The organism is Methylobacterium sp. J-048 (assembly GCF_022829515.1).
In the GTDB taxonomy this organism is placed as follows: Bacteria; Pseudomonadota; Alphaproteobacteria; order Rhizobiales; family Beijerinckiaceae; genus Methylobacterium.
On sequence record NZ_JAKSYL010000178.1, the window covers coordinates 1 to 113,574 of the forward strand.

Sequence of the window (113,574 nt, forward strand, 5' to 3'; positions counted from 1 at the left end):
AGCCTCACAAGCGATCCCGCAGCGCTTCACAGCGCGACGAAATCGGTGAGCTGTGAAGCGCTGCGGGATCGATTGTGAGGCTCCGTCTGAGAACTACGTGATCGGCCAGATCAATCTCACTTGTCGAAGCTTAAAGCTCCGACCGCAAGGACAAACGCCGTCCGCGTCTCCCTTCCTCAAATCCAACAATGTCAAAGACCCGAACGACCCGGATGACCGAACCGCTCACAGACGAGACAACGACCCGGGCCCAAGACCCCGATCACCAGCTTGTCCGACTGGGAGAACCGTGATACCGGCCAGACCATCCGGTCGGCCGCCTCAGCGGTGGAGGGCGTCTAGAGCCCGCCGATCCCCCTGTCAACCCCGTCGCCGAACCACCGAAGCGGACCCGACCCCGAAGCAGCATCGAACAAAAACAGCCAACCGCCCGGCAAACCCGCCGGCCAATCGCCGATCCTGTCAGAAGATGCGTCAGCGCCCGGGCCACTTCCGCGGCCGGCGCCGATGAACAGGGGTATAATCAGACCCCACACGGCCGTCAACACCGGTCTGAACATTTTCGAGGGCCGGCCCGGCGCGACCCCCCTCTCCTCTCGGTCGGGCAGCGCGAAATACACTCCGTGCATGAGACCAGCGGGGAGGTCTGACGCCTCAATCTCGACATGCTGGCCGCTGAGATGGACATACCATGCGTGAACGGCGCGCGTGTCCGGCCGCCCACCCTGTATGACGAGCGAGAGCGCCCGTGCGCCGTCGCCTTTCCGGGACCTTCGAGTGAAGCGCGAGCGACTCAAGATCGGCGACGTGGCCGCCCTCGCCCCCGGCGTCGGCCGCGGAGTCCAGGCGCCCCTCGATCTCCTCGGCGCGGACGCGACCCAGATCGACCGGCGGGCGGTCAACCTGCGCTGGCTCTGTGCCAGTACGCTGACCGGCCTGACCGGCGCCGGCCTGATCGCGGCGGCGCTCCACGTCTCCCTGCAGGGGGATGTCTCCTTCGCAGCGATCCCCGAGAAGGCCACCCTGATGGCCCGGCCGCCATCGAACGAGACCGGCGCCAACATCGCCCGCAAGGGTGACCGGCTGGTCCGCAACCTGATGATCGCCTCGGCCAAGCAGAGCTTTCGGGCGCCCGTGACCGTCCGGCTGGGCGATCGCGAGATCATCAAGGCCAAGGCCTTCGTGCGGATCACCACGCCGCTGTCGATGACCACCGGGATCTATGCCGGCGAGCTGCCCCGGTTCGACCCGATGAAGTTCGTCTCCGACGAGCCGCTCGAGCGGGCGCCTGACGCTGCGGCCGACGCGCCGGGCGCCGAGGTGACCGTGGTGAAGCGCGACCTGGCGGATGCCGCCGTCGACGCCAACGCGCCGGCGCTTACCGACGACGACGTCACCGCCCAGGTCGAGGAGGAGCGCCGCATCGCTGCCGAGGCCGGGCGCCGCGCCGCCATCCCGATCGCCCCGCAGATCCTGCTATCGCGCACGCTCCAGCAGGGCGCGGGCGGCGGCGATGCAGAGGGCTCGGCCGCCAAGGACGCGAACCCGTTCAAGGCGATCGAGGTGCTGGTCGTCCCCGAGAACGTCACCAAGGTCTCGAAGGTCGAGCTGAAGCCGAACGAGGCCCCCCTCGTGGAGGAGCGCGACGTCGCGTTGAAGCGCGGCGAGACCCTCGAAGGCATCCTGAAGGCGACGGGGCTCGCCGGTGACGAGCAGGTCCGCGGCATCGTCGCGGCGCTCGGCGGCAAGACCCGCACCGCGGCCCTTCCGGAAGGCCAGCAGATGCGGGTGCAGATCGCCCCCGGTCCCCGTCCCGGCGATCCGCGCCAGGTCACCCGGGTGGTGCTCTACGGCGAGAACGGCATCGAGGGCATCGCGGCGCTCAACGACCGGAGCGCCTTCGTCTCCGTGGCGCCGCCGACCGAGGAGGCCCCCGCCTCCAAGCCGCAGCCCCAGGCCGATTCCGGCGAGGACGACGAGGAGGATTCGGGCTCCGGTCCCCGCCTGTACCAGAGCCTCTACGAGACGGCCGCGCGCCACGACCTGCCGCGGGCCACCGTCGAGGACATCGTCCGGGTGTTCAGCTACGACCTCGACTTCCAGCGCCGGATCGCCAGCGGCGACGGCCTCGACGTGTTCTATACCTACGACGACGAGGCCGGGGCCGACCGTCCGGACCTGCTCTACGCGGCGCTGACGCTCGGCGGCGAGACCCGCAAGGTCTACCGCTTCCAGTCGCCCGACGACGGCACGATCGACTATCTCGACGAGCAGGGCCGATCCCTGAAAAAGTTCCTGCTGCGCAAGCCGATTCCGGACGGGATCATGCGCTCCGGCTTCGGCTATCGGATGCACCCGGTGCTGGGCTACGCCAAGCTGCATACCGGCGTCGATTGGGCGAACCCGATCGGCACCCCGATCGCGGCGGCCGGCAACGGCGTGGTGATCCGGGCCGAGATGACCTCGGGTTACGGCAACCGGGTCGAGATCCAGCACGTCAACGGCTACGTGACGACCTACAACCACATGTCGCGGTTCGGCCGCGGCGTGAAGGAGGGCGTCCGGGTCCGACAGGGCCAGATCATCGGTTATCTCGGCTCCACGGGCCTCTCGACCGGCCCGCACCTCCACTACGAGGTGATCATCAACGGCCACTTCGTAGACCCGATGAAGATCCGCGTGCCGCGTGGCCGCGAACTCGACGGCCGGATGCTCGCCGAGTTCAAGCGCCAGCGGGAGCAGGTCGACGCGACCATGCTGAAGTCGAAGAGCGCCACCGCTCTGGCGCAGCGGGATGCGGCCGTGCGCTGAGCGCCGCGATCGAGACTCAAGCGAAACCGAGTCGGGCGCGGATTTCTTCGGGCGTCACCCCCGCCTGCCTGAGATCGGCGAGGCTCTGCGAGCCCCTGGACTTGGCGAGCTTGTCGCCGTCGGGGTCTAGGATCAGCGCGTGGTGGTGGTAGCGCGGCGTCGGCAGGCCGAGCAGGCGTTGCAGCAGGACGTGGAGATCGGTGGCCGCTTCGAGGTCGCGGCCGCGGACGATGTGGGTGATCCCCTGCTCCGCGTCGTCGCGAACCACGGACAGGTGATAGCTGGTCGGCACGTCGCGGCGGGCGATCACGGCGTCGCCCCAGCGGGCGGGGTCGGCCGCGACCCGGCGCATGTCGGCGCCGTCGAAGGCGTCGTAGACGAGGGGCTCCACCGCGCAGCGCAGGGCGGCTTCCATGTCGAGGCGCCAGGTATGCGGCTCGCCCCGGGCCAAGCCTTCGGACCGGCTCGCCGGATCGAGTCCGCGGCAGGTGCCGGGATAGAGCGGCGCGCCGTCCGGATCGTGGGTATTTTCGGAGCTGGCGGCGGCCCGCGCCCGGATCTGCCCGCGCGAGCAGAAGCAGGGATAGGCGAGTCCCCTATTGATCAGGCACTGAAGCGTCGCCCGGTAGGAGTCCAGGTGTCTGGATTGATGCCGCACCGGCTCGGGGTAGGTCAGGCCCAGCCAGGCGAGGTCGGTGACGATCGCTTCGACCAGTTCCGGCTTCGAGCGGATCGGATCGATATCCTCGATGCGCAGGCGGCAGAGGCCGCCCATCCGCTGCGCCAGTTCGGCGTTGAGCAGGGCCGAATAGGCGTGGCCGAGATGGACCCGGCCGTTCGGGCTCGGCGCGAAGCGGAGGATCGGTGCGCCCGGCCTCACCCGTCGCGGTGGCGCAGGCAGCGCGGCTCGGTGGTCTGGCAGGCGATGCCGGGCAGCGAGCAGGCAGGCCCCTCGGCCAGGCGCTGGCAGACGCGGCAGCCGTCAGTCCATTCCAGGCAGGCCGGGTCGTCGGACACCGAGCGCGCCGGGGCGGGATGCCGGGCGGGCAGGAGTTCCCCGAGCAGTACGGTCGCGACCACGAGGATCGCGATGCCCCAGGCAGCGAGGGCGCCGCTCGATGAGCGCGGTGCGGGCGGCGTGGTGGGGGCTGTCGACATGGGCTTTCTGTTGGCGCGGGGAGCGGGCGCCTGTCAACGCGGGACCGACGGGCTCAGGCAGCCTGCGCGGTCCGGCGCTCCAGCAGGGCGGGCAGAAGCTTCAAATTCAGGGGCTTGGCCATGAAGCCGTCGAACCCGGCGGCGCGGGCGGCGATCTCGTCCTCGCGGCCGGCATTGGCGGTGAGCGCGACGAGGTGCAGCCGGGTCCCCTCCCCTGCCGCTTCCGCGGCGCGGATGCGACGGGCGGTCTCGTGGCCGTCGAGGCGAGGCATGCGCACGTCGATCAGGGCGAGGTCGAACGGCCCGTCCGAGGCCAGCCGCTCCAACGCCGCGACCCCGTCGACCGCGTGAACGACTTCAGCACCGAGGCGCTCCAGGGCGCGGGTGGCGAGCAGCGCGTTGATCGGGTTGTCCTCGGCAAGCAGGACGCGCTGTCCGGTCCCGGTCCGCGCCGGGGCCGGAGCCGGGACGGTGCTGGACTCGACCGCGACCGGCGGGGCGAGCAGCCGCTCGAACAGCGAGCGGGCCCGGATCGGCTTGATCAGGTAGCCGTCGAAGCCGGCCGCGCCCGGCGCTCCGAAGCCGCGGCGGTCGAAGGGCGAGAGCAGGACGAGGCTGCAGCGCACCCCGCAGGCCCGGGCGGCGTCGGCGATCTGGCGGACCGCCGCGTCGCCCAGCGCCCGGTCGGCCAGGACCGCGTCGAAGGCCGCGCCCGAAAGGGCGTCGAGGCCGTCCTCCAGGGTGCCGACGATCACGGTGGCCGCCCCGGCCCGGGACAGGCTGCGGGCGAGGTAGGGGGCTTGATAGGGTGAATCCGCCACGATCAGGCAGCGCCGGCCTTCGAGCCCCGGCAGCGGAGCGGGGTTGGCGCGCGCGCCCTCGGCCTCCGGCAGCGGCAGGACGACCCGGAAGGTTGAGCCGCGGCCGACGCGCGATTCCGCCTCGATCCGGCCACCCATGCGGGTGACCAGCCGGCGGGTGATGGCGAGGCCGAGGCCGGTGCCCTCGTGGCTGCGGCTGGCGCTGCCGTCACCCTGCTCGAATTCCTCGAACAGGATCGGCAGGCGCTCCTCGGGGATGCCGGGGCCGGTATCGGACACGGAGAGCACGGCCTCCCCGCCCCCGGCCTCGGCGCGGACGAAGCTGAGGCTGACGCCGACGCCGCCACGCTCGGTGAACTTGATGGCGTTGCCGGCGAGGTTGATCAGGATCTGCCGCACCCGGTCCGCGTCGCCGACGAGCCCGCACGGAAAACTCTCCGTGACGTCGAGGGCGATCTCGATGCCCTTGTCCTGCGCCCGCGGGGCCAGCAGCTCGACCACGCTCTCGGCCAAAGCCGGCAGGTCGAACGGCTCGGCGGCGAGGTCGAGGCGCCCGGCCTCGATCCGCGAGAAGTCGAGCACGCCGTCGATCAGCCCGAGCAGGGCCTGGCCGCTGGTGCGCACGGCCTCGACATAGGTCCGCTGCTCTAGGTCGAGGGCGGTGCCGAGCACCAGCTCGGCCATGCCGAGGATGCCGTTGAGCGGGGTGCGCATCTCGTGGCTGACGGTGGCGAGGAAGCGCGACTTCGCCACGCTGGCGGCCTCGGCGCGTTCCAGCGCCGCGTCGCGGCTGCGCAAAGCCTCGACCCGGGCGGTCACGTCGCGGCCGGCACGCAGCCAGTGCATCGCGTCGCCGTGGGCCACCGGCATCTCCACGAAGGCGAACCAGCGCACCTGGCCGTCCACCGAGCGGATCTGCGCCTCCATGCGGCGCACGCCATCCTCGCCGACCTCGACCTCGCGCCGCTCTAGGATCTCAAGGTCGATCTGCGCGCCGAGCAGGTCGATGGCCGGGCGCCCGAGCAACCGGGCGTAATCGTCGTTGGCGTAGGTGATCCGCCCGCGGGCGTCGCGCTGCACGATCACCTCGGTGGTGGCCGCCACCAGGGCGCGGTAGCGGTCCTCGCTCTCGCTGATCCGCCAGATCCGGTCGTGCAGCCGTTCGGCCTCGGCCTCGTCCGGAACGGAGCGCCGAGCCCGCCAGTGGCCGAGCGCGAGGGCCGCCGCGATCAGCAGCGCCAGCACGAGCGCGATATCCTTGACGACCATGGCTGCCTCCCCGGCTGCAGACCGGCTCGGCGCAGGATCGCAGGCGAAGCTGAAGGCGGCGTTGGGAAAAGCGCTTAACCGGCGGTTGCGGAACTGGCCGCACCTCGGACCGGGCGCATCGGCGGTTTCGAGAAAGCCGACGACCACCTTCCGAAATGAGGCTCTCGACACTTCGCCGCAGACAGATCCGAAGTCCGGCTCGCGAGTTGCCTGCCAGGACAATCGGTCCGGACGGAGACAGTGACGATGCCGGGTGAACATTACGACGTGATCATCGTCGGATCCGGCCCCGGCGGCGGGACGATGGCATGGCGTCTGGCCCAGACGGGCAAGCGCATCCTCCTGATCGAGCGCGGCGACTACCTGCTGCGCGAGCCGCGCAACTGGGACAGCCAGGCGGTGATCGTCGACGGCTATTACCAGACCAAGGAGACCTGGTACTCCTCCACCGGCAGCAGCTTCCAGCCGGGCCTGCACTACTATGTCGGCGGCAATTCGAAATTCTACGGGTCGATCCTGTTCCGCCTTCGCGAGAAGGACTTTTCGGACATCCGGCACGAGGACGGCATCGCCCCGGCCTGGCCCGTGGGCTACGACGAGTTCGAGCCGCATTACCAAGCCGCCGAGGAGCTGTTCCACGTCCACGGCCAGCGCGGCGAGGACCCGACCGAGCCCTGGTCGCGCAAGCCCTACGCCCACCCGCCGGTCTCGCACGAGCCGCGGATCCAGCAGCTGTTCGACAACCTGAAGAGCGCCGGCCACCACCCGTTCCACCTGCCGGTGGGCGTGCGGCTGGTGGAGAAGGACGGGCGCGCCGTCTCCACCTCCCCCTGCATCAAGTGCGAATCCTTCGACGGTTTCCCCTGCCCGACCAACGGCAAGTCCGACGCGCAGACGATGGTGGTCGATCCCGCTTTGCGCGACTGCCCGAACCTGACGCTTCTCACCCGCACCTATGTCGAGCGGCTGGTCAGCGACCCAAGCGGACGCAGCGTCACCGGCGTCGTCGGCACGCGCGACGACGCACCGTTCGAGGCCTCGGCCGACCTCGTGGTGGTGGCCTGCGGGGCGCTGTCCTCGGCGCTGTTGCTGCTGCGTTCCGCGAGCGACCAGCATCCGGACGGCCTCGCCAACGGCTCCGGCCAGGTCGGGCGCAACTACATGCGCCACAACAACTCGACGGTCCTCGCCATCTCCAAGGTGCCGAACCCGACCCGCTTCCAGAAGACCCTCGGGCTCAACGATTTCTACTTCGGCGACCCGGACCGGAAGGACGCGTGGGACTTCCCGCTCGGCCACATCCAGATGGTCGGCAAGTCCGACGGCGCCCAGATCCACGGCGAGGGGCTGCCGGGCTTCCTGCAATGGTTCCCCAACAAGCCGTTCGACTGGATCGCCAAGCATTCGGTCGATTTCTGGCTGACTTCGGAGGATATCCCGCTGGCCCAGAACCGGGTGTATTATAAAGACGGCAAGGTCCATCTGGACCTCACCGAGACCAATGCCGAGGCGCACAAGCGGCTGCGGCGCAAGCTGCAGGAGATCTGCGGCTTTACCGACATGCACCCGCACCTGTTCGACCGCTCGCTCTATCTCGGCAAGAACGTCCCGATCGGCGGCACCGCCCACCAGGCCGGCACCCTCCGGTTCGGGGACGATCCCAAGACCTCCGTGCTCGACCGGCACTGCAAGGCGCACCAGCTCGACAACCTCTACGTCACCGATGCGAGCTTCTTCCCGTCGATCGGCGCCGTGAACCCGACCCTGACGATCATCGCCAACGCCCTGCGGGTGGCCGAGCACTTGGTCGACCGGATGGGCGCCAAGAACGAGATCGCGCCGCCACGCCTGTTCGACCACACCGAGCCGCGGGAGCCGGTGCCGGCGTGAGCGCGAAGCTCTGCTATACAGGGGGATCGACCTCGAACCGATCGCCCCGCCCTTGGCCATTGATCACATCGATCTCAGCCGGATCGACCTGAATCTCCTGGTCGCCCTGGACGCGCTGCTCGACGAGCGCAGCGTCACCCGGGCGGCGGCCCGGATCGGCGTCGGCCAATCGGCGATGAGTTCGAGCCTCGCCCGGCTGCGCCGCTTGTTCGACGACGAATTGCTCACCCGGGCTCCCGACGGGATGCGGCCGACGCCGCGGGCCCTGAAGCTCGCCGAGCCCCTGCGGGCGACGCTGCGGCAGGTCCAGGCCCTGGTCCACCGGGAGGAGCGGTTCGATCCGGCCACGGTGGAGCGCAGCTTCACCGTGAGCCTGCCGGACAGCGTCGAGGTTCTGCTCGGGCCTCGATTGCTCGCGCAGCTGCGCCGGGAGGCCCCCGGAATCAGGCTGCTGCTGCGCTCGGTCGATCGCACCCACATCCTCGACGAATTGGACGCCGACCAAGTCGATCTCGCCATCGGGTTCTTTTCGGAGGGTCAGGTCCACCACAAGCAGCGGCTGCTCTATCGGGACAGCTACGTGGTCCTGTTCAACGCCGACCTGATCGGGATCCAGCCGCCGATCGGCCTCGACGATTACCTGCGCTTCCCGCACGTGCTGACCTCCCTGCGGGAGACCGCCCACGGGGTGGTGGACGACGCGCTGGCGCTGATCGGGCGCTCGCGCATCCTCGCGGTGACGACGCCGCGCTTCCTCGTAGTGCCGTTCCTGGTCCGCGCCGCGCCGGTGATCGCCACCATGCATGCCCGGCTCGCAACCGCCTTCGCCAGCGCGCTCTCGCTTGCGGTCAGCCCGGTGCCGGTAGCTCTGGACGACGTGGCGGTGTCGATGCTGTGGCACGCCTCCTACGACCGCGACCCCGCCCATCGCTGGCTGCGCGAGCTTTTGGTGAAGCTCGCTCACGAAGCGCGTGAATTCGGGATGCTGTGACGGCTGCTTTGATGCGCCTCACCAACCCACCCCCTCATCCTGAGGTGGCGCAGCGGAGCGGAGCCCTCGAAGGAGCCCTCCAGGGATCGCGCGGCTGGCTGGAGGCCTCCTTCGAGGCTGCTGCGCAGCACCTCAGGATAACGGGATGGGTTGGGATGGGCCGTCAGCGGGATGCGATCCGATCCCCTGTTTCACACCGTCATTGCGAGCGCAGCGAAGCAACCCAGTGATGCGCCACGGTTCGGGGATCGCGCGCCGCCCTAGGTTGCTTCGCTGCGCTCGCAATGACGGAGCAGGCGGCGTGACCGTCACCGGATCTCACAAACAGGGATCGTCCGCCGCCTCCAGCCGGCCGCTGGCGATCGCCTCGCGAAACAGCGCGAAATCCTCGGCGTTGCGCTCCGCATAGGCCGCCGCCCAATCGGCCAGGGCCTCGCGCAGGTCGGGCCGCTTGCCGCTGCCGCAATAGCCGGCGATCGCCGCGGCATCCCCGGTCCGCGCATGCGCCCGGGCCAGGAGGGCGCCGTAGGCATACGAGAAGGTCAGGAGCGGCAGGCCCGACATCTCCGCCAGGGGGATCGCGCCCTTCAGGTTCTTCATCTGGCGCACGTAGTACGGCCGGCCGTCGATGCTGGTCCAGCCGAGCAGCGGGTCGCCCACCGCCTGGAGCAGGCGCTGGCCGTAGATCACGCGCTCGCCCTCGTGCCCGGCATAGGGTTCGGGCATGCCCGGCAGGTAGGGGGCGTTGGCCGGGCGCACCGCTTCCTTGACCTGGAGGAACAGCGCGTCCTGGTCGGAATTGCCGCACAGCAGCGCCACGTAGGCCCGCGTCCCGACGCTGCCGACCCCGACGACCCGGTGGGCCACGTCGACCACCTGGTAGCGGTTGAGCATGAACCGCCGCTCCCGCGGCAGGGTCTCGGCATAATGCTCCAGCCCGGTGACGATGCTCTGCCGTGTGGCGTCGTCGACCGGGGTGAGGATCGGCGGCTCGACCCGGAACCGCCAGCCGCCGTCGGTGCGGCGCTCGGCGATCTGCCCCAGGAGGCTGCGGTTGTTCTTCCGGCGCGCCTTGTCCACCGCCCGGGTCACCACGGCGCTGGCCTGCGCGTCCATCCGGATCCGTCCGAGACGCCGGGCATCGGCCACGGTGGTCTGGTACCAGACGTCGAGGGAGCCCTGCGGCGCCAGGCGGCGCATCGTGCGCTGATAGCCGGACACCGCCTCCATCACGGCGCCGCGCTGCGCGTCCGGCTCTGCGCCGGCTTCGGCGGTGGCGACCATGATCCCGGCCGCGAGCCGCTTCAGGTCCCATTCCCACGGGCCGACCGTGACCTCGTCGAAATCGTTGAGATCGAGGACGATGTCGCGCTGCGGCGTGCCGAACAGGCCGAAATTGTCGATATGCGCGTCGCCGTTCATCACGACGTCGATGCCGCTGCGGGGTCCGCGCGACAGGTCCCAGGCCATGACGTGGGCGGCGCCGCGCAGGAACGCGAACGGGCTGGTCGCCATCCGGGCGACCCGCAACGGGATGAGATGCGCCTGCCGGCCCTCATGGGCCGCCTCGATCAGGCCGATCGGATCGGGGCGGTCCGGTTCGCAGCGCAGGGCCGCGTGGTCCGCGTGCGGGACCTCGGCCCGCAGGACCTTGCCGGCCTGCCGGCGCTTGTCCCACGGCTCGACCCCCGCCCGGAGATCGATCCGCGGGAAATCGGCGAGCGGCGCCAGCACCACGTCCGCAGGCGGAATCTCGGGGGCCGGAAGCGCCGCCCCGTCTCGTGTATCGTCGTTGCGCACTTGATCCATGATCTTCCGCCGAGCCGAACGCACGACAACCTTGACCGTACTCGGTCGTTCCGAGCCGGTTCTATCCCCGTACACGATAGGATTGGCCCGGCTCTGTGACCATTCAGCTCTCGACGGGTCTTGACCCCATTACAGGCCAGCCCTCTAACCGGTCGCGTATTCGAAGGGCGTCCGTCCCGGTCCGAGCCGCTCGGATCGAACCGCATCGGTGACGGGTGCCTTGGGGACGGACCGGACGGCGTCGTCGGGCGTCGCATCAGTGGGACATCACATGCCCAAGGGCTCAGATCTACTCGTCGCGGCCCTCGAGAACGAGGGCGTCGACCGCATCTTCGGCATCCCCGGCGAGGAGAATCTCGACGTCGTCGAATCGCTCCGAACCTCCAAGATCGAGCTGGTGCTGACCCGCCACGAGCAGGCGGCGAGCTTCATGGCCGCCACCCATGGCCGCCTCACCGGCCGGCCGGGCGTGTGCCTCTCGACGCTGGGCCCGGGCGCCTTGAACTTCTCCACCGGTGCCGCCTACGCCCATCTCGGCGCGATGCCGATGATCATCATCACCGGCCAGAAGGGCATCCTGTCCTCCCGCCAGGCCAAGTTCCAGATCGTCGACGTGATCTCGTCGATGAAGCCGATCACCAAGATGGCCCGGCAGATCGTCTCCGCCTCCTCGATCCCCACCATCGTCCGCGACGCCTTCCGGGTCGCCACCGAGGAGCGTCCCGGGCCGGTGCTGCTGGAGTTGCCCGAGGATATCGCCGCCGAGCAGGCCGAGGCCTACGTCGTGCCGCCGCACCCGATCGACATCCCGGTCGCCCACCCGGCCGCGATCGAGCGGGCCGCCGCGATGATTCTCGCGGCCAAGCGTCCGCTCGTGATGCTCGGCGCCGCCGCCAGCCGGCCGCGCGCCACGGGCGACCTGGGCGGCTTCGTCCACCGCACCCAGATCCCGTTCTTCACCACCCAGATGGGCAAGGGCACGGTCGCCAGCGGCACCGACCTCTACATGGGCACCGCGGCGCTCTCCGAGCGCGACTACGTCCACGAGGCGATCGACAAGGCCGACCTGATCATCGCGATCGGCCACGACACGATCGAGAAGCCGCCCTTCTTCATGGGCCAGGCCGATCAGAAGGTGCTGCACATCGGCTACATGCCGGCCAACGTCGAGCAGGTCTATTACCCCGATGCCGAGGTGGTCGGCGATCTCGGGCCGACCCTGAAGCTCTTGGCCGACAAGCTGGAGGGCAAGCTGCCCAACGCCGGTGCCCTGCTGCACCTGCGCGAGCACATCCTCGGCCACATCGCCGACCGGGCCGGCGAGGACCGCTTCCCGGTGACGCCGCAGCGGCTGGTGCGCGACGTCCGCCGGGTGATCCCGGAGGACGGAATCGTCTGCCTCGACAACGGCATGTACAAGATCTGGTTCGCCCGGAACTACCGCACCTACGTCGCCAACACGCTGCTGCTCGACAACGCGCTCGCCACCATGGGCGCGGGCCTGCCCTCGGCCATGATGGCGGCGATGCTCTACCCGAAGCGCCGCGTCATGGCGGTGTGCGGCGACGGCGGCTTCATGATGAACAGCCAGGAGCTGGAGACCGCGGTGCGGCTCAAGCTCAACCTCGTCGTGCTGATCCTCGACGACTCGGCCTACGGCATGATCCGCTGGAAGCAGGCGGTCGACAAGTTCGCCGATTACGGCATGACCTTCGGCAACCCGGATTTCGTGCTCTACGCCCAGTCCTACGGAGCCAAGGGCCACCGGGTCGAATCCGTCCACGACCTGGTGCCGACGCTCGATCGGGCCTTCGCCGAAGGCGGCGTCCATCTCGTCGCGGTGCCGATCGATTATTCGGAGAACACGCGCGTTCTCGTCGAAGAATTGCGCGAGAAGGTGAAGGATTTCGAGCCGGCCGAGTGATCCCGTCGAAGACTTGATCCCGGCACGACAACAGGGCAGCGCCATGAACCCGTTCACCTTCCAGACCACCCCCAACGTCCTGTTCGAGGCCGGCGCTTCCAAGAAGCTGCCGGAGATCGTCGGCACCTTCGGGGCCAAGCGCGTCCTGCTCGTGACCGACAAGGGCGTGCGCAAGGCTGGCCTCACCGAGGCCGCCGAGGCGGCGCTGGCGGCGGCCGGTATCGCCATCGACGTCTACGAGGACGTGGTCGCCGACCCGCCCTCCACCGTGATCGAGGCGGCGGCCAAGCGCGCCCGGGAACTCGGCACCGATCTCGTCCTGTCGATCGGCGGCGGCTCGGCCCTCGATACCGCCAAGCTGGTCGCCTACCTGGCGAAATCCGACGAGCCGCTGGATGCGATCTACGGCGTCGGCCTGGCCAAAGGCGACCGGCTGCCGCTGATCCTGGTGCCGACCACCGCGGGCACCGGCTCCGAGGTGACGCCAATCTCGATCGTCACGACGCCGACCACCGAGAAGAAGGGCGTCGTCGCGCCCAAGCTCCTGCCCGACTGGGCGGTGCTCGATCCCGAGCTGACGCTGGGGCTGCCCGCCCCGGTCACCGCGGCCACCGGCATCGACGCCATGGTCCACGCCATCGAGGCGTTCACCAGCAAGAACAAGAAGAACCCGATCTCGGACCAGCTCGCCAAGCAGGCCCTGGCCCTACTCTCGGCCAATATCCGCACCGCCTGCTCGGACGGCAAGAATCTCGAAGCGCGCTCCGGCATGCTGCTCGGCTCGATGCTCGCCGGCATGGCCTTCGCCAACGCGCCGGTGGCGGCCGTGCACGCGCTGGCCTATCCCGTCGGCGCGATCTTCCATGTGCCGCACGGGCTCTCCAACGCCCTGGTGCTGATGGGGGTGATGCGCTTCAACCTGTCCCACGCGGAAGCGCTCTACGCCGAGCTGGCGCCGATCCTGGATCCGGCCGCCGCCGATCTGCCGCCGGCCGAGGCCGCCGCCCGCTTCGTCGAAAGCCTCGACGCGATCTGCCGGGACTGCAAGGTCCCGGCCTCGCTCGCCGAGGTCGGCGTCGCTCAGAAGGATCTGGAGCGGATGGCTACCGACGCGATGAAGCAGACGCGGCTTCTCGTGAACAATCCGCGCGAAGTCACCTACGACGACGCCTACGCGATCTACCGCGAAGCGCTCGGCGAGGCGCGCCCCGCGGCCTGATCCTTAAAAGGCCTCCGACCCTCGATCTCCTCCTTCGAGGCCGAACGATCTCCGATCGTCCGGCACCTTGGGATGAGGGGGCCGGGTTGGAGTTCGGTGGGGTCCGACGGGCATACGCCGGACTAAAAAGCTCATACCGGCATCGCAAAGCCGGAACGGCCGGGAGAAACGCCGTCATGGACCAGTTCGACGCGTTCAAGGCGATGGGCGAATTCTGGACCCGCGCCGGCGCGGGATTCTTCGCACCCGGGGCGGCGCCGGGCTTCTCGTGGCCGAACCCGCCGCAGACCGATCTCGCCGGCCTCGCCACGGCGCAGAGCCACCTCGCTCAGGCCTGGGCCTCGGCGACCGCCCTGTCGCAGACCCTGACCGCGTCGCTGCAGGGCGGTGCCGGCGCGCCGGACCCGACCGCCGGGGCGGTGCTGGCCCGGATCTTCGATCCGCAGGCCTGGCTCGGCGGCTCGGCGGAGTTCGACGCCGCGCTGACCCGGATGTCCGAGGGCCCGCAGCTCGCCGACCTGTGGCAGACCGAGCGGCGCTACGGCACGTTGTTCACCGCCTGGGCGGCGCTGCGGCGGGCGCAGGCCGAGCATCAGGCGGTGATGCTGGACGCCTGGACCCGGGCGGCCGGCACCTTCGCCAAGGAGGCCAATGCCCGCGCCGAGCGCGGCGAGGGCTTCAGCTCCGCCCGCGAGATGATGACCCGCTGGACCGAAACCGCCAACGCCGTGCTGCTGGAGGTCCAGCGCTCCGAAGCGTTCCTGGCCTCGCAGCGGGTGGTGCTGAAGGCCTCCACCGACCTGCGGCTCGCCCAGCAGGACCTTTCCGCCTTCCTGTCGGATTTCTACGGGCAGCCGACCCGGGCCGAGCTCGACGACGTGCACAAGAGCCTGACCGAGCTGCGCCGGGAGGTCCGCATCCTGCGCCGCGAGCGCCGGGAGGCCGCCCGGGTCTCCAGGACGACCGATACCGCCGCGCAGAATGCGGAGACTGCCCATGGCTGATCAGGACATTCCGAAGCCTCCGGCCGCGCCGCTGCCGCTCAACCCCGCCGAGATGATGGCCGAGGTCGCCGAGCTCGGCCGCCGGATCAGCGCGGGCGCCAAGCTGTTCTCGGACGTGCGCGACGCCGACGTGCAGATCGCCACCACGCCCAAGGACCTGGTCTGGAGCCAGGACAAGGTCTCGCTCTACCGCTACCGGCCGCTCTCCGAGAGCAAGGGCCTGCCGCCGGTGCTGATCGTCTACGGGCTGATCGGTCGCTACACGATGGCCGACCTGCAGGAGGACCGCTCGCTGGTCCGCAACCTGCTCAATCTCGGCCTCGACCTCTACGTGGTCGATTGGGGCAATCCGGGCCGGGCCGACCGCTACGTCACCATCGACGACTACGTCGACGATTATCTCGCCGAATGCGTCGCCTTCATCGGCGCGGCCGCGGGCCGCGAAAAGATCAACCTGCTCGGGATCTGCGAGGGCGGCGTCTTCACCACCTGCTACGCGGCGCTCTACCCGGAGCGGGTCAACGCCATGGTGCTGACGATCACGCCGATCGACTTCCACGCCGATACGCGCGAGTCCCGGGCCGGCCACGGCTTCATCAACGTCTGGACCCGCTCCCTGTCGCCCGAGGATGTCGACCGCCTGATCGATGCGCAGGGCTCGCTGCCCGGGGCGTTCATGGGCTCGGTGTTCTCGATGATGACGCCGATGCGGACCATGACGAAGTACAACCTCGACCTGCTCGACGCCCTCGACGACAAGAAGAAGTTTTTGAATTTCCTGCGCATGGAGAAGTGGATCGCCGACCGGCCGGACCACCCGGGCGAGGCCGCTAAGCAGTGGCTCAAGGACCTCTACCAGGACAACAAGCTGGTCCAGAGCGCCTTCGTGCTCGGCGGCCGCACGGTGGACCTGAAGCGCATCGCCTGCCCGGTTCTCAACGTCTTCGCCCAGGACGACCACATCATCCCGCCCGCGACCTCCCAGGCGCTCAAGGACAAGATCGGCACCGACGACTACACCGAGCTCGGCCTGCCCGGCGGCCATGTCGGCGTCTTCGTCGGCGGCAAGGCCCAGAAGTTGCTGGGCTCCGGCATCGCCGATTGGCTGGGTGCGCGTGGGTAGCTTTTTGTAATGGTCCAGGGAACAGATCGGCGCGGTCCCAGGCTCGGCGCCTGTGGCCGATCCGGATCTCTCCCTCATCCTGAGGTGGCGGCGCGCAGCGTCGCCCTCGAAGGAGCCCTCCAGGGATCGCGGCGGCCTCTAGAGGGCTCTTTCGAGGCCGAACGATTGGCGATCGCCCGGCACCTCAGGATGAGGGGGATGGGTAGGATCGGCCGCTGCTCCGATCGCGATGATGTCCGATTCCAGGCTCCGAGGATAACCGCATGGGCAGCCTGAAGAACAAGATCGTCAGCGCCGACGAGGCGCTCGCCATCCTGCAGGACGGCGACATGGTTGCGGTCTCGGGGTTCGTCGGCATTGGCACGCCGGACGAACTGATCCTGGCGCTGGCTCGGCGGTTCGAGGCCGGGCACGGCCCCCACGGGCTCGGGCTGATGTTCGCGGCGGCACCCGGCGACGGCAAGGAGCGCGGCCTCAACCGGCTGGCGATCCCGGGGCTGGTGCGCCGCGTCGTCGGCGGCCATTGGGCGCTGGTGCCCAAGCTCGCCAAGATGGCGATCGACGGCCAGATCGAGGCCTACAACCTGCCGCTGGGGGTGGTGTCGCATCTCTACCGGGAGATCGCCGCCCATACGCCCGGCCACATCACCAAGGTGGGCTTACGCACCTTCGTGGATCCGCGGCTCGAGGGCGGCAAGCTGAACGCGGTGACCCATGAGGACCTGGTCAGCGTGGTCGAGCTCGGCGGCGAGTCCTGGCTGCACTACAAGGCGTTCCCGGTGAACATCGCGCTGATCCGCGGCACCACGGCGGATCCGGCCGGCAACATCACCATGGAGCGCGAGGCGCTCACCCTCGACAACCTCGCCGCCGCCATGGCGGCCAAGAACTCGGGCGGCTTCGTCATCGCCCAGGTCGAGCGCCTGGCCGAGGCCGGCTCGCTCGCCCCCCGCGAGGTGCAGGTGCCCGGGGTGCTGGTCGATTGCGTGGTGCTGAGCCAGCCGGAGAACCACCGGCAAACCTACGGCACGGCCTACAATCACGCCTTCACGGGCCGCCAGCGCGTGCCCCTCGACCGGATCCCGCCGATCCCGCTGGACGCGCGCAAGGTCATCGCCCGACGCTGTGCCTTCGAGCTGCCCCCGGGCGGCGTGGTCAATCTCGGCATCGGCATGCCCGAGGGGGTCGCCGCGGTGGCAGCCGAGGAGCGGGTGCTGAAATACCTGACGCTCACCGCCGAGCCCGGGGTGATCGGCGGCCTGCCGCAGGGCGGGCTCGATTTCGGGGCGGCCCTCAACCCGGCGGCGGTGCTGCACCAGAACCAGCAATTCGACTTCTACGACGGCGGCGGCCTCGACCTCGCCTGCCTGGGGCTTGCGCAATGCGACTCCGAGGGCAACGTCAACGTCAGCCGCTTCGGCAAAAGGCTCGCCGGAGCCGGCGGCTTCATCAACATCTCGCAGAATGCGAAAAGCTTGGTCTTCGCCGGCACCTTCACGGCCGATGGGCTGGAGGTGGTGGTCGAGGGCGACGGCATCCGGATCGTCACAGAGGGACGCTCGAAAAAGTTCATCGCCGCCGTCGAGCAGGTGACCTTCTCGGGCGCCTACGCGGCCGAGCGTGGCCAGCCGGTGCTCTACGTGACCGAGCGCTGCGTGTTCCGCCGGACCCGGGCTGGCATGGAACTCGTCGAGGTCGCCCCCGGAATCGATATCGCGCGGGACATCCTCGGGCAGATGGGGTTCACGCCGATCGTGCAGGACCCGAAGCCCATGGATCCGCGGCTGTTCCGGGACACCGTGATGGGGCTGGAGCCCTGGCTCCTCGGGCTCTCCCTGTCGGAGCGAATCAGCTACGATCGGGAGCGGAACATCCTGTTCTCGAACCTCGAAGGTTTTCAGGTCCGGACCATCGACGACGTGGAACTGGTGCGCCGGGAATACGAGCGGGCCTGCCAGGAGATCGGCCGCAAGGTCCACCTGATCGCCAATTACGACGGGTTCGAGATCGACCCGACGGTGAGCGATGCCTATTTCTCGGCGATCGCTTATCTGGAGAACCGGTACTACGAGACGGCATCGCGCTACACCACGAGCGCGTTCTTGCGATTGAAACTCGGTGCCTCGTTGGCGAGCCGCGATCTGGCTCCGCATGTCTTCGAGACAAAAGCCGAGGCGCAGGCGAGGAATACGGCCCAGAGCGTGCCCCTCAAGTCGCGGACGACCCTGTCTCAGCCGGACAGGCCGCAGCCGCCGAAGGAACCGTTGAATGCCTGAGTCCGATACACTTACCTTGAAGGACCGCAGCCTGCTGGTCGAATCCTGCCTGATCGGCGGGGAATGGTCGAAGGCCGGGTCCGGCACCATCGATGTCACCAATCCCGCCACCGGCGCGGTGATCGCCCGGGTGCCGAATGCCGGCGCCGACGAGACCCGCCGGGCGATCCAGGCGGCCAACGACGCCTATCCGGCTTGGCGCGCCAAGACCGCCAACGAGCGCGCCGTGCTGCTGCGCAAGCTCGCCGCCCTGGTCACCGAGAACCAGGAGGATCTGGCGCAGATCCTTACCGCCGAGCAGGGCAAGTCGCTCGCCGAATCCCGCGGCGAGGTCGCGATGTCGGCGGCCTACGTGCTGTGGTTCGCCGAAGAGGCGCGGCGCGTCTACGGCGACGTGATCCCCTCCCCCTGGGGCGACCGCAAGATCCTGGTCACGAAAGAGCCCGTGGGCGTGGTCGCGGCGATCACCCCGTGGAACTTCCCGTCCTCGATGATCGCCCGCAAGATCGCCCCGGCGCTCGCGGCCGGCTGCCCGATCGTGATCAAGCCGGCCTCGCAGACCCCGCTGTCGGGCCTCGCCTGGGGCGTGCTGTGTGAGAAAGCCGGCTTCCCGGCCGGGACGGTCAGCATCCTGACCGGCTCGGCCCGGGCCATCGGCGGTGAGATGACCGGCAACCCGCAGGTCAAAAAAATAACGTTCACCGGCTCCACCGAGGTCGGGAAGGTGCTGCTGGAGCAGGCCTCGCACACGGTGAAGAAGGTCTCGATGGAGCTGGGCGGCAACGCGCCGTTCATCGTCTTCGACGACGCCGACCTCGACCGGGCGGTGGCCGGCGCGATGCTCGCCAAGTTCCGCAATTCCGGCCAGACCTGCATCTGCACCAACCGCTTCCTGGTGCAGGACGGGATCTACGACGCCTTCGCCGACAAGATGGCCGAGGCAGCCAGCCGGCTGAAGGTCGGCAACGGCATCGAGGAGGGCGTCGCTCAGGGGCCGCTGATCGACATGGCCGCGGTGGAGAAGACCGAGGCCCATATCCGCGACGCGCTCGAGAAGGGCGGCCGGGTGGTCGCGGGCGGGCACCGCCACGCGCTCGGCGGCCAGTTCTTCGAGCCGACCGTGATCGCGAACGCGACCCCCGCCATGGCGGTCGCCCGCGAGGAGACCTTCGGGCCGCTGGCGCCGCTGTTCCGGTTCCGCGACGAGGCGGAGGCGATCCGCATGGCCAACGACACCGAGTTCGGCCTGGCCTGCTACTTCTACACCCGCGACCTCGGCCGCACCTTCCGGGTCGCCGAGGCGCTGGAATACGGCATGGTCGGGATCAACGAGGGCATCATCACCACCGAGGTGGCACCGTTCGGGGGCGTGAAGGAATCCGGCCTCGGCCGCGAAGGCTCCTACCAGGGCATCGAGGATTACCTGAACACCAAGTACCTCTGCGTCGGCGGCCTCGGCGCCTGAGGGCGCGGGCTTCCTTGATACGCGTTCGATCCCGGTGTCCCCGGGATCGAACGCGGCAGGTTGGAGCGTGTCAGCGGGACGTCGCCGCCGTCAGGGCGCAGTTCCGTAAGCGTGCCGCTCGTCGTCGCTGATCGGGCGGATCACCCGGCACGGATTCCCGGCGGCCAGCACGCCGTCCGGCACGTCGCGGGTGACCACGCTGCCCGCGCCGATCACCGTGCGGGACCCGATGGTCACGCCGGGCAGGATCAGGGCGCCGCCGCCGACCCAGACATCCGACCCGATCTCGATCGGCCTGCCGTATTCCTGGACCCGGCGCAGGGCCGCGTTGGTGGGGTGCAGGGGCGTGAGGATCTGAACCGCCGGCCCGAACAGGGTGAAGCTGCCGATCCGGACGCGGCAGACATCCAGGATGACGCAGTTGAAGTTGAAATACACCCGCTCGCCGAGCTCGATGTTCGACCCGTAGTCGCAGAAGAACGGCGGCTGCATCCACACCGTGTCGCCGCCCGCGCCGAAGATCTGCTGGCACAGATTCCGGCGCAGTTCCTCGTTGGCATCGCGCGTGGCGTTGAGCTGCTGGCACAGATCCCGGACCCGAGCCCGGGCCGCGACCAGTTCGGGATCGAGCGCGTCGTAGAGTTCGCCCGCCAGCATCTTCTCACGCTCGGTCCGCATCGGCATTCTCCCCGTCTCAGACCCGGCCCTGGACGCTCCGTTCAAGGGCCTTTCGATCCATCGATCGGTGGATATGGAGCCGATATCGTCGCCGGTCAGGCCGGGTGCGCGTTGTGGATCTGGTCGAAATCCAGCGCCGCCGTGTCGATCACGATCTGCGTTCGGCTGATCACTTCGAGCTTGCGCAGGATCTCCGAGACATGAGCCTTCACGGTCGAATCGCCGACCTGAAGCTCGTGGGCGATCTGCTTGTTCAGCTTGCCCTGGCGGATCATCATCAGCACGCGCAATTGCTGCGGCGTGAGTTGGGCGAGGCGCTCGGCCAGCGGTTTTTTCTTCGTGTGCGATGCCGACGCGCTCGCCACGGCGAGGCCGGGGGGCAGGAACAGGGCGCCGCCCATCACCTCGGTGATCGCCCGGGTCAGGGTGGCCTTGTCCATGGCCTTGGGCACGAAGCCGGCGGCCCCGTGCTGAAGGGCCTCGCGGACGATGCGCGGATCCTCGTGACCGGACACGATCAGGATCGGGACCCGCGGGAACCGCGCCCGGATCGTGATCAGCCCGTCGAAGCCGGTCACCCCACGCATCGACAGGTCGAGGAGGGTCAGGTCGATGCTGCGGTGCTCGGCCAGCACCGCGCAGGCGGGCTCGATCCCGTCGGCCTCGTGCAGGATCGCGTCCGGATGGGCCAAACGGATCGTGGCCGCCAGGGCATCACGGAACAGCGGGTGGTCGTCGACGATCAGGAGATGCACGGACGGCGCGGTTCCTCGCGTGAGATCCAGATGTGGGGCTCACTGGATGCCTGAAAACTGATCGATGCGGCCCCCGAGCGCAAGCGGGTGCTGCAAACGTCACTCGGGTCGGCTCCACCGGATTCCGCATCCGGCCCCCGAGGCCCGCCGGTTCATGCGACCGCCCCTGCGGGTAACGCCCGGTCGATCCACGCGCGGGTCTGCGCCAGCACGTCGTCCGACAGCGCCGGATCGTCGCTCATCCGGGCCAGGATCATCGCGCCGACCATGGCGGCCCAACTCCCGATCGCGGCTTGGCGGGCGGCCTCGGGATCCGCCGCATCGGTGCCGCCGGCGAGCCGGGCGATCTGCCGGCGCAGGCCCTGGGTCATCGCCGCCCGCGCCTCGGGCGCCTGCCGGATCGTCTCGGAGACGAGGGCCGCCACCGGGCAGCCGTCTGCAGGATTGTCGCGATGGCCGGGGCTGAGATAGCGCGCCGCGTAGACGGGCAGCGCCGTAGGCTCGGGCTCCGGAGCCACCACCAGCTCGGCCAGGGTCGCGGCGATCAGGTCGTCCTTCGACCTGAAGTGGCCGTAGAAGCCGCCATGGGTGAGGCCCGCCTCGCGCATCACCTCGGCCACCGTTACCGCCTCGAAGCCGCGGGCGCGGAACAGCCGCCCGGCCGCTTCGAGGATCCGGCGCCGGTTCTCGACCATCTGCTCGCGGCTGACCTTCATGTGCGCAATCTCACGCCTGCGGGACGAGGTTCGCTTGACCTCAATCATGATCATCATCATGTTTGCATTACATGATGATGATCATGTTTAGAGATAGGGATCTCGCCCATGTCCAGCAAGCCTGCCATCCTCGTCACCGGCGCCTCTTCGGGCATCGGTGCGGTCTATGCGGACCGTTTCGCCCGCCGCGGCCACGATCTCGTCCTGGTCGCCCGGGACGGCACCCGTCTTGAAGCGCTGGCTGAGCGCCTGCGCCGGGACGCCGGCGTCGCGGTCGACATCCTCCAGGCCGACCTGACCCGACCGGCCGACCTCACCGCCGTCGAAACGCGCCTGCGCGAGGATGCCCGGATCGGCGTTCTGGTGAACAATGCCGGCGCGGCGCTCACCGGCAGCTTCGCCGGCCAGGGGCCGGACCAGATCAGCGACTTGATCGCCCTCAACGTCACCGCCCTGACCCGCCTCGCCGCCGCGGTGGCACCCCGCTTCGTCGCGGCCGGCAGCGGCACCATCGTCAATATCGGTTCGGTGGTCGGCTTCATCCCGGAATTCGGCATGGCCGTCTACGGCGCCACCAAGGCGTTCGTGCAGTATCTCAGCCAAGCGCTCCACGCCGAGCTCGGACCGAAGGGCGTCTACGTGCAGGCCGTCCTGCCGGCCGCGACCCGGACCGAGATCTGGCAGCGCGCGGGCGTGGACGTGAACGCCCTGCCGGCGGTCATGGAAACCGGCGCCCTGGTCGACGCCGCGCTCGCCGGCTTCGACCGGCGCGAGACCGTCACCATCCCGCCCCTGCCCGATGCGTCGCAGTGGGAGGCCTACGACCGGGCGCGGACCGCGATGATCCCGAACCTCGGCCAGGCCCAGCCGGCGGAGCGGTATCGCACCGCTGCGTGAGACGGCTCGGGGGCGGTTCGTTCTACACGGCAACCGCCCCCGGTGATCGCTCACCCACGTCCTCGCCCCGTACGAAATCGAGGAACGCCCGGAGCACCGGCCGCATCAGCGTGCGGCTCGGGTAGTAGAGGAAGAAACCGGGGAAGCGCGGGCACCAATCCTCCAGCACGCGGACCAGCCGGCCGGCTTCGAGATCGTCGATCACCTGCGCCTCGAACACGTAGGCGAGGCCGGCGCCCAGCCGTGCCGCCTGCGCGACCAGGCGCATGTCGTCGAGGATCAGGCTGCCGGAGACCGCGACAGCCAGGGCCGCGCCGTCCTTCTCAAGGTCCCAGCGGTAGAGGGCGCCACCGGGGAAACGACGGTTGATGCAGGCGTGGTCGTGGAGATCCTGCGGCGTGCGCGGCCGGGGATGCTGCGCCAGATAGGACGGCGCCGCCACGATGGCCGCGCATTGCGCCGGCCCGAGCGGGACGGCGATCATATCCTGCTCCAGGCTCTCCTCGAACCGGGCACCGGCATCGAACTCCTCCGCCACGATGTCGCGCAGGTCGTCCTGGGCCCGGATCTCGATCGCGACATCGGGATGCACGTGCGTGAACGCTACGGCGAGCGGCAGCAGAATCATTTCGGCGGCCGAGTGCGGCACCGAGAAGCGCAGCGTCCCCGACAGCCGCTGCTGCGAGGCGGTGGCGGCCTCGACCGCCTCGGCGATCGCCGCCAGCGCCGGTTCGAGCCCATCAAGCAGGCGCCGTCCCGCCTCCGTCGGGGCGACGCTGCGGGTGGTCCGGGCCAGGATCCGGATTCCCAGGCTCGCTTCGAGACCGTTGATCGCGTGGCTCACCGCAGAGACGGAGAGGCCGAGATCGCGGGCCGCCCCGCGGAAGCTGCGGCGCGCCGCGACCGCGGCGAAGATCGAGAGGGCGGGAAGGTCGGTGCGTTTCACTGTTGCGCCGGATAGGACAGGCTGCGTTGCAAAACACGGATTATCCTATCGCGGCGGTCTGCGCAGAGTCCGGGCGGCTTCGGCCAAAGGATTCGCGGGGGACTCCCATGCAACAGCGTCGACTCGGTTCCGAACTCTCCGTCTCCGCCCTCGGCCTCGGCTGCATGGGCATGAGCTTCGCCTATGGCGGTCAGCTGGAGGCGGAGGCCATCGCCACGCTCCGCCGGGCGGTCGATCTCGGCATCACTTTCTTCGACACCGCCGAGATGTACGGTCCGTTCGAGAACGAGAGGCTGGTCGGCAAGGCCCTGGCGCCGGTGCGCGACCAGGTCGTCATCGCCACCAAATTCGGCTTCAAGATCGCCGAGACCGGCCAGGGCCGGGACCGGATCGTCGGCGTCGACAGCCGGCCCGAGCATGTCCGCGCAGTCTGCGAGGCCTCGCTGCAGCGCCTTGGAGTCGAGGTCATCGACCTGTTCTACCAGCATCGGGTCGATCCCGCGGTGCCGATCGAGGACACGGTCGGCGCGATGGCCGATCTCGTGCGCGCTGGGAAGGTGCGGACGCTGGGCCTGTCCGAGGCCGGCGCCGCCACGATCCGGCGCGCCCATGCCGTGCATCCGATCGCCGCGGTGCAGAGCGAGTACTCCCTCTGGAGCCGCGAGCCGGAGGCGGCGGTGTTGCCGACCTGCACCGAGCTCGGCATCGGCTTCGTGCCCTACAGCCCGCTCGGCCGCGGCCTGCTCACCGGGGCGATCCGCGACCGCGGCAGCCTCGCGGAGGACGATTTCCGCCGGACCCTGCCGCGCTTCGAGGCCGAGAACCTCGCGGCCAACCAGAGGCTGATCGATGCGCTGGCGGCCCTGGCGGCCGACAAAGGCGTCACCCCGGCACAGCTCGCCCTGGCCTGGGTGCTCCACCGGGGCGACGGCATCGTGCCGATCCCCGGCGCCCGCAAGATCCGGCACCTCGAAGAAAACGCCGCCGCGGCGGGGATCGTGCTGAGCCCGGACGACCTCGCCGCCATCGACGCGGCGATGCCGCCCGAGGCGATCAGTGGACGTCGCTACACCGACGCCGCGCTGGCTTTGGTTGAGGGCTGAGTGCGGGCCGGAAGAGCGATGACGCGCCGCCGCCCCGAGCCCGACAACGAGGGGCATGGCTCGAAGCGAGACTGACGACGGCACTCCCATCCTCGACCTCATCCTGAGGAGCCTGCGTCAGCGGGCCTCGAAGGAGCCCTCCAGAAGGCGCTTGGCTGGCTGGAGGGCTCCTTCGAGGCCGGGCGATCTGCGCTCGCCCGGCACCTCAGGATGAGGAGGAGATTTGGATTCTCGTTGTTCGTCGACGTCCTGTGACCGAGATCACGCGGTCGAATACATATTCAAGCCGCCGCGATGGTCTCGGCGATGGCCCGCGCCCGCGGAACGAGGCTCGCGACCTCCAGATATTCCTCGGGCGAGTGGGCCTTGCCGCCGACCGGTCCGACCGCGCACAGGGTCGGGCAGCCGACGCTCGCGGTGAAGCCGGAATCGGCGCAGCCGCCGGCAAACTCGCCTTCGATCCGGGCGCCATGCTGGGCGCTGACCCGCGCATAGGTCTCGAATAGCGCGCGCGAGGCCTCGTCCTGCACCAGCGGCAGGAACTCGCCCTTGATGGTCAGCTGCGCGCGCGTATCCGGTATCGTCGAGGCCGCCACGATCGCGGCGATCCGGCTCATGGCGGTGTCGCGGTCGGGCGGGGTGACGTAGCGCAGGTCGATCTCGCAGGTGGCGCGCGGCGCCACGGTGTTCACCGACTGGCCGCCCGAGACCAGCCCGACATTCACCGTGATGCCGCGGTCGAGATCGGTGAGGGCGTGGAGCGCGATGATCTTGTGGGCGAGTTCCCCGATGGCGCTGCGCCCGTCCGCGTAGTTGCCGCCGGAATGGGCGGCCCGGCCCTGGACCTCCAGGTGCATGAACACACCGCCCTTGCGGCCGGTGACGACGTTGCCGGTCGGGCGGCCGGGCTCGGCGTTCAGCACGGCCCGGGCGCCCCGGGCGGTCTCCTCGATGATCGGCCGGCAGGCCGGCGAGCCGATCTCCTCGTCGCTGGTGAACAGGCCGACCAGCGGCACTGGCGCGCCGCCGGCCCGGTGGAAGGCGGCCAGCACGAAGGCGTTCATCACCAGCCCCGCCTTCATGTCGGCGACGCCCGGCCCGTAGGCGCGGCCCTCCGCGATTCGGAACGGCCGATGGGCGACCTCGCCCTTCGGGAAGACGGTGTCGCGATGGCCCATCAGCACGATCGGCCGGTTGCCGCCCCCGGATCCGGCGACCTGCGCCCTCAGCGCATCGCCGTAATCCTCCACCGGGATGGTGGTCACCGAGACGCCGTGCTCGGCCAGGAAGAACGCGATGCGCGCGCCCACCGCATCGACGCCGGCCTTGTCGTAGGAGCCGGAATCGATGTTCACCAGCTCTTCGAGCAGGGCCAGCATCGCGCCCTCCTGCCCTTCGAGCCAGCGGATCGCGGCGGCGTCTCTCTCGGTCATCGAAGCCCTCGCTCGGCGGTGCGGCTATTCCACGGTGACCGATTTCGCGAGGTTCCGGGGCTGGTCGACGTCTTTCCCCATGAACACCGCGGTGTGGTAGGCCACCAGCTGGATCGGCACGGCGTACACGATCGGCGCCACGGTGGCGTCGAGGTCCGGCATGGTGACGGTGGCCATGGTGTCGAGCCCGTGCTCGGCCGCGCCCTTGGCGTCGCCGATTAGCACGATGCGCCCGCCCCGCGCGGCGACTTCCTGCATGTTCGAGACCGTCTTCTCGAACACCGCGTCGTGGGGCGCGATCACGATCACCGGCACGCTCTCGTCGATCAGCGCGATCGGCCCGTGCTTCAGCTCGCCCGCGGCGTAGCCCTCGGCATGGATGTAGCTGATTTCCTTGAGCTTCAGCGCGCCCTCAAGCGCCATCGGGTAGCTGGTGCCGCGGCCGAGATAGAGCACGTCGCGCGCCTTCGCGACGTCCCGGGCCAAGAGCTCGATCTCCGGCTCGCGGGTCAGCGCCTCGGCCATCAGGCCCGGCGCCTTGATCAGCGCGTCGACCAGCCGGCGCTCGCCTTCCGCGTCGAGGGTGCCGCGGGCGCGCCCGGCCGCGATGGCGAGGCACAGCAGCACGGTGAGCTGGCACGAGAACGCCTTGGTCGAGGCAACGCCGATCTCGGGGCCGGCGAGCGTCGGCATCACCACGGAGGATTCCCGCGCGATGGTCGAGGTCGGCACGTTGACGACGCAGAGCGTGTGCTGGCCCTGAGACTTGGCGTAGCGGAGCGAAGCCAAGGTGTCGGCGGTCTCGCCCGATTGCGAGATGACCAGCGTCAGCCCGTCCTTCTCCAGCGGTGCCTCGCGATAGCGGGCCTCGGAGGCGACATCGATCTCGACCGGCAGGCGCGCGATCTGCTCGAACCAGTAGCGCGCCACCAGCCCGGCATAGAACGCCGTGCCGCAGGCGGTGATGTAGACGCGGCTGAGCTTGGCGAAGTCGAAGGGCAGCGCCTCGGGCAGCATCACCCGGCCGTTGGCCATGTCGACGTAATGGGCGAGCGTGCGGCCCACCACCTCGGGCTGCTCGTGGATCTCCTTCGCCATGAAGTGGCGGTACTCGCCCTTGTCGATCCGGTAGGCCTGCGTGGCGATCTTCTGGCGCGGGCGCTCGACGCGGGCGCCGGACTGGTCGCGGATCTCGGCGCCGTCCCGGGTCAGGATCGCCCAGTCGCCCTCGTCGAGATAGGTGATGGCGTCGGTGAAGGGGGCGAGCGCCAGGGCGTCCGAGCCGAGATAGGTCTCGCCCTGGCCGAAGCCGACTGCCAGCGGCGCGCCGTGGCGGGCGCCGATCAGCAGGTTCTCCTCCCCGGAGAAGATGAAGCCCAGCGCGAAGGCGCCGCGCAGCCGCGGCAGGGCGGCGGCCACGGCATCGACCGGGCTCATCTGCCGGTCCATGTTGCGGCTGACCAGCTGGGCCACGACCTCGGTATCGGTCTCGGTCTCGAACACGACGCCGTCAGCTTCCAGCTCGGCCTTCAGCTCGCGAAAATTCTCGATGATGCCGTTATGGACGACGGCGAGCCGCTTGGTGGCGTGCGGATGGGCGTTGGTCTCGTTGGGCCGGCCATGGGTCGCCCAGCGGGTGTGGCCGATGCCGATCGTGCCGGTGAGCGGCTCCTGCTCGAGCCTCTCCACCAGGTTGACGAGCTTGCCCGAGGCGCGGCGCCGCTCCAGGCGGCCGTGCTCCAGGGTGGCGATGCCGGCGGAATCGTAGCCGCGGTATTCGAGCCGCCGCAGGGCCTCGATCACCTGCCCCGCCACCGCGTCGCGCCCGACGATGCCGACGATGCCGCACATGGGATTGTCTCTCGCTCTGAGGCCGGGATCGCCGCGCGGACGCGCCGCGCAACAAGGTCCGGGCCGTTCGCTCATGCCCAAGCCAAGCGGGACTTGTACCGGATCAGAGCCGCGCAGGGCCAGCCCCGGCCGATCGATGCTGATGTGCGCGGTCGCCTCGGCGGTTCTCTTATGAGGGCGCGGTCCCGCGCGTGGCGATGGCTGGGTTCCGTCCCGACCAGTGACTGGCCAGTACCGAGCCCGACAGGTTGTGCCACACGGAGAAGACCGCGCCCGGCAGGGCGGCCAGCGGCGAGAAATAGAGCTTGCCCAGCGCCGCCGCGAGACCGGAATTCTGCATGCCGACTTCCAGGGCCAGGGTTCGGCAGGTGCCCTCATCGAAGCCGAGCAGGCGCCCGCTCCAGTAGCCGAAGACCAGACCGGCTCCGTTGTGCAGCACCACCGCCAGCAGCACGAGTGGGCCGACGGCGGCGATGCTGGCCCGGCTGCCGGCGACAACAGCGCCGATGATCAACAGGATGGCGAGCATCGATACGGCGGGCAGAGCCCGCTCGATGCGCCCGACGAGGCGCGGCGCGAGCCGGTTGAGCGCCAGCCCCAGAGCCACCGGCGCGGCCACGATCTCCACGAGGCTGGCCAGGAGCCCCACCACGTCCACCGGCACGGCGGCGTCAACGTAGAGGCGCACCAGCAGCGGCGTCGCCACTAGACCCACCAGCGTCGACGCCGTGGCGATCGTCACCGACAGCGCGACGTCGCCGCCGGCGATGTAGACCATCAGGGTGGAACTCGTGCCGCTGGCGACGCTGCCGACCAGCACCATGCCGGTCGTGAGCTCGGTGCCCATGCCGAGGGCGTGGGCGATGGCCCAGGCGGCGGCGGGCATCACGAGGTAATGGACCACGACACCGGCCGCGACCGGCGCGGGCCGGGCCAGGATCCGGCCGAAATCCGCGGGCGTCAGCGTGACGCCGAGGGCGAACATGATCACGGCCAGCAGAATGGCGACGTGCGGGAGCACCGGCAGGAACACGTCCGGCGCGACATAGGCCGCGGCCGCGGCCAGGACGGCGCAGACGGGAAACAAGCGGTTGAGCAGCATCGTGCGGGCCGATGTCCGGGAAGGCGGCGGCCGTGTCCCAGCTGCGCCGATGCGCGTCAAGCGCAGCCGTGCCGGAGGCATCTCGGTTATGCGTAGGTCGCGTCCATGACCGCGACGGCTCTGCTCAGCTTCGGCATCCGCGGCGGCAGCCAGGGCGGTCTGAGTGCAATCCACGTCCATTCCATGATCGTACTCACCCAAGCTCCGATGCTGGCTTGGCATGCCCGCCTGCGTCGGGTGGATGCCCATCGCTACACAGCGTTGTCGCTGATCACGGGGGCTCTCTTGATTGTCGGGTTTTTTACCTTCCCGTTCGGTCGCATGCTCGGCCGTTGGCTATTTGCTTGATCGTTCGAGATGAGGCGGAAACGGAACGTCCGTTTTCGGAGGGAAGGTCGAGGTCTTGTTGGCACCCCGAGCCGAGATCGGCAGGAGGCCTCGGCCAGCACGCCTCAGCGCCCCCCGCGCAAAGCCTTCTCCGCCTGCAACGCCGCCCGCTTCAGCTTCGCCCAGCCAGGCTTCACAGCCTGCCGGCCGCGGGCGACCGCCATGGCGTCCGCCGGCACGTCGTCGGTGATGACCGAGCCCGAGGCCACATAGGCCCCCTCCCCCACGGTCACCGGCGCCACCAGCGCCGAGTTCGAGCCGATGAAGGCGCCGGCGCCGATCGTGGTCTTATGCTTGAGCACACCGTCGTAATTGCAGGTGATCGTGCCGGCGCCGATATTGGCCTTCGCTCCGATCTCGGCATCGCCGAGATAGGTGAGGTGCGCGGCCTTGGCCCCCGGTCCCATCCGGGCGTTCTTGAGCTCGACGAAATTGCCGAGTTCCGCGCCGGTCTCGAGGACGGCATGGCCGCGCAGGCGCACGAACGGCCCGATGCGCACGCTCCCTTCGAGAACGGTGTCGGTGAGGTGGGCGAAGGCCTGCACCGTGCAGCCGTCCGCGACCCGGACGCCCGGCCCGAACACGACGTGGGGTTCCACGACGACATCGCGTCCGAGGATCGTGTCGTGGCTGAGGAAAACGGTCTCGGGGGCGACGAGCGTGGCGCCGCCCAGCATGGCGCTGCGGCGCAGCCGGGCCTGGATCGCGGCCTCGGCGATGCTGAGCTGCACCCGGTCGTTGACCCCCTGCGCCTCTGCCTCGTCAACCGGCACGACCGTGACCGAGAACCCTTCCGCGACGGCGAGCGCCACCGCGTCCGGGAGGTAGTATTCGCCGGCGGCGTTGTCGTTGCCGATGCGGCTGAGCAGCGTCAGGGCGTGTTGCCCCGACAGGGCCATCAGCCCGGCATTGCACAGGGTGACGGCCCGCTCGGCCGGACTCGCATCCTTCTCCTCGCGGATCGCCAGGACGCGGCTGCCCTCGGTGAGCACCCGGCCGTAGCCGGTCGGCGTCGGGCTCTCGAACGCCAGGACCGCGACCGCCGCGCCCTCCGCCAGCGGCGCGCGGAGTCTCAAAAAAGTTTCGGCGCTGATCAGCGGCGTGTCGCCGAAGGCGATGACCACGTCGTCGTCCGGCGCTTCGAGCACGGCCCGGGCGGCCAGCACGGCGTGGGCGGTGCCCAGGCGCTCGGCCTGCGGGAACACCTGCGCGCCGGGCGCCTCCCGGGCGATCTCGGCGTCGACATCCTCGCGGCCGGGCTCGGCGACCACGGCGATCCGGCCGGCGCCCGCCGCCTGCACGGCCGCCAGCACGTGGCCCAGCATGGTCCGTCCGGCGATCCGGTGGAGCACCTTCGGCAGGTCCGAGCGCATCCGCGTGCCCTTCCCGGCCGCGAGCACGATGGCGGTGAGGCTGCGCGGGGGCGTGGCGGAAGGAGTCATCGCGGGTCCAGGCGTCGTGATTCGGCGCGCCCCGGATGGGCCGGACGACCGCGCGACGCAAGACCGTCCCGGCGGATCTCAGCGCAGGGCCAGCGCCCCGTGATGGCCCGAGCCGTGGGCGTAATGCTCCCGGCGCCGCTCGATCGAGCTCGGGATCCGCAGCGATTCCCGGTACTTGGCCACGGTCCGGCGGGCGATGTCGACGCCCTCGCTGCGCAGCTTCTGCACCAGCGCGTCGTCCGACAGCACGTCGTCCGGCGTCTCGCCGTCGACCAACTGCTTGATGCGATGGCGCACGGCCTCGGAGGAATGGGCCGCCATGCCGGCCGCGCCGGGGATCGCCGCGGTGAAGAAGTACTTCATCTCCAGGGTGCCGCGGCTTGTGCCGATCGCCTTGTTGGAGGTGACCCGGGAGACGGTCGATTCGTGCATGCCGATCGCCTCGGCGACGGTCTTGAGGTTCAGCGGGCGCAGATGCGTGACGCCGTGGACGAAGAACCCGTCCTGCTGGCGCACGATCTCGGTGGCGACCTTCAGGATCGTGCGGGCGCGCTGCTCCAGGGAGCGGGTGAGCCAGTTGGCGTTCTGCAGCGCCTCCGACAGGAACGCCTTGTCGCCGTCGGCCGAGGCACCGCGCACGACCCGGGCATAGTAGCTCTGGTTGACCAGCACGCGCGGCAGGGCCTCGCCGTTGAGTTCCACCAGCCACGATCCGTCCGGGGCGGCGCGCACGAACACGTCGGGGATCAGCACCTCGACGCCGCTCGATCCGAATGCCCGCCCGGGCTTCGGGTCGAGCCGGCGAATCTCGCCCAGCATCTCGACGAGGTCCTCGTCGTCGACGCCGCAGAGGCGGCGCAGGGCGCTGAACTCGCGCTTGGCCACCAGATCGAGGCGCGAGACCAGGGCCTGCATGGCCGGGTCGAACCGGTCGCGCTCGCGCAGCTGGATCGCCAGGCACTCGGCGAGGTCGCGGGCGGCGATGCCGGGCGGGTCGAAGCTCTGGACCAGGGTCAGCACCCGGGCCACGGTGGCGGGATCGGCGCCGAGGCGCTCGGCCACGCCCTCGACCGTCTCGCGCAGGTAGCCGGCCTCGTCGACCGCGTCGATCAGGAACCCGCCGATCAGCCGGTCGGTCGGATTGCGGGTCGCCAGGTCGAGCTGGCCCGCCAAGTGATCGCGCAGGGAAATCTCGGCCGTAAGCGCCGCCTCGAAATCGGGTGCGTCGGAATCGAAGCTGCCACCGCTGCTGCCGTAGGGCGGCGGCGTCAGCGAGAGCATGTCGCCCCCGGAGGCTTCCTGCACCTGGATCGGTGCGTCGTCCGGAAAGACGTTGTCGAGCCGCGTATCGAACTCGGTCTCGATCTCGCCGCGGCTCGGATTGAGTTCGGGGGGCTGCCACGAATCGGGGTCGGCCGCATCGAAGCGGTCACCGGACGCCACGTCCTCGGAAGGACCGCCCGCTTCGGCTGCTTCGCCGGCGCCCGGCGCCTCGGATTCGGCGCGTTCCAGCAGCGGATTGCGCTCCAGCTCGGCCTCGACATAGGCGGCGAGATCGAGATGCGACAGTTGCAGGAGTTTGATCGCTTGCAGGAGCTGCGGCGTCATCACCAGGGACTGGCCCTGACGCACTTCCAGCCGTTGCACCAAACTCATAAGAGGCCCCGATGCCCTTTCAGCGTGATTGACCAGCCGGGCGGCGTTGCTTGCGGCATGGTTATTGCTTGTCGCGCCTGATCACCTGTAAACCGATCTTCGGGGCGCGTCAAAGACCGTTCGTGCCCAACGGTGTTGGCAAGTGGCCGAACGGAGCCGGTCCGTGGTGCGCGGGCCACAGCGGGTCTGCCGTTCAGTTTCCGGATCAGGCTTTAACGAAGCCCTGCACGCCGGCGGACGGGGCGTTCGTCGTACACTGGGCTCGCCATGACGGGCGGGGCCGCGCTGACCGACGCCTCAGTCCGGCGCGAGGAGCCGTTCGTACTCAGCCTCGGCCGGTCCGTAGGCATCTCCGGCCAGGTCCTCGAGCTTATCGCGGTCGGTCACGATGATTCGGCCGCGCCTTGCCCGGATCATGCCCGAGCCCTCCAGCACATGCGTCGCGGTCGTGACGCCGGGGCGCCGGACGCCGAGCATCATCGCCAGGAATTCGTGCGTGAGGATCAACTCGTCCTTCTGCAGCCGGTCATGGGTCATCAGGATCCACCGAGCGAGCCGCGCCTCGATGGTGAGGTCGGTGTTGGCGTAGACCGTATGCCCGACCTGGACGATCAGGCTCTGCACGTAGCGGCCGAGCAGATTGCGTAAGGTTGCGCTGTCATCCAACGCCGCCAGCAGGCTGGCCGCCGGGAGCCGCAGGGCCACGAGATCGGATTGCACCAGTGCGGTGTGGGGCGTGCGGTCCGTCCCCAGCACGAGCGGCGCGCCGCACATCCCCTCGTAGCCGACCACCCCGATCTCGATCCGACCCTCGAGCGTGTCCGCGACCAGTGAGACGATGCCTTCCTCGATGAAATGCGCGTGCGCAATCGGCTGGAGCGGCAGAATCAGCAACTCGCGCAGCGGCACCGAGACGATCTCCAGCTCCGGCGCGAGACGGGCGAAATCATCCGGGGTCATGAAACGGAGCAGACGATTGCGGACGCGATCCTGCTTAAGTCGATCCAAGGCTCCGCTCCAAAGAGGTGCTAGAGCGCGGACAATCTCTCCGTCATCGGCGCGCAAGCTCGTCTGATCTCGATAGACCGGAGGTAAACGGCCACAGGCCGACCACAAGTGAAATTGAGCCTGTCCGCAGGCTACGTACGCTTTCAGACGATGGTATCACGGGACAACCGGTCTGTTAGAATTAACAGACGAAAACAGGCTTGGTTTCCGCGTCCAACCCTTTGCCGCCAGGCGGCCGACTTCCAAACGACTTTGACCGGGCACGGCACCGGCGCAATCCGCCAGGATCCAGGTCGACTCACCAGCCGCAATTGGGGATCGGCGGCTGCGGTTTGGCCAGGGCGGCTTTCTCGATCGGCACCATCGGGCCCCAGGCATATTTCTGCGCGTGTGGGGTGACGTTGGCGAACAGGCAGCCGAGCTGGAAATGGCTGGCGCCCATCTCGCCCGAGAACCCCATGCAATCCAGGAAGGTCCAGGTCTTCGGTGCCGGGATCATCGAGCGCCAGCGGGGCATCGCCACCGGCGCACAGACCTTGACTGCCCCGGTGCCGTCATCCGCGTTCAAGGCGCTCTCCGGCGCCTGCGCCGAGGCTATCGAGCCGGCCAGACCAAAGAGTAACGCGGCCAGGACCGGTCGGCGCGCGCGCGAAACGTTCGGCTTGGGTGTCTTCATCGGGTCAGTGCATCGTCCGCCACAGGGTCGCGAGGATCGCGAAGCCGATCACATTGTACAGGATCGCCCAGATCCAGACGCCCATCACGGCCCGGCTCGGCACACGGGGCCGCTGGCGACCGAGGCGCAGACGATGCCGGTCCTCGGGCGTCGGCCAGATCGCGTTCCGGGGTGCCTTCAGCAGGCGGGTCAGGGCCTCGGGGAGGTTGAGGCCGGGCGGCTTTTCGCCGTTCATGACGGCCTCGGGTGCGGCGACGGGACGGCGAAGCGCAGCCCCAGGGTACCTTGTAAGGACGGTCGCCCCGCGGCGGCAATGTGCCGGCGGCTTTGTGTCTAGAGCACCGTCCCGGGCGCCTCGGGATAATATTGGTAGGCCCAGGTCTCCGAGAGCAGGCGGTCCCCATTCTTGAGCTGCAGCCGCATCTCGACCGGCTCGGGGCCGTCCGCGAAAACCTTCAGGAACACCCGCCAGGGGCTCGGCTTGCCGTAGGGTGCCCAGGTCGCGCCGACCTCCTCGGCGCTGCCGCGCGAGAGCGTCAGCGCCACCTGGGCCTTCTCGGGATCAAGACCCGCCAGGGCCGCGCCCTCGAATTCCAGCACGAACTGGCGCACGAGGTTCGCCCGGCCCGGACGCCTCTCCGCACCGGACAGCCAGGACGCCTTGGTCGCCCGGGTGGCGACGCAGCGGGCGAGATCGGTGGCGACCGGCTCGGCTACCGGCCAGTGCAGGCGGTAGGCGAAGCTGCGCTCGGCCCCCGCTGTCGGCGGATCGGCCGGCACCCACATCGCCCCGATATTGTCGTCGGTCTCCTGGTGGGTTGGGATCTCGACCAGCTGCACGCTGCCCGCCCCCCAGTCGCCCTGCGGCTCGACCCAGATGTGGGGGCGGTTCTCCTCGAAGCCGTCGTCGATGTAGTTGGCGAAGGCCCGGTCGCGCTGGAGCAGGCCGAACCCTTTCGGCGATTTGTCCGCGAAGGCGCTGACACTGAGGCGCGGCGGGTTGTTGAGCGGGCGCCAGATCAGCTCGCCGGCCCCAGTCTGCATCAGAAGGCCGTCGGAATCGTGCACCTCCGGTCGCCAGTCGCTGGCGAGGAACCGGCTCATGCCTTCCGCGTACCAGAGCATCGAGGTCAGCGGTGCGACGCCGAACCGCTCGACCGCCTTGCGGATGTAGAGTGTGCAGGCGACGTCGATCACCACATGCGGTGCCTTCCGGGCGGTGAACCGGTAGGCGCCGGTGAGGCTCTGGCCTTCGAGCAGGGCCAGGATGGTGACCGCCCCGTCCGAGGCCGGCGACACGTAGAAGCGGGTGAAGACCGGGAATTCCTCGGACTTGCCCGGTCCCGGCGCCGTGTCGATGGCGATGCCCCGGGCCGAGGCGCCGTACTGGGCTCCATCTCCGGCGGCCCGGAAATAGGAGGCGCCGAGGAAGGCCAGCCAGTCGCCGTCGGCGCCGGGCCGGTCGGCCGGGACCTTCTGGAAGCGGACCCCGGCGAAGCCGGCGCCGTCGGGCAGGTCCTTGCCGGGATTGCCGGGCGGGTAGGCGAAGAGATCGCGGGAATACAGCACCTCGCGGGCCTGGCCGCCTTCGAGCGAAAAAATCTTCACCGGATGCCGGAAGAAGTTGCCCAGGTGGAAGAAGGTGACCGGGTACGGGCTCTCCGGGAACAGCGCGTGCGCCGGCGGGTAGCGGATCTCCTGAAGCGGCCCGTAGGTCAGGGCGTCCAGGGTCGGCGAGGCCGGCGCCTCGGGGGGCGGCGCGTAGGGCCGGTCGCGCAGCGTGCGGGCCAGCGTCTTCAGCCGGTCGAAATCCATCGGCTCCGGCGGCGCCAGGCGCGGCCCGCCGGATGCGGCACGGGCGGGGCGCGCGAGGGGCGAGAGGGCCAGTAGGCCCAAAGCTGTCAGGGCGCGTCGCGTGATCAAGCTCGAACCTCCGGGAATCGCCGGTCCGACGATCGGCTCCGCCAACTAGTCACGCTGGCATGACCGCGCAATTGACCGCCGCGTCGGCCGAGGTTCAGCTTCTTGGGCCGCAGGCATTGGTGGGGCCGTCGGTCTCCCAGAGGGCGGCCCCGCCCCCGGGGGCGCACTGGCCGGGCAGCGCCAGCGTGATCAGCTTGGACAGGGTTCGATCCTCGTCCTCGCCGTAGCCGATTTCCCCGACCATCCGGCCGGTCTTGTCGAACAGCCCCACGGTGGCGGAATGCTCCATCGTGTAGTCGCCGCCCGGAACCGGCACGCGCTTGTAGGCGACGTGGTAGGCGTCGGCCATGCGGGCCACCTGCTCGGGCGTCCCGACGAAGCTGCGGATGCGCGGATCGAAGGCGGTCAGGTAGTCCCGCAGGCTCTCGGGGGTGTCGCGCTCCGGGTCGAGGGTGACGAAGACCACGTTGATGCGGTCGGCGTCGCGACCCATGCGGCCCAGCGCGCCGGACAGCGTCGTGAGCGTGGTCGGGCAGACCTCCGGGCAATGGGTGAAGCCGAAGAACAGGGCTGACGGCTTGCCGAGCAGGTCGGCCTGGCTCACCGGGCGCCCATCGAGATCCGTCATGGCGAAGCTGCCGCCGACCCGGCGCGGATGGCTGAAGTGCGAGCCCTGCTGCAGGATGATCGCCCCCGTGCCGGTGGCGACCAGGGAGAAGATCGCGGCGGACGCGATGAGGGCGAGCGGGCTCGGTGCCATGCGGGGACCTGCGGCGGGAGCGTCGATGAGATCCATATGGGGTCGGGATCGCCCCGCACGATCCCGCTGCGGCGAGCCGGCCCCGCGGCAAGCGGGGAACCCGCTTCTACGGGCCCGGTTGCCGGTACACCAGCGGCCGCACCATCCCACGCCGGAGCGGTCGAGGCCGGGGCGGGAAAACCCTCGTGGCTGCAACGACCTGAGCGGGTTCTTCGACACATGTCCGCTCAGGCAATCCCCCTGGGAGCCGCCCCGCATGGTCCAGCAGATTCCCGTCGACCCGAAGGCCCGCGCCGACGATCCGGCGCGCGATGCCGAGCGGGACGATTCCACCCATGAGATCACCGGCGACGTCGCCTATCGGCGGCTCGTGCTGGTCAACGCCGTGTTCGTCGGCGCGCCCGGGGCCGGCGACCGCGGCTGGGTTCTAGTCGATGCCGGCGTGATGGGCGCCAAAAGCGCGATCAAGGCCGCGGCCGAGAAACGGTTCGGCGCCGGCGCGCGGCCCGCCGCGATCGTGCTGACCCACGGCCATTTCGACCATGTCGGCGTGCTGGAGGATCTGGCCGAGGAATGGGACGTTCCGGTCTACGCGCACGCACTGGAGCGTCCGTATCTTGACGGCAGCGCCTCCTACCCGGCCCCCGATCCCAGCGTCGGCGGCGGCCTGCTGGGCCGCCTGTCGCCGCTATTCCCGACGAAACCGGTCGACGTGTCTCGTCGCCTGCAGGATCTGCCGGGGGACGGCGCCGTCCCGCCGATGGCCGGCTGGCGCTGGATCCACACGCCCGGTCACGCGCCGGGCCACGTCTCGCTCTGGCGCGAGTCAGACCGCACCCTGATTGTCGGCGACGCCTTCGTCACCACCGCGCAGGAATCGGCCTACGCGGTCGCCGTTCAGGAACCGGAGCTCCATGGGCCGCCGATGTATCTGACGATCGACTGGGGCGCGGCGCGCCATTCGGTCCGGGCGCTTGCCGCCCTGGAACCGGAGCGCGTCATCACAGGTCACGGCCGTCCGCTCCAAGGCCAGGAAATGCGCCGCGCACTCCACGCCTTGGCCGAGGATTTCGAACGGGTCGCGGTTCCCGACCACGGGCGTTACGTGGAGGCGCCCCTGCGGGCCGCCGACGGCTCGGCCTACGCGCCGCCCAAGTGAGCGCCGCGCTTCGACGAAGCCGAAGCTCAAGACCTGAATATCGGAAGATAATTGCCCGCGCCGTCATGGTTCGCTGGGCGAAAAAGATATGGTCGGAGTGGCCGGACTTGAACCGACGACCCCCTGTCCCCCAGACAGGTGCGCTACCGGGCTGCGCTACACTCCGACGCCACGTGGGCCCGGCGCTCTTAGCCGTCGCGCCCCGCCCACGCAAGCCCTCCACGGACGATCGGCGACGCTGGCCCTCCCCGGCCCGGGCGGGTACGGGGAGCGTCCCCGCCCTGCTCGGCACGCTGAAACGCCCGCGCCACGCCAACGAGGACCATGACGGACCGACCGATCGCCTTCGATCTCACGCGCCTCGTCACACGGCTGCGCCATGCGAGCCCGTCGGGGATCGACCGGGTTGATCTCGCCTATGCGCGTCACTTTCTGGGTCGGCCGGGGCCGGGCGTCGGCGTGGTCTCAACGGCCTACGGGCCGCGGGTGCTCGACCGCGCGCACGCGCTGGCCATCGTCGAATCCGTGGCGGCGGGCTGGGTCGAGGATCGGGACGCGCTCTCGGATCCGGTCTATCGCGGGCTGGCGGCTCGGCTCGGCGCCCCGGTGACATCCGCCCCGTCCGGGCAGGCCCCCCGGGTGGGGGGCACGCAGCGCCGCCGGATCCAGGCGCGGACAGCGGCCGACATCGTCTCACGGGGCCGCTCGCTCGCGGCCCTGCCCCGGGACGCGCTCTACCTGCACACTTCGCACCTGCGCCTCGACAATCCCGGCCGGTTCGACTGGCTCTACGACCGGCGTGACGTGCGCGCGGCGTTCTTCGTCCACGATCTCATCCCGATCACGCATCCCGAATACGGGCGCGCCGGTGAGGCCGACCGCCATCGGGTCCGCATGCGCACGATCGGGCGCCACGCCGCCGCGATCCTGGTCAACTCCGCCGATACCGGCGCGCGCACCCGCGATCACCTGGCTGCCGAGGGCTTCGGCCGGCCGCCGGTGGCGGTGGGTCATCTCGGGGTCGAGCCGGCCTTCGGGCGGGCCGGGCCGCGCTTCCGGCCGGACCGTCCGACCTTCCTGGTCTGCGGCACGATCGAGTCGCGCAAGAATCACCTGCTGCTGTTCCAGCTGTGGCGCGTCCTGGCCGAGCGGCACGGAGCCGCGACGCCCCGCCTGGTCGTGGTCGGGCGCCGGGGCTGGGAGGCCGAGAGCGCCATCGACATGCTCGATCGCTGCCCCGGCGTGCGCGCCCACGCGATCGAAGTCACCGGCCTCTCGACCCACGGGCTGGCGGCGCTGACCCGCAGTTGCACCGCCCTGCTGATGCCTTCGTTCACGGAAGGCTACGGCATCCCGATCGTCGAGGCCGCGGCCTCCGGCCTGCCGGTGGTGGCCTCGGACATCCCGGTTCACCGGGAGATCGCCGGCGGCTTCGCGCTGTTCCACGATCCGCTGGACGGCCCGGGCTGGTTGGACGCGATCGCGGCGCTCGCCCGGCCGGATGCTCCGCTCCGGGCCGCGTTGGTCGGGCGTCTCGACAGCTACCAGCCGCCGGGCTGGGACGCCCATTTCGCGGCGGTCGGGCCGACGCTCGCAGCGATCTGACCGGACCCGCCCGAGCGCCGCGAGTTGCGCCGCTCGGGCCTGACGAATAAGGGAAAGCGTCAGCCCTTAGGGCCGGGCCCCGAGTGGGGCGGAACGGAGATCCTGTCGATGCAGGTGGTCGATCTCGATCGCGAGACGGTCAAGCGCGGGTTGAGCGATGGCACGATGCTGATCATCGACGTGCGCGAAGACCACGAATACGAAGCCGGACACATTCCCGGCGCCGTCTCGCATCCGCTGTCCACGTTCGATCCGCAGGCCGTGGCCGCGCTCATCGCGGCGGATGGGCGGCGGCCGGTCCTGTCCTGCGGGTCGGGGGTCCGCTCGGTCCACGCCCTGGTGGCCGCCCAGAAGGCCGGCCTCGACATCGCCGAGCACTACAAGGGCGGCTTCAAGGATTGGTACGCGGCGGGCGAAGCAATCGAGTAGCCGTTTAAAACAATCCGGCCTCCAGGGGCCGTCATGTGCGCTCTCGCACAATGGGTTACAGGTCGCGCGGGTTACGGCGCGTCTGCCCAGGACTCATCGTCAAGCTCGGTTCGACCGCCGGGTCGGCCAACGGACAGCAGGACCCGATGCGCAGCCGGCTTTCCAGCCTCTTCCCCGTGCTCTCCGGTCTCGCTGCCGGCTTCCTGATCGCGGGCCCCCTTGCACCGATCGCCCACGCCCAGGCGCCCGGCGGCCCCCCGCCGAAGGTCACCGTGGCCAAGCCGGTGGTCCGCGAGATCGTCGAGCAGGACCAGTATACCGGCCGATTCGATGCGATCGATTACGTCGAGGTCCGGGCCCGGGTCACCGGGTATCTGGAAAAGATCAATTTCACCGACGGCCAGACGGTGAAGAAGGGCGACCTGCTGTTCGTGATCGACCGGCGCCCCTACAAGGCGGCGCTGGAGCAGGCCCAGGCCGCCCTGGCCTCGGCCAAGGCGCGCCAGTCCTTCTCGCAGACCGATCTCGAACGCGCCCAGACCCTGTCCCGGAGCGGCAACATCTCCGAGCAGGTCACCGACCAGCGCCGGCAGGCCTCGCTGACCGCCCAGGCGGATGTCGACAGCGCCCAGGCGGCGCTGAACAACGCCCAGCTCAACTACGACTTCAGCGAGGTCAAGGCGCCGGTCAACGGCCGGATCAGCCGGCGGCTGGTCACCGAGGGCAACATCGTCAGCGCCGACCAGACGATGCTGACCACGATCGTGTCGCTCGACCCGATCTGGTTCAGCTTCACCGTCGATGAGAAGTCGTTCCTCAAGTATCAGAGCAGCCTCGGCATCGGCATGGGCCAGACCCAGCAGGGCAAGGGCGTGCCGATCACGATCGCCCTGTCCGGCGAGGCGAAGCCGACCCGCAAGGGCACCCTCGACTTCGTCGACAACCGCGTCGACGGCGCCACCGGCACGATCCTGCTGCGCGCCACCGTCCCCAACGCCGACCTGTTCATCAAGCCCGGCCTGTTCGGCATCGTCTCGATGCCTGCCACCAAGCCGTTCCAGGGCGTGATGATCCCCGACGAGGCGGTCGCCGCCAACCAGGACAAGCGCATCGTCTACGTGCTCGGACCGGAGAACGTGATCCAGCAGAAGGACGTGGTGCTCGGCCCGAAGGTCGACGGCTACCGGGTGATCCGCAGCGGGCTGAAGGGCGACGAGAGCCTGGTGGTCAACGGCATCGCCCGCGTCCGCCCGGGGGCCAAGGTCAATCCGGAGACGGTCGAGCTGCCCCCGAGCAAGACGTGAGCCGGACCGGCTCGACACGATCGCATTCGCGCGCGCCGCGCCCCGTGCGCCGCACCGACGACGCAGGGCGCCGACCGGGTGACCGGCGGGCCTCAGAGGTTTGACCGATGCGTTTCGCCCACTTCTTCGTCGATAGGCCGATCTTCGCGTCGGTCACGTCGATCATCTTCCTGATCCTCGGCTTCGTGGCCTACGAGACCCTGCCGGTCTCGCAATATCCCGAGATCGTGCCGCCGACCGTGACCGTGCGCGCCTCCTATCCGGGCGCCAACGCCGAGACCGTGGCCGCCACCATCGCGACGCCGATCGAGCAGGAGGTCAACGGCGTCGACAACATGCTGTACATGACGTCGTTGTCGACCAACGACGGCAACATGCTGCTGACCGTGACCTTCAAGGTCGGCACCAACCTCGATATCGCCAACGTGCTGGTGCAGAACCGGCTCTCGGTGGCGCAGCCGCGCCTGCCGCCGGACGTGCGCAACCTCGGCGTGACCGTGCGCAAGGCCTCGCCCGACCTGATGCTGGTCGTGCACCTGCTCTCGCCGAACAAGACCTACGACCAGAATTACCTCGCCAACTACATCTACCTGAACATCCGCGACGAGCTGCTGCGCCTCGACGGCGTCGGCGACATCACGATCTTCGGCGGCAACGAGTACGCCGAGCGCATCTGGGTCGACCCCAACAAGCTCGCCGCCTACGGCCTCTCGGTCACCGACGTCACCACGGCCCTGCAGGAGCAGAACGTCCAGGTGGCCGCGGGCCAGCTCAACGGCCCGCCCGCGGCCAAGAGCGAGGCGTTCCAGCTCGTCGTGCAGTCGCAGGCGCGCTTCAAGACGCCCGAGGAATTCGCCGAGGTGATCATCAAGGCCCAGGACGGGCGCCTCGTCCGGGTCAAGGACATCGCCCGCGTCGAGATGGGCCAGAAGGACTACACGACCAACTCCTACCTTAACGACACGCCGGCGGTGGGCATCGGCGCGTTCCAGCGGCCCGGCACCAACGCGCTTGAGGCGGCGACCTCCGTCAAGAGCGTGATGGAGACCGTCAAGAAGAACTTCCCCCCGGACGTCGAGTACCGCATCGCCTACAACCCGACCGAGTTCATCGAGGAATCGATCCAGGAGGTCTACAAGACGCTGTTCGAGGCGGTCGGCCTCGTCGTCATCGTGGTGCTGGTGTTCCTCCAGAGCTGGCGCACCGCCCTGATCCCGGTGATCGCGATCCCCGTGTCGCTGATCGGCACCTTCGCGGCCATGGCGGCCTTCGGCTTCTCGCTCAACAACCTGACCCTGTTCGGGCTGGTGCTGGCCATCGGCATCGTGGTCGACGACGCCATCGTGGTGGTGGAGAACGTCGAGCGCAACATGGCCGAGGGGCTCTCGGCGGGCGATGCCGCGCACAAGACCATGGACGAGGTCGGCGGCGCCGTCATCGCCATCGCGCTCGTGCTGGCGGCGGTGTTCGTGCCGACGGCGTTCATCCCGGGCATCTCGGGCCAGTTCTACAAGCAGTTCGCGCTCACGATCGCGGCCTCGACCCTGATCTCCGCGTTCAATTCGCTGACCCTGTCCCCGGCGCTGTGTAAGCTGCTGCTCGTGCCGCACCACGCGCGCAAGGAGCCGAAATTCTTCCTGGCCCGGTTCCTGAACTGGCTCGCCAACGGCTTCAACCGCGCCTTCGATGCCACGTCGAACGCCTACGGCCGCACGATCCGCGTCCTGACCGGCGGGTTCATCGGATTGGCGGTGATGCTGGTGGTCTATGCCGCGGTGATCGCCGGCACCCTGCACCTCGCTCAGACGACGCCCACGGGCTTCATCCCGGACCAGGACCAGGGCTACCTGATCGGCGTCGTCCAGCTGCCTTCCGGCGCGTCCCTCGACCGCACCACGGACGTGATCCTGCGCGCGGCCAAGCAGGCCCGCACCGTGGACGGCGTGGCCAACGCCGTGATCATCGCCGGCTTCGATGGCGCGACCTTCACCAACACCACCAATGCCGGCGTAATGTTCCTGACGCTGAAGGGCGCCAAGGAGCGCGCCGCGGTGGGCCGCAGCGCGGCGGTGATCACCGGCGAGGTGCTCAAGGCCACCTCGGACATTCAGGAAGCCCGGGTGATCGTGATCCCGCCCCCGCCGGTGCGCGGCCTTGGCAACGGCGGCGGCTTCAAGATGCAGATCGAGAGCCGTCAGTCCTCGGAGATCGGTCCGCTGATGGCCGCGGCCGGCGAGGTGATCGCCCAGGCGAACCAGAGCGCCGACGTGCAGCGCGTGTTCACGACCTTCGACAACGCGACGCCGCAGCTGTTCCTCGACATCGACCGCACCATCGCGCGGATGCTGAACGTGCCGCTCGCCAACGTGTTCTCGTCGGTCCAGGCGGATCTGGGCGGCACCTACGTGAACGACTTCAACACGCTTGGACGCATCTATCAGGTGCGCCTGCAGGGCGATGCCGCCTTCCGCACGTCGAACCAGGACATCTCGCAGATCAAGGTGCGCTCCTCCACGGGCGCGCTGGTGCCGATGGGCACCCTCGCCTCCGTCCGCAACGTGACCGGCCCGCAGATCGTGCAGCGGTTCAACCTGTACTACTCGGTTCCCGTTCAGGGCGTGGCCAAGCCGGGGGTCTCGACCGGACAGGCGCTGACCGCCATGGAGGACATCGCCAAGAAGGTGCTGCCCGATGGCTACGCCTACGACTGGACCGAGATCGCCTTCCAGCAGAAGGCCGCGAGTGGCACCGCCGGCGCCGTCTTCGCCCTGGGCGTGCTGCTGGTCTTCCTGGTGCTGGCCGCGCAGTACGAATCCTGGGCCCTGCCGCTGGCGATCCTGCTGGTGGTGCCGACCGGGGTGCTCGCGGCGCTCGCCGGGGTGCAGTTCCGGGGGCAGGACAACAACATCCTGACCCAGATCGGCCTGATCGTGCTGATCGGCTTGGCTGCCAAGAACGCGATCCTGATCGTCGAGTTCGCGCACGACATCGAGCAGCGCGAGCACCGGGGTCCGGTCGAGGCGGCGGTGGAAGCCTGTCGTCTGCGCCTGCGTCCGATCCTGATGACCGCCTTCGCGTTCATCCTCGGCACCCTGCCGCTGGTGATCGCCACCGGCCCCGGCGCCGAGATGCGCCAGGCGCTGGGCACGGCGGTGTTCTTCGGGATGATCGGCGCGACCTTCTTCGGCCTGTTCCTCACCCCGGTCTTCTACGTGGTGATCCGCCACTTCTCGCTCTGGCTCGGCCGCCTGCGCGGCAAGCCGTCCCACGGCGACCATGGCGGGGCGGCCCCCGCCCACGGCTGAGATAGGTCTGGCCCCCGGGGCCTGGCGATGATGCGATCCTGGAGCCGCGCCCGACCCTGACCGGTCGGGCGCGGCTCCTTTTGCGAAGGCCGACCGTCTTCGGTGTGGAAGCCTGCCATGCATTTCGTCGGTCGCCTGTTCCTCGGAGCCTTCGCCCTGCTGCTGGCCGTCCCGGCCGGCGGCGCGATTCTCGTGCTGGCACTCCTGGTCGATCCGACCGCCAATGCGTGGCTGACCAATGGAGCGCTCGCGGGGGTCGACATGGCTTTGTCCGACCTCTCGGCGGGGCTTCCGCCGGAAGGGCTGGCGCTCCTGATCGCGGGCCTCGCCCGGGCGCTGTTCGTCCTGCTGTTCGTGCCGCCGGCCCTGGTCGGGTTGGCCGGCGAGATGTTTTCGCGCCGCGGCTTCCTCTGGTACGGCGCCGGGGGCGGCCTGCTGACCGCCGCCCTGCCCTGGCTGATCCGCGGCGCAGTGCGTCCGGCGACGGCGGGCACCAGCCCGGGGCTTCTCGCCGCCGAAGCGCGGCTGACGCTGATCCTGTTCGTCGTTGGCGCCAGCGCCGGCCTGGTCTACTGGTTGATCGCGGGGCGCAGCGCCGGCTTCTCCCGAGCCGGCCGACATGCCGCAGGCGCATGATCGTTTGGTCCGGTGTCGGACCGTCCGCGCTTGGCCGCGGGCGCCTCTGCGCGCTAGAGGAAAGCCGTCACGAAGCGGATTCCGATGCTCGTCCTGCGCTCCCTCGCCTTCAACGTCTGCTTCTACGCGATGACGACGCTGCTGGCGCTCGGTGGCCTGCCCACGCTGGTCTCCCGCCGCGCGGTGCTGAGGCTGGCCCGGCTCTGGGGTCGGATCACCCTGTGGCTGCTGCGGGTGGTCGCCGGCATGCGGGTCGAGTTCCGCGGCCTCGAGACCATTCCGAAGGGGCCGCTGCTGGTCGCGGCCAAGCACCAGTCCGCCCTCGAGACGTTGGCGCTCTGCACCGTGTTCCCGGAATTCGCCTACATCCTGAAGCGGGAGCTGCTGCTGATTCCGCTGATCGGCTGGTATCTATCGCGCAGCGGCATGGTGGCGATCGATCGCTCCAAGGGCGCCCGGGCGATGAGCCTGATGAACGCGGCCGCCGCGGACGCCATCCGGGAGGGCCGCCAGCTCATCATCTTCCCCGAGGGGACCCGCCGCGCGGTCGGGGCTCCGCCCGCCTACAAGCAGGGCCTGTCACACCTCTACACCGCCTTGAACGTACCCTGCCTGCCGGTAGCCCTGAACACCGGGCGGTTCTGGGCGCGCAACAGCCTCATCCGCCGGCCGGGCACGGCCGTGATCCAGTTCCTCGATCCGATCCCTCCAGGGTTGGGCCGTCAGGAATTCCAGGCCCTGGCCCAGGAGCGCCTGGAGGCCGCCTCGAACGCCTTGCTCGAAGGTGGCCCGAAGGGGTTTGCCGCCGAGACCGGCTCCGCGCCGACGGCCGGAGCCCCGACTGGGGCAGCACAGCGTCGCTGATTTTTTGACGGCACCGGACCACGTTTTATCAGCGATACCATCGTGATGGGCGGCGCCTGCCGCTTGTGGATAACCCGGGCGATCACCACCTTCGTGGTCAGGAACGTTGCGCTTGACGCCTGTGGATATCGCGCTGTAGGTTGGAACAAATGGCGAACAAGAGAGCCCTGTCCTGGTCGGCCGCGCTTCGCGACCTGAAGGACGATCGCAGCCGGAGACAGGATGTGCGTGAAGAACGCCTCAAGACCACGGCGGGCCTGCGCGGCACGCCGGCCCTGCCGCTTTCGGCCTGGCGCGGACGCTCCGGCCGGCGCTACGTCGTCGGGGTCCATTCGGCTGGCGCCTTCGACCTCGACGAGATGGCGGAGGCCGTGGTGATCGCCGTGCGGCGCGACGAGACCGGCATCGCCGAAATGGTCTCTGTGGCGAGCTCGAACGAGAGCCCGCGCGACCATCTCCGGCGGACCTGGCTCGACCGGGTTCGGACCCGTGGCGCGACCGAGCTGCACGTGCATCGCCTGGCCGATGGCGAGGCCGAGCGGGTGGCGATCGTCAGCGACCTGCAGCGCGACACGATCGAGCCGGCTCAAGTCTGAGCCGGACATCGAGCCTCCAGGGGCTGATCGGTCCTGCGCGCTGTCGACCTGATCCCGGCGCTGCCCCAGTTTTGCCCCCTGCATGGCCTCAAGGCGAGGCTTGCAGCGCCTGCGCGGGGCTGATGACGGGGAGCGGGATGCATGAGTCAGGATCGGACGCAGCCGGGCGGTGATGCGCAGGCCTCGCTGGCGCAGACGGCGCGGCGATTCCGGCTCGGGTTGTTCCTCCCCTATATCCTGCTCGCGGTGATCGTCATCGCCTGGTCGGTCGGCTGGTTGTGGCTTCGCGGCCGGGCGGCGACCGAGATCGACGGCTGGATCGCACGCGAGGCGAGTGCCGGCCGCACCTGGGCCTGTGCCGACCGGTCGCTCACCGGCTACCCGTTCCGGATCGAGCTGCGCTGCAGTGCCGTCACCCTGGAACGGTCGGACGGTCGCTTCCGCCTGGGCCCGTCCACCGCGGTGGCGCAGGTCTACCAGCCCCGCCTGGTGCTGTTCGAGAGCGCAGGGCCGTTCCATGTCGAGCAGGAGGCCCTGACCGGCGATGCCGCCTGGAGCAAGCTCCAAGGCAGCGTCCACGGCGCCGCGGACGGGTTCACCCGCGCATCGCTGGTGGTGGACGCGCCGAACGTCACGGTCACCGGTGCCGATCCGGGACCGATCGCGGTCGCGGGACAGCATCTGGAACTGCATGCGCGGCCGACCCCCGGGCGCTACGAATCCGAGGGCGCGGTCGACGTGAGCCTGCGCCTGGCCCAGGCCGCCGTGCCGCAGCTCGACGCGCTCACCGGCGATCCCGCCCCCGCCGACCTGTCGCTGGACGCGACGCTCACCCAGGCCACCGTCCTGCGGACCGGCCCGGTGCCGCGGGAACTCGAGCGCTGGCGCCAGGCCGGCGGCACCCTTGATCTCACGGCTTTGTCCCTGGCCAAGGGGACGCAGCGGGTCCAGGCGAAGGGCACGCTCGCCCTCGACGACGCCCACCGCCCTGTCGGGCAGCTCGACTTGCGGGCTGCCGGCGTGGATGCGCTGGTGGGCAGCGTCGTCGGCCAGCGATTCGGCTCGGACAAGGGGGCTCTGGTCGGCCAGCTCGTCGGCGGCCTGCTGGGCTTGGGCCGGCGGCCCGAGCCGGACGCGCCGGCGGATGCGGTGCCGCTCAAGCCCCTGCCCCCGCTGAAGCTCATCAACGGGCGGCTGGTTTTCAGCGGGTTCCCGATCCCGAACGTCTACCTGCCGATCCTCTACTAGATCGGCTACAAGGCACACATGTCCGCTGCGATCCCATCGGCCCGCGTCAAGATCTGCGGGCTCAGCACGCCGGAAGCACTCGACACCGCTTTGACCGCCGGTGCGGATTGGATCGGGCTGGTGCACTTCCCGCGCAGTCCGCGCCACGTCGACTTCGAGAAGGCTTCGCGACTATCGGCGCAGGCGCGCGGCCGGGTTGAGCGCGTCGTGCTGCTGGTCGATCCGGACGATGCCCTGGTCCGGGCTGCGGTCGAGTCCATGGATCCGGACCTGATCCAGCTGCACGGGCGCGAGAGCCCGGACAGGGTGGCGGCGATTCGGGCGCTCGCCGGCCGGCCGGTGATGAAGGCGATCGGCGTCGCGACCCCGACCGACCTGGAGGCGATCCCGGCCTACGCCGCCGTGGCCGACCGGATCCTGCTGGATGCCAAGCCACCACCCGGCGCCGCGCTCCCCGGGGGCAACGGCCAGCGATTCGATTGGGCGATCCTGGCAGATGCCGTCTTGCCCGCCGGGACCATGCTGTCCGGCGGGCTGGATGCCGGCAACGTCGCCGAGGCGCTCAACCGGACCGGGCTCGGTGCGGTCGATGTGTCCTCGGGGGTGGAATCAGCCCCCGGCCTCAAGGATCCGGACAAGATCGCGGCGTTCGTGGCCGCCGTACGGGCCGCCGCGGGCTGAAAGCCGACGCTCAGCGTGGCGCCGGCAAGGCGGTGCGGTTGGCGTTGGGGACGGTGTACGGCGCTTGCGTCTCGCTCTCCGGAGCATAGGCCCGCAGCCGGCTCGCCTCGCGCTCGTAGCGCGTCGCCTCCCGGCGATGGTGGCGCACGTTCGCCCGGGTCTTGCCTTGGCCGAGCCAGGTGAACACGCCGCCGACCACGATGCCGAGCGCCACCGCGCCGAACAGGATCGCGTAGAGCGGCAGGTTCACGCTGAACACCGGCGCGTCCGCATTGAACGGGTCGAAGGAGAGCGGCACCGGCGCCCGGTTGGCGACCGCCAGCAGGATCACCAGGGCGGCGATCGGCAGCAGCACGAGGCTCTTCAGGAAACGGATCATCGCGCTCACAGACCTCTTCCTACTCGGCGGCCGACGCGCTCTCGCCGATGCCCGCGGCGTTGAGGCGCTGGCGCATCTCCTTCCCGGTCTTGAACACGGGAATCGCCTTCTCGGACACAGCAACGGCCGCGCCGGTGCGCGGGTTGCGTCCCTTCCGCGCTTCTCGGCGCTTCACCGAGAAGGCGCCGAAGCCGCGCAGTTCCACCCGGTCGCCCCGGGCCAGCGCATCCGAGATGGTGTCGAGGATCGCGTTGACCAGGATCTCGACGTCGCGCTGGTAGAGATGCGGGTTCTGCTCGGCGATCTTGAGGACGAGCTCCGACTTGATCATGGCGTCTGGTCTTCTCGGGGGATCGGGGCGGGCTTCGGTAGCGAGGGCGCTCAGGGCTCCGGGCGCCACAGGACGAGCAGCCCACCGCCCGCGGTTTCGGCCTGGGTGCCGACGGCGCGCAGACGCCCGGCGAGCCCGTCGAGGCCCAGGAGGTCCGCACCGATGCCGGCGGCCGACCAGAGCGAGAAGTCGCTCTCCTTGCTGGGCTTCCAGTCCTTGATCGGCAGGTCCTTCGGCACGCCGCGGTTCGCCTCCAGCCAGGCCACGGCCTGGCGCTCGCCGCCCAGCTCGTCCACCAGCTTCAGTGGCACGCTCTGGCGGCCGCTGAACACCCGCCCGTCCGACACGGTGGTGATCTGAGCGGCATCCATGCCCCGGCGCTCGGCCACCAGCCCCTTGAACCAGGCGTAGGTGTCGCCGACCACGGCCGCCAGCGCGGCGCGCGCCTCCGGTGTGGTCGGGGTGAAGCCCGAGGGCTCGGCCTTGAGCGGCGAGGATTTCACCGACTCGACCTTGACCCCGACCTTGTCGAGGAGGCCCGACAGGTCGGGGTACTGGAACAGCACGCCGATCGAGCCGACCAGGCTGGTCTCCCGGGCGACGATGTGGTCGGCCGCTATGGCGGTGATGTAGGCGCCCGAGGCCGCGGTGCCGTCCACGAAGGCGACGATCGGCTTCTTGGCGGCCAGCGCGCGCAGGTTGCGGAAGATCTCTTCGGAGCCGGTGGTGGTGCCGCCCGGCGAATTGATCGAGACGACCACGCCCTTCACGGCATCCGAGTCGCCGACCCGCTGCATCAGCTTGGCGGTCGATTCGCTTCCGGCGATGAAGCCCGAGACGGAGATGCGAGCGATCTGCGGGCCCACCGCGAAGGCGCCGTCGGCCCCGGCCCGGACCCGGTAGCCCAGCGCCCCGACCGCCACGATCAGCCCGCCGATCCCGAGCACTCGCCACAGGGACAGCCTGCGGCGCAGGCGCCGCCGGTCGATCAGCAGTTCGGCGTCGGCTGCCATGCGGTCGCTTCCCTTCGCCTCCCCGGATCGGCCCCGTGACGGGGTGCGGGGGGCGAGGCCCCGCGCCGGGCAAGTCCTTGGTTTCCTTTGCCTCGCGCGGCCGGAGCCACCCGAGGCCGGTGTTCTAGAGCATTTTCCGCGGACGTGGATATGGGCCGCGCGAAGAAAATGCGGCGCCCGGCCCCGGCCTTCAACGCGGGCCGTCTTCAGGCGGGCCGCGCGCTCACAGTCGAGGCCGGTAATCCGTAGGACGCGTCGCGTTCCGGCCAGGATCCCGGGCAGCGCGCCTCACGAAGACGGATCCCAGGGGTCGATGACAGTGAGGCCGGCCACCGCGAACGGGGCGGTATCGCGGGTGGCGACGGTCAGTCCGTTAGCGAGGGCGACCGCTGCGATGCAGGCATCGGCGGTCTCGATCCCGCTCCCTGCCTTGCGAACCCTCGCCAGCAGTTCGGCATAGGCGGTCGTGCAAGCCAAGTCGAACGGCAGGACACGCCCGACAAACATGGGTAGCACGCCTCCCTCCAGGTCCTCATGCAGTGTCGCTCGGCGCTTTCCAACCGGTAGCAAGGTTACGCCGGCGCGCAGTTCGGCGACGGTCATGGCAGACAGATAGAGTGTTTCCAGAGGTTGCCTGTCGATCCATTCGATGACGCGGGCCTCGGGCGCATGTCGGAGCGGCTCCGAAACCACGTTCGTATCGAGGAGGATCATTCAAAGCACGCTGCACGGGCCGGAGTTTTGTCACGCACGCTCTCGAGGATGGCGATTTCCTCGTCAGTCAGTCTGATCTTGCTGCCGATCTCGGCCAGCAGCGAACCCAGTTTGATCCGGCCTTCCGGCCTCACCGCAGATTCTAGGATATGGCGCATTTCGGCCTCGACGCTGCGACCGTGTTGAGCGGCCCTTACGCGGATCGCGCGATGCACCTCATCGGGCACATTCCGAACGGTCATGGATCGCATATGTCAAAACCTCTGCATGATGGCGAGGATTGCATTTTATCAATGTGCAATCAACTTCGCCCTCGGCACCGCGCGTAGCGAGATCCATCTTTCAAGACGATGTTCCCGGCTGAAGCCGCGGCCTCAATGCGGTCGAAGCCTCCGAGCGGCGTGCCAGTACCGGCGCCAGAGGGGGTTCGAGGACTCGGCGGATCGCGGCGCTTCGGAAACCCCACCGCACAAAGAAAAACCCGCGCGGGACGGATGTCCCACGCGGGTCTTTTGGATCAATTCGTATCCGCCGCCCGGCTCAGCCGGGCGGCGAGATCCGGAAAGTCTCAATCGTCGTCGGAGCGCTTCTTGTTGAAGGCCGCGCCGAGGATGTCGCCGAGCGAGGCGCCGGAATCAGCGGAGCCGAACTGGGCCATCGCCTCCTTCTCCTCGGCCACTTCCAGGGCCTTGATCGAGACCTGGACGCGGTGGGCCTTGCGGTCGAACTGCACGACCCGGGCATCGAACTTCTCGCCGGCGGCGAAACGCTCGGGGCGCTGGTCGCCGCGGTCGCGGGCGAGTTCGGCGCGGCGGACGAAGGTGGTCATGTCGGTGTCGACGATCTTCACCTCGACGCCGGCATCCTTCACCTCGACGACCTCGCAGGTGACGATCTGACCCTTCTTGATCTCGCCGGCCTCGGCGAAGGGGTCACCGCCGAGCTGCTTCACGCCCAGCGAAATCCGCTCTTTCTCGACATCGACGTCGAGAACCTGGGCGCGGACCATGTCGCCCTTCTTGAACTCCTCGATGACCTGCTCGCCGGGACGGTTCCAGTCGAGATCCGACAGGTGGACCATGCCGTCGACATCGCCCTCGAGGCCGATGAACAGGCCGAACTCGGTCTTGTTCTTGACCTCGCCCTCGACCTCGGAGCCGACCGGGTGCTTCTCGGAGAAGGCCTCCCAGGGGTTCTGCAGGGTCTGCTTGAGGCCGAGCGAGATGCGGCGCTTGACCGGATCGACTTCCAGGATCTGAACCTCGACCTCCTGGGAGGTGGAGACGATCTTGCCCGGATGGACGTTCTTCTTGGTCCAGCTCATCTCGGAGACGTGGATCAGGCCCTCGATCCCCGGCTCCAGCTCCACGAAGGCGCCGTAATCGGTGATGTTGGTCACGCGGCCCTTGAGCTTGGCGTTCTCCGGGTAGCGGGCGGCGATGCCCTCCCACGGATCGGCCAGCAGCTGCTTGATGCCGAGCGAGATGCGGTGCGTCTCGTGGTTGATCTTGATGATCTTGACCTTGACCGTCTGGCCGATGGTCACGACCTCGGACGGATGGTTCACGCGGCGCCACGCCATGTCGGTGACGTGCAGCAGGCCGTCGATGCCGCCGAGATCGACGAAGGCGCCGTACTCGGTGATGTTCTTGACGACGCCGTCGATGACCTGACCCTCTTCGAGGTTGGCCACCAGCTCCGAGCGCTGCTCGGCGCGGCTCTCTTCGAGCACGGTGCGGCGCGACACGACGATGTTGCCGCGGCGGCGATCCATCTTGAGGATCTGGAACGGCTGCGGGGTGCCGAGCAGCGGTGTGACGTCGCGGACCGGGCGGATGTCGACCTGCGAGCGCGGCAGGAACGCCACGGCGCCGTCGAGGTCGACCGTGTAGCCGCCCTTGACCTGGTTGAAGATCGTGCCGGTGACGCGGTCGTTGTTCTCGAACGACTTCTCGAGCTTGACCCAGCTCTCCTCGCGGCGGGCCTTGTCGCGCGAGATGACGGCTTCGCCGAGCGCGTTCTCGATCCGGTCGACGTAGACCTCGACCTCGTCGCCGACCTTCAGCTCGCCTTCGCGGCCCGGGCCGGTGAATTCTTTCAGTGCGACACGGCCTTCCGTCTTGGCGCCGATGTCGATGACGGCCACGTCCTTCTCGATCGCGACGACGCGACCCTTGACGACGGATCCTTCGGTGATCTCGTGTTCGAGGAAGCTTTCCTCGAGGAGGGCGGCGAAATCATCGCGGCTCGGGCCACGCCCCAGAGCGGTACCTGCGGACATTCTCTCTCCTGAACGGCCCCCGGCGGAGGCCCTTTGCGTCGGCGGCTCGCGTTGCACACACCCCCGGTTCGCCGCGGCCGCTCCCGAAACCTTGAGGGAGAGGCGACCGGTCCCGCGGGATCCGGCTTGCCGACGCGTCGATACGGATGACGAGGGCGATCCAGCCGGCGACGCGGCGGCGCCAAAATAAGCACGCGCGAGCGGAATCCGGGAGGACGCGCGCTGCATACAGCATCAGCTGTACGACTTCAACCGAGCGGATTTCCGAGCGTCTTCAAGGATCACCCCGCATAGTCGAAGTCAGCGTCCGCCGAACGGACACGGCCGATCCCGGACGTTGCGCAGGCGCCGGCGGCTCATCCGCGATGCAGCCCTGCGGTGAGCGTCGCCATGTTGCATCGCACAGGGCAGGCTCGTATCGCTGCCATCGATATCGATCAGCGGATTCGGCCCCCGCGGTGACGCGCGCGGCCCTTCCGTCGCCGGACGAACGATGCTCATGACCCCCGACAAGCTCTCCCTGCCCAAGGACAAGATCCGCGTCCTGCTGCTCGAAGGCATCAACGACAGCGCCGTCGCGCTGATGCAGGCCGCCGGCTACACCAACCTGACCCGGCTGCCGAAGGCGCTCGACCGCGAGGCGCTGCACGAGGCGCTCCAGGGCGTGCACATGGTGGGCATCCGCTCGCGCACGCAACTCGACGCCGCGGCGTTCGAGGTGGCGGACCGGCTGCTGGCGGTGGGATGCTTCTCGGTCGGCACCAACCAGGTCGACCTGGAGGCCGCGCGCCATCGCGGCATCCCGGTGTTCAACGCGCCGTTCTCCAACACCCGCTCGGTCGCGGAGCTCACGATCGGCGAGATCGTGATGCTGCTGCGCCGGATCGTGCCGCGCTCGGTCGGCGCCCATGCCGGCCGCTGGGACAAGTCGGCGGTGGGCTCCCTGGAGGTCCGCGGCAAGACGCTGGGCATCGTCGGCTACGGCAATATCGGCACGCAGCTCTCGACGCTGGCCGAGGCGATGGGCATGCGGGTGCTGTTCTACGACCACACCGACAAGCTGCGCCACGGCAACACCGAGCCGACGAAGACCCTGCACGACCTGCTCGGCCAGTGCGACGTGGTCTCGCTGCACGTGCCCGAGACGGAGGCCACCGCCAACATGATCGGCGAGGCCGAGATCCGGGCGATGAAGCCCGGCGCCTTCCTGATCAACAACGCCCGCGGTACCGTGGTCGATCTGGACGCCCTCGCGGCGGCCTTGCGCGACGGCCACCTCAAGGGCGCCGCCATCGACGTCTTCCCGGTGGAGCCCGGCTCCAACGCGGAAGCCTTCGTGAGCCCGCTCCAGGGGATCGAGAACGTGATCCTGACGCCGCATATCGGCGGCTCGACGGAAGAAGCCCAGGAGCGGATCGGCGCCGAGGTCGCCCGCAAGCTCGTGGATTATTCCGATATCGGCTCGACGGTGGGCGCGGTGAATTTTCCGCAAGTGCAATTGCCGGCGCGGCCGACCGGCACCCGCTTCATCCATGTCCAGCGCAACCTGCCGGGCATGCTCGGGCGCCTCAACGACGTGTTCTCCCGCGGCCACGTCAACATCGCGGCGCAGTTCTACCAGACCGACGGCGAGGTCGGTTACGTAGTGCTGGAGACTGACGCCACGAACGCCGACGCCGAGGCGCTGCTCACCGAAATCCGCGCCATCCCGGGCACGATCCGGGCGCGCCTGCTCTACGAGCGCCGCTGAAATCCGGACGATTTCATCCCGGCCGCATCGAACGCAGCCCCTGTTGCCGCGTTCGCCTTGCGCGGCGGCGCCGGGCGCTGTTCAAGTCACGCCCGGCCGCTTTGCTGATGGATCGGCCGATCGGCGGAGGATGTGCGGTGACGAAGCGTATTGGATGCGGATTGGCCGGCCTCGTGCTCGGTCTGGCCGGGACGATCTCGATCGTCTCCGATGCGTCCGCGGATTGCCTGCGCCGAATCTACAACCGCTCGACCTACACGCTGGTCGCGCGCCAGGACGGCGGTCCGCCCGCGACCCTGCTGCCGGGCCAGTCCCTGCCGGTGCGGCTGTCGCGGCCGGGCCAGATCGCCGTCTCGGCCTATTGCGGCCTGCCCGATGCTGGCGGCAGCCCGGTCGCTCAGGCCAGCTTCGATTACGAGGCCGTGCTCGACCGCTGCTTCGTCCGGTTCGGGAGCGATGAATTCTTCGCGACGCAGCTTGGCCGCGGCTTCTTCGGGACGCAAGAGACTGCGCCGTTCACGGTCAACAACCCGAAACAGGGCGATATCGTGCTCGGCCCGTCGGCTCTTCCCGCCTGTCCGGTGCCGGGCGCTGTGCTCAGCCGACACGGCTGAACCTCAGAGATAGTGCCGGAAGACCACGCGCTTGTCTTCGGCGGCGCCGGGTGGCGGCGCCTGGACCGGTGTCAGGAACGGGCTCGCGAGCCGCAGCGCGATCAGGCTGAGGCCCGCGAGCGCCGGGGCGAGATATCGGAGCGGGCGAGCAAGCATAGACGCCTCCGTCGCGACGATGCCGACTCAGGACCTGACCTGAGCGCAGCCCTGGCGCGTTCCCGAAGCATCGCACCGGACCGCCCATTCCGGCGTGCCGAAGCACACATGCGTCACCGTAAGCCGGCGCATCGCCGCCGCCCATCAGACAAAGGGCCCTCGCGTACCCGGTTACGGTCGTCCGATTGCGTCCGCGGCATCGCTGGCGTGGGTCGCGGCACACTCCTATGGTGCCCCTCTACGGGGGGCTTCGCCGCGCGCATCGCGACGCCGCACCCCGTCGCCGAACCAACAGCGTGAACAAGGACGCGCGTATGCTGACCCAGACTGGCAACCCGATCCTGCGGGAGGATCTCGGCGTCGAGGAGACCATCGAGTCCGACAACATTGTCCGGTGGGATGGCGAGCGGCTCTACGTCGAGCAGGACGTGTTCCACAACGGCCAGCTCGTCCATCGTAAGTACCGCCGCACCGTGTCCGAGCCGGTGGCGCAAGCGCTCTGGGCGATCATCAACCGCGCCAAGCAGTGAGTTTCTGCGCGTAGGACCCGCCCAAGCAAGCGCGGGTCACGATCGGGGACGGCGGCGCGCTCGCCCTCCCCGGCAGTCTCTCAGAGCCGCGTCATGCAGCCGGCGCTACGCGGCCACCGCGTTGAGAGGCGAGGCAGCCGAAAGCGGTTCGGTTTGCAATGCGTCGAGCCGGCAATGCGCGTTGTCGAAAGCGCTCCGCACCGTTGCGCTCGCATCCTCCACGGCGACCAGCACCGCCAGCTTCTGGGCCGTGGCGCGATCCGCGATGCTCCGGGCGGCCGAGAGCAGGGACTGCTCCAGGCTCTGGAATTCGGCCGCCGCCTCCTTGCCCGTCTCGCGGGTGGCTGCCGCCAAGCGCTCGAGCGCCGCCTCGAGGGCATGACGCAGGACAAGCGTGCGCACGCGCTCCTGAAGGAGCGCCCTCTCGTCGAGTTTCATCGGAATGGGTCCGCGACTGGGAACACCGAGAAGATCTCATACTTCCCCGGACCCTGCAGCCACCTTTTTGCAACAGCGCAATACAGTTTTTCGGTCTGCGCGGCGATGCGCGAGGATCTAGTTGGTATCCAGCCCCTGAGATCGTCTGACTTTTATCTAATAAATTCGAAGATTTAACGCGTTATTTATGCCGTTTCGAGGTAATTAGACTTCAATCCGATGCCTGTTGAGGCGCATCTGGAACGTCGGATTCAAATAGAAGGTGGATGGTCACGGTATTGTCGCAACCGCGCGGTGGCGTACCGATCAGATCGAAATGCCCGGTGGAACCGACGGACTGGTGGAACGAGGCGAAGCTGAGCCGTTCAGAGCCTGTTCGCCCGCGTGATCGCAGTCGCAAAGCGGTCAAACGGTTTCGGGGCGGATCAAACGGCCCGGCTCATCATGGTGAGCGCAGCGAAACAACCCAATCATGCGCTGCTCTAGGTTTCGGATCGGTGCCCTCTGCGGTGCCTATTGGCAACTCTAACGATATTCAGTCTCGTCCGACAGACTGAGGTTCGGGGGCGCACGGGCCCGTCGAGCCGATCATCAGTACGGCGTTCCGCTTTGGCGCCGCCCGCGCAGGGCCTCCGCATACCAGTCCAACTCGTCCAAGAACTTGGCGGTCGCCGTCTCGATCCAGGCATCCGTGGGCGTGCCGTCCTGGTCCAGTACCTTCTGAAGGCGCGGGATCGGCAGGAGCGACGGAATGCTGGGCATGCCCAGTTCTGCGAGCATCGCCCGGAGCGGCATCGCCGCGCGGACGCCGCCGAACTGGCCGGCCGAGTAGCAGCAGATCGCCGAAGGCCGCCAGTAATACTCTTCGAGGAAGTGGTCGAGGGTGTTCGACAAAGCCGGTGGGACACCGTGATTGTACTCCGCCGAGACAACCAGAAAGGCATCCGCGCCGCGATAGAGTTCGGCGAGGCGCTCCAGCGGCTCCGGGGCGGTGCCGGCCGGGTATTCCTTGTACATCCGGTCGAGGAGCGGGAGGCCCAACGCGGCGGGATCGACCAGCGGGGCGACGTGGCCGCGCGCTTCCAGCCGGGCGATCAGGAACCGCGCCACCCGGATGCCGATGCGGTCCGAACGGACGCTGCCGAGGATGACCGGGACGGTGAGAGGCATGGCGATCTCCGATCAGCCCGATCAGGTCTTCGACGTGGCCGTGAGTGCGGTGGCGGCGAGCCCCGCCGGTCCGGTGGTCGCGTAGGCGGCGATCGCCTTCGTGACCTGTTGCAGCAACGATTGCAGTCCGTCCTCGATCCCGCTGGACGCGGTCGTGTCGCCGGTCGACGTGCCGCTGGTCGCGGTCGCGGCGGCGGTCGTGCTGCCGCTGTCTGATTGGCTGGGATCCGTGGCCTCGGGGGCACGGGCGTGATGGCCGTGATGGTGATGGACCGGGGCCGCGTCTCCGGAGGCCTGGCCGTCGATCGAACCGGCGCCGGACGTGGATCCATCCGTGGCGCTCGACGCGCTCGTGGACGCCGCCAATCCGCCCTGGGCGTTGATCTGGCTGTAATCGGATTGCACCTGCAGCAGCGAGGCCATCAGGTCGCTCGACAGCGCCGGGCTGGAGGTCGTGCTGCCGGAGGAGGTCGTGGCACCGGTGCCGGCCGAATTGCTGGCGCCCTGGCTCGCCGAGGCGAACGCGCTCGCGTCGGTCTGCTGCGCCGAGGCGGCCCGTGTCTGCCGCAGGGCGCTGATGAGGTCTCGTTGGAGGCTGCTGCTCGTGACCGAACCGACCGACATGATACGTCCTCGCGAAGTTCCTGTGCGGGAGCAAGCACGGCGCGGTCCAGAATTTTCCCTGTAATTTCAAAGGCCCGGATGGGCGACGGGCTGGCATGATCGGCCGCGCGGCAGATTTTGCCGGTTTGAGGTCGGCCTCGTGCTCCGCGCGGCCGATCCTCACGCGATCCTTATAAGATCGCCCGCCTCTCCGTCTCGAACCCTAACGCGGTTCCAGCCCACATTCCGTCTCGACCGGGATCGGTCGCGGCATGGCCGCGGCCCGCCCGCGAACCGACGCGGATTCACCATGCTCGACCTCATCTTCATCGCCGCAGGGCTGGCCTTCTTCGCCTTGAGCGAAGGCTACGCCGTCCTCTGCGACCGCCTGTGACGAGGGGCCCCATGACCCTGGACCTGACCCTCGGCGCCCTCGTGACCCTCGGGCTGCTTGGCTACCTCACCTACGCCCTCGTCCGCCCCGAGCGGTTCTGAGCGGCACGGACGGACCCCTCTCATGACCCTCAACGGCTGGATGCAGATCGCGCTGTATTGCGCGGTCGTCTTGGCGCTGGTGAAGCCCCTCGGGCTCTACATGACGCGCGTGTTCAACGGCGAGCGCACCCTGCTCTCGCCGATCCTGGCGCCGGTGGAGCGCGGCTTCTACCGCGTCGCCGGCATCGACGCGCGCCAGGAGCAGCACTGGCTCGCTTATGCGGGCGGCGTGATCCTGTTCCACGTGCTCGGCTTCGCGCTGCTCTACGCGATCCTGCGGCTGCAGGCGCTTCTGCCGCTGAACCCGGCCGAGCAGGCCGCCGTGGCGCCGGACCTCGCCTTCAACACGGCGACGAGCTTCGTCACCAATACCAACTGGCAGTCTTACGGGGGCGAGACCACGCTCTCGTACCTGGCCCAGATGCTGGGGCTGACGCACCAGAATTTCCTGTCGGCCGCAACCGGCATCGCCGTCGCGGTCGCACTGATCCGCGGCTTCGCGCGGGCCTCCTCCGGCACGATCGGGTCGTTCTGGGTCGATGTCACCCGGGCCACCCTCTACGTGCTGGTGCCGCTCTGTATCCCCTACGCGCTGTTCCTGGTCTGGCAGGGCGTGCCGCAGACGCTGGGCGCCTCGATCGACGCGACCACCCTGGAGGGGGCCAAGCAGAGTATCGCGATCGGCCCGGTGGCGAGCCAGGTCGCGATCAAGATGCTCGGTACCAACGGCGGCGGCTTCTTCAACGCCAACGCCGCCCACCCGTTCGAGAACCCGACCGCCCTGTCGAACTTCGTCCAGATGGTCTCGATCGTCGCGATCGGCGCCGCGCTCACCAACGTGTTCGGCCGCATGGTCGGGGACGAGCGCCAGGGCTGGGCGATCCTCGGCGCCATGGGGATCCTGTTCCTGGCGGGCGTCCTCGGCACCTACTGGGCCGAGGCGCAGGGCGGCTCCGTGCTCAACGGCCTCGGATTCGCCGGCGGCAATTTCGAGGGCAAGGAGGTCCGCTTCGGGATCAGTACCTCGGCGCTGTTCGCGGTGGTCACCACGGCGGCGTCCTGCGGGGCGGTCAACGCCATGCACGACAGCTTCACGGCGCTCGGCGGCATGATCCCGCTGATCAACATGCAGCTCGGCGAGGTCGTCATCGGCGGCGTCGGCGCCGGCCTCTACGGCATGCTGGTCTTCGTGATCGTGGCGATCTTCGTGGCCGGCCTGATGGTCGGGCGCACCCCCGAATACCTCGGCAAGAAGATCGAGGCGCGGGAGGTGAAGATGGCGATGCTCGGCATCCTATGCCTGCCGCTGATGATGCTCGGCGGCACCGCGCTGGCGACCGTGCTGCCGGCGGGGCTGGCCGGGCCGGCCAATGCCGGACCGCACGGCTTCACCGAGATCCTCTACGCCTACACCTCGGCGGCGGCCAACAACGGCTCGGCTTTCGGCGGGCTCACGGCCAACACCCTGTTCTACAACAGCACGCTCGGCCTCGCGATGCTGGTCGGCCGGTTCTTCGTGAAGATCCCGGTGCTGGCCATCGCGGGCTCGCTGGCTGCAAAGAAGACCCTTCCGGCGTCGGCCGGCACCTTCCCGACCCATGGCGGCCTGTTCATCGGGCTGCTCGTCGGGGTGATCCTGATCGTCGGCGGGCTGACCTTCTTCCCGTCCCTGGCGCTGGGGCCGGTGGTCGAGCACCTCGCCGGCGCGGCCGGCCAGACCTTCGCGACAGGGGGCTGAGATGCCGCGCACGCTCCCGACCCGGCGGATGCCGCGCCATCACCTGCTGCTGCACCGGTCGCCGCCGCCCCGGCACCGGACCGGCGCGCCGCCGCCGCGGACCTCCGACCTCGTGCTGGCACTGCTCGCCGTCCTGCTGCTCGCCGCCTTCGCGCTGATGGCGGCCTGCGCGCTCACCGCGGGCACCGCCCCCTGACAGCCCGAGGCGCGCCCGCGCCTCCCCTCTTCGGACAAAACATCCATGTCCCGCCAGACCACCTCCCTGTTCAGCCCCGCCCTCGTCGGGCCGGCGCTCGTCGGCTCCCTCAAAAAGCTCGATCCGCGCGCCATGATCCGCAACCCGGTCATGTTCGTGGTCGAGGTCGTGGCCGCGCTCACCACGTTGCTGTTCATCCGCGATGTCGTGTCCGGCGCCGGCGACCTGTTGTTCTCCGGCCAGATCATCCTGTGGCTGTGGTTTACCCTGGTCTTCGCCAACTTCGCCGAGGCCCTGGCCGAGGGCCGCGGCAAGGCCCAGGCCGACAGCCTGCGCCGCACCCGCACCGAGACGATGGCCAAGCGCCTCACCGGTTTGGGCGAGAGCTACGAGACCGTCCCGGGCACCAGCCTCAAGGTCGGCGACGTGGTGCTGGTCGAGGCCGGCGACCTGATCCCCTCCGACGGCGAGGTCATCCAGGGCGTCGCCTCGGTCAACGAGGCCGCGATCACCGGCGAATCCGCCCCCGTGATCCGCGAATCCGGCGGCGATCGCTCGGCGGTGACCGGCGGCACGCAGGTGCTTTCCGACCAGATCCGGGTGCGGATCACCGCGGCCGCCGGCTCGACCTTCGTCGACCGGATGATCGCCCTGGTCGAGGGCGCCTCGCGGCAGAAGACCCCGAACGAGATCGCCCTGAACATCCTGCTCGCCGGGCTGACCCTGGTGTTCGTGTTCGCGGTGGCCTCGATCCCGAGCTTCGCGTCCTATGCCGGCGGCGCGATCCCGCTGATCGTGCTGGTCGCCCTGTTCGTCACCCTGATCCCGACGACGATCGGCGCCCTGCTCTCGGCGATCGGCATCGCCGGCATGGACCGGCTGGTGCGCTTCAACGTGCTGGCTTTGTCGGGCCGGGCGGTCGAGGCGGCGGGCGATGTGGACACGCTGCTCCTCGACAAGACCGGCACGATCACGCTGGGCAACCGCCAGGCCACTGAGTTCCGGCCGATCTCCGGCGTGACCGAGGCCGATCTCGCCGACGCCGCCCAGCTCGCTTCGCTCGCCGACGAAACCCCGGAAGGCCGCTCGATCGTGGTGCTGGCCAAGGAGACCTACGGGATCCGCGCCCGCGACATGGCCGGCCTCAATGCGACCTTCGTGCCGTTCACCGCCCAGTCGCGCATGAGCGGCGTCGATCTTGACGGCGTCTCGATCCGCAAGGGCGCGGTCGAGGCAGTGATCGCCTCGGTTTCGGCGCAGCCGATGGCGACCCGGGGCTCGAACGCCGCCCTGGCCTATCAGCCGGAGGCGGAGCCCGACTCCGTCGCCGAGATCCGCGCCATCGCCGAGACGATCGCCAAGGCCGGCGGCACGCCGCTCGCGGTGGCCCGCGACGGCCGGCTGCTGGGCGTCGTCTATCTCAAGGACATCGTGAAGGGCGGCATCCGCGAGCGTTTCGCGGAGCTGCGCCGGATGGGCATCCGTACGGTGATGATCACCGGCGACAACCCGATGACCGCCGCCGCCATCGCCGCGGAGGCCGGGGTCGACGATTTCCTCGCTCAGGCCACCCCGGAGGACAAGCTGGCGCTGATCCGCGCCGAGCAGGCTCAAGGCAAGCTGGTCGCCATGTGCGGCGACGGCACCAACGACGCCCCGGCGCTGGCCCAGGCCGATGTCGGCGTCGCCATGAACACCGGCACGGTGGCGGCCCGCGAAGCCGGCAACATGGTCGATCTCGACAGCGACCCGACCAAGCTCATCGAGATCGTCGGCATCGGCAAGCAATTGCTGATGACCCGTGGGGCGCTGACCACCTTCTCCATCGCCAACGACGTGGCGAAGTACTTCGCCATCATCCCGGCGATGTTCCTCGGGCTCTATCCGCAGCTTCAGGCGCTCAACGTCATGGGCCTCGCCTCGCCGCAGAGCGCGATCCTGTCGGCGATCATCTTCAACGCCCTGATCATCGTGGCGCTGATCCCGCTCGCCCTGCGGGGCGTGACCTACCGCGCGGTCGGCGCCGCCGCGCTGCTGCGCCGGAACCTGCTGATCTACGGGCTGGGCGGCGTCCTGGTGCCGTTCGCCGCCATCAAGGCGATCGACCTCGCCGTCACCGCCCTGCACCTCGCCTGACCCGGTCCCCTCCTGAATCGGTCCCTTGGAGACCCGCCATGCTCAACCAGCTTCGCCCCGCCCTGGTCCTGCTCACCGTCCTGACGGCGATCACCGGCCTCGCCTACCCGCTCGCCGTCACCGGCCTCGCCGGCCTGATCTTCCCGGCCCGCGCCGCCGGCAGCCTGATCGAGCGCGACGGCCACGTGGTCGGCTCCAGCCTGATCGGCCAGAACTTCACCGGGGCCACCTACTTCCACGGCCGACCCTCGGCTACGAGCGCCCCGGACCCGGCCGACCCGTCGAAGACCGTGCCGGCCCCCTACAACGCGTCCAATTCCTCGGGCTCCAATCTCGGCCCGACCAGCGCCGCGCTGGCCGAGCGCGTGACGGGCGACCGGGATGCGCTGAGGGCGGAGAATCCCGGCCAGCCCGTCCCGGTGGACCTCGTCACCACCAGCGGCTCGGGCCTCGACCCGGACATCTCGCCCGACGCCGCCTTGTTTCAGGTGCCTCGGGTCGCCAAGGCACGCAACCTGCCGGAGGATCGCCTGCGCCAGCTCGTCGCCGGGCAGAGCGAGGGGCGCCTGTTCGGGCTGATCGGCGAGACGCGTGTCAACGTCCTGGCGTTGAACCTTGCGCTGGATCGGCTGGATGGGCGTTAAAGTGTCATCCCGGACGATGATTGGCAGATCTTAGAGGAAGGTCATAAATCAACAAGATCTACGAGATGTCATCAACGATCCGATATCAGTGACAATGCACGTATGGCCGGAGCGCAATCAGCTTGATCGTGTAAATGTTTTACGGCGGGGCATCGGACGCTCGTGGCAGCTATCCTTGTTATGGTCCGAGAAGGGTGCTTCTGAGTGAAGCGCAGTCCATTTTCCCCGGCAATGGCAGGACAACGCATCCCTGGGCTGGGCATCCTGCTGGTGTCGCTGCCAATCCTCGTCATTGCCCATCACGCGGCGGTGCTCCCGCACGAGTATGGTCACTCGGTCGCGGCGTGGCTTCTTGGCCTGAAGGCTACGCCCGGTTCGCTGCGATGGGGACCGCCTACGCTTGTGAACGCCCTCACCCTCCATGGGATCGGCGAGAACGTGGACTACGCCCGCTCTTTCGCCGCCGGACGGGGCGCGGCGGTCGCGCTCGTAGCTGCCACGGGACCGCTGTTCGTGAACGGCGGCGCCTACCTCTCGGCTCGTGCCGTCCTGCCGCAGGCGCTGCCTCGTCTCCCCTGGCTTGGAGGACTATTCCTCTACTGGTTCTTGTTCATGAACCTCGCCAACGTCTTCGACTACGTGCCCATCCGGACGTTTGCACAGGGCGACATCGGCCACTTCTGCCAGGGCCTCGATATCCCCTCATGGGTCGTCTGCGCCGTCCTGACGCCGCTCGTGCTAGCTGCGCTCCTTGATCTCTATCGCACCGTGCTACCGAGCCTATACAGGATGCTGGATTTGCCGTTGTTCGCGCGATTTGCGACGCATATCCTCACAACGAGCTTGATGTTCGGGTACTTCGGCCTCGCAGGCCTGCACACGAGCGATACGAACTCGGCGCACCTCTCGTTGCTGTCGCTCGCCTGCCTGCCGGTTGTGCTCGTGATAGGTTGGCCCCGCCGCACGTGGTCGCGAGCCAAAACAGACGCGGCGACCTCGTCTCTACGGGCGGTTTGAACTTACGTAAGGGACTCCAGCAACCCTTTCCCGCGCCTTATCCATCGCGTTTCGATTCCAAAAAAACCATGCCCGAGACCGGCCGCGATCCGACCCGTCCGACCCCTGAGGCGCTGCTCGAAGCGGCGCGCCGGGAGGCGCGAACCCGCGGCCGGCTGAAGGTGTTTCTGGGGGCCGCCCCCGGGGTCGGCAAGACCTACGAGATGCTCACCATCGGCCGCGCCAGGGCCAAGGCCGGCACCGACGTGGTGGTCGGGGTGGTCGAGACCCACGGCCGGGCCGAGACCGAGGCCTTGCTCGACGGGTTCAAGGTCATCCCGCGCCGGGCTGTCGCCTATCATGGCACCACCCTCGACGAGATGGATCTCGATGCCCTGCTGGCGCGCCGGCCGGCCCTGGCTCTGGTCGATGAACTCGCCCACACCAACGCGCCGGGATCCCGCCACCCGAAGCGCTACCAGGACGTCGAGGAGCTGCTCGACGCCGGCATCGATGTCTACGCCACGCTCAACATCCAGCATGTCGAGAGCCTCAACGACGTGGTGGCGCAGATCACCCGTATCCGCGTCCGCGAGACCGTGCCGGACGGCATCCTCGACCGGGCGGACGATATCGAGGTGGTCGACCTCAACCCGGACGACCTGATCCAGCGGCTCAAGGACGGCAAGGTCTACGTCCCGACCAACGCCGAGCGCGCCCTCAAGCACTACTTCTCCCGGGGCAACCTCACGGCCCTGCGCGAACTCGCCCTGCGCCGCACGGCGGACCGGGTCGACGACGAGCTCCTCAGCCACATGCAGGCCAACGCCATCGCGGGGCCCTGGAGCGCCGGCGAGCGGGTGCTGGTCTGCATCAGCGCGGATCCGCGCGCGGCTGGCCTCGTGCGCTACGCCAAGCGGGTGGCCGACCGGCTGCACGCCCCCTGGACCGCCCTGTTCATCGAGGCGCCCCGCGCCGGCAGCCGCAGCGAGGCGGAGCGCGACCGGATCGCCGAGACCCTGCGGCTCGCCGATAGGCTCGGGGGCGACGCCGTCACCCTGCCGGGCGGCCGGCGCGTCGCCGACGACATCCTGGCCTATGCGCGCTCGGCCAACGTCAACCACATCGTGGTCGGCAAGGCCGCGCGCTCCTGGATCTTCGAGCTGGTGAACGGCTCGGTGGTCCACGATCTCGTGCGTCGCAGCGGCAACATCAGCGTCCACGTGGTGCCCGGCGAGGCCGTGCCGGCCGAGACTCCGTCGCGCAGGCCGGTGGCGACCGCCGCCCCGGCCGCGACTTTCGCCCCCGGCCCCTACCTGATGGCTCTGCTGGCGACCGCGGCGGCGCTCGGCGCGGCGCTGCTGCTCCAGCCTTATACCGGCATCGAAAATGCCGACCTGATGCTGCTCACCGGCGTGGTCGCGGTGGCCGTGCGCTGGGGGCTCGGGCCGTCGCTGGCGGCGGTGGTGGCTGCCTCGCTCGCCTACAACTTCTTTTTCCTGCCGCCGGTCTACACCTTCACCATCGCCGACCCGACCAACGTCGCGGCCTTCCTGCTGTTCACCCTGGTCGCGGTGCTGGTCTCGAACCTTGCCGCCCGCGCCCGCCGGATCGCGCTGGTCAGCCAGGGGCGGGCCAAGTCCACCGAGCGGCTGTTCGGGTTCTCGCGCAAGCTCGCGGGCTGCGGCACCCTGGACGACGTGCTCTGGGCGACCTGCGCGCAAGTCGCCGCCATGCTGAAGGTCCGGGTGGTCCTGCTGCTGCCCGACGGCAAGGCCGTCACCGTCCGGGCCGGCTACCCGCCGGAGGATATGTTGGACGCCGCCGATCTCGCGGCGGCGCAATGGGCCTTCGACAACGACAGGCCGGCGGGCCGCGGCGCCGATACCCTGCCGGGGGCCAAGCGGCTGTTCCTGCCGATGCGCACCGGGCGCGGCACGATCGGGGTGATCGGCCTCGACGCGGACGGTGCCGGCCCGATCCTGACCCCCGAGGGGCGTCGCTTGCTCGACGCGCTCGCCGATATGGGCGCGCTCGCCATCGAGCGGGTGCGGCTGGTGGAGGATCTCGACCGGGCCGAGCGCGCCGCCGAGACCGACCGCCTGCGCCAGGCGCTCCTGACCTCGATCAGCCACGACCTGCGGACCCCGTTGGCCTCGGTACTCGGGGCGGCCACCACCTTGCGCGACCTGGACGCCGACCTCGCCCCCGAGGCCAAGGCCGACCTGCTGGCGACGATCATCGCCGAATCCGAGCGGCTGAACCGCTTCATCGCCAACCTGCTCGACATGACCCGCCTCGAAGCCGGCGCGGTGGCCCCGAACCTGGCCCCCCAGGACGTCGCCGAGATCGCCGATACGGCGCTACGCCGGGTCGAGGCGATATTGGCCGACCATCGCGTCGTGGTCGATCTGGCCCCCGACCTGCCGACGCTCCGGCTCGACCCGGTTCTGGTCGAGCAGGTGCTGGTCAACCTCCTCGACAACGCCGCCAAATACGCCCCCGCGGGCTCGACGGTCACGGTCCGGGCCCGCCGGGAGGGCGGCCGGGTGCGGCTGGAGATCCTAGACGAGGGCGACGGCCTGCCGGAGACGGAAATCGAGCGCGTGTTCGACAAGTTCTACCGGGTGCGCAAGGGCGACCGGGTCCGGGCCGGTACCGGGCTGGGGCTCGCCATCGCCCGCGGCTTCGTCGAGGCGATGGGCGGCACCGTCACGGCCGGCAACCGGCGCGACCGCCTCGGCGCCGTCTTCACCGTGACGCTGCCGGTCCCGGCCCGGACCACGCCGAAGGACATCGCCGCATGAGCCCGACCATCCTGGTCATCGACGACGAGCCGCCGATCCGGAAGCTGCTGCGCACGGGGCTGTCCACCCAGGGTTACGCGATCCTGGAGGCGCCGAACGCCGCGACCGCCCTGGAGGTGCTCGGCCGCGACCGGGTCGATCTCGTCATCCTCGATCTCGGTCTGCCGGACATGCGCGGGCACGACCTGCTGCGGACGATCCGGGCGCGCCATCCGGAGCTGCCGGTGGTGGTGCTGTCGAGCCGCACCGACGAGGGCGGCAAGGTCGAGGCCCTCGATCTCGGTGCGGACGACTACGTGACCAAGCCGTTCGGAATGGCCGAGCTGCTGGCCCGCCTGCGCGCCGCGCTGCGCCACCAGCTCGCGGTCCAGGGTGAGCGCCCGATCTTCCGGCTCGAACGGCTGTCGATCGACCTCGTCCGGCGCATCGTGAAGGTTGATGAGGCCGAGGTGAAGCTCACGCCGCGGGAATACGATTTTCTGCGCGTGCTGGTGCTGCATGCCGGCAAGGTGCTCACGCACGCGCAGCTGATGCAGGCGGTCTCGGTCTCGTCCGACCCGCAATATCTGCGGGTCTACATGCGCCAACTCCGCCAGAAGCTCGAGGCCGACCCCGAGCGCCCGCGCCTCCTCCTCACCGAGACCGGCGTCGGCTACCGCCTGCGCGCGCCGGATGACGAGCCGACGCGGAGGCCGCCCGACGCGGGGAGCGGCGGGCGGCTCTCATAAGGCTGGGGTTGTCCCAGGCGGCATCAGAGCTGCAGCGCGATACGCTCGGCGGACACCTGCACGGCATCGGGGCGGTGACCGGTCTCGCCCACCGCGTAATCGAATGCGGCCTCCCGGCTCCGGAACAACCCGCCGGCCCGCCCATGGATCTCGATGGCGACCCAATGGCCCTCGGGATCCTGCCCGACGATGAACCGGGCGGTCTCTCCCGCCGGGGCGATGATGTGGACGATGGGCGACATCGGATGTCTGGGGTTGCCGCGATCCTCCGGGGACCGCGCGCTCAAACTGGGCCGGGGCACATCAGGGTTCGAGCAGCAAACCGGGCCGATCACATAAGTGTCCCGTTAGGATCGCCCGCGGGGGACAGCCGGAAGCCGCCACAACCGGCGTTGCCGCGTCTGTTCACAGAGATAGTGGCTCGCGCTGCCGCGACGCCGATCTCGCCCGACCCGTGAATTTCGACGCTGATTGCGTGCTGGGTCGTTTCTCGGCGCATGTCGCGACCTGGCAATATCCAGTCGCGCTACGATTATGTTGTCATCGATAAAAAGGACACAAGCGCCATGAATTGATTAAAATGATTCTATCATGTCGGTTGTAGAACAAATTAAGTCTTAAGCGATCCACGCCCGGCTTGTCTTGAGCATCGATCCGAGATTTGTTGCCCCTTATCGACTGCGGGATGAGATCCATCGGTAAGGGTGTCGGCAATGGCGCGCGTCGTCTCGTTTATTCTACTTCTATCGTCATTGATTTTATTTTCTATCTCGGTCGCAGACCATATCGATCATTGTCCAACCGAAAGGAATGACACTTCAAGTTCGCTAAAATATCGATGAGGGGATTCGGTGCGACTGTGTCGGGACCGAGCGCCCAGGCGCGGCGATCCGCGGCTGCGCAGGTAGCGTGCCGCTGAACCACGCAGGAGGTGGGAAGATCAGGGTGAGGACAGATTTCGGCGCCGGGGCCCGAATGGCCGCCACACGAAGGTGTCACCTTCGCCGCTTCAAGGGCCAGATGATACTGGGATAAGCGATGGCTCCCCGAGCAGGACTCGAACCTGCGACAAGGCGATTAACAGTCGCCTGCTCTACCAACTGAGCTATCGGGGATCACGAGCGGGTCTCTACACACCGGAATCGCGGGACGCAAGACCCTGATTGGCGCGATCGACGCACCTCCCGAGCGCGTGCCCTCTGTGAACCGCTCACTTGGGTGTTTTGCCGGCGCTTAACCAGCAGAGGTGTTGCCTCGCTGCAACAAGCGGTTCGAGGCCCTGGCCGCATAGAGCATGCAAACGTCATCGGGTCGGATCCGGCGTACGGGTTCCGGTGCGATGCAGCGGGGTCATCCTGCCGTCGCGGCAGCCGCTTAGGGATCGGGCGGCCGAATGCAGCGCTGTCCGATGCCGGCCCCAACTCGTCTCGATCCAAAAGGCCCGTCCGCTGTGCCCACCGTTCATGCCGCGGTCCTCGACCGGCGATACGCGGACATCCGGCGCGATCGGGATCCTCGCGTGGGATCCGGCCGCGTCGGCTCGCTCGCCTCGTCCCCGGAGGCCGGGCGCGGGTGCGGGATTGCGACGGCACCCATGAGGCGCGCGCGCTCGACCGCGAGCGCGGGAGCCGCGTGCCTGACTGCATCGGCCTATCGCTGATCGGGTTCCTGATCGCCGCCGTCGCGGCGCGCGTGATCCTGGCGCATTCCCTTTGAGATGGCCCGATCGCGCAATCGGGCAGCGGGCCCGGACCGCGAAGGTCAAGTTTCACGGTGCCAAGACGATACGATGATCGAAGATTTCGAGCGCAATTTTTGTACTCCTGGTGCGCATTTTGTCTTCGTGATGATCAGCTAAAGTTCAGATACTGAAGTATAAATGATATGCGTTTGCCGGCTATATTTAACACGGGCGCAAGCGTTGCTATAGTACGGCCCCGTCCATCGATTCTCACGGAACCCGGTTTCCTCCTCATGCGCATCTCTCTCGGCCTCAAGCTGGCGGCGGTCGTCGGCCTGCTGGGCTTCGTGGCGGTCGGCATCTCGGCCTTCGCCATTCGCCAATCCCTCTGGGAGCAGGAGCGCGCCGCCGCCACGGACAAGATCTGGAACGCCGGGCTCCAGGCCGGTGCCTTGGGCCAGGCGATCGAGCATGCCGTGGTGCAGGCCACCGCCCTCTACACAGCCGACGACACCACGGAGGCGCGTACGCGCCTGTCCGCCCTGCACGACGCCCTGGCGGCGGTGGAACAGGTCCGGGTCCCGTTCCTGGAGGCGATGGAGGATCAATTGCCGCCGGACCGGCGCCGCCGGTTCGACCTGTTCGTGAAGGAGTTCGTCGCCTACCAAACCGACACGGCCGAGCTGGGCCTGACGATCTCTCCTAAGGCCGCCCTGATCCAGGCCACCGACGAGGCGACCGTGAAGAACCGCGAGCACATGGTCGCGGAGATCGGCCTGCTCGGACGCGAGGTGCTGGCCCGCCTCAACGAGCGCCGCGCCGCCGACGCTGCGGATCGCCGCAAGGCCCGCCTGGCGCTGATCGCGGTGCCGGCCGTAGCGCTCGCTTTCGGGCTGCTCGCGGCGATCTGGATCATCTTCACGCAGGTCCGGCGGCCGCTCGACCGGCTGAAGGCCAGCATGACCGCCCTGGCCGCCAACGATCTCGGCCGCACGATCCCGTTCACCCAGCGCCGCGACGAGATCGGCGAGATGGCCGCCGCCATCGCTGGCTTCCAGACGGCCCTGATCGAGAAGCGAAAGCTCGACGCCGACGCGCAGACGCGCCGCGACCGCGACCGCGTCCGGGCGGAGCAGCTCGCCGCGGCGACCCGGGCTTTCGAGGGGGAAACGCACCGCGCGGTGGCGGACCTCGCCGGATCGGCGGACTCGATGCAGGAGGCGGCCGCGACGCTGACCGGCACCGCCGGGGACATGGCCGCCCGGGCCGTCGTGGTCGCGGGGGCCTCGAGCCAGACCGCCGGCATCGTCGACAGCATCGCCAGCGCGGCCGAGGAGTTTGCGGCCTCCGCCCGGGAGATCGAGGCGCGGGTCCGGCACACGAGCGAGATCGCGGCCACGGCCCTCAGCGATACCAAGCAGCTGGAATTCACGGTCTCGAGCCTGTCGCAGGCGGCGGCCGAGATCGACGCGGTCGTGACCCTGATCCGTACGGTCGCCGAGCAGACCAACCTGCTCGCCCTCAACGCCACGATCGAGGCGGCCCGGGCCGGGGCCGCGGGGCGCGGCTTTGCCGTGGTGGCCGCGGAGGTGAAGGCGCTCGCCGGCCAGACGGCGCTGGCCACCGACCGCATCACCGGGCAGGTCGGGGCGATCCAGGGCGCCGCGTCCAACACCGTCGACGCCATCGCGTCGATCGGCGAGACCATCGCCCGGATGAGCTTGATCGCCTCCGAAGTGGCCCAGGCGGCGGACCAGCAGGGCGCCGCCAGCCAGGAGATCGCCCGCGCCATCGCGGATGCGGCGACGGATTCCCACAAGGTCTCGGAGAGCGTCGGCGGCGTGCGCGCCGCCGCTGCGTCCAACGAGGTTCAGGCCGAGCAGGTGCGGGGCAGCGCCTCCCGGGTGAGCACCGGGACCCGGACCCTCCAGCAGGCGATCGAGACCTTCCTGGGTCAGGTGCACGCCGCCTGAGACGCCACGCGCCACGCCGCATGGTGGCAGCAGGAAACGCGGCTTGCATGCGGTCGGACCGTGAGGATCGAAAACCGTGGATGCCCGATCGGACGTCCACGGTTCATGGGCCTTCCCAAGAAGTCTGGCAGGCCGCGCCGATACGAAACCGGTCCAGTCCGGTCGACGCTGATCCCACCCGCGCTCGCCTCCCGTATCGCCAGCATCGGCGCCCCTCGAACGCGGCCTTCGGAGACCCTTGCGATCCCTGGCGGAGTCTGTCGAGGGTGATGCTGTGGGTCACTGTGTCATGACGCGGTCGAGGATGGAGCAAGCGCGTTTCGGTGCGCGCTGACGCGCTCGCTTGCGCCGAACCGGCAAACGCTTCCGTGGCGCGCGCAAGCGGATACAACTGAACAGTCCGGCCTCGTTCGCCGCCACCCTGTCGCGCACCGCCTCGACCCGCGGTGCGCCGGTTGATCCCGGTCGCCTGCGCAGGTGAGCGAACCACGCTGCTCGCTTCGTCGGCCGTCATCCCGATTGCCGCATCTCTGAACACAAAACTCAAAGGCGTAAGACGCGGATGTTTCTGTTTCCGCTTTCTCATTCGGTATCTTTTGTTTGACTGCTCAAATAAACGACTCGGGTAAATATTGTAAAGGAACAACCTTCAAAAATTAGCGGATATTTATAGATTCGGCGCTCAAGTATTGACAACTTTGACGTGTATTGACGGCTAAAATCTTTACCGGTATCTCTATAGGTGCGATGAAATCAGCCTAGACGCCCTGACTTGCCTGCCCATGTCTGCATTGCCGATCGCCGGTCCCACGGCGTTGTCCCGTCATCGTCGCTCTCACCGATCAAGTCGGGCTGAGTTTCGGCCCTGCGGATAGCTCGTCCGCATCGTTCCTGGCGATCCGAGCCACGTTCGACGGTGGCTGTGGGGCGCTTCCCGAAGACCGGACTGGCTTCCCGAGGGATCACCGCATCGTCTCGGGACTGCATATTCACCCCTCGACACATTGCATTGCGGCGACGCCATCGCGCGTCGGTACGATTGAGAAGGCCCTTGTGTTCCAGATGCGCAATTCTTTCGGCCTGAAGCTCGCCGCGGTTGTCGGCCTGCTGGGCTTCGTGGCGGTCGGCATCTCGGCCTTCGCCGTCCGGCAATCGTTGTGGGAGCAGGAGCGTGCTGCCGTCACGGACAGGATCTGGAATGCCGGCCTCCAGGCCGGGGCACTCGGCCAGGCGATCGAGCACGCGGTCGTGCAGGCCACCGCCCTCTACACCGCCGAAGACACCACCGAGGCGCGCACACGCTTGTCCGCATTACAGGAGGCCTTGGCCGCGGTGGAGCAGGTCCGCGTCCCGTTCCTGGAGGCGATGGAGCACCACCTGCCGCCGGAGCGCCGGCGCAAGTTCGACCTGTTCGTCAAGGAATTCGTCGCCTACCAGACCGAGACGGCCGAACTCGGCCTGACGATCTCGCCGAAGGCGGCCCTGATCCAAGCGACCGACGAGGCGACGGTGAAGAACCGCGAGCGCATGATCGCGGAGATCGGCTCGCTCGGTCGCGAGGTGCTTGCGCGTCTCAACGACCAGCGCGCGGCAGGCTCCCTGGAGCAAAGCCGGGCCATCGTCGCGCTGATCGTGTTGCCGGCCGTGGCGCTCGCCTTGGCGCTGGTCGCCGCGATCTGGATCGTCGTCGCCCAGATCCAAAGACCCCTGGCGCGGCTGAAAGCTGCCATGCAGGCCCTGGCCGCCGATCGGCTCGACGAAGCGGTTCCGTTCACCGATCGGCAGGACGCGATCGGCCAGATGGCCCACACCATCGCGGCGTTTCAGGCGGCGATGATCGAGAGGCGTACCCTCGATGGCGATGCGCGGGCGCGCAATGCCCGGGACCTCGTCCGGGCCGAGCGGCTGGCCGCGGCGACCCGGGCCTTCGAGAGCGAGACCCATCGCACGGTGACGGATCTCGCCGCCCTGGCGGAGGCCATGCAGGCCTCGGCCGACGCGCTCTCGGGCCTCGCCGGCGAGACGACCGCGCAGGTGGCCGTCGCCGCGGAGGCGTCCGACCAGACCGCCGGCGTCGTCGTCAGCATCGCCGGTGCCGCCGAGGAATTGTCGGTCGCGGCCCGGGACATCGAGAGCCAGGTGCGGCACACGAGCGTGATCGCGTCGACGGCGCTCTCCGACACGCAGGGGTTGGTGGCGACGGTGACGGCCCTCGCGCAGGCGGCCGACGAGGCCGGGACCGTGATCGCGTTGATCCGCGCGGTCGCCCAGCAGACCAACATGCTGGCCCTCAACGCTACGATCGAGGCGGCGCGCGCCGGTGCGGCGGGCCGCGGCTTTGCCGTGGTCGCCACCGAGGTCAAGAACCTGGCGGCGCAGACCGCGCAGGCGACCGACCGCATCGCCCATCACATCGGGGCGATCCAGGCGGCGGCCGCCGACACGGTCGGGGCGATCGGCTCGATCGGCACGGTGGGCCAGACGATCGCGCAGATGAGCTCCATCGCCTCCGAGGTCGCGGTGGCGGCGGACCAGCAGGGGCAGTCGAGCCAGGTGATCGCCCGGGCGATCACCAGCGCGGCGCTGGAATCCCGAAAGGTCTCGGACAGCGTGGCGGGCGTACGCGCCACCGCGGCCTCGAACGAGCAGCAGGCCGAGCATGTCCGGAGCAGCGCCCTGCAGGTGAATGCCGGCACGCACAGCCTGCAACGGGCGATCGAGACGTTTCTGGCCCAGGTCGCGGCAGCCTGATACGGAAGCCGGCTGAATCGCTGGGACTGCTGTCCTGGGTCGTCATTGCGAGCGCAGCGAAGCAACCTAGGGACGCGCCACATCTGGGGATCGCGCGCTGCACTGGGTTGCTTCGCTATGCTCGCAATGACGGCGTCGGGCGTCGCGAAGTCTTTAGCGGGAAACCAATGACGCATCATCGCGCAATCGATGCCGGCCGTTCGGCGCGACGTTCTGGACGGGCCGTATGACCGTTGCTGACACCCGCGTGATGATCGCGATGGCGTTCAAATATGCAAAAAATGGAGGCCTCGCCCGGAATCGAACCGGGGTGCAAGGATTTGCAGTCCTCTGCGTAACCACTCCGCCACGAGGCCCCTCGTCGCGACGCCGAGGCGTCGCCCTCGGAGCCTGGCGGCCGGCTCCGGGTGGGCGTCTCTAGCAGAGGTGGGCGGCGGCAGGCAACGGCCGGTATGCGGCTTCTACGCAGGAATATGCGGGTCGATGGCAGTCGTGCCGGTCTTCGATGGGGCGGCGGACCCGTCAGCTCTGCCAGACCCGGGGCATCGGCCGATCACGGTAGCGGGCCAGGACACGGGCAACGAGGCTGCGCAAGGGACCGACCCCGTCCGACAGTGCGCGGATGGCGAGGTGGCCGTTCCAGGCACTTGCGGCGGCTTCGATTCCCGGCGCGGCGGCATCTTCCAAGAGAGCGCGGGCTTCCTCCAAGCGCCCCTCTGCGCCCGCGGAGACGTCCAGCAGGGTCGCGCAGGCCCGGGCGCCGCCGCCGATCGCCGGCCGGGCCAGGAGATCGGAGATCGGGCCATCGAGAAACAAACTGTCGGCGTAGACGAGCCGGCCGGCCCGGCGCACGCGCCAGGCATCCGCGAACAGGCCGTCCGTGATCCGCTCGCCTTGGGCGGCGCGCCCGAAGGCCACGATCTCGACGGCGAGCAGGGCGGCGCCCTCGGCCAAATCCGCCTCGAAACGCCGCCGCACCCGGGCGCGATCGAACAGGATCGTCTCCTGCGGCAGCCAGGCCAGTCGGGCCCCCTCCCCCAGGGTGACGCGGTTCTCGATCCGGCTCACCGGCCCGTCCGAGCGATAGATTTTTTCGGCCGCCGTGGTGGTCAGCACGAGGTCAGCCCTCGGGGCGAGATCCAGGGCGATCGTGAAGGCATCGCCGCACGCGACCCCGCCCGCGGTGTTGACCAGGACCGCCTCCAGCGCCCCCTCCCCGCGCGGGAAGCGCAGCCTTGACGGGCCGGATTCGGCAAGATCCAGGATCCGGGTCGGGCCGGCGCCGCCGACCGGCCCGGCGCGCAGGTGGACGCGCCCGTTCGACCGCTGGCGGGCCGGTGCCTCGGCTGGGTCGTGAGCGTCCGCTTGGCCGCCCGCCATCAATGGCGGCCGTTCTGATCGCTCGACACCGCTTCGATCGCCTGCGTCGGCCGGTCCAGGATGCGCCGGCCGAACAGGCTCGCCACCAGCTCGACCAGCACCCGGGCGCTGCGACCCCTGTCGTCGAGGAACGGGTTCAGCTCGACCACGTCGAGGGACCGGACCAGCCCGGAATCGTGCAGCATCTCCATGATCAGGTGCGCCTCGCGGAAGGTCGCGCCCCCCGGCACGGTGGTGCCGACGCCGGGGGCGATCGACGGGTCGAGGAAGTCCACGTCGAGACTGACATGCAGATGCGCGCCGTCCCGGGCCACGCGGTCGAGCACGCGCCGCAGGGGCGCGACGACACCGAACTCGTCGATGGTGCGCATGTCGGTGACGCCGACCCGGCGGGCCGTCACCAAAGCCCGCTCGCCGGCGTCGATCGAGCGCAGTCCGAACAGGTGGACGTGCTCCGGCGGCAGCGGGGCCGGCGCCGGCTCGGCGAACAGCCTGGGGAAGCCCGGCTCGCCGCAGAGCGCCGCCAGAGGCATGCCGTGGACGTTGCCCGAGGGCGAGGTCTCGGGCGTGTTGAAATCGGCATGGGCGTCGAGCCAGAGCACGAACAGCGGCCGGCCCTCCCGGGCGCAGTGGCGCATCGCCCCGTCCACCGAGCCGAGCGACAGGCTGTGGTCACCGCCGGCGGCGAGCGGTATGGACCCCGCCCCGAGAGCGGCCTCGACCGCCCGGGACAGGGCGCGGGTCCAGGCCGCGACGGCGGGCAGGCCCCGTCCGTCGGCCGGCCCGTCCGGCGCGACGTCGCCGTGATCGACCACCGCGTGGCCGAGATCGGACAGGGCCCGGGCGAGGCCGGCCGTACGGAGCGCCGCCGGGCCCATGAGCGCGCCGGGCTCGCTGGTGCCGACCTCGATCGGAGCCCCGATCAGCGCGATCCGGCGCGCCTCGTCTCGGCTGGTCTGGCTCATCATCCGGTCCCCTCGGTCCAGGTGGAGGTCTTCGGTGAAAATCTTGGCGCTTCCCCAATGCTCTAGGCGGAGTCGCCTGGGCAGGCCACCGATTCGCGCCCACGCGTCCCGATCGCCAGCAAGCGCCGGGCCCGAGCGTCCATGAGCGCGGTCGCGGCGGCTGGGCGGAGCCGTCCGGCGCGCAGAACGGGTCGTCTTGCGCGCAGCATTGGTTTTCGAAGGCCGTCTTCATGCGGATCCGGCGCTTTTTCTTGAACAGCCGGCTCTTTTGTGTGGATGCTGTTCGAGAAATATTGGATGGTCTATTGTGCGGATAGATTGACAATTGCGCAGCAAACTCCCGCTATCTGGCCGATATTTACCGTATTTTAGTGACATTGCCCTTAGGTTGCGCCGATTTGACCATATGAAGACGTTATAGGCCTATCATGGTGATGCTTTCGCGGCTGAGTTCGCGCCTGCCGGCGATGACGATCGGGTTGGCGCTGCTCAGCGCCACCGCGATGGGCGGTTTCAGCTGGTACTCGGCCAAAGCCGGCCTGATCGATGCGGCGAACGAGCGGTTGCAGCTCGCCGCAGCCGCCCGCCGGGACGGGATCGAACTGGTGGCGGACCGGATGCAGGCCGATTTCCTCGCCGCGGCGGCGCACCCGCAGATCGTCTCGAACTTCCCTGACCTGATCGAGACCCTCGACCCCGCCAAGCCCGACACCGCCGCGGTCGTCGATACATTCCGGGCGCCGCCGACCGTCGAGGCCCGGGTCGCGCTCGACGGAACCGGCATGTACGGGCGCCGCCACGTCAAGGTCCAGGAGGTCGCGCGCAAGCTCATCGCTCAAGCCGGTTACGCCGACCTGCTGTTCCTCGGTGACGACGGCCGCATCGTCTACACGACCACCAAGGGCGGCGATTTCGCCCAGTCGGTGGCGGATGACGGCTTGAAGGGCACGGCGCTGGCGCGTCTGGTCGAGCGGCTGAAATCCGCCGACCCGGGCACGGTCCTGTTCGAGGACTTTTCCGCCTATCCGGTTGACGGCGTGCCGGCCGCCTTCATCGGCCGCGCCATGACCAAGCGGGCGAACGTCGCCATGGGTACGGCCCAGGCCGCGGAACGCATCGGCTTCATCGCCATGCGGGTGACGCCGACCCTGTTCGATCAGGCGCTCGCCAAGCGGACCGGCCTCGGCGCGACCGGCCAGGTTCTGGCCGCCGGCGCGGATGGGCGCTTGCGCAGCAACCCGCCGCTGAACCAGGCGGTGAAGGCCGGCGCCGGCCTCGCGCGCCTCGGGATCGAGGCCGATCGCCTCAAGGCCGGCGGCAGCTTCGAATTCCCGGCTGCGGACGGCCCGCACATGGCGGCGGCCTCGCCGGTCAGCGTCCTGGGCGCGCCCTGGAATGTGGTGGCGGAGCAGTCCCAGGCGGAGGCGATCGACGCCGTGCAGGCCCTCTCACGCACGCTGTTCCTGATTGGGCTCTGCGTCCTGGCGGGAACCGCATTGCTCGGCCTGCGGCTGGCGCGTTCGATCGTGTCGCCGCTCGGCGCCCTGACCCGGGCGCTGAAGGCCCTCGCCGACCGCCAGGCCCTCACCGATGTGCCGGGCAGCCGCCGCCGGGACGAGATCGGCGATATCGCCCGCGCCGTCGTCACCATCCGCGACGTGTCGCTCGAGGAGGCGGCGCAGCAGCTGCGGACGACCGAGGCGGCACGGATGCACGAGGAGCAGGCCCGCCGGGTCATGCTGCAGGACCTTGCCGACGATTTCGAGCGCTCGGTCGGCGGTATCGCCGAGGGGCTGACCCGGGGTGTCGCGGCGCTCCAGGGCGCGTCCGGTACCATGCGGGTCGCCGTGGCCGGCACCTCGGAGCGCTCGACCAGCGTCGCCAGCGCCGCGCGCCAGACCGCCGACAACGTCGACGCGGTCGCGGCCGCGGCGGAAGAGCTCGGCGCCACCGTGCAGGAGATCGGGCGCCAGGTGGAGCAGGCCGCCGGCATGTCGGCCACGGCCGTCGAGGAGGCCAAGCGGGCCGAGGGCACGATGGCGAATCTCGCCGCCGCCGCCACCCGGATCGGCGACGTGGTCGGCATGGTTTCGACCATCGCCGGGCAGACCAACCTGCTCGCCCTCAACGCCACGATCGAGGCCGCCCGCGCAGGTGAGGCTGGCCGCGGCTTCGCGGTGGTCGCGGCCGAGGTCAAGGAACTCGCGACCCAGACCAGCCGGGCCACGGAAGAGATCGGCCGTCAGGTGGCGTCGATCCAGGCGGTGACCGGCGGCGTCTCCGAGGCGATCCAGGGGATCGTGTCCCAGATCGAGGCGATGAACCACGTCTCCACCAGCATCTCGGCCGCCGTCGAGGAGCAGGGCGTCACCACGCAGGACATCGTCCGCAGCATGGGGCAGGCCTCGACCGGGACCAGCGGGATGACCACCGGCATCGCCGAGGTCGCCCGCGTCGCCGGCGATGCCGGCCAGGCTGCCTCTTCGGTGGCCCAGGCCTCGGACGACCTCGCGGCCCAGTCGGAGCGGCTTCGCGCCGAGGTCTTCCAGTTCCTGCAGAACGTCCGGGCGGTCTGATCCAACCCACGGAAACCCGGCTCGGACGGTCTCAGGCCGCCCGGGCCGGCAGCGGCGAGGCCGGCCGCACCGTCCGCCCCGCATAGACCTGCGCGGCCAGGGGCAATTCGATGGCGGCGCAGAGCCCGCCCTCGCGCCGGTTCTCCAGGACCAGCCGGCCGTTATGCGCCTCGACGATCGCCAGTACGATCGACAGGCCGAGGCCGAAGCCGCTGGCCTCGTTGAGGTTACGGGCCCGGTCGCCGCGCACGAACGGCTGCAGCATCGCGTCGCGCTCGGCCTCCGGGATGCCCGGCCCATGATCGAGCACGCAGACCCGGATTCCCCGCTCGGACGCCTCCATCCGAACCTCCGCCCCGCCGCCGTACTTCACGGCATTGTCCACCAGGTTGGTGATCGCTCGCTGCAGCTCCTCCGTCCGGCCCTGCACCAGGACGTGCCGGCTGCGTCCGACGCTCACCGCGGCGCCGAAATCCGAGAAGTCGTCGCAGACCGTTTGCACCACCGAGGCGAGGTCTACGAGGCTGAGGCTGCCGGCATCGCGGGTCTGCCCGTCGCGCACGAAGGACAAGGCGGCCTCGACCAGGCCGTTCATCTGATCCAGATCGCGCAGGGTGGCCGTGCGGGTGTGGTCGTCCTCGATGAACTCGGCGCGCAAGCGCAGGCGGGTGATCGGCGTGCGCAGGTCGTGGCTGATCGCCGCCAGCATCTGGGTGCGGTCGTCGATCAAGCGGCGCACCCGCGCCCGCATCCGGTCGAGCGCCCGGGAGACGGCGAGCACCTCGCGGGGGCCCGCCTCCGGCAGGGCGACGTGGTCGTCCCGCGTGCCGAACGCCTCCGCGGCGCCGGCGAGTCGCGCCAGCGGCGCCGTCAGCGCCCGGGTCGCCCAGACGCAGAGCAGCGCCAGGGTCAGCGCCAGGAACACGACGGTGAAGATCAGCGCGCTCTGTCGCGGCGGGTGCAGGGGAGCGTTCGGCAGCGTGGCCTGAAGGGTCGCCCCGGTCGGCGTCACCACCCCGATATGCAGCAACCCGTCCGATTGCGCCTGGTCGGGATCGATGGCGGAGAGATCGACGACAGTCACCGGTCGACCGGCGCCGACGCGCAGGCGGTTGATGACCGGCAGGTTGGGCACGGGCACCGCGCCCGGCGGCACCGTCCCGTCCCAGGCCTCGACCCGGACCAGAGGCAGGCTGCGCCCGCTCGCCAGCAGGGCCGGCCGCACGGCCGGGTCCGCCTCGTCGAGGAGTCGCACCAGCGTGGACAGCCGGCCCGCGGCGACGCCCGGCAGCGTGTCCGGGTTCTGCGGTTCATGCAGGAGCAGGAACGCCGCGGTGGCGACCATATGGGCCACCGCGATCCCGGCCACGACCAAGAGAGCGATCTGGCCCGCGATGCTCTGTGGGCGCAGCCGGGCGCGCAGGTGTCCGAAGGCCTTGGGAAGCGCGCTCATGACCGGGTCACTTCGGGGGTGAACAGGTAGCCGCCCGAGCGGATCGTGCGGATGAATTCGGGGTTGCGCGTGTCGCGCTCGATCTTCTGGCGGATCCGCGAGATCAGCACGTCGATGCTGCGCTCGAACGGTCCGGCCGTGCGGCCCTGGGTGAGGTCGAGGAGCTGGTCGCGCGACAGCACGCGGCCCGGCCGCAGGCAGAGCGCGTGCAGCAAGTCGAATTCCGCCCCCGTGACGGCGATCCGGGCGCCCTCCGGCGACAGCACCTGCCGGAGCGACACGTCCAGCGTCCAGCCGGAGAAATGCAGGCGCCGCCGCTCGTCCGGATCCGGCGCCTCGGCAGAAACCCGGCGCAGGATCGCCCGGATCCGGGCCAGGAGTTCCCGGGGGTTGAACGGCTTGGCGAGGTAATCGTCGGCGCCCAGTTCGAGTCCGAGGATGCGGTCGACCTCCTCGGATTTCGCGGTCAGCATCAGGATCGGGATCTGCGAGGCGGCGCGCAGGCGCCGGCACAGGCTCAACCCGTCCTCGCCCGGCAGCATCAGGTCGAGCACGATCAGGTCGATCCGCGATTCCGCCAGCGCCCGGTCCATCTCGGTGCCGTCGCCCGCCAGCGTCACGCGGCAATCGTTGCCGCGCAGGTAGCGCGCGACCAGGGCCGAGATCTCGCGATCGTCCTCGACCACGAGGATGTGGGGTGTGGCGGGTGCGTTCATCGCGCAGGAATCGGCGAGCGGATCGGCGAGCGTCATCAGGGTATTATGCGCCGACGCGCCGACTATTCGAAGATGCTTGCGGGAACCATTTTGTAAGCGCGTGTTTCCAGCACAGCCGTAGCAGCGGCGGCGACTGGATTCCGGGAGAGACCATGACCACCGAGGCGGCCAAGCCGGATCCGATCGCGCCGAAGCCGCCCGAACTGGTCTCGCCCTGGCATACGCCGGCTCGCGCGGCGCTCCAGGCCGAGGCCCGGGCCTTCGCGGCCGAGACGGTCCTGCCGCTGGCCGACGAGCTCGACCGGCAGAAGGCCGAGATGCCCCGCTCGCTCATCGACGCCATGGCCGCGAAGGGCTGGTTCGGAATCACGATCCCCGAGGCGCAGGGCGGCCTCGGCCTCGGGGTGTTCGAGTACTGCCTGGTCTCGGAGGAATTGGCCCGGGCCTGGCTGTCGGTGGGCAGCATCCTGGCCCGCGGCCAGGGGCTCGGCACCCAGACCCTCGATCCCGAGCGCCGGGCCGACCTGCTGCGGCGCTCGGCCAGGGGCGCCTGGATCGGCTCGATCTCCCTGTCGGAGCCCAATGCCGGGTCCGACCTCGCCGGGGTGCAGACCCGGGCGGTGCGGGACGGCGACGACTGGGTGCTCACGGGAACCAAGCGCTGGGCCGGCTTCGCCAAGGGCGCCGATTTCGTCGAGGTCCTGGCCCGCACCCGCGATCCGGAGCCCGGCGAATCGCGCTCGGCCGGCCTGGAGCCGTTCCTGGTGGTGAAGGACCGCGACAGCTTCCCCCCCGGCATGACCGGCCGGGTGATCGACAAGATCGGCTATCACGGCTTCCAGACCTTCGAGCTCGACCTCGAAGGCGTGCGCGTGCCCGAGAGCGACCGGCTCACCGGGCTCTACGGCGACCAGGGGGCGGACGCCGATTCCGGCGGCTTCGCCTCGGTCCAGCGCGGGCTCAACATCGCCCGGGTCCACACGGCGGCGCGCGCGGTCGGCGTGGCGCGGGCGGCCGTGGAGGACACCCAGGCCTACCTGCAGGAGCGCGTCCAGTTCGGCCATCCGATTGGCGATTTCCAGGCCCTGCGCTTCGCGCTGGCCGACATGGCCGCCGAGGTCGCCCAGGCGCGGGCGTTCTGGCATCAGGTCGCCCACCTCCTCGACCAGGGCGAGCCGGCCGAGAGCGAATCCGCGATGGTGAAGCTCCTGGCCACCGAGATGGCCGTGCGGGTCACCAACCAGGCGATGCAGCTCCATGGCGGAAACGGCTACACCACCGAGCGCCGGGTCGAGCGCTACTGGCGCGACGCGCGCCTGACCACGATCTTCGAGGGGACCAGCGAGATCCAGCGGCGGATCATCAGCGACCGGATGCTGCCCCGGCCCGGCGGCTGACGGGTCGCGGCCCGTGCGGCGAATCGTCGAGCCGGACTCCCCGCCCCGTCCGGCCCGGCTACCTCACCGGGATCTGAGTGCGCCGCACCATCGGCGCAAACGCCATTCGGAAGACCCGTGTCGAAGCCCATCAGCGATTACGCCCTCATCGGCGACACCCATTCCTGCGCCCTGATCGCCCGGGACGGCTCGATCGACTGGCTGTGCTGGCCGCGTCACGACTCGCCGGCCCTGTTCCTGAAGCTCCTGGACGACGACAAGGGCGGCGCGTGCAGCCTCGCCTTCGACGGGCTCGAGGGCACGACGCGCCGCTACGTGCCGGACACCAACATCCTCGAGACCACCTTCACCACCGCCACCGGGCGCGCTCGGCTCCTCGACCTGATGCCGGTCAACCCTCCGAGCCCGGAGCCCGACGAGGGGCCCGACGGCGAGGGCGAGAGCCGTCTGATCCGGATGCTCACCTGCGAGAGCGGGCAGGTGACCGGCCGGTTCGTGGTGCGCCCGACCTTCGATTATGCCCGCCGCCCCTGCACGCCGATCGTCGAGGGCCGGTCCGTCCTGTTCGAGGCTGGAGATTGCCGCCTGCGCGTCAACGCCTTCCCGCAGCCGCAGCTGGACGGCGACGAGGCCGAAATCCGGTTCAGCCTGGAAGCGGGCGAGACCGGCTACCTGGTCCTGACCCATGGCGAGGACAACGAGGACGCCTGCATCGACGATTTTGCCGGCGCCCAAAGCCGCCTGGAATCGACCACCGAATACTGGCGCCGCTGGAGCGCCCGCAGTTCCTACCGCGGCGCCTATCGGGATGCGGTGATGCGCTCGGCCCTGTGCCTGAAGCTTCTGACCTATTCGCCGACGGGCGGCATCGTCGCCGCAGCCACCGCCGGGCTGCCGGAGGCGGTACCGGGAGACCGCAACTACGATTACCGCTTCACGTGGATGCGCGACGCCGCCTTCACGGTGACCGCCTTCGTGATGCTCGGCTACCTGCGCGAGGCCTCCGAGTTCCTCCGCTTCCTGCGCGAGTGCGACGGCTCCTACGGGCGCGACACCAAGCTGATGTACGGCATCAGCGATGGCATGCCGTCGGAGGAGGTTTTGGACCATCTTGCGGGCTGGCACGGCGTCGGCCCGGTGGTGATCGGCAACCTCGCCGAGGCCCAGGACCAGCACGACATCTACGGCGAGCTGCTGCGGGCGCTCTGCGTGTTCCTGGAAGCGGTCGATTACGATCCGCCCGAGAAGGTCAACGACCGCCTGCCCGAGGTGCTGGACCACCTCACCGCCCGGGCGATCCGCCACCGGCACGATGCCGATAACGGCATCTGGGAATTGCGGACCGGGCCGCGCCAGCAGGTCCACACCAAGGCGATGATCTGGGTGGCGTTGACCGATGCGGCCCGGATCGGCCGCAACATCGCGGGCGTCCCCGCGGAGAAGATCGCCGAGTGGGAGCGGATCGCCGCCGAGGTCCGGGCGGAATATCTCGAGAAGGGCTGGAGCCCGGAGAAGCAGGCCTATACCGGCGCCTACGAGTCGCACCACCTCGACGCGGCCGTGCTGCGCGTCGCCCTGTTCGGGGCGCTCGATCCGTCCGACCCGCGCACACGCTCGACCCTGGCGGCGATCGAGCGGGAGCTGGGCGACGGCGACCTGATCTACCGGTACCGCATGGATGACGGCCTGAAGGGCGACGAGGGCACGTTTACGGCCTGCGCGTTCTGGCGGGTCGGCTGCCTCGCGCTCGACGGGCGCACCCGCGAGGCCAAGGCCGCGTTCGAGCGGCTGATCGCGCGCGGCAACGATGTCGGCCTGTTCGCCGAGGAGATCGACGCGGCCACCGGCGAGCAGCGCGGGAACGTACCCCAGGGTTTCTCGCACATGGCGCTGATCAACGCGGCCCTGCGGCTGGAGGACAGCATCGACCGGTTCGGCTTGGTCGACGCGGTCGCGCAGCGCGCGGCCGAATAGGTCGACGTTCGTATCGCTCGGTCAGGCCGCGATCCGGATCGCCTCGTCCGACCCCGCTTCCGCGGTGTCGCGGCTGGCGCGGAACTGATCCAGCAGGTCGGCGCCGAGCCCGTCGAGAACCTCCTGCATGGCGGCCTGCACCTCCGGGTCCTCCTCCTTCGGCTCCGTGCGGTACCAGGCCAGGATCTGCTCGGGCAGCGCATCCAGGATCGCGCCGACCGGGTTGGCCGGCTCGGCTTGCATCTCCGCGACGATCGCAGGCGCCACCATCACCGGATCTGGCGTCTCGACCGGTGCCACCGCGACGGTTTCGACGGCGCTCTCCGGTTCGGCAAAGGCGGTGCGGCGCTGGCTCTCCAGGGCGGCCCGCCAGGCGGCATCGGCCGCTGCGGCGTCGCGGCGGGCGGCTTCCCGGGCCGTCGCCTCGGCCGCGATGGCGCGGGCAACCTCGCGGGCCTCGTCGCGGGCGGCCTCGGCCTCGTAGCGGGTCAGCAACGCGACGACCGCCTGCATCTCCGGTGCCGGCAGGTCGGTGCAGGCGTCGATGGCGGATTCGATCATCCGGCGTGACAGGCCGGCGCCCCGCAGGCTGGCCGAGCTGCCCGCGGCCGCCTGTCGGGCGCTCAGCGCCGCCTGCATCGCCGGGAGCAGCGCGTCGGGCAGCCCCGCCTTCCGATGCAGATCAGCGAAGGACCGGGGATCCCGCATGGCGCGGGCAATCCCCACGTGATCCAGGCCCGACAGGTCGGCCAGCGCCGCCTGCACGAAGTCGGTCCGGCCGGAGAGCACGGCGCGGAGGATCAGCCCCGCGGTGAGCTGGCGGGTGGTGCGCAGATGCGCCACGAGGCGCGCCAGAGCGGCGGCGCCGGATCCGTCGCAGGTCTCCAGAGCCACGCGCTCGCCCGCCTCGCGCCGCATCCGGTCGCAGCGCTCGGTGCCGATCCAGCCGCGGTCGGTGACGAACCGCGACAGCGCCTCGGCCACCGCGAGGCCGATCGCGTAGCGGACCTCCGGCGGCAGGTCGGATCGGCGAAGCAGCGCTTCGCGTAAGTCCGCTTCGTCGCCGCGGCGCTCGATCATCCGCAGCATCCGGCCCGCGGTGATCTTCGCCGTGGGATTTCCGGCGAGCACCACCAGGGTGTCGAGCTCGCCGATCTCGGCCAAAGCCCCCGAAACCGCGTGGGACAGGTGATGGCGGGAGGCGATCACCGCCCGTGTGGCCTCGTCGCCCAAAGCGGCGGCATCGACCAGATCTGCGTCGGTGAGCACCGGCGAGCGCGCCAGGACCGGCCGGGCCACTTCGGGCACGTCGCAGGACAAAGCCACCACCAGGGGCCGGGGCGTCCGCGCGGAGGCCGCGCAGGTCTCGGCGAGCGCCCGGCGGACCAAGGGCGACGGGTCGTCGAGCAGCGACAGCAGCGCGGTCTTGGCCTCCCAGGCCTCGTCGGCGGAGAGGTCGCCGTAGAGGTACGCCCGCGCCAGCGCGGTGGTTGCCTCGGCCCGGCGGCCGGCCGAGGCGTTCTGGGTCCAGGCCAGGAACTCGCGGATGATCATGGGCCGCTCCTGGGGGCGAACAGGCTGGTCCTGATGCCGGGGGTGGATCCCGCGCCGGCGAGTTCGGCCGGGCGGCGGGGCGGCAGCGGCGGATTGACGAGCGCGGCACCGGCCGGGGTCGGCGCCGGTTCGGCCAGGGCGCCGGTGGTCGCCGGCTCGATGGCGGCAATGCTGGTCGGGGCTTCGGTGCCCGAGCGTGGGAAATAGGTCGGCGCGGGGTGCTGGGTCGGCGGCGCGGCGTTGCGGGCCTGCCAGAGGCGCGCCGCCGCGTCCGAGGCGGCCCCGCGTTGGTCGGTCTGGAACAGGCTGCGCAGGTCGGAGGTGCCGCCGAACGCCGTGGCGGTGCTGGCATAGGCCGTGGCCGCCTGCGTGGCCGGGGCGCCGTCCTGGCGCAGGGCGGTCAGGTCGGTGGCGGCGGCGCCCTGCGCGGCGGCCGACAGGCTGGCATAGAGCTCGGCGGCGCTACGGGGCCGGCCGGCGCGGTCGTAGAACAGGGCCCGGTTGGCGGCGGCCGCCTCCGGCAGGTCGAGGGCTGCGGCCCGGGCCGGGAAGGCGCGGGCAGTGGAGATCAGTGCGGCCGCGCCCTTGGCCCCCAGCACATGCGCCGCGTAGAGGTCGCCCGCGGTCGGGTCGCGCCCGAGGGCTGCGGCCAGTGCGTCGGAATTCTGCTGGGTCAGGGCGCCGGCCAGCGTCGCGGAGACCTTGGGATCGCGCCGCAGGTCGAGGATCGCCTGGCGCTGGTCGGCGTCGGGGACCGCATAGGTGCCGTCCGGCTGCCGGGTGATCGCGTCCGCCTGCGCCTGGAGACCGAGCTTCGGCCCGGCATTCTTCATCACCCCGAGCCAGGTCTGCTCGATGAACTGGAACAGCCCCGTAGCCGAGGAAGTCCCGGCTTTGGCCGCCGGATCGAGGGCCGATTCCCGCCGGGCGGTGGCCAGGAGGTAGTCGAATCCGACGCCGCTCGCCATGGCGCCGTCGCGGATCGCCTGGACTACCGGACCGGACGCGGCCGCACCCGACGCCGCCCGCGGCGCCTGGGCGGGCGGGCTGCTCTCCGGGGGGCTGGACGGCGTGGTGAACAGGAACATCCGGGCGCGCACGGGGTCTGAGGACACCGGGAACCTGCGCCGCTTATGGTAAACAACTCCTCAATCGGAGTTACGCCACGGTTTGCGTTCTCCAAAGGCTTCGCTGTCCCTGGCGGACGAAGCGCCCCCTGTCCCGGACACCTGCAACGTGAGTGGAACGCGATTCGGGACCCAGCAGAGAAAGCGCCGCGCAGCGGCACGGTCGCAGAGCAGCACGGACGCTTCGCGTTGTCCCGTGCTGGGTCCCGGGTTGCATTCCGCTCGCGCTCCATGCCCCCGGGAGAGGGACGGTGCGGAACGGGCAACGCCCCGCTGCGTCAGCTTCTCTTGCGGTTTTAGGACCCGGTGAACTCGGCCGCGCCCTTCGGCCGGCGCATCTGGAACCGGGTGTCGGCGGTGGCGCGAAAATAGTCGAAATAGCCGCCGCGCAGGATCGGATGCATCGCCGCCGTGTCGACCATGCCGTCCGTGACGAACCGTTCGTCGACGTAGATCGACACCACCTGCCCGATCACCAGGAAGTTCTCGGCTTCGCCGCCGCCGAGGGGCACAAGCGGCACGGTCTGCAGCCAGCGGCATTCGAGGGCGGCGGGCGAGGCCGCCACCCGGGGCGGGCGCACCTTCTGCGAGGGCGCGGTCTCGAGCTTCGCGAAGGCGAACTCGCTCTCGCCCCGCGGCAACGGCGCCGAGGAATCGTTCATCCCGTCGCGCAGGTCCCAGGTCGCCAGGCTGCAGACGAACTCGGCGCCCTCCTCGGCGAAGGTCATGGCGTCTTTCCGGCCCGAGGACGAGAACGCCACCATGTTGTCGGCCACCGCATTGAAGAACGAGTACGGCGCGAGGTTGAGCTTGCCGTCCCGGCTCATGGCGCTGATCCAGCCGATCGGCCGCGGCGCGACGATCGCCTTCAGCGGGTTGTGCGGCAGGGCGCGCGCCTCGCGCGGGGCTTCGAGATCGTAATGCACGGGTGCGCCTTCTGAGACCAATCGCACTCAAAGATAGGTCACGATCTCGGAAAGACTCGGCCGCGGGCGGTCGGACGGCACCTCGCGGGCCCGACCGATATGCACGAACCCGGCGAGCTTCTCGGACGGCGCGAGACCCAAAGCGTCCAGCACGCGGCGGTCGTAGGCGTACCATTCCGTCAGCCACGAGGTGGCGAAGCCGGAGGCATTGGCCGCGATCACCAGATTCATCGTGGCGGCGCCGACCGAGAGCAGCTGCTCCCATTCTGGGATCTTGATGTGCGGGCCTGTGCGGGAGACCACCGCGACGGTGAGCGGCGCGTGCATCAGGCGCCCGCGTTCCTGGGCCAGCCGCTCCGGGGTCGCGCCGGGATTGTCGGCCAGGAATGTCGCCGCGATGGTCTCGCCGACCCGCTCCCGGGCCGCCTCGGCGATGACGATGAACCGCCAGGGCGCCAGCTTGCCGTGGTCGGGCACCCGGGAGGCGACGGTCAGGATGGTCTCGAGTTCGCCGCGGTCCGGCCCCGGGCCGTCGAGCAGCAGGGGCGGCACCGAGCGGCGCGCTGTCAGAAGGTCGAGGGTGGCGTTCATGCGTCCTGTCCCGCTGGGGAATCGGCATCCGGATGTGGCATGCAGGGCCCGGCGGCGGAAGAGCGTGCGGCCTTGCCGCTGCCATGGTCCGGAGGCACAGGCGGGCCAGGATACGGTGTGATGGGGATTCGATCGATGCGCACGAGGCTTGCCGCGATGGCGGTGGCAATTCTCCTGCCGGCCCATCTCCTGCCGGCGAACGCGCTCGCGCAGCAGGGCGTGTTTCAGAATCGCCTCGGCGATCCCCTGCCGTCTCCGTCGATCACCAGCCCGAGCCTGCCGCCCAGCATGCCGCCTTCCGAGCCGGAGGCACAGCTGTCCCTGTCGGCGCTTCTGGCCGGGGCCGGGGTTCCGCTGCGCAAGGGCCTGGCCTGGCGGATCTACGAGGATCGCGGCGACGGCACCCGGCCCTCGATCGTCGGCCGTTCCACCGAGGCCGAGCCGAGCTTCACCCTGGCCCCCGGCGCCTACGTGGCGACCGTGACCTACGGCTTCGCCAGCGCCTCCAAGCGGATCGTGATGGGCGGCCAGCCGGCCACCGACACCCTCCGGGTCGCGGCCGGCGCCCTGAAGCTCGCGGGCGCGGTCGGCGACCAGAAGATCCCGGCCGCGCAGCTCCTGTTCTCGGTGTTCGTGCCGGTGGGGACCAATTCCGAGGGCCGGCTGGTGCGCTCCGGGATCAAGGCGGGGGAGATCCTGCGCCTGCCCGAGGGCACCTATCACGTGGTCTCGACCTACGGGGAATCCAACGCGATCCAGCGGGCCGACCTGCGCGTCGAGAACGGCAAGGTCACGGATGCGACCCTCAACCACCGCGCCGCCACCGTCACCCTCAAACTGGTGGCGGCACCCGGGGCCGAGGCCTATGCCGGCACCGCCTTCTCGGTGCTGACGCCCGGCGGCGACACGATCCGCGAGGCGATCGGCGCGTTCCCGCAGGTGACCCTGGCCGAGGGCGACTACGTGCTGATCGCCCGCCATGACGGGCAGGTCTATACCCGCGAGTTCAAGGTCGAGAGCGGGCTTGACCGGGATATCGAGGTGGTGGCCAAGGCCGGCTGAACTCTTCAGGCCAGCCGCCGCGCCAGGGCCACGCAGGCGGCGACCAGGATGGCCGCAGCGATCATCGCGGGCTCGATCCGTTCCCCGAGCACCAGGGCGGCGACGCCCAGCCCTAGGAACGGCTGAAGCAGCTGGAGCTGCCCGATCGCCGCGATGCCGCCCCGGGCCAGCGCCCGGTACCAGAACACGAACCCGATCAGCATGCTGAACAGGGCGACGTAGCCCAGGCCGGCCCAGGCCGGCAGCGGGATCGCCTCGGGATGGGCGGGGCTGAGGGCCAGCGCCAGCGGCAGGGAGAGCGGCAGGGACAGGACAGTCGCCCAGGCAATCACCTGCCAGCCGCCGAGACGCCGCGCCAGGATTCCGCCCTCCGCGTAGCCGAGCCCGCAGACCAGGATCGCCGCGAGCATGAAGGCGTCGCCCGGTCCCGGCGGCCCGTCGAGCCCGCGGGCGGCGAAGCCCACCGTCACGAGGGCGCCGAGCACCGACAGGATCCAGAACGCCGCGGACGGGCGCTCTCCCGAGCGCAGGGCTCCGAACAGAGCGGTCGAGAGCGGCAGCAAGCCGACGAAGACAGTCCCGTGCGCCGCGCCCACGGTGCGCAGAGCCAGCGCGGTCAGGAGCGGAAAGCCGACCACGACGCCGCCGGCTACGATCGCGAGCGCGCCGATATCGCGCCCGCGCGGCCACTTTTCCCGCAGGATCAGCAGCGCGCCCGCTCCGGCGAGCCCGGCGAGCGCCGCCCGCGCGGCGCTGAGGAACAGGGCGTCCATGCCGGTGAGCGCCAGGCGGGTCGCCACCAGGGAGGCGCTGAAGATCGCGACGCCGATCAGCCCGTCGATCCAGGCCCCCGGCTGCCGCGCGACGGCGCCTAAACCAGCGCCGCCCGGCAACGCCTTCACGACTTCTCCCTGTCTCACTGTCCCTGTCCCCCGGTCATCGTCCGGCCGTGACATGCGTCCGGCGGCCGCTCGCCGCCAGGGACGGTTCGGGCGCGATCCAGCTGAACTGTCCTGGCCGTGGACCCGTACAATCGCCTTGGGCCGTCATGCCGCTTGGAGACCCGGCGGCGCCCGCCCGAGGGATCCGATCGGTTCCATGTTCCGAGCATTAACATTTCTGCGTGAGGGCGGAACGATGCGACCGGGTCGGCTCTTTCCAGGCGCCCATTCCGGGCCACTGGAGATCCCGATGCGCCGCCTCGTTCTGGCTACCCTCGCCGCCGCCGTTCTCGCCGGTCCTGCCCTCGCCGAGAACACCACGCCCCCGACGGTGGCCCCCAAGTTCGAGAGCGTGCCGCAGGACGCGGTGCTGAGCTACAACCTGATCGGCCTCACCATCACCGACGCCGCGAACAACACGGTCGGCGAGATCAAGGACCTCGCGATCGTCCACGAAAAGCTTGTCGGCTACATCGTCTCCGTCGGCGGCTTCCTCGGCATGGGCGAGCGCTACGTCGCGGTCTCACCGTCCTCCGTGGCGCTCGGCTACGATGCCGACGCCAAGAAGTGGAAGGCGATCATCGGCGCCACCAAGGACCAGCTGAAATCCGCGCCGGAGTTCAAGTACGACGGCAAGTTCAAGCGCTGATTTTTTGACAGGGCTGCCGGCGAGCGGAGTGCCGCTTCTGCCGCAGCCCCGGCTCTTCGTGGCGTCCCGCCCCTTCGACGCAGGGCGGATCGAGACCGAGATGCCGCATCGCTCCAGAGGCAGCATCGCGCCGGCGGCTGGACGTGCGTCCCGCGGCGCGATGGCCACGATCTCATCCCCGGAATCACAGCCTCGGCTTTGTCGCAGGCATCGGTGGCCGAGCGAGAGTCAGGACGACGCCCGATCCCCTTGAAGGGCTTCTCGCGCGATCCGATTTACCAAGGCATCCCGTTTCGCCTGGCGGAGGATGATGCGGGCCGCTGCCCGGGCGTTGGCCGCGCGCAAGGTGGCCTGAGGGCCGCCATCGCGCAGGGCTCGCCAGGCGAGGGCACGAAACCATTTGACGTTGCCGAGCGCGGCTGCCCGTCGGCTGATCGGGCCACCGACATCGAGCGGCTTTTCTACTGTTGCAGCGGCCATTGGCTCAATCCTGGACTGCACGTCGCCGCTTGTCCGCGAATGAGACAAGAAATGGCGATGCTGAACAGGCTCGGCAATAGTGATGCCGAGCAATGATTTTAGAAAACGACACAGCGTTCACGGTTTGACGGTGCGGGGCCGCACGGGCTCAGTCGCGCCGGCCGAGCCCGCCGTATCGCAGCCGTCGGCCGTCCCGATCCCGGCGACGCGCCATGTCGCAGGGACGCCGAGCACGGAACCTTTGCGTCGGCAAGCGGTAAGATCGTCGATAAACGATGTGATCGTATGTCGAGGATCCCCGTGTCCGATACTTACCCGCGATCGACCGCCAGTATCGCCGGTCATCCCATCCATCCGATGCTTGTGCCGATCCCGATCGTCTGCTTCGCCGGGACCCTCGTCACCGATGTCGCCTACTGGTCGACGGCCAACATGCAGTGGGCCAACTTCTCGGTCTGGCTCCTGAGCGTCGGGCTGATCGCCTCGGTTTTTGCAGGCATTGCCGGCGCGATCGATTTCTTCGGGGATCGGAGCATCCGGCGGCTGAAGCCCGCCTGGATCCACGCGGGCGGCAACGCGCTGGCGCTGATCCTCGCCATCCTCAACGTCTTCGTCCACAGCCGGGACGCCTACACATCCGTCGTGCCGACCGGCCTGATTCTTTCGGCGCTTTTGGTCGTGATTCTGCTGGTGACCGTCTGGAACGGCGCGGAGCTGGTCCATCGTCACCGGGTCGGCGTTCAGCCGGGAGAGCGCGCATGAACCGGTTTCGTCACCTCCTCGCCGGCGCCGCCCTGCTGCCGTTGGCCGCTTGCGGGCCGGATCCGATCGACCCGCAGACCCAGATCGGGCCGAACCCGCCCCTGCCGGAACTGCACCAGTACCTGCTGCCTCCGATGCACGTGTCCCGGGCGATCGGCTGGAAGGACGGCGAGACCCCGCAGGTCGCGGCCGGCCTGCAGGTGAAGGCCGTGGCCACCGGGCTCAAGAGCCCGCGCTCGCTCCTGGTCCTGCCCAACGGTGATGTCCTGGTGGCGGAGAGCGGCGGCCCGACCCCGCCGATCAACCGGCCCAAGGAGATCATCATGGGCTGGCTCGAGGGCCTGTCCCATCCGCCCGAGAGGCCCGGTCAGCGCATCACGCTGCTGCGCGATGCCGACGGCGACGGCGTGGCGGAACTGCGCACGGTTCTCCTCGACAAGCTGAACGCGCCCTTCGGCATGGCGCTGGTCGGCGACGATCTCTACGTCGCCGATACCGACGCGGTGATGCGCTACCCGTACAAACCCGGCGCGACCCAGATCACCGAGCCCGGCACCAAGCTCACCGAGCTGCCGGCGGGTCGGATCAACCATCACTGGACCAAGAGCCTGACTGCCAGCCCGGACGGCACGAAGCTCTACGCGGGCGTCGGCTCGAACAGCAACGTCACCGAGAACGGGATCGACGAAGAGAAGGATCGCGCGTCGATCTGGGAGATCGACCGGGCGACCGGCGCCCACCGGCTCTACGCCACCGGCCTGCGCAACCCGAACGGCCTGACCTTCGAGCCGCAGACCAAGGTGCTCTGGTGCGTGGTCAACGAGCGCGACGAGCTCGGGCCCGATCTGGTGCCGGACTACATGACCTCGGTGAAGGAGGGCGGCTTCTACGGCTGGCCGTACAGCTACTGGGGCCAGAATCTCGATCCGCGGGTGATGCCGCAGCGGCCCGAGCTGGTCGCCCAGGCGATCATGCCGGACTATTCGCTGAGCTCGCACGTCGCCCCGCTCGGGATGGCCTTCGCCACCGGCACCGGCCTGCCGCAGGGCTACCGGAGCGGCGCCTTCGTGGGCGAGCACGGCAGCTGGAACCGCGATCCGCTCAACGGCTACAAGGTGGTCTACATCCCGTTCGAGAACGGGAAGCCGGCGGGGAAGGCCCAGGACGTGGTCACCGGCTTCGTCAACGCCGACAAACAGGCCCGCGGTCGGCCGGTCGGGCTGGCGATCGACGGCCAGGGCAGCCTGCTCATCGCCGACGATGCCGGCGGCACGGTGTGGCGTGTGACCGGATCGGGCGCGCGCTCCGAGGCCGGGCCGGCGGCGATCATCCGATGATCCCGCGGGAGGCGGTCCGTCGCATCGCTCTCGGCGACAACGATGCGAGCCGATTCAACATTGGGAGGCTTGCACGATGACGATGTCGACCCGTTCCCCGACGGCGATCAGTGATGAGGGGCGCCATGCTCGGGATCGCGGAGAGCCGATCACGGCCAATCCCTATCCGGCCGACATGGATGAGCACGGCATCTGGGAGCGCGGCTACCAAATTCCCGATCGCGAGGCACAGGGCTCGGCGACAAGTTCAGGGACCGACGGATCCGATCAGGCGTCGTCATCGCCGTAGCTGGCAGACCGTGGGATCTCGAAGCTGTTGAGCTGGCCGCGGCTAAGCGGTTTGGTGCCGGGTACGAGAGAAGGGTTTCGTCGAACGGATCTGGGGATCCTCGACGGCCTTTTCCGAATCGTCTCAGCCGATGAGAGCGCCGGGTTGCTCGGTGCTCTCTCGCCCGGACCTGCCAGCATCAGACGAAATGAGCCGGCAGGGCGAGGTCCAGGGCCTGAACATATGAGCCGGCCAGGAGGGCAAACGTGGCGATCGTCGCGGCGGCGGCGAGGATGAAGCGGGTTGCGAGGGGCATTTTTAGTCTCCGTCAGGTCCGCGACTGTGTTCGCGGTGTGACCTTGATGTATGCCCAAGCTTTCAGGATCGGCGTGCTCCGGCACACCTGGGACATGATCTGCCTGTTCTGCGTCGCGCCCGGCATTGGCGCTGATGTCGGTGCGCGGCGCCGCCCGGGAAAGGGCTGACGGCGCGTCTTGTCATCGACGGCGCGCGGCGCTGTACCTTCGGCTGCGGCGCGAGAAACGCGGATTGTCGCGTGCGATCAGGATCAGGGATCAGCCTGATCGGTCAGATGCCGGAACTCGCTCGGCGCCATCCCGTATCGGTCCTTGAACCGGCGGGAGAAGTGGGCCTGGCTGGCGAAGCCGCAGCCATAGGCCAGGGTGCCGAGGGAGAGATGCCGGCAGCCCGGATTGGTCAGGCGCTTGGCCGCCATCTGCAGCCTGCGCTGCCAGATCCAGTCGGAGATGTGCTGGCCGTGCTCATGGAACAGTTCCTGGAGCCGGCGCAGCGACACGCCGACCGCAGCTGCGAGCCGGGGCGGGTCGAGGGTGGGATCGCCGAGATTCGCCTCGACATGGGCTTTCGCCCGCTGGACCACAACGGTGCCGTGCAGCGGCCGGGGCATCGCTTTCGCCAGGCGCTCGGCGATGCAGGCCCCGATCAGGTCGACGGCGATCCCCGACATCCGCTCGGCCGCATCGGGCGTGAAGTTGCTCTCGACGCGCAGCAACGTGTCCAGGAACGTCCTCACCAGTCCGGTGCTGGCGAAATCCGCGCCGATGGTGAGAGCCGAGAAGTGTCGCGCGTCCCCGAGAAGGTTCTCCAATCGATCCTTCGGAACTTCCACGAGCAGGGAACGGGACGGTCCGGTCGTCTGGCGGATGGAGGGGCTCCCGCGATCCAGGACCACGATCTCGCCAGGCCGCACGATGGCCTGGCGTCCGAACTGCTCGCACGTCGACGTCCCAGACAGCTTGATCGTGACGGCAAGGGTGTCCCGCTTGGCGTTCCGACGGAGCGTCGTCGGTGTCGATTCGACACGCACGGCGCTGAACGTCGAACGGGTGATCAGCAGCGATCCGAGATCTGTTCCTTCGAATAGACCACGGAAGATGCCGTCATCGATCCGATACAGTTCCGCCGGCATGAGACGAGCGTGCGCAACATCTTTCCAGAGCTGAAAGTTCTTGTCCGATTGCTCGCCGAGAGCCGAAAAGATAGTTTTCATTGTCTCGAAGATTGACCCTTCGTCCTCAACTCAAGAACGATAGGTTGTTAGGCATTCTTGATAAAATTGGTAGCTCTCGCGAGCGACATTAAGGCTCGAAAGTTATGCCGTAATGGATCGGGATCAGTATCTACCGAGAAGATATCTACAGTATAGAATTGACGGATACAGAATTTATTTATTTTATTCCAGCAATCGAAGCCGCTCAATTTTCATGAGTGAAAACGTCGCAGCAAACGCTTGTTCTGCGTGAAAGCTCGGCAATCGGATGAATTGCTTGAAGATTAAGGAATTTAATATTGAATTCAGAACGATGAGCGACGCCCTCGATCCGGCATCCCCTCTTCCGGAGAGCAGGACATCATCTGTTGGGATGGCGCTCTAACCACGATCTGCGCCGCCCACATTCCGAACAGATCGTCAGAGCCTGCCGGCGATCCGGTGCGCGTCACATCATGGGGCCCCGAGCCCCGGCGGCCGGGCGTCAGCTGATCGTGTCGCGGCCTCGGACTTCCCGATCAATCGGCGATCGGCGGACCGGCATCGTCGGGGGCCTCCCGCGGCGTGGGCCGGGGTTTACGCGCCGGCTTAGGGGGTTGGACGGCCCGGGCCTGCGGTGGGGCTTGCGTGACCGGCCGCTGCGGCGGCCTCGGCGGCCGCTCGATCTGGACCCGCGGTGGGGCTACGGGCGCCGCGGCCGGCGGGATCGCGACGGCCCTCCGGTTCTGCGGAGTCGATCGCGGCGGCTGCGTCGGGCCCGGGGCGGCCGGCAATCCCGCTGCCTGGCCAGTCTTCGCCGGCAGCGGCACGGCGGCCGATACGGGGCCTGCGGCGGCATTCTGCGGGACCACCTCACAATGCTGGCTGCAATTGCTGACGACCGCCTCCACGACCTTGCCGTCGATCGTCGCGGAGACGATGCAGCGAGCCGGATGGTAGATCAGCTCATACTGGAACCGGCCCTTGTCGTCCGATTCGGTGCGGAACTTGTCCTCCAGCACCACGGGCATGTGCGGGCGCTCCGTCGTCCCGACGATGTAGAGTCGGCCCGTCGTGATCGCCGCGAGGGTGATCTCCGGCCCCGCCCAGGCGGACCCGCACGTCGCTAGGGCGCCGAGCCCGGACGCGGCGACAATCGAGGCGAAACGAACCAACCGAGATATCTCCGCGTTCGGCCGTCGATATGCCACGGCTAGACGATCTTCAGGCGGAGATAGTTATGACATCTAGCTTGCGCAGGCGATAGCGATTGTCATCAGCGCTATCGTGCCAGTTTAGATTTCGTTGTGCATGAGGGCGAGCGCGCCGACGAGCGCGCAGGCTGCGCGGATATCCGGCGTCGCGCATGAGGCCGCCGCCGTTCCCGCACGAAAACGGCCTGTCCCACGGTGGGTACCGCTCAGGCGCTCGATGTTCGGGGATGTCTTGAGAAGATCTTGGTGGGCGCACTAGGGTTCGAACCTAGGACCCGCTGATTAAGAGTCAGCTGCTCTACCAACTGAGCTATGCGCCCGATCGCGTCTGCGATCCGCCCCGGCGGCCACCAAGTCCGTCCGGGGTGGCGGGCTGATACCAACGTGGCCGGGGGCTGTCCACCCCCGGCCGCGATTTTTCGTCATTCTGCCGCCGCGTGCTGTGCATGAACCCGCACGGCGTGGGCCGCGAGCTTGTTCAGCGCCGAGAGATACGCCTTGGCGGAGGCGACCAGCGTGTCCGGGTCGGCGCCGCGGGCGGTGACGCTGCGCTCGCCGTCGCGCAGGCGCACCGAGACCTCGGCCTGGGCGTCCGTACCACCGGAAACCGCCTGGACCTGGTACAGCTCCAGCTCGGCCTTGTGCGGCACCAGGGCGGTGATCGCGTTGAACACCGCGTCCACCGGACCGTTGCCGTCCGCCTCCTCGATCCGGGTGCCGGTCTCGTCGGCGATGCGCAGGGTCGCGCGCTGCGGGCCGCGCGTGCCGGCGATGACCGAGAGCGAGACCAGCCGGATCCGGTCGTGCGCCGTGGCGAGGTTCTCGTCGACCAGCGCCTCGATATCCTCGTCGTAGACGTGCTTCTTGCGATCGGCCAAGGCCTTGAACCGCTCGAACGCGTCCTGGAACTGGTTGTCGGACAGGTGCAGGCCGAGGTCGTCGAGCTTGGAGCGGAACGCCGCCCGGCCCGAGTGCTTGCCCATCACCAGGGAGGTCTTGCTCAGGCCGACCGAGGCCGGGGTCATGATCTCGTAGGTCTCGGCGTTCTTGAGCATGCCGTCCTGGTGGATGCCGCTCTCGTGCGCGAAGGCGTTGCGGCCGACGATCGCCTTGTTGAACTGCACCGGGAAGTTGGTGGCGTGGCTCACCAGCTTCGAGGCGCGGGTCAGCATGGTCGATTCGATGCCGGTCTCGTAGGGCAGCACGTCCGCGCGGGTGCGCAGCGCCATGACGATCTCTTCGAGCGCGGCGTTGCCGGCGCGCTCGCCGATGCCGTTGATCGTGCACTCGACCTGCCGGGCCCCCCCCTCGATGCCGGCCAGCGAGTTGGCGATCGCGAGGCCGAGATCGTTGTGGCAGTGGACGGAAAAGACCGCCTGGTCGGCGTTCGGCACCCGCTCGCGCACCGACGCGAACATGTCGCGGTACTCGGCCGGCGTGGCGTAGCCCACCGTGTCGGGCAGGTTGATCGTGGTGGCGCCGGCCTTGATCGCCGCCTCGACGCAGCGGCACAGGTAGTCGATCGGCGTGCGGGTCGCATCCATGGCCGACCATTCCACGTCCTCGACGAGGTCGCGGGCCTGGGCCACGGTCTTGAGGATGATCTCCAGGACCTCGTCCTGGGTCTTGCGCATCTGGTGCGCGAGGTGGATCGGCGAGGTCGACACGAAGGTGTGGATGCGGCCGCGCCGGGCGTGCCGCACCGCCTCGCCGGCCCTGGCGATGTCGGCGGGAATCGCGCGGGCGAGACCCGCGATGGTGGCGCGCTTGGTGCGCTTGGCGATCTCCGACACCGCCTCGAAATCGCCGATCGAGGCGATCGGGAAGCCGGCCTCGATGATGTCGACGCCCATCGTGTCGAGGAGCTCGGCGACCGCGAGCTTCTCGTCGTGGGTCATCGTGGCGCCGGGGCATTGCTCGCCGTCGCGCAAGGTGGTGTCGAAGATGACGATGCGTTCGCGGGCGGCGGTGCTGGTGGTCGTGGTCATGACGTTACCCTGTCGCGGGCCGCCCGGCGGAAGGCTCGGCGCGGCGTGGTGCCCCGGGAGGAGCTGAAGTTCGCGAGTTCCGACAATCCCCTGAAGGCCCAGGCGCGCGCGCCCGGACGGCCCTCAGGGGCGGGTAAGCAGAAGCGGAAGACGAAGCCCGGCGCGACGCGCACGCGACCGCGACGCCGGCGGAGCGGCGTGGGCGGTCTCGGTCGCTGAGCCGGCTCTGGCCAAGGCTCGTCTCTCCCGGCTGAGGCGCGGACGGCGTGATGCAGCACCCGCGCGGTGGGCGGCAGAGGTAGCGCCCGCGTCGCGGAAACACAAGGGCCGCCTCGGGCCGCCGCCTTGCCAAGCGCGGGCCGCCCTCGATAAAGCCCGGCGGCACGTCGAGAGAGAACCCGCGAGACCGTCATGGCCAGCTACAAGCTCCTGCTCCTGCCCGGCGACGGGATCGGCCCGGAGGTCGCGGGCGGCATGCAGGTCGTGCTCGACGCCCTGAAGGAGACCGGGCTCGCCACCTTCGAGACCGAGACCGACCTCGTCGGCGGCTGCGCCCTCGACGCCCATGGCAGCCCGCTCTCGGACGAGACCCTGGCGCGCGCCCGGGCCGCCGACGCGATCCTGCTCGGCGCCGTGGGCGGCCCGAAATGGGCGGGCGTCGCCTACGAGAGCCGCCCGGAGGCCGGCCTCCTCCGTCTGCGCAAGGATCTGGAGCTGTTCGCCAACCTGCGGCCGGCGATCTGCTACCCGGCTTTGGCCGACGCCTCGGCGCTCAAGCGCGAGCTGGTCGAGGGCCTCGACATCATGATCGTCCGCGAGCTGACCGGCGGCGTCTATTTCGGCGAGCCCAAGGAGATCACCACCCTGCCGGACGGCTCGAAGCGGGCCGTGGACACGCAGGTCTACACCACGGGGGAGATCGAGCGGATCGCCCATGTAGCCTTCGATCTGGCGGGCAAGCGCTCGGGCCGGGTGGCCTCTGCCGAGAAGCACAACGTGATGAAGTCCGGCGTCCTGTGGAAGGAGGTCGTCACCAAGGTCCATGCCGAGCACTACGCCAACATCGCGCTGGAGCATGTGCTGGCCGACAATTGCGCCATGCAGCTCGTGCGCCGGCCCAAGCAGTTCGATGTGCTGGTGACCGACAACCTGTTCGGCGACGTGCTGTCCGACCTCGCCGCGATGCTGACCGGCTCGCTCGGCATGCTGCCCTCGGCCTCGCTCGGCGCGGTCGATGCCAGCGGCGTGCGCCGGGCGCTCTACGAGCCGTGTCACGGCTCGGCTCCGGACATCGCCGGCCAGGACAAGGCGAACCCGATCGCGATGATCGGCTCGCTGACCATGTGCCTGCGCTACTCGTTCGGCCTCGGCGAGGCCGCGGACGCGCTCGATGGCGCCGTCATGGATGCGCTGGCCAGCGGCGCCCGCACCGCCGACATCGCCGGCGCGGGCACCAGCCCGATCGGCACCCGCGCCATGGCGAACGCCGTGGCCGACGCCCTGCGTGCTCGGGTCGGCTGAGGATCCGTCACCGCCCGCGTGATAGGACGCATGGCGGATGCGTGCGGCCTTCGCTATGACGCACGGGCTTTAAAGCGCTCGCCGCCGAAGTGGCTACCGGTTCGGCGTCAGCGAGCGCGTCACATCAAGGACTTGGAGCCGTTCCCGAGCGCAACGCGATTGGGAACGGCTCTGGGCATCGGGAGCGTCATGAAGGCCGGGGACGGGGCGACGGAGCGCGAGAGCGCGGATTTCGGCTTCGAGCGCGTGTCGCTCGACGAGAAGCAGGGGCGCGTCGACAGCGTCTTCCACTCGGTCGCCCGCCGCTACGACGTCATGAACGACCTGATGTCGGCGGGCCTGCACCGGGCCTGGAAGGCGCAGCTCGTCTCGATGCTGCGGCCGCCGCAGGGCCGTCCCTTCGCGCATCTCGACGTCGCCGGCGGTACCGGCGACGTGGCGTTCCGGGTGCTCGCCGCGGGCGGCCCGAAGACCCGGGTCACGGTGCTCGACATCAACGAATCGATGCTGCGGGTTGGCGCCGAGCGCGCGAAGGAGAAGGTCGATGGCGCGGGCGACCGGATCGCCTTCGTGACCGGCAACGCCGAGACCCTGCCCCTGCCGGACGCCGCCTTCGACGCCTACACGATCGCCTTCGGCATCCGGAATGTGCCGCGGATCGAGACGGCGCTCGCCGAGGCACGCCGGGTGCTGAAGCCCGGCGGCCGGTTCCTGTGCCTCGAATTCTCGGCCGTCGACATCCCGCTGCTCGACCGCATCTACGACGCCTATTCCTTCCACGTGATCCCGCGGATCGGCGCCCGCGTCGCCGGGGATGCGGAATCCTACCGCTATCTGGTCGAGTCGATCCGCAAGTTCCCGACCCGGGGGGCGTTCAGCGGCATGATCGAGCGCGCCGGCTTCCGCCACGTCACCGACCGGCCGCTCTCGGGCGGGATCGTGGCGATCCATTCTGGCTGGAAGGTCTCCTGATCTTGGCCCACGCGCACCACCGCCCTCCCCCCGCTGCGGGGGGCGGGACAGCCCCGGTGCATCCATGATCGGCGCCGCGATCAACCTGTTCCGCGGCGGCCGGGTCGGCTTCGTCCTGGCGCGCGAGGGCGCGCTGGCCCTCGTGGATCCGTCGGAGCTGCCCGCCCATCTGCGCTTTGCCCTGAAGCTCGGGCGGACCCTGGAGCGGCCGGGCCTCGGCGACGGCGCAGCCGGGCTGTCGGCCGCCCTGACCCGGCTCGGCCCGTCCTACGTGAAGTTCGGCCAGTTCCTGGCGACCCGGCCCGACATCGTCGGCATGCGGGCGGCCTCCGATCTGGAGCGATTGCAGGACCGCGTGCCGCCGTTCCCGCAGGAAACCGCCCTGAAGGTGGTCGAGGCCGCGCTCGGCAAGCCGGTGCACACGCTGTTCGTGTCGTTCAGCGAGCCGATCGCCGCCGCCTCGATCGCTCAGGTCCACAAGGCCGTCGTGCAGGATGCCGACGGCACGCAGCGGGCGCTCGCCGTGAAGGTGATGCGCCCCGGTGTGCGCGAGCGGTTCATGCGCGACCTCGAAGGCATGCGCTTCATGGCCCGGGTGGTGCACGCCCTCTCGCCGCAGGCCGAGCGGCTGCGCCCGCGCGAGGTGGTGGAGATTCTGGCCCGCTCCGTGATGATGGAGATGGATTTCCGCCTGGAGGCGGCCGCCGCCTCGGAGATCGCCGAGAACACCAATGACGACCTCGATTTCCGCGTGCCGAAGCCCGAATGGGAGCTGACCGCCCGGGAGGTGCTGTCGGCCGAGTGGATCGAGGGCGTGCGCCTGCACAGCGCCGCCGAGCTCGCCGCCGCCGGCCACGATCCGCAGGCGATCGGGCGCACGGTGATCCAGAGCTTCCTGCGGCAGGCGATCCGCGACGGCTTCTTCCACGCCGACATGCACCAGGGGAACCTGCTGGTCGATGCCGAGGGTCGGCTGGTGGCGGTCGATTTCGGCATCATGGGCCGGCTCGGCCTGAACGAGCGCCGCTTCCTCGCCGAAATCCTGCTGGGCTTCATCCTGCGCGACTACCGCCGGGTGGCGAAGGTGCATTTCGAGGCCGGCTACGTCCCGGCGCACCATTCGGTGGAGGATTTCGCGCAGGCGATCCGGGCGATCGGCGAGCCGATCCACCAGCGCCGGGCCGACGAGATCTCGATGTCCAAGGTGCTGACTCTGCTGTTCGACATCACAGCCCTGTTCGATATGAGCACGCGGACCGAGTTGGTGATGCTGCAAAAGACCATGGTGGTGGTCGAGGGCGTGGCCCGCTCGCTCGATCCGCGCCTCGACATGTGGACCACCGCCGAGCCGGTGGTGCGCAGCTGGATCACCAAGAATGCCGGCCCGCTCGGGCGGGCCCAGAGCGGCTTCGAGGCGCTGCGGGTGCTGTCCGACGTGGTCGGCGACATCCCCGACCTCGCGACCCGGCTCAAGCGCGTGCTGGTCCGCCTCGACGAGGCCGGGACGGGCGATGCGCGGCGTCTGGAGCACTTCGCCCGCAGCGAGGGCCGGCGCGCGATCTGGTCGACGCTCGCCCTGTGGGGTATCGCGGTCGGGGCGCTGGTGATGGCGTTCCGGGGCGTGTGATCCTCACGGCGATTGAGGCCTCGCGGCCTCAATCCGACTCCGCATGCCCCGGCATCAGCGCCCGCAACTCGCGGGCAAGCTCGCTCAGCCCGGTCGTGCCCTTGGCGAGCACCCGGTCGGCCTGGCCGGCGAGGCGGCGGCGATCCTCGGCGGTGATGTCCTTGGCGGTGAGCACCACCACGGGGATGTCCCGCCAGTCCGGCCGGGTGCGCAAAGCCCGCAGGAAGCCGAACCCGTCCATCTCCGGCATCATCAGATCGAGCAGCACCAGGCAGGGCCTTTCTGCTTCCACGGTCTCCAGCGCCCGCAGGCCGTTCTCGGCCTCGACCACCGGGAAACCTTCGCGGCCCAGATAGGCGCAGAGGTGGGCGCGCACGTCCGCCTCGTCCTCGACCACCAGGATCGGGCCCTCGGTCGAGACCGGGCGGAACCGGTCGATGACGTGGCGCAGGCTGACCCAGTCGATCGGCTTCTGCAGATAGTCCGTGGCGCCCAGCGAGAAGGCGAGGTTCTGCTCGTCCAGAACCGTGACCATCACGATCGGCGTGGCGCCGATCTCGGGATCCGCCCGCAGGGCCCGCAGCACCGCCCAGCCGTCCATCTGCGGCATGGTCACGTCGAGCAGCACGGCCCGCGGGCGCAGGCTCCTCGCGAGTTCGAGACCCCGGCGCCCGTCCTCGGCGACCGCGACGGAGAACCCCTCGCGTTCCAGGAAGCGGGCGAGCAGGTCCCGGGTCGCGGCATCGTCGTCGACCACCAGGATCGTCCGGCGATCGCCCGGGGTCTCTCCGGTCGTGCCCGCGTGCTCGGCCTCCGGGCCCTGGAACTGCGCCGGCAGGGTCAGCGTGAAGGTCGTGCCCTGCCCTTTACGGCTGTCGACTGCGATGGCGCCGCCGAGCATCTCCGAGAAGGCCCGGGTGATCGACAGGCCGAGGCCGGTTCCGCCGAAGCGCCGAGTCGTCGAGGCGTCGGCCTGAGTGAAGCGCTCGAACAGCCGGCCGACCTGCTCGGCGGTCATGCCGATGCCGGTATCCGTGACCGTGAACCGAAGCGCCTCCGCGGTGCGGGCGACGCCGAGCGTGATCCGGCCGTTCTCGGTGAATTTCGCGGCGTTGCTCAGGAGGTTGATCAGGCACTGGCGCAGCTTGGTCACGTCGGTATGGGCCCGGCCGACGTCGTCGGTCAGCTCCAGGGCCAGGGCGTTGCCCTTCTTGGCGATCAGGCCCTCGACGGTGGCGGCCACGTCGCGGACCACCTCGGCCACGTCGAAATCCTCCGCGTAGATCTCGACCCGGTCGGCCTCGATCTTGGAGATGTCGAGCACGTCGTTGATCAGGCCGAGCAGGTGGCGGGCGTTCGACTCGATCTTCTTCATGTCGGCGATCAGGTCGGCCTCGCCGAGATCCTCCAGCTCCTCCTGGACCATCTCGGAATAGCCGATCACCGCCGAGAGCGGCGTGCGCAGCTCGTGGCTCATATTGGCCAGGAACTGGCTCTTTGCCTCGTTGGCGGCTTCCGCGGCGGCCCGGGCCGCCTCGATGGCGGCCTCCGCCTCCTTGCGCTCGGTGATGTCGGTGTGGGTGCCGACCCATTCGCGTAAGGTCCCGTCCGCTTCGAGGATCGGGACCGCGCGCACGCTCATGTGCCGGTAGGCGCCGGAGCGGGCGCGCAGCCGGTGCTCAGTGGCGTAAGGCGTCAGGGTCGAGACCGCCCGGGACCAGTCGGCCTGGGTGTGGGCGCGGTCGTCCGGGTGGATCACGTCGAGGAAGCCGAGGCCGGCATAGGTGGCCTCGTCCTGCCCGGTGAAGCGGCTCCAGGCGGTCTGGCGCCGATGCAGGCTCCCCTCCGGATTGGCGGTCCAGACGATCGCCGCGCTGGCCTCGATCAGCGAACGGAAGCGCTCCTCGCTGCGCCGGGTCCGCATCTCGGCGAGGTGCCGGATCGTGTCGTCGACCACCACCAGGCCGACGCCCTCCACGTCGCCGCCGCTGCCGGGCGCCGTGCCCTCGCCGCGCAGGGGATAGAAACTCATCGAGAACTGGCGCACCCCGCCCGGCGCAGAGGGCGTCGGCACCGCCACCGGCACGTTCGGCGAGACCAGCCCCGCTTCCAGGGCTGCGGCGAGCTTGGGCGCCAGCTCCTCGCGCAGGGTCGGCAGCATCGCCCAGATCGGGGCGCCGAGATCGGCCCCGAAGCCGCGCTCGCTCATGGTGGCGAGTGCCCGGTTCATATGGCGGATCTTCAGGTCCCGATCGAGGAAGCCGAGGCCCACTGGGGCGTTGGCCAGAACGCCGTCGAGCAGGCGCGACATGCGCAGCGATTCCTGCCGCCGCACCAGGGCGAGGCGGGCGAGCAGCACGATCGCGCCGAGCGCCGCCGCACCGGACAGCAGGAACAGGATCAGTCCGCGCCAGCGCTCCCGGACCTGCACGTCGGCCAGGCGCTGCGCCGTCATCGCCTGGCGGGCGGCGGCCTCCATGCGGATCGCGTCCATGAGACGCTTGCCCTCGCCGGTGCGCACCAGGTCGGTGGCCGCGTCGAAGCCTTTGTCCCGGCGCGCGGCGACGACGCGGGTGGCGAAATCACGCTTCTGCGCCACCAGCCCGGCGAGCGACGGGCCGCCGACGCGCACCGGCTCCTGCGCGGTGCCGCCGAGCCCGGCGAGCTCGGTTTCGAGCTTGCCCAGCGCGAGGGTGTAGGGCGTCAGGTAATCTTCGCTGCCGACCAGCACGAAGCCGCGCTCGCCGGTCTCCAGGTCCTTGACCTCGGAGAGCAGGCGCTCGACCCCCGCGATGGTGGCGTTGGCCTGCGCGGTGGCGGCCCGGTCGGCTTCCCCGGCGATGTAGTTGGCCGTGCCCGCCGCGAGCGCCACGACCAGCAGGACGAAGGCGGCCGGCGAGCCGAGCAGCGGTCCCAGCGGACCGGCACCGCGCCAGTTCGGGCGCCGCAGGCGGAAGATCGAGCCGACTCCCGGGCGGCTCACGTCTCCACCAGCCCGGTGCTGGCGCCCGATGCCTCGGAATCGGCTCGCCCATGTGGCAAGGCGAGGTATTCGCGCGAGCGCATCTCGATCAGGCGGGAGACCGTCCGGTCGAACTCGAACGCCTCGCGGCCGGTCTGCGCCGTGTAGAGGTCCTGCGCCTCGGCAGCCGCGGAGGCCACGAGCTTCACGTGCCGGTCGTAGAGCGTGTCCACCAGGGTGATGAAGCGCTTGGCCTCGTTGCGCTCGGCCTCGCCCAGGACCGGGATCCCGTCGAGGATCACCGTGTGGAAGGCCCGCGCCAGGGCCATGTAGTCCGAGGCGCCGAGCGGCTTGCGGCACAGATCGTCGAAGTGGAAGCGCGCGACGCCGCTGGCCTCCTCGGGGATGGCGACGTCCCGGCCGTGGACCTGGATCGTGGCCGCTCTCCCCTTCGCCTTGCCGGTGAGCCCCTTGAACGCGGCGTCCAGGGCCGCGCGCGCGGCCTCGTCCGCCGGGACATGATAGACGGCCGCGCCGCCGAGCTTCTCCAGGCGGAAATCGGTCCGCGAGTCCAGACGCACGACCTCGACTTGGTCCTTCAGGGTCGCGATGAAGGGCAGGAACAAGGCCCGGTTGAGACCGCCCTCGTAGAGCCGGTTGGGCTCGACGTTGGAGGTCGCCACCACGATGACGCCCCGCCGGAACAGGTGGCCGAACAGGCGCCCGAGGATCATGGCATCCGCGATGTCGGTCACCGTGAATTCGTCGAAGCACAGCAGGGTCGCCTCGTCGGCGAGCTGGTCCGCCACGGGGCCGATCGGGTCGTCGCCCTTCACGGTGCCGGCCTTCAGGGCCTGGCGGTAGGCGTGGATTCGCTCGTGCGCGTCCGCCAGGAACCCGTGGAAGTGGACCCGCCGCTTCGGTCCCGGCGCGGCCTCGTGGAACAGGTCCATCAGCATGGTCTTGCCGCGGCCCACCGAGCCCCAGATGTACAGACCTTTGGGGGCCGGCACCTCGTCCTTGCGCCGGAACAGCCAGCCGAGCGCGCTGGTCTTGCTGGCCCGCTTGCGGCGTCCGAGATCCTGGATCAGCCGGTCGAGGGCGCGCACGAGCTGCGCCTGGGCCGGATCGCGCTCGATCGCGCCGGTGGCGACCAGGGCCTCGTAGCGTTCGTGGACCGGGCCGGGCGACACGGCACTGGCCCGCGCCTCCGCGGAGGGCGCGTGTGGCTTCCCGGTTTGCTCGCTCACGCCCCCGGTCCCCTGCAATGCGATACGGCGCCGGACCGGCACCCCCCGCCCGGTCGGCCGTTCCCGCCGGGGCCGCATCCCTGTGCCGTGCAAGCTCGCCGCGAATCAAGCCCAGGGATCGCAGCAAGCTGGAACAGAGCTGCGCAACCCGTTCCATCAGGCCGGCGCATGGCAGCACCCCCGCGCATGGCCTCAGTCATATTGCTGCATTGCACAACGCGGATCGGGATGCGAAATCATCCCGGTCTTTCAGGAGGAACGTCCGGGCCAACCTGCGCGACAACGTGCACAGACCGGAGATCCATCATGGCCGTTCGACACCTCGCCGTGTCGGCCCCCACGGTCCGGCGCCTATGGCCGGCCGACCGCAACGCGGTGCTCGACTATTTCCTGGGCCTCGACCCGGAGGCGCGTGCGAATCGCTTCATGGGCAATGTCAGCGAAGCCGGTGTGCGGGCCTATGCCGCGCAGGCGCTCACGGCCGACGGCGTGATGTACGGCGCCTTCGTGGACGGAGAGCTGCGCGGGCTCGCCGAATTGCGACCCATGGGCGCCGGGGCAACGCCCTACGGCCTCGGGCCGCGTGCCGAGGCGGCCTTCGCTGTGGAGCGGTCGTTTCGTCGGCGAGGGATCGGGGCGGCCCTGTTCGCCCGGATCGCCCGCGCGGCGCGGCATCGGGGCGTCGCCGATCTGCACGTGCGCTGCCTGTCGGGCAACGGGCCGATGCTGCGGCTCGCGGCCAAGCAGGGCGCGGCGCTGCAGCGCGCCGGCACCGAGACCGAGGGCGCGCTCCATCTCGCCCGGCCGACGCCGTTCTCGCTCTGGTACGAGAGCATCGCGGAGGCGTTCGACTTCACGCTGGCCGTGAGTTTCCCGAGCCGCGAGTGGGCAACGGCCTGAATCGCGTCACCCGGCGGCGTCGCCGACGAGTGCGAAGGTCAGCAGGTCCACCGACGCCGCCCCGCCGCGCAGGAGCGCCCGGGACGCGGCGTTGCCGGTGGCGCCGGTCGTCATCACGTCGTCGATCAGCAAGACGCGCCGCCCGCGGATCCGGTGCGCCTGTGCGGCCTCCACCCGGAACGCGCCGCTCAGGTTCTCGGCCCGGGCCGGTCGGCTCAATCCGACCTGCGAGCGGGTCGCCCGGACCCGGACCAGCGCCGACGGCTCGAACGGCAGATCGGCGCCCCGGGCGATCACCCGGCCGAGAAGCGCGGCCTGGTTGAAGCGGCGGCGCCAGAGTCGCCAGCGATGCAGCGGGACCGGGACAACGCACTCCGCCTCGGCGATGAGGGCCCGGCCGCTCGCCGTCATCATCCGGCCCATGACCCCGGCCAGGTCGAGGCGGTCCTCGTATTTCAGCCGGTGGACGAGACGGCGGGCGACCTCGTCGTAGAGGGCGACCGCCCGGGCCCGCCCGAAGACCGGCGGCTCGGCGATGGCCCGAGGGGAGAGCAGCGGCCCGACCCCGAGATCGACCGCGAACGGTGTGCCGAAGCGCTGGCACAGGGGTTCCTCGATCAGGCGCAGGCCGGTCCAGCAGGCCGGGCACAGAGCGCCGGGATCAGCAGTTGCACCGCCGCAGCCGGAGCAGGTCGGCGGGTAGACCAACGACAAGACCCCGCGCGGCAAGCCGCGCAGGGCCGATGCGACGGCCTCGATCGCCGTCATGCGGTCGTTGGACCGGTTTTAGCGGGCCGAGACCGGGCGTGCACCCTGCTGGTCGATCTCCTGATCCCGCTGCCGGGCCTGGGAATTCGCCCGGTGACGACCGATGGCGCAGCCGGCGGCGGCGCCGACTAGGCCGTGATGCCCGGCATAATGGCCGGCGATGCCGCCGACGATCGCGCCCTTGATGCAGCCCTTGGCCTCCGCGCCGCTCGCGGCGGTGAGGGCGGCGAGGGCCATTGCGGCTCCGATGAGCGTGCGCTTCATGACCTGCACTCCTTGATCAATCTCGGCCTTGCGGCCAGTCGCAGCAGGAACGGCGGCGATGCCGAGTCGTTCCATGATGTTAGCGCCGCTCACGGGCCTGTGTGGAGCCACGACCCTGCTCTTGCACAAGCATGCTGGCGGGACGCCGCCGCAAGCGCCATGTGCAGGCCCATGAACGCCCCGGCCGCCCTGTTCGACACCGCCCTCGCCCGCCATCGCCTCGCCCGGGCCGAACGGACCGGCTACGCCGGTTTTCTGCTCGACCGGGTCGTCGAGGATCTGGATGACCGCCTGGGCGCCGTGCTGCGCAACTTCGGGACGGTGCTCGACCTCGCCACCCCGGGTGCGGGCGCCGCGGGGGCGTTGGCAATCCGATACCCGGAGGCCCTGCGGCTCCATGTGGCGGCCTCGCCCGCACCCGGCGGAAACCGGATCGTCGGAGATCCGGAAGTCCTGCCTCTGGCACCGGGAAGCCTGGACCTCGCCGTCTCGTTGCTGGCGCTCCACGCCGTCAACGACCTGCCCGGGACGCTGATCCAGCTGCGCCGGGCGCTGCGGCCGGACGGGCTGTTCCTCGGCTGCCTGCTCGGCGGCGCGACCCTGACCGAGCTGCGCCAGAGCTTCGCCCAGGCCGAGAGCGAGATCGAGGGCGGGATCAGTCCGCGGGTGGCGACGTTCGCGGCGGTGCGCGAGGCTGGCGCCCTGCTGCAGCGGGCGGGCTTCGCCCTGCCGGTGGCCGATACCGACACCCTGACGGTGCGCTACGCCGATCCGTTCGGGCTGATGCGCGACTTGCGCGCCATGGGCATGACCAACGTGCTCACCGAGCGGCGCCGCACGCCCCTGCGCCGGGCGACCCTGGTGCGCACCGCGGAGGTCTATGCCGAGCGCTTCTCCGACCCGGACGGGCGGGTGCGCGCGACCTTCGAGGTGCTGTGGCTGTCGGGCTGGGTGCCGCACGAGAGCCAGCAGAAGCCACTGCGGCCCGGGACCGCGAAGTCCCGCCTGGCCGATGCCCTCGGAACCGTCGAGCTGAAACCCGAACTTGGGAGAGTGCCATGAAACAGCCGGGACCGGATCACCCGATCACCCTCACGCCGGAGCCGCGCCGGATCCGCGTGCTGGTCGCTGGCGTGGCGGTGGCGGACACGCGCAACGCCGTGCGCCTGCAGGAGGCGAGCTACCCGGCGGTGTTCTATATCCCCCGGGCCGACATCCGAGCCGACCATTTCGGTCCCTCGGCGCGGACCAGTCACTGCCCGTACAAGGGCGATGCCCGCTACTTCGATCTCGTGATCGACGGCACGCGGCGACCCGATGCCGTGTGGAGCTACGAGGCACCCTATCCGGCGGTGGCGAAGATCCAGGGGCACGTCGCGTTCTATCCCGACCGCGTCGATGCCATCGAGGTGCTGGACGGGTCATAATAGGGCTTGCGTTCCCGGCCGCCGTTCCCGGCCGGCCCGGGCGTATGATCGTCCACACCGTCATTGCGAGCGCAGCGAAGCAACCCAGCGCAGCGCACGATCTCAGAATGGTGCGTGTCCCTAGGTTGCTTCGCTGCGCTCGCAATGACGGGAATGAACGAGCCAGATCCCTCATCCAACAGGCAAACCGACTTTCAGGCGCGTCTTCATCGCGACGCGTCGGAGAGACGGAAAAGGCAAGGAGCGTTATCTGGCCGCCCAACGACTTGGCCGAAAACGTCTCAGTCTCGCAACAACCCCCAGAACGCGTGCTTGCGGCCGTGATCCCGCCGCAGCGCCTCCCGGTAGACGGGCGGCGCCGGGTCGATCGCTCCCGCCGCCAGGCGATCCGCGAGGCCGTCCAGCTCCAGCAGGTAGCGGGCGCCGTGGCTGTAGGCGGCGCTGCGGCCGGATTCGAGGATGCCATCCAGCAGGCGGCGATACAGGATCGTGGCGGCAAGCGGGTGATTCTGGGCAAAGGCGTCAGCGGCCGGCGCCAGCACCGTATAGTGCTCGCCCTGCCAGAGCTTTCGCTTCTGTTCGACCAGCCCGGCAGCCCGGGATAGGTCCGGCCAGCCAATCAGGAAGGCGAGCGCCCGGTGCGGATTGGCGTAGGATTCGGCGTGATCCATCGCCTTGAGAAGCGCCTCCTCGTCCTCGAAATCCGGCAGCTTGGCGAGGTAGGCACGCAGCATCGGGGCATCGAGATCGCGCTCGAACAGCGTCCAGCGCAGGGCCTGCGCCGCGTCGCCCCGGCCCAGCGCGTCGAGGATCTCGATCTCCAGGGCCTGCCGCTCGCGCTCGGGTCCGCGCGGGTCGAAGCCGGCGATCAGATCGGCCCGCGTGACGATGCGCAGGCCCGGCTCCTGCGCGCGTCGGATCCAGTCCAGGGCCTCCCCGGCCCGGTCGGCGGCGAGCAGCCTCTGAGCGACCGACAGGCGGTCCTCCCGGCCCGGGGCGATCGCGTTCTCCAAGGCGATGTACGCGTCGGCGTCGTTGCGCGTGTCGGCGATTGTCTGGCGCAGGCGCAGGATCTGGCCTCTTGCGGCATTGCGGCGATAGGCGGCCTCGGTCCGGGGCCCGCTGGCCTTCGCCATGCCGGATGCCGCCTGCGCGAGGGCGGCGTCGATCTCCGTCAGCGCGTTCGCATCGAGGCTCGGGACCATCTCCGCCAGCAGCGTGCCGAGGGGGCCGAACGGGTCGGCCGTGAACGGGCCGACGAGGCTGGTCGCGATCCGTCCGGCCTCGGCAGGCGTCAGGCCAGCAGCGATCGCCACGAAGGCGTCGGTGGCGCGCTCGTAGACGCCCTGCACCGCGCCGGTGCTGTCGTCGACCCGGTTCAGCACCGCGTCGGCGCCGTCGAGGAACCGGCGGAGCCGTTCGAGGGCCGCGCCGGCATCCAGCGGGCGCAGCTCGTTGAGGATGACCGTCACGGTGGCGTCGAGATCGGCCGCGAAGGCCCGGCGCTTCTGCCAGTCGATATAGCTCTGGGCGGATTCGAGCGCGGCCAGCCGCCGGTCGATCATCGCCGCCACCGCGTCCGGCCCCTGCAGGGCGGCGAGCGCGGCGGTGACCAGCTTCTTGAAGGTGGGGTTGCGCGCGGTCTCGCCGAGGATCAGCCCGATGAGCCGATCGGGTCCCAAATCCGCAAGTGTCTCGGGTGACGGGGTCGTGCGGCGCGCGCCCTTGGGACGCGCCGGTTTGGCGATCGCGTCCGGCTTCGGGCGGGCTTTGGTGCCAGCCCGAGGCTTGCTACCCGCCTGGGTCAGGGCCTTCGCACGCGCCACAATACGCCCCGTCGATACGCCCGGTCGGGCTACTCCTCGACCTTGGCGCGGGGGCGATCGTTACCCTGCGCGGTCTCGTCGTGCCAGCTTCCGGCCTTGTCCTGGTAGCGGATTCCCTCGGTGGAGCCGGGGACCTGCTGCTC

At 69.5% G+C, this 113,574-nt stretch carries 98 protein-coding genes and 4 tRNA genes (1 of these 102 only partly in view); 51 read left to right on the forward strand and 51 right to left on the reverse strand.

Features of this window, described 5'->3' with window-relative positions:
- Window positions 1–777 precede the first annotated feature (777 nt).
- A complete protein-coding gene (locus tag MKL09_RS17530; protein ID WP_244022158.1) occupies window positions 778–2,811 on the forward strand; it encodes a M23 family metallopeptidase in 2,034 nt (677 codons plus the stop codon).
- Window positions 2,812–2,827: 16 nt separating this feature from the next.
- On the opposite strand, the gene gluQRS is transcribed toward MKL09_RS17530, so the two are convergent.
- Genes gluQRS through MKL09_RS17545 form a run of 3 tightly spaced genes read right to left on the reverse strand, consistent with a single transcriptional unit; the run spans window position 2,828 to window position 6,059 of the window.
- Window positions 2,828–3,691: a tRNA glutamyl-Q(34) synthetase GluQRS gene (gene gluQRS, locus MKL09_RS17535; RefSeq protein ID WP_244022159.1), complete on the reverse strand. Its 864-nt coding sequence runs from the start codon at window positions 3,689–3,691 to the stop codon at window positions 2,828–2,830.
- Window positions 3,688–3,969, reverse strand: a complete 282-nt coding sequence (locus MKL09_RS17540; protein ID WP_244022161.1) for a hypothetical protein — start codon at window positions 3,967–3,969, stop codon at window positions 3,688–3,690. The genes gluQRS and MKL09_RS17540 overlap by 4 nt, the downstream gene beginning before the upstream one ends.
- 53 nt (window positions 3,970–4,022) lie before the next feature.
- Window positions 4,023–6,059, reverse strand: a complete 2,037-nt coding sequence (locus MKL09_RS17545) for an ATP-binding protein (RefSeq protein ID WP_244022164.1) — start codon at window positions 6,057–6,059, stop codon at window positions 4,023–4,025.
- A 246-nt stretch (window positions 6,060–6,305) separates the two neighbouring features.
- Between MKL09_RS17545 and MKL09_RS17550 the strand changes: the two genes are divergently transcribed.
- Both MKL09_RS17550 and MKL09_RS17555 read left to right on the forward strand, forming a co-directional pair.
- On the forward strand, window positions 6,306–7,949 hold the full coding sequence (locus tag MKL09_RS17550; protein ID WP_244022167.1) for a GMC oxidoreductase: 1,644 nt from the start codon (window positions 6,306–6,308) through the stop codon (window positions 7,947–7,949).
- A 52-nt stretch (window positions 7,950–8,001) separates the two neighbouring features.
- Window positions 8,002–8,940 (forward strand): LysR family transcriptional regulator, encoded by a 939-nt coding sequence (locus MKL09_RS17555; RefSeq protein ID WP_244022168.1) that lies wholly within the window; start codon window positions 8,002–8,004, stop codon window positions 8,938–8,940.
- A 318-nt stretch (window positions 8,941–9,258) separates the two neighbouring features.
- Here the strand turns inward: MKL09_RS17555 and MKL09_RS17560 are convergent, their stop codons facing one another.
- Window positions 9,259–10,749 (reverse strand): DUF2252 domain-containing protein, encoded by a 1,491-nt coding sequence (locus MKL09_RS17560; protein ID WP_244022170.1) that lies wholly within the window; start codon window positions 10,747–10,749, stop codon window positions 9,259–9,261.
- A 271-nt stretch (window positions 10,750–11,020) separates the two neighbouring features.
- Between MKL09_RS17560 and MKL09_RS17565 the strand changes: the two genes are divergently transcribed.
- From MKL09_RS17565 to MKL09_RS17590, 6 genes are all read left to right on the forward strand, one after another.
- The gene (locus MKL09_RS17565) at window positions 11,021–12,673 is read left to right on the forward strand and encodes an acetolactate synthase large subunit (RefSeq protein ID WP_244022172.1); all 1,653 of its coding nucleotides are present in this window, start codon (window positions 11,021–11,023) and stop codon (window positions 12,671–12,673) included.
- Window positions 12,674–12,716: 43 nt separating this feature from the next.
- Entirely contained in the window at window positions 12,717–13,892 is a 1,176-nt protein-coding gene (locus MKL09_RS17570) for an iron-containing alcohol dehydrogenase (protein ID WP_244022174.1), read from the forward strand.
- A 176-nt stretch (window positions 13,893–14,068) separates the two neighbouring features.
- Window positions 14,069–14,896, forward strand: coding sequence for a poly(R)-hydroxyalkanoic acid synthase subunit PhaE (locus MKL09_RS17575; protein WP_244022176.1), 828 nt, complete (start codon window positions 14,069–14,071; stop codon window positions 14,894–14,896).
- Entirely contained in the window at window positions 14,889–16,019 is a 1,131-nt protein-coding gene (gene phaC / locus MKL09_RS17580) for a class III poly(R)-hydroxyalkanoic acid synthase subunit PhaC (RefSeq protein WP_244022178.1), read from the forward strand. The genes MKL09_RS17575 and phaC overlap by 8 nt, the downstream gene beginning before the upstream one ends.
- Before the next feature lie 263 nt (window positions 16,020–16,282).
- Window positions 16,283–18,295, forward strand: a complete 2,013-nt coding sequence (locus MKL09_RS17585) for an acyl CoA:acetate/3-ketoacid CoA transferase (protein WP_244022180.1) — start codon at window positions 16,283–16,285, stop codon at window positions 18,293–18,295.
- Entirely contained in the window at window positions 18,288–19,760 is a 1,473-nt protein-coding gene (locus tag MKL09_RS17590; RefSeq protein ID WP_244022182.1) for an NAD-dependent succinate-semialdehyde dehydrogenase, read from the forward strand. The genes MKL09_RS17585 and MKL09_RS17590 overlap by 8 nt, the downstream gene beginning before the upstream one ends.
- 90 nt (window positions 19,761–19,850) lie before the next feature.
- On the opposite strand, the gene MKL09_RS17595 is transcribed toward MKL09_RS17590, so the two are convergent.
- The 3 genes from MKL09_RS17595 to MKL09_RS17605 all read right to left on the reverse strand — a co-directional run bounded on the left by MKL09_RS17595 (window position 19,851) and on the right by MKL09_RS17605 (window position 21,909).
- Entirely contained in the window at window positions 19,851–20,438 is a 588-nt protein-coding gene (locus tag MKL09_RS17595) for a sugar O-acetyltransferase (protein WP_244022184.1), read from the reverse strand.
- Between the two features lie 95 nt (window positions 20,439–20,533).
- Window positions 20,534–21,193 carry a response regulator gene (locus tag MKL09_RS17600; protein ID WP_244022186.1) on the reverse strand — a complete coding sequence of 220 codons (660 nt, stop codon included), beginning with the start codon at window positions 21,191–21,193 and terminating at the stop codon, window positions 20,534–20,536.
- A gap of 152 nt (window positions 21,194–21,345) precedes the next feature.
- Window positions 21,346–21,909, reverse strand: coding sequence for a TetR/AcrR family transcriptional regulator (locus MKL09_RS17605; protein WP_244022188.1), 564 nt, complete (start codon window positions 21,907–21,909; stop codon window positions 21,346–21,348).
- Between the two features lie 108 nt (window positions 21,910–22,017).
- Between MKL09_RS17605 and MKL09_RS17610 the strand changes: the two genes are divergently transcribed.
- Window positions 22,018–22,806 carry an SDR family NAD(P)-dependent oxidoreductase gene (locus MKL09_RS17610; RefSeq protein WP_244022190.1) on the forward strand — a complete coding sequence of 263 codons (789 nt, stop codon included), beginning with the start codon at window positions 22,018–22,020 and terminating at the stop codon, window positions 22,804–22,806.
- A 22-nt stretch (window positions 22,807–22,828) separates the two neighbouring features.
- On the opposite strand, the gene MKL09_RS17615 is transcribed toward MKL09_RS17610, so the two are convergent.
- Window positions 22,829–23,752, reverse strand: a complete 924-nt coding sequence (locus tag MKL09_RS17615; protein WP_244022192.1) for a LysR family transcriptional regulator — start codon at window positions 23,750–23,752, stop codon at window positions 22,829–22,831.
- A gap of 107 nt (window positions 23,753–23,859) precedes the next feature.
- Between MKL09_RS17615 and MKL09_RS17620 the strand changes: the two genes are divergently transcribed.
- Complete coding sequence (locus tag MKL09_RS17620; RefSeq protein WP_244022194.1) at window positions 23,860–24,855, forward strand: aldo/keto reductase; 996 nt, start codon at window positions 23,860–23,862, stop codon at window positions 24,853–24,855.
- A gap of 281 nt (window positions 24,856–25,136) precedes the next feature.
- Here MKL09_RS17620 and MKL09_RS17625 read toward each other — a convergent pair whose 3' ends face one another.
- The 3 genes from MKL09_RS17625 to MKL09_RS17635 all read right to left on the reverse strand — a co-directional run bounded on the left by MKL09_RS17625 (window position 25,137) and on the right by MKL09_RS17635 (window position 29,241).
- A complete protein-coding gene (locus tag MKL09_RS17625) occupies window positions 25,137–26,288 on the reverse strand; it encodes a M20 family metallopeptidase (protein ID WP_244022195.1) in 1,152 nt (383 codons plus the stop codon).
- Window positions 26,289–26,312: 24 nt separating this feature from the next.
- Window positions 26,313–28,139 (reverse strand): glutamine--fructose-6-phosphate transaminase (isomerizing), encoded by a 1,827-nt coding sequence (gene glmS, locus MKL09_RS17630; protein ID WP_244022197.1) that lies wholly within the window; start codon window positions 28,137–28,139, stop codon window positions 26,313–26,315.
- Between the two features lie 169 nt (window positions 28,140–28,308).
- Window positions 28,309–29,241 (reverse strand): bile acid:sodium symporter family protein, encoded by a 933-nt coding sequence (locus MKL09_RS17635; RefSeq protein ID WP_244022199.1) that lies wholly within the window; start codon window positions 29,239–29,241, stop codon window positions 28,309–28,311.
- Window positions 29,242–29,346: 105 nt separating this feature from the next.
- Between MKL09_RS17635 and MKL09_RS17640 the strand changes: the two genes are divergently transcribed.
- Window positions 29,347–29,589 carry a hypothetical protein gene (locus tag MKL09_RS17640; protein ID WP_244022201.1) on the forward strand — a complete coding sequence of 81 codons (243 nt, stop codon included), beginning with the start codon at window positions 29,347–29,349 and terminating at the stop codon, window positions 29,587–29,589.
- A 104-nt stretch (window positions 29,590–29,693) separates the two neighbouring features.
- Here the strand turns inward: MKL09_RS17640 and glmU are convergent, their stop codons facing one another.
- From glmU to MKL09_RS17675, 7 genes are all read right to left on the reverse strand, one after another.
- Complete coding sequence (glmU, locus tag MKL09_RS17645; protein WP_244022204.1) at window positions 29,694–31,070, reverse strand: bifunctional UDP-N-acetylglucosamine diphosphorylase/glucosamine-1-phosphate N-acetyltransferase GlmU; 1,377 nt, start codon at window positions 31,068–31,070, stop codon at window positions 29,694–29,696.
- Window positions 31,071–31,148: 78 nt separating this feature from the next.
- Window positions 31,149–32,726 (reverse strand): RNA polymerase factor sigma-54, encoded by a 1,578-nt coding sequence (rpoN, locus tag MKL09_RS17650; RefSeq protein ID WP_244022205.1) that lies wholly within the window; start codon window positions 32,724–32,726, stop codon window positions 31,149–31,151.
- Between the two features lie 297 nt (window positions 32,727–33,023).
- Complete coding sequence (locus MKL09_RS17655; protein ID WP_409566944.1) at window positions 33,024–33,686, reverse strand: Crp/Fnr family transcriptional regulator; 663 nt, start codon at window positions 33,684–33,686, stop codon at window positions 33,024–33,026.
- 346 nt (window positions 33,687–34,032) lie between these two features.
- Window positions 34,033–34,410, reverse strand: a complete 378-nt coding sequence (locus MKL09_RS17660; protein WP_244022207.1) for a hypothetical protein — start codon at window positions 34,408–34,410, stop codon at window positions 34,033–34,035.
- A gap of 4 nt (window positions 34,411–34,414) precedes the next feature.
- Complete coding sequence (locus MKL09_RS17665; protein WP_244022209.1) at window positions 34,415–34,645, reverse strand: hypothetical protein; 231 nt, start codon at window positions 34,643–34,645, stop codon at window positions 34,415–34,417.
- Between the two features lie 98 nt (window positions 34,646–34,743).
- On the reverse strand, window positions 34,744–36,333 hold the full coding sequence (locus tag MKL09_RS17670; RefSeq protein ID WP_244022211.1) for a glucan biosynthesis protein: 1,590 nt from the start codon (window positions 36,331–36,333) through the stop codon (window positions 34,744–34,746).
- Between the two features lie 94 nt (window positions 36,334–36,427).
- Window positions 36,428–37,093 carry an SCO family protein gene (locus MKL09_RS17675; RefSeq protein WP_244022213.1) on the reverse strand — a complete coding sequence of 222 codons (666 nt, stop codon included), beginning with the start codon at window positions 37,091–37,093 and terminating at the stop codon, window positions 36,428–36,430.
- 256 nt (window positions 37,094–37,349) lie between these two features.
- Between MKL09_RS17675 and MKL09_RS17680 the strand changes: the two genes are divergently transcribed.
- Window positions 37,350–38,252, forward strand: coding sequence for an MBL fold metallo-hydrolase (locus tag MKL09_RS17680; RefSeq protein ID WP_244022215.1), 903 nt, complete (start codon window positions 37,350–37,352; stop codon window positions 38,250–38,252).
- A gap of 89 nt (window positions 38,253–38,341) precedes the next feature.
- Here MKL09_RS17680 and MKL09_RS17685 read toward each other — a convergent pair.
- Window positions 38,342–38,418 (reverse strand) — tRNA-Pro (locus MKL09_RS17685).
- A gap of 158 nt (window positions 38,419–38,576) precedes the next feature.
- Here MKL09_RS17685 and MKL09_RS17690 point away from each other — a divergent pair.
- From MKL09_RS17690 to MKL09_RS17730, 9 genes are all read left to right on the forward strand, one after another.
- Entirely contained in the window at window positions 38,577–39,857 is a 1,281-nt protein-coding gene (locus MKL09_RS17690) for a glycosyltransferase family 4 protein (RefSeq protein WP_244022217.1), read from the forward strand.
- 108 nt (window positions 39,858–39,965) lie between these two features.
- Window positions 39,966–40,286: a rhodanese-like domain-containing protein gene (locus MKL09_RS17695; protein WP_244022219.1), complete on the forward strand. Its 321-nt coding sequence runs from the start codon at window positions 39,966–39,968 to the stop codon at window positions 40,284–40,286.
- Between the two features lie 146 nt (window positions 40,287–40,432).
- A complete protein-coding gene (locus MKL09_RS17700) occupies window positions 40,433–41,590 on the forward strand; it encodes an efflux RND transporter periplasmic adaptor subunit (protein WP_244022220.1) in 1,158 nt (385 codons plus the stop codon).
- A gap of 107 nt (window positions 41,591–41,697) precedes the next feature.
- Window positions 41,698–44,895, forward strand: a complete 3,198-nt coding sequence (locus MKL09_RS17705; RefSeq protein WP_244022222.1) for an efflux RND transporter permease subunit — start codon at window positions 41,698–41,700, stop codon at window positions 44,893–44,895.
- Between the two features lie 117 nt (window positions 44,896–45,012).
- Window positions 45,013–45,531, forward strand: a complete 519-nt coding sequence (locus MKL09_RS17710; RefSeq protein WP_244022224.1) for a hypothetical protein — start codon at window positions 45,013–45,015, stop codon at window positions 45,529–45,531.
- Window positions 45,532–45,615: 84 nt separating this feature from the next.
- Window positions 45,616–46,395, forward strand: coding sequence for a lysophospholipid acyltransferase family protein (locus MKL09_RS17715; protein WP_244022226.1), 780 nt, complete (start codon window positions 45,616–45,618; stop codon window positions 46,393–46,395).
- 149 nt (window positions 46,396–46,544) lie between these two features.
- A complete protein-coding gene (locus MKL09_RS17720; protein ID WP_244022228.1) occupies window positions 46,545–46,991 on the forward strand; it encodes a hypothetical protein in 447 nt (148 codons plus the stop codon).
- A gap of 141 nt (window positions 46,992–47,132) precedes the next feature.
- On the forward strand, window positions 47,133–48,239 hold the full coding sequence (locus MKL09_RS17725; RefSeq protein ID WP_244022230.1) for a DUF2125 domain-containing protein: 1,107 nt from the start codon (window positions 47,133–47,135) through the stop codon (window positions 48,237–48,239).
- An 18-nt stretch (window positions 48,240–48,257) separates the two neighbouring features.
- Entirely contained in the window at window positions 48,258–48,920 is a 663-nt protein-coding gene (locus MKL09_RS17730; RefSeq protein WP_244022232.1) for a phosphoribosylanthranilate isomerase, read from the forward strand.
- 10 nt (window positions 48,921–48,930) lie between these two features.
- Here the strand turns inward: MKL09_RS17730 and MKL09_RS17735 are convergent, their stop codons facing one another.
- The 6 genes from MKL09_RS17735 to rpsA all read right to left on the reverse strand — a co-directional run bounded on the left by MKL09_RS17735 (window position 48,931) and on the right by rpsA (window position 53,638).
- Window positions 48,931–49,299: a LapA family protein gene (locus MKL09_RS17735; RefSeq protein WP_244022352.1), complete on the reverse strand. Its 369-nt coding sequence runs from the start codon at window positions 49,297–49,299 to the stop codon at window positions 48,931–48,933.
- Between the two features lie 19 nt (window positions 49,300–49,318).
- Window positions 49,319–49,630, reverse strand: a complete 312-nt coding sequence (locus tag MKL09_RS17740) for an integration host factor subunit beta (protein ID WP_007559930.1) — start codon at window positions 49,628–49,630, stop codon at window positions 49,319–49,321.
- Window positions 49,631–49,680: 50 nt separating this feature from the next.
- Window positions 49,681–50,643, reverse strand: a complete 963-nt coding sequence (gene sppA / locus MKL09_RS17745) for a signal peptide peptidase SppA (protein WP_244022234.1) — start codon at window positions 50,641–50,643, stop codon at window positions 49,681–49,683.
- Between the two features lie 288 nt (window positions 50,644–50,931).
- Entirely contained in the window at window positions 50,932–51,357 is a 426-nt protein-coding gene (locus MKL09_RS17750) for a type II toxin-antitoxin system VapC family toxin (protein ID WP_244022236.1), read from the reverse strand.
- The gene (locus MKL09_RS17755; protein ID WP_244022239.1) at window positions 51,354–51,608 is read right to left on the reverse strand and encodes a FitA-like ribbon-helix-helix domain-containing protein; all 255 of its coding nucleotides are present in this window, start codon (window positions 51,606–51,608) and stop codon (window positions 51,354–51,356) included. The genes MKL09_RS17750 and MKL09_RS17755 overlap by 4 nt, the downstream gene beginning before the upstream one ends.
- A 317-nt stretch (window positions 51,609–51,925) precedes the next feature.
- Complete coding sequence (gene rpsA / locus MKL09_RS17760) at window positions 51,926–53,638, reverse strand: 30S ribosomal protein S1 (RefSeq protein WP_244022241.1); 1,713 nt, start codon at window positions 53,636–53,638, stop codon at window positions 51,926–51,928.
- Window positions 53,639–54,137: 499 nt separating this feature from the next.
- On the opposite strand from rpsA, the gene serA reads away from it, so the two are divergent.
- Both serA and MKL09_RS17770 read left to right on the forward strand, forming a co-directional pair.
- Window positions 54,138–55,388 (forward strand): phosphoglycerate dehydrogenase, encoded by a 1,251-nt coding sequence (gene serA / locus MKL09_RS17765; RefSeq protein ID WP_244022354.1) that lies wholly within the window; start codon window positions 54,138–54,140, stop codon window positions 55,386–55,388.
- Between the two features lie 137 nt (window positions 55,389–55,525).
- On the forward strand, window positions 55,526–56,002 hold the full coding sequence (locus MKL09_RS17770) for a hypothetical protein (protein WP_244022243.1): 477 nt from the start codon (window positions 55,526–55,528) through the stop codon (window positions 56,000–56,002).
- A gap of 3 nt (window positions 56,003–56,005) precedes the next feature.
- On the opposite strand, the gene MKL09_RS17775 is transcribed toward MKL09_RS17770, so the two are convergent.
- Entirely contained in the window at window positions 56,006–56,158 is a 153-nt protein-coding gene (locus tag MKL09_RS17775) for a hypothetical protein (RefSeq protein WP_244022245.1), read from the reverse strand.
- Between the two features lie 314 nt (window positions 56,159–56,472).
- On the opposite strand from MKL09_RS17775, the gene MKL09_RS17780 reads away from it, so the two are divergent.
- Entirely contained in the window at window positions 56,473–56,688 is a 216-nt protein-coding gene (locus MKL09_RS17780) for a hypothetical protein (protein ID WP_244022247.1), read from the forward strand.
- Window positions 56,689–56,793: 105 nt separating this feature from the next.
- Here MKL09_RS17780 and MKL09_RS17785 read toward each other — a convergent pair whose 3' ends face one another.
- From MKL09_RS17785 to MKL09_RS17795, 3 genes are all read right to left on the reverse strand, one after another.
- Entirely contained in the window at window positions 56,794–57,126 is a 333-nt protein-coding gene (locus MKL09_RS17785) for a hypothetical protein (RefSeq protein WP_244022249.1), read from the reverse strand.
- Between the two features lie 591 nt (window positions 57,127–57,717).
- Window positions 57,718–58,296, reverse strand: coding sequence for an NADPH-dependent FMN reductase (locus MKL09_RS17790; RefSeq protein WP_244022251.1), 579 nt, complete (start codon window positions 58,294–58,296; stop codon window positions 57,718–57,720).
- A 21-nt stretch (window positions 58,297–58,317) separates the two neighbouring features.
- Window positions 58,318–58,920 carry a cell wall anchor protein gene (locus tag MKL09_RS17795; protein WP_244022253.1) on the reverse strand — a complete coding sequence of 201 codons (603 nt, stop codon included), beginning with the start codon at window positions 58,918–58,920 and terminating at the stop codon, window positions 58,318–58,320.
- 384 nt (window positions 58,921–59,304) lie between these two features.
- On the opposite strand from MKL09_RS17795, the gene MKL09_RS17800 reads away from it, so the two are divergent.
- From MKL09_RS17800 to MKL09_RS17835, 8 genes are all read left to right on the forward strand, one after another.
- Window positions 59,305–59,394 carry a K(+)-transporting ATPase subunit F gene (locus MKL09_RS17800; protein WP_036267122.1) on the forward strand — a complete coding sequence of 30 codons (90 nt, stop codon included), beginning with the start codon at window positions 59,305–59,307 and terminating at the stop codon, window positions 59,392–59,394.
- A 22-nt stretch (window positions 59,395–59,416) separates the two neighbouring features.
- Window positions 59,417–61,132, forward strand: coding sequence for a potassium-transporting ATPase subunit KdpA (gene kdpA, locus MKL09_RS17805; RefSeq protein WP_244022255.1), 1,716 nt, complete (start codon window positions 59,417–59,419; stop codon window positions 61,130–61,132).
- Between the two features lies 1 nt (window position 61,133).
- Entirely contained in the window at window positions 61,134–61,328 is a 195-nt protein-coding gene (locus MKL09_RS17810; protein ID WP_244022257.1) for a hypothetical protein, read from the forward strand.
- A 45-nt stretch (window positions 61,329–61,373) separates the two neighbouring features.
- The gene (kdpB, locus tag MKL09_RS17815) at window positions 61,374–63,464 is read left to right on the forward strand and encodes a potassium-transporting ATPase subunit KdpB (RefSeq protein WP_244022259.1); all 2,091 of its coding nucleotides are present in this window, start codon (window positions 61,374–61,376) and stop codon (window positions 63,462–63,464) included.
- A 38-nt stretch (window positions 63,465–63,502) separates the two neighbouring features.
- Entirely contained in the window at window positions 63,503–64,108 is a 606-nt protein-coding gene (locus MKL09_RS17820; protein WP_244022261.1) for a K(+)-transporting ATPase subunit C, read from the forward strand.
- Window positions 64,109–64,312: 204 nt separating this feature from the next.
- Window positions 64,313–65,125: a hypothetical protein gene (locus tag MKL09_RS17825; protein ID WP_244022263.1), complete on the forward strand. Its 813-nt coding sequence runs from the start codon at window positions 64,313–64,315 to the stop codon at window positions 65,123–65,125.
- A 68-nt stretch (window positions 65,126–65,193) separates the two neighbouring features.
- Window positions 65,194–67,911: a sensor histidine kinase gene (locus MKL09_RS17830; protein WP_244022265.1), complete on the forward strand. Its 2,718-nt coding sequence runs from the start codon at window positions 65,194–65,196 to the stop codon at window positions 67,909–67,911.
- Window positions 67,908–68,639 carry a response regulator gene (locus MKL09_RS17835; protein ID WP_244022266.1) on the forward strand — a complete coding sequence of 244 codons (732 nt, stop codon included), beginning with the start codon at window positions 67,908–67,910 and terminating at the stop codon, window positions 68,637–68,639. Before MKL09_RS17830 ends, MKL09_RS17835 begins: the two co-directional genes overlap by 4 nt.
- A gap of 23 nt (window positions 68,640–68,662) precedes the next feature.
- Here MKL09_RS17835 and MKL09_RS17840 read toward each other — a convergent pair whose 3' ends face one another.
- Window positions 68,663–68,881 carry a hypothetical protein gene (locus MKL09_RS17840; protein WP_244022268.1) on the reverse strand — a complete coding sequence of 73 codons (219 nt, stop codon included), beginning with the start codon at window positions 68,879–68,881 and terminating at the stop codon, window positions 68,663–68,665.
- A gap of 797 nt (window positions 68,882–69,678) precedes the next feature.
- Window positions 69,679–69,754: transfer RNA gene (locus tag MKL09_RS17845), tRNA-Asn, on the reverse strand.
- A gap of 457 nt (window positions 69,755–70,211) precedes the next feature.
- On the opposite strand from MKL09_RS17845, the gene MKL09_RS17850 reads away from it, so the two are divergent.
- From MKL09_RS17850 to MKL09_RS17860, 3 genes are all read left to right on the forward strand, one after another.
- Window positions 70,212–70,355 (forward strand): hypothetical protein, encoded by a 144-nt coding sequence (locus MKL09_RS17850; protein WP_244022270.1) that lies wholly within the window; start codon window positions 70,212–70,214, stop codon window positions 70,353–70,355.
- 258 nt (window positions 70,356–70,613) lie between these two features.
- Window positions 70,614–72,293, forward strand: coding sequence for a methyl-accepting chemotaxis protein (locus MKL09_RS17855; RefSeq protein ID WP_244022272.1), 1,680 nt, complete (start codon window positions 70,614–70,616; stop codon window positions 72,291–72,293).
- Between the two features lie 1,062 nt (window positions 72,294–73,355).
- Entirely contained in the window at window positions 73,356–75,044 is a 1,689-nt protein-coding gene (locus MKL09_RS17860; protein ID WP_244022274.1) for a methyl-accepting chemotaxis protein, read from the forward strand.
- A gap of 282 nt (window positions 75,045–75,326) precedes the next feature.
- On the opposite strand, the gene MKL09_RS17865 is transcribed toward MKL09_RS17860, so the two are convergent.
- From MKL09_RS17865 to rocF, 3 genes are all read right to left on the reverse strand, one after another.
- Window positions 75,327–75,400 (reverse strand) — tRNA-Cys (locus tag MKL09_RS17865).
- Window positions 75,401–75,566: 166 nt separating this feature from the next.
- Window positions 75,567–76,424 carry an urease accessory protein UreD gene (locus MKL09_RS17870; protein WP_244022276.1) on the reverse strand — a complete coding sequence of 286 codons (858 nt, stop codon included), beginning with the start codon at window positions 76,422–76,424 and terminating at the stop codon, window positions 75,567–75,569.
- The gene (rocF, locus tag MKL09_RS17875; RefSeq protein WP_244022278.1) at window positions 76,424–77,392 is read right to left on the reverse strand and encodes an arginase; all 969 of its coding nucleotides are present in this window, start codon (window positions 77,390–77,392) and stop codon (window positions 76,424–76,426) included. The genes MKL09_RS17870 and rocF overlap by 1 nt, the downstream gene beginning before the upstream one ends.
- A 425-nt stretch (window positions 77,393–77,817) precedes the next feature.
- Between rocF and MKL09_RS17880 the strand changes: the two genes are divergently transcribed.
- The gene (locus MKL09_RS17880; RefSeq protein ID WP_244022280.1) at window positions 77,818–79,965 is read left to right on the forward strand and encodes a methyl-accepting chemotaxis protein; all 2,148 of its coding nucleotides are present in this window, start codon (window positions 77,818–77,820) and stop codon (window positions 79,963–79,965) included.
- A 31-nt stretch (window positions 79,966–79,996) separates the two neighbouring features.
- On the opposite strand, the gene MKL09_RS17885 is transcribed toward MKL09_RS17880, so the two are convergent.
- Window positions 79,997–81,418 carry an ATP-binding protein gene (locus MKL09_RS17885; protein WP_244022282.1) on the reverse strand — a complete coding sequence of 474 codons (1,422 nt, stop codon included), beginning with the start codon at window positions 81,416–81,418 and terminating at the stop codon, window positions 79,997–79,999.
- Window positions 81,415–82,170 (reverse strand): response regulator, encoded by a 756-nt coding sequence (locus MKL09_RS17890; protein ID WP_244022284.1) that lies wholly within the window; start codon window positions 82,168–82,170, stop codon window positions 81,415–81,417. The genes MKL09_RS17885 and MKL09_RS17890 overlap by 4 nt, the downstream gene beginning before the upstream one ends.
- Before the next feature lie 116 nt (window positions 82,171–82,286).
- Between MKL09_RS17890 and MKL09_RS17895 the strand changes: the two genes are divergently transcribed.
- Complete coding sequence (locus MKL09_RS17895; protein WP_244022286.1) at window positions 82,287–83,531, forward strand: acyl-CoA dehydrogenase family protein; 1,245 nt, start codon at window positions 82,287–82,289, stop codon at window positions 83,529–83,531.
- 117 nt (window positions 83,532–83,648) lie between these two features.
- On the forward strand, window positions 83,649–85,505 hold the full coding sequence (locus MKL09_RS17900) for a glycoside hydrolase family 15 protein (RefSeq protein ID WP_244022288.1): 1,857 nt from the start codon (window positions 83,649–83,651) through the stop codon (window positions 85,503–85,505).
- Window positions 85,506–85,526: 21 nt separating this feature from the next.
- Here MKL09_RS17900 and MKL09_RS17905 read toward each other — a convergent pair whose 3' ends face one another.
- The 4 genes from MKL09_RS17905 to MKL09_RS17920 form a co-directional block, all read right to left on the reverse strand.
- A complete protein-coding gene (locus MKL09_RS17905) occupies window positions 85,527–87,059 on the reverse strand; it encodes a DUF2336 domain-containing protein (RefSeq protein WP_244022290.1) in 1,533 nt (510 codons plus the stop codon).
- Entirely contained in the window at window positions 87,056–88,147 is a 1,092-nt protein-coding gene (locus MKL09_RS17910) for a lytic transglycosylase domain-containing protein (protein ID WP_244022356.1), read from the reverse strand. The genes MKL09_RS17905 and MKL09_RS17910 overlap by 4 nt, the downstream gene beginning before the upstream one ends.
- Window positions 88,148–88,482: 335 nt before the next feature.
- Window positions 88,483–89,112 (reverse strand): flavin reductase family protein, encoded by a 630-nt coding sequence (locus MKL09_RS17915; RefSeq protein WP_243970250.1) that lies wholly within the window; start codon window positions 89,110–89,112, stop codon window positions 88,483–88,485.
- A 27-nt stretch (window positions 89,113–89,139) separates the two neighbouring features.
- On the reverse strand, window positions 89,140–89,703 hold the full coding sequence (locus tag MKL09_RS17920; RefSeq protein ID WP_244022292.1) for a nitroreductase: 564 nt from the start codon (window positions 89,701–89,703) through the stop codon (window positions 89,140–89,142).
- A 135-nt stretch (window positions 89,704–89,838) separates the two neighbouring features.
- Here MKL09_RS17920 and MKL09_RS17925 point away from each other — a divergent pair, with 135 nt between their 5' ends.
- A complete protein-coding gene (locus MKL09_RS17925; RefSeq protein ID WP_244022294.1) occupies window positions 89,839–90,765 on the forward strand; it encodes a hypothetical protein in 927 nt (308 codons plus the stop codon).
- Between the two features lie 5 nt (window positions 90,766–90,770).
- Here the strand turns inward: MKL09_RS17925 and MKL09_RS17930 are convergent, their stop codons facing one another.
- Window positions 90,771–91,658 (reverse strand): DMT family transporter, encoded by an 888-nt coding sequence (locus MKL09_RS17930; RefSeq protein WP_244022358.1) that lies wholly within the window; start codon window positions 91,656–91,658, stop codon window positions 90,771–90,773.
- A gap of 298 nt (window positions 91,659–91,956) precedes the next feature.
- On the opposite strand from MKL09_RS17930, the gene MKL09_RS17935 reads away from it, so the two are divergent.
- The 5 genes from MKL09_RS17935 to MKL09_RS17955 all read left to right on the forward strand — a co-directional run bounded on the left by MKL09_RS17935 (window position 91,957) and on the right by MKL09_RS17955 (window position 95,223).
- A complete protein-coding gene (locus tag MKL09_RS17935) occupies window positions 91,957–92,355 on the forward strand; it encodes a PRC-barrel domain-containing protein (RefSeq protein WP_244022296.1) in 399 nt (132 codons plus the stop codon).
- 249 nt (window positions 92,356–92,604) lie between these two features.
- Window positions 92,605–92,931, forward strand: coding sequence for a hypothetical protein (locus MKL09_RS17940; protein ID WP_244022298.1), 327 nt, complete (start codon window positions 92,605–92,607; stop codon window positions 92,929–92,931).
- A gap of 189 nt (window positions 92,932–93,120) precedes the next feature.
- Window positions 93,121–93,597, forward strand: coding sequence for a DUF2231 domain-containing protein (locus MKL09_RS17945; protein WP_313901191.1), 477 nt, complete (start codon window positions 93,121–93,123; stop codon window positions 93,595–93,597).
- Window positions 93,594–94,934 carry a PQQ-dependent sugar dehydrogenase gene (locus tag MKL09_RS17950; protein ID WP_244022301.1) on the forward strand — a complete coding sequence of 447 codons (1,341 nt, stop codon included), beginning with the start codon at window positions 93,594–93,596 and terminating at the stop codon, window positions 94,932–94,934. Before MKL09_RS17945 ends, MKL09_RS17950 begins: the two co-directional genes overlap by 4 nt.
- A gap of 76 nt (window positions 94,935–95,010) precedes the next feature.
- Window positions 95,011–95,223, forward strand: a complete 213-nt coding sequence (locus MKL09_RS17955; protein WP_244022303.1) for a hypothetical protein — start codon at window positions 95,011–95,013, stop codon at window positions 95,221–95,223.
- Window positions 95,224–95,770: 547 nt separating this feature from the next.
- On the opposite strand, the gene MKL09_RS17960 is transcribed toward MKL09_RS17955, so the two are convergent.
- From MKL09_RS17960 to MKL09_RS17975, 4 genes are all read right to left on the reverse strand, one after another.
- Window positions 95,771–96,733 (reverse strand): helix-turn-helix domain-containing protein, encoded by a 963-nt coding sequence (locus MKL09_RS17960; protein ID WP_244022305.1) that lies wholly within the window; start codon window positions 96,731–96,733, stop codon window positions 95,771–95,773.
- Between the two features lie 518 nt (window positions 96,734–97,251).
- The gene (locus MKL09_RS17965; RefSeq protein WP_244022307.1) at window positions 97,252–97,887 is read right to left on the reverse strand and encodes a hypothetical protein; all 636 of its coding nucleotides are present in this window, start codon (window positions 97,885–97,887) and stop codon (window positions 97,252–97,254) included.
- A gap of 283 nt (window positions 97,888–98,170) precedes the next feature.
- A tRNA-Lys gene (locus MKL09_RS17970) sits at window positions 98,171–98,246 on the reverse strand.
- A 102-nt stretch (window positions 98,247–98,348) separates the two neighbouring features.
- On the reverse strand, window positions 98,349–99,914 hold the full coding sequence (locus MKL09_RS17975; RefSeq protein WP_244022309.1) for a 2-isopropylmalate synthase: 1,566 nt from the start codon (window positions 99,912–99,914) through the stop codon (window positions 98,349–98,351).
- 411 nt (window positions 99,915–100,325) lie between these two features.
- Between MKL09_RS17975 and leuB the strand changes: the two genes are divergently transcribed.
- The 3 genes from leuB (at window position 100,326) to ubiB (ending at window position 104,034) form a co-directional block, all read left to right on the forward strand.
- Window positions 100,326–101,435, forward strand: coding sequence for a 3-isopropylmalate dehydrogenase (gene leuB / locus MKL09_RS17980; RefSeq protein WP_244022311.1), 1,110 nt, complete (start codon window positions 100,326–100,328; stop codon window positions 101,433–101,435).
- A 189-nt stretch (window positions 101,436–101,624) separates the two neighbouring features.
- Window positions 101,625–102,407 carry a bifunctional demethylmenaquinone methyltransferase/2-methoxy-6-polyprenyl-1,4-benzoquinol methylase UbiE gene (gene ubiE, locus MKL09_RS17985; RefSeq protein ID WP_244022313.1) on the forward strand — a complete coding sequence of 261 codons (783 nt, stop codon included), beginning with the start codon at window positions 101,625–101,627 and terminating at the stop codon, window positions 102,405–102,407.
- Window positions 102,408–102,471: 64 nt separating this feature from the next.
- Window positions 102,472–104,034, forward strand: coding sequence for a 2-polyprenylphenol 6-hydroxylase (ubiB, locus tag MKL09_RS17990; protein WP_244022315.1), 1,563 nt, complete (start codon window positions 102,472–102,474; stop codon window positions 104,032–104,034).
- Window positions 104,035–104,062: 28 nt separating this feature from the next.
- Here ubiB and MKL09_RS17995 read toward each other — a convergent pair whose 3' ends face one another.
- Both MKL09_RS17995 and zapE read right to left on the reverse strand, forming a co-directional pair.
- Window positions 104,063–107,017: a response regulator gene (locus MKL09_RS17995; RefSeq protein ID WP_244022317.1), complete on the reverse strand. Its 2,955-nt coding sequence runs from the start codon at window positions 107,015–107,017 to the stop codon at window positions 104,063–104,065.
- Entirely contained in the window at window positions 107,014–108,246 is a 1,233-nt protein-coding gene (zapE, locus tag MKL09_RS18000; RefSeq protein ID WP_244022319.1) for a cell division protein ZapE, read from the reverse strand. The genes MKL09_RS17995 and zapE overlap by 4 nt, the downstream gene beginning before the upstream one ends.
- Window positions 108,247–108,552: 306 nt before the next feature.
- Between zapE and MKL09_RS18005 the strand changes: the two genes are divergently transcribed.
- Window positions 108,553–109,146 (forward strand): GNAT family N-acetyltransferase, encoded by a 594-nt coding sequence (locus MKL09_RS18005; protein WP_244022321.1) that lies wholly within the window; start codon window positions 108,553–108,555, stop codon window positions 109,144–109,146.
- A gap of 6 nt (window positions 109,147–109,152) precedes the next feature.
- Here MKL09_RS18005 and MKL09_RS18010 read toward each other — a convergent pair whose 3' ends face one another.
- Together MKL09_RS18010 and MKL09_RS18015 are read right to left on the reverse strand one after the other, a co-directional pair.
- Window positions 109,153–109,914: a ComF family protein gene (locus MKL09_RS18010; RefSeq protein WP_244022323.1), complete on the reverse strand. Its 762-nt coding sequence runs from the start codon at window positions 109,912–109,914 to the stop codon at window positions 109,153–109,155.
- Between the two features lie 18 nt (window positions 109,915–109,932).
- A complete protein-coding gene (locus tag MKL09_RS18015; protein WP_244022324.1) occupies window positions 109,933–110,178 on the reverse strand; it encodes a hypothetical protein in 246 nt (81 codons plus the stop codon).
- Window positions 110,179–110,349: 171 nt separating this feature from the next.
- Between MKL09_RS18015 and MKL09_RS18020 the strand changes: the two genes are divergently transcribed.
- Complete coding sequence (locus MKL09_RS18020) at window positions 110,350–111,240, forward strand: methyltransferase domain-containing protein (protein WP_244022326.1); 891 nt, start codon at window positions 110,350–110,352, stop codon at window positions 111,238–111,240.
- Window positions 111,237–111,605: a DUF427 domain-containing protein gene (locus tag MKL09_RS18025; RefSeq protein ID WP_244022328.1), complete on the forward strand. Its 369-nt coding sequence runs from the start codon at window positions 111,237–111,239 to the stop codon at window positions 111,603–111,605. The genes MKL09_RS18020 and MKL09_RS18025 overlap by 4 nt, the downstream gene beginning before the upstream one ends.
- Before the next feature lie 281 nt (window positions 111,606–111,886).
- On the opposite strand, the gene MKL09_RS18030 is transcribed toward MKL09_RS18025, so the two are convergent.
- On the reverse strand, window positions 111,887–113,431 hold the full coding sequence (locus MKL09_RS18030; RefSeq protein ID WP_244022330.1) for a DUF6880 family protein: 1,545 nt from the start codon (window positions 113,429–113,431) through the stop codon (window positions 111,887–111,889).
- A 29-nt stretch (window positions 113,432–113,460) separates the two neighbouring features.
- Window positions 113,461–113,574, reverse strand: partial view of a hypothetical protein gene (locus tag MKL09_RS18035; protein WP_244022332.1) — the 3' end only. It continues 126 nt past the right edge of the window; the window shows 114 of its 240 coding nt (coding positions 127–240); the start codon falls outside the window, past its right edge; its stop codon occupies window positions 113,461–113,463.

Excerpts from the sequence above, each read along its gene's own strand:
- MKL09_RS17540 (WP_244022161.1), bottom strand. The coding sequence starts at position 3,969 with ATGTCGACAGCCCCCACCACGCCGCCCGCACCGCGCTCATCGAGCGGC.
- MKL09_RS17545 (WP_244022164.1), bottom strand. The coding sequence starts at position 6,059 with ATGGTCGTCAAGGATATCGCGCTCGTGCTGGCGCTGCTGATCGCGGCG.
- MKL09_RS17550 (WP_244022167.1), top strand. The coding sequence starts at position 6,306 with ATGCCGGGTGAACATTACGACGTGATCATCGTCGGATCCGGCCCCGGC.
- MKL09_RS17560 (WP_244022170.1), bottom strand. The coding sequence starts at position 10,749 with ATGGATCAAGTGCGCAACGACGATACACGAGACGGGGCGGCGCTTCCG.
- MKL09_RS17565 (WP_244022172.1), top strand. The coding sequence starts at position 11,021 with ATGCCCAAGGGCTCAGATCTACTCGTCGCGGCCCTCGAGAACGAGGGC.
- MKL09_RS17570 (WP_244022174.1), top strand. The coding sequence starts at position 12,717 with ATGAACCCGTTCACCTTCCAGACCACCCCCAACGTCCTGTTCGAGGCC.
- MKL09_RS17575 (WP_244022176.1), top strand. The coding sequence starts at position 14,069 with ATGGACCAGTTCGACGCGTTCAAGGCGATGGGCGAATTCTGGACCCGC.
- phaC (WP_244022178.1), top strand. The coding sequence starts at position 14,889 with ATGGCTGATCAGGACATTCCGAAGCCTCCGGCCGCGCCGCTGCCGCTC.
- MKL09_RS17585 (WP_244022180.1), top strand. The coding sequence starts at position 16,283 with ATGGGCAGCCTGAAGAACAAGATCGTCAGCGCCGACGAGGCGCTCGCC.
- MKL09_RS17590 (WP_244022182.1), top strand. The coding sequence starts at position 18,288 with ATGCCTGAGTCCGATACACTTACCTTGAAGGACCGCAGCCTGCTGGTC.
- MKL09_RS17595 (WP_244022184.1), bottom strand. The coding sequence starts at position 20,438 with ATGCGGACCGAGCGTGAGAAGATGCTGGCGGGCGAACTCTACGACGCG.
- MKL09_RS17605 (WP_244022188.1), bottom strand. The coding sequence starts at position 21,909 with ATGAAGGTCAGCCGCGAGCAGATGGTCGAGAACCGGCGCCGGATCCTC.
- MKL09_RS17610 (WP_244022190.1), top strand. The coding sequence starts at position 22,018 with ATGTCCAGCAAGCCTGCCATCCTCGTCACCGGCGCCTCTTCGGGCATC.
- MKL09_RS17620 (WP_244022194.1), top strand. The coding sequence starts at position 23,860 with ATGCAACAGCGTCGACTCGGTTCCGAACTCTCCGTCTCCGCCCTCGGC.
- MKL09_RS17625 (WP_244022195.1), bottom strand. The coding sequence starts at position 26,288 with ATGACCGAGAGAGACGCCGCCGCGATCCGCTGGCTCGAAGGGCAGGAG.
- glmS (WP_244022197.1), bottom strand. The coding sequence starts at position 28,139 with ATGTGCGGCATCGTCGGCATCGTCGGGCGCGACGCGGTGGCGGGGCAG.
- MKL09_RS17635 (WP_244022199.1), bottom strand. The coding sequence starts at position 29,241 with ATGCTGCTCAACCGCTTGTTTCCCGTCTGCGCCGTCCTGGCCGCGGCC.
- MKL09_RS17640 (WP_244022201.1), top strand. The coding sequence starts at position 29,347 with ATGACCGCGACGGCTCTGCTCAGCTTCGGCATCCGCGGCGGCAGCCAG.
- glmU (WP_244022204.1), bottom strand. The coding sequence starts at position 31,070 with ATGACTCCTTCCGCCACGCCCCCGCGCAGCCTCACCGCCATCGTGCTC.
- rpoN (WP_244022205.1), bottom strand. The coding sequence starts at position 32,726 with ATGAGTTTGGTGCAACGGCTGGAAGTGCGTCAGGGCCAGTCCCTGGTG.
- MKL09_RS17655 (WP_409566944.1), bottom strand. The coding sequence starts at position 33,686 with ATGACCCCGGATGATTTCGCCCGTCTCGCGCCGGAGCTGGAGATCGTC.
- MKL09_RS17660 (WP_244022207.1), bottom strand. The coding sequence starts at position 34,410 with ATGAAGACACCCAAGCCGAACGTTTCGCGCGCGCGCCGACCGGTCCTG.
- MKL09_RS17665 (WP_244022209.1), bottom strand. The coding sequence starts at position 34,645 with ATGAACGGCGAAAAGCCGCCCGGCCTCAACCTCCCCGAGGCCCTGACC.
- MKL09_RS17675 (WP_244022213.1), bottom strand. The coding sequence starts at position 37,093 with ATGGCACCGAGCCCGCTCGCCCTCATCGCGTCCGCCGCGATCTTCTCC.
- MKL09_RS17680 (WP_244022215.1), top strand. The coding sequence starts at position 37,350 with ATGGTCCAGCAGATTCCCGTCGACCCGAAGGCCCGCGCCGACGATCCG.
- MKL09_RS17690 (WP_244022217.1), top strand. The coding sequence starts at position 38,577 with ATGACGGACCGACCGATCGCCTTCGATCTCACGCGCCTCGTCACACGG.
- MKL09_RS17695 (WP_244022219.1), top strand. The coding sequence starts at position 39,966 with ATGCAGGTGGTCGATCTCGATCGCGAGACGGTCAAGCGCGGGTTGAGC.
- MKL09_RS17700 (WP_244022220.1), top strand. The coding sequence starts at position 40,433 with ATGCGCAGCCGGCTTTCCAGCCTCTTCCCCGTGCTCTCCGGTCTCGCT.
- MKL09_RS17705 (WP_244022222.1), top strand. The coding sequence starts at position 41,698 with ATGCGTTTCGCCCACTTCTTCGTCGATAGGCCGATCTTCGCGTCGGTC.
- MKL09_RS17710 (WP_244022224.1), top strand. The coding sequence starts at position 45,013 with ATGCATTTCGTCGGTCGCCTGTTCCTCGGAGCCTTCGCCCTGCTGCTG.
- MKL09_RS17715 (WP_244022226.1), top strand. The coding sequence starts at position 45,616 with ATGCTCGTCCTGCGCTCCCTCGCCTTCAACGTCTGCTTCTACGCGATG.
- MKL09_RS17720 (WP_244022228.1), top strand. The coding sequence starts at position 46,545 with ATGGCGAACAAGAGAGCCCTGTCCTGGTCGGCCGCGCTTCGCGACCTG.
- MKL09_RS17725 (WP_244022230.1), top strand. The coding sequence starts at position 47,133 with ATGAGTCAGGATCGGACGCAGCCGGGCGGTGATGCGCAGGCCTCGCTG.
- MKL09_RS17730 (WP_244022232.1), top strand. The coding sequence starts at position 48,258 with ATGTCCGCTGCGATCCCATCGGCCCGCGTCAAGATCTGCGGGCTCAGC.
- MKL09_RS17735 (WP_244022352.1), bottom strand. The coding sequence starts at position 49,299 with ATGATCCGTTTCCTGAAGAGCCTCGTGCTGCTGCCGATCGCCGCCCTG.
- MKL09_RS17740 (WP_007559930.1), bottom strand. The coding sequence starts at position 49,630 with ATGATCAAGTCGGAGCTCGTCCTCAAGATCGCCGAGCAGAACCCGCAT.
- sppA (WP_244022234.1), bottom strand. The coding sequence starts at position 50,643 with ATGGCAGCCGACGCCGAACTGCTGATCGACCGGCGGCGCCTGCGCCGC.
- MKL09_RS17750 (WP_244022236.1), bottom strand. The coding sequence starts at position 51,357 with ATGATCCTCCTCGATACGAACGTGGTTTCGGAGCCGCTCCGACATGCG.
- MKL09_RS17755 (WP_244022239.1), bottom strand. The coding sequence starts at position 51,608 with ATGCGATCCATGACCGTTCGGAATGTGCCCGATGAGGTGCATCGCGCG.
- rpsA (WP_244022241.1), bottom strand. The coding sequence starts at position 53,638 with ATGTCCGCAGGTACCGCTCTGGGGCGTGGCCCGAGCCGCGATGATTTC.
- serA (WP_244022354.1), top strand. The coding sequence starts at position 54,138 with ATGACCCCCGACAAGCTCTCCCTGCCCAAGGACAAGATCCGCGTCCTG.
- MKL09_RS17775 (WP_244022245.1), bottom strand. The coding sequence starts at position 56,158 with ATGCTTGCTCGCCCGCTCCGATATCTCGCCCCGGCGCTCGCGGGCCTC.
- MKL09_RS17780 (WP_244022247.1), top strand. The coding sequence starts at position 56,473 with ATGCTGACCCAGACTGGCAACCCGATCCTGCGGGAGGATCTCGGCGTC.
- MKL09_RS17785 (WP_244022249.1), bottom strand. The coding sequence starts at position 57,126 with ATGAAACTCGACGAGAGGGCGCTCCTTCAGGAGCGCGTGCGCACGCTT.
- MKL09_RS17790 (WP_244022251.1), bottom strand. The coding sequence starts at position 58,296 with ATGCCTCTCACCGTCCCGGTCATCCTCGGCAGCGTCCGTTCGGACCGC.
- MKL09_RS17795 (WP_244022253.1), bottom strand. The coding sequence starts at position 58,920 with ATGTCGGTCGGTTCGGTCACGAGCAGCAGCCTCCAACGAGACCTCATC.
- MKL09_RS17800 (WP_036267122.1), top strand. The coding sequence starts at position 59,305 with ATGACCCTGGACCTGACCCTCGGCGCCCTCGTGACCCTCGGGCTGCTT.
- kdpA (WP_244022255.1), top strand. The coding sequence starts at position 59,417 with ATGACCCTCAACGGCTGGATGCAGATCGCGCTGTATTGCGCGGTCGTC.
- MKL09_RS17810 (WP_244022257.1), top strand. The coding sequence starts at position 61,134 with ATGCCGCGCACGCTCCCGACCCGGCGGATGCCGCGCCATCACCTGCTG.
- kdpB (WP_244022259.1), top strand. The coding sequence starts at position 61,374 with ATGTCCCGCCAGACCACCTCCCTGTTCAGCCCCGCCCTCGTCGGGCCG.
- MKL09_RS17820 (WP_244022261.1), top strand. The coding sequence starts at position 63,503 with ATGCTCAACCAGCTTCGCCCCGCCCTGGTCCTGCTCACCGTCCTGACG.
- MKL09_RS17830 (WP_244022265.1), top strand. The coding sequence starts at position 65,194 with ATGCCCGAGACCGGCCGCGATCCGACCCGTCCGACCCCTGAGGCGCTG.
- MKL09_RS17835 (WP_244022266.1), top strand. The coding sequence starts at position 67,908 with ATGAGCCCGACCATCCTGGTCATCGACGACGAGCCGCCGATCCGGAAG.
- MKL09_RS17840 (WP_244022268.1), bottom strand. The coding sequence starts at position 68,881 with ATGTCGCCCATCGTCCACATCATCGCCCCGGCGGGAGAGACCGCCCGG.
- MKL09_RS17855 (WP_244022272.1), top strand. The coding sequence starts at position 70,614 with ATGCGCATCTCTCTCGGCCTCAAGCTGGCGGCGGTCGTCGGCCTGCTG.
- MKL09_RS17860 (WP_244022274.1), top strand. The coding sequence starts at position 73,356 with ATGCGCAATTCTTTCGGCCTGAAGCTCGCCGCGGTTGTCGGCCTGCTG.
- MKL09_RS17870 (WP_244022276.1), bottom strand. The coding sequence starts at position 76,424 with ATGGCGGGCGGCCAAGCGGACGCTCACGACCCAGCCGAGGCACCGGCC.
- rocF (WP_244022278.1), bottom strand. The coding sequence starts at position 77,392 with ATGATGAGCCAGACCAGCCGAGACGAGGCGCGCCGGATCGCGCTGATC.
- MKL09_RS17880 (WP_244022280.1), top strand. The coding sequence starts at position 77,818 with ATGGTGATGCTTTCGCGGCTGAGTTCGCGCCTGCCGGCGATGACGATC.
- MKL09_RS17885 (WP_244022282.1), bottom strand. The coding sequence starts at position 81,418 with ATGAGCGCGCTTCCCAAGGCCTTCGGACACCTGCGCGCCCGGCTGCGC.
- MKL09_RS17890 (WP_244022284.1), bottom strand. The coding sequence starts at position 82,170 with ATGACGCTCGCCGATCCGCTCGCCGATTCCTGCGCGATGAACGCACCC.
- MKL09_RS17895 (WP_244022286.1), top strand. The coding sequence starts at position 82,287 with ATGACCACCGAGGCGGCCAAGCCGGATCCGATCGCGCCGAAGCCGCCC.
- MKL09_RS17905 (WP_244022290.1), bottom strand. The coding sequence starts at position 87,059 with ATGATCATCCGCGAGTTCCTGGCCTGGACCCAGAACGCCTCGGCCGGC.
- MKL09_RS17910 (WP_244022356.1), bottom strand. The coding sequence starts at position 88,147 with ATGTTCCTGTTCACCACGCCGTCCAGCCCCCCGGAGAGCAGCCCGCCC.
- MKL09_RS17920 (WP_244022292.1), bottom strand. The coding sequence starts at position 89,703 with ATGAACGCCACCCTCGACCTTCTGACAGCGCGCCGCTCGGTGCCGCCC.
- MKL09_RS17925 (WP_244022294.1), top strand. The coding sequence starts at position 89,839 with ATGCGCACGAGGCTTGCCGCGATGGCGGTGGCAATTCTCCTGCCGGCC.
- MKL09_RS17935 (WP_244022296.1), top strand. The coding sequence starts at position 91,957 with ATGCGCCGCCTCGTTCTGGCTACCCTCGCCGCCGCCGTTCTCGCCGGT.
- MKL09_RS17945 (WP_313901191.1), top strand. The coding sequence starts at position 93,121 with ATGTCGAGGATCCCCGTGTCCGATACTTACCCGCGATCGACCGCCAGT.
- MKL09_RS17950 (WP_244022301.1), top strand. The coding sequence starts at position 93,594 with ATGAACCGGTTTCGTCACCTCCTCGCCGGCGCCGCCCTGCTGCCGTTG.
- MKL09_RS17955 (WP_244022303.1), top strand. The coding sequence starts at position 95,011 with ATGACGATGTCGACCCGTTCCCCGACGGCGATCAGTGATGAGGGGCGC.
- MKL09_RS17960 (WP_244022305.1), bottom strand. The coding sequence starts at position 96,733 with ATGAAAACTATCTTTTCGGCTCTCGGCGAGCAATCGGACAAGAACTTT.
- MKL09_RS17975 (WP_244022309.1), bottom strand. The coding sequence starts at position 99,914 with ATGACCACGACCACCAGCACCGCCGCCCGCGAACGCATCGTCATCTTC.
- leuB (WP_244022311.1), top strand. The coding sequence starts at position 100,326 with ATGGCCAGCTACAAGCTCCTGCTCCTGCCCGGCGACGGGATCGGCCCG.
- ubiE (WP_244022313.1), top strand. The coding sequence starts at position 101,625 with ATGAAGGCCGGGGACGGGGCGACGGAGCGCGAGAGCGCGGATTTCGGC.
- ubiB (WP_244022315.1), top strand. The coding sequence starts at position 102,472 with ATGATCGGCGCCGCGATCAACCTGTTCCGCGGCGGCCGGGTCGGCTTC.
- MKL09_RS18005 (WP_244022321.1), top strand. The coding sequence starts at position 108,553 with ATGGCCGTTCGACACCTCGCCGTGTCGGCCCCCACGGTCCGGCGCCTA.
- MKL09_RS18010 (WP_244022323.1), bottom strand. The coding sequence starts at position 109,914 with ATGACGGCGATCGAGGCCGTCGCATCGGCCCTGCGCGGCTTGCCGCGC.
- MKL09_RS18015 (WP_244022324.1), bottom strand. The coding sequence starts at position 110,178 with ATGAAGCGCACGCTCATCGGAGCCGCAATGGCCCTCGCCGCCCTCACC.
- MKL09_RS18020 (WP_244022326.1), top strand. The coding sequence starts at position 110,350 with ATGAACGCCCCGGCCGCCCTGTTCGACACCGCCCTCGCCCGCCATCGC.
- MKL09_RS18025 (WP_244022328.1), top strand. The coding sequence starts at position 111,237 with ATGAAACAGCCGGGACCGGATCACCCGATCACCCTCACGCCGGAGCCG.